The organism is Streptomyces sp. NBC_01288 (assembly GCF_035982055.1).
In the GTDB taxonomy this organism is placed as follows: Bacteria; Actinomycetota; Actinomycetes; order Streptomycetales; family Streptomycetaceae; genus Streptomyces.
The window spans coordinates 9,142,301-9,257,643 of sequence record NZ_CP108427.1 but is presented as its reverse complement, the minus strand read 5'-3'; the positions used below and the strand labels follow the sequence as shown (position 1 = coordinate 9,257,643).

Annotated in this window: 99 protein-coding genes (2 of these 99 running past the window's edge); 50 read left to right on the top strand and 49 right to left on the bottom strand. The window is 70.5% G+C overall.

The window, feature by feature from the left end; translation table 11 throughout:
• The 6 genes from OG194_RS41605 to OG194_RS41580 all read right to left on the bottom strand — a co-directional run.
• On the bottom strand, positions 1-105 hold the 5' portion of the coding sequence (locus tag OG194_RS41605) for an ABC transporter permease (RefSeq protein ID WP_327405882.1). It extends 816 nt beyond the left edge of the window; 105 of the gene's 921 nt are visible here — the first part of the coding sequence; the start codon lies at positions 103-105; its stop codon lies beyond the left edge, outside the window.
• Positions 98-1,084: an ABC transporter permease gene (locus OG194_RS41600; RefSeq protein WP_327405881.1), complete on the bottom strand. Its 987-nt coding sequence runs from the start codon at positions 1,082-1,084 to the stop codon at positions 98-100. Before OG194_RS41600 ends, OG194_RS41605 begins: the two co-directional genes overlap by 8 nt.
• Before the next feature lie 113 nt (positions 1,085-1,197).
• Positions 1,198-3,018: an ABC transporter family substrate-binding protein gene (locus OG194_RS41595; RefSeq protein ID WP_327405880.1), complete on the bottom strand. Its 1,821-nt coding sequence runs from the start codon at positions 3,016-3,018 to the stop codon at positions 1,198-1,200.
• 250 nt (positions 3,019-3,268) lie between these two features.
• A complete protein-coding gene (locus tag OG194_RS41590; RefSeq protein WP_327405879.1) occupies positions 3,269-4,312 on the bottom strand; it encodes an NUDIX hydrolase in 1,044 nt (347 codons plus the stop codon).
• 139 nt (positions 4,313-4,451) lie between these two features.
• The gene (locus tag OG194_RS41585) at positions 4,452-4,646 is read right to left on the bottom strand and encodes a hypothetical protein (protein WP_019065142.1); all 195 of its coding nucleotides are present in this window, start codon (positions 4,644-4,646) and stop codon (positions 4,452-4,454) included.
• 30 nt (positions 4,647-4,676) lie between these two features.
• Positions 4,677-5,648, bottom strand: coding sequence for a TIGR01777 family oxidoreductase (locus OG194_RS41580; protein ID WP_327405878.1), 972 nt, complete (start codon positions 5,646-5,648; stop codon positions 4,677-4,679).
• A gap of 194 nt (positions 5,649-5,842) precedes the next feature.
• Between OG194_RS41580 and OG194_RS41575 the strand changes: the two genes are divergently transcribed.
• On the top strand, positions 5,843-7,867 hold the full coding sequence (locus tag OG194_RS41575; protein WP_327405877.1) for an NPCBM/NEW2 domain-containing protein: 2,025 nt from the start codon (positions 5,843-5,845) through the stop codon (positions 7,865-7,867).
• 64 nt (positions 7,868-7,931) lie between these two features.
• On the opposite strand, the gene OG194_RS41570 is transcribed toward OG194_RS41575, so the two are convergent.
• On the bottom strand, positions 7,932-8,885 hold the full coding sequence (locus OG194_RS41570) for an ROK family protein (protein ID WP_327405876.1): 954 nt from the start codon (positions 8,883-8,885) through the stop codon (positions 7,932-7,934).
• Positions 8,886-9,064: 179 nt separating this feature from the next.
• Here OG194_RS41570 and OG194_RS41565 point away from each other — a divergent pair, with 179 nt between their 5' ends.
• Together OG194_RS41565 and OG194_RS41560 are read left to right on the top strand one after the other, a co-directional pair.
• Complete coding sequence (locus OG194_RS41565) at positions 9,065-10,129, top strand: LacI family DNA-binding transcriptional regulator (protein WP_327405875.1); 1,065 nt, start codon at positions 9,065-9,067, stop codon at positions 10,127-10,129.
• A gap of 7 nt (positions 10,130-10,136) precedes the next feature.
• Entirely contained in the window at positions 10,137-10,931 is a 795-nt protein-coding gene (locus OG194_RS41560; RefSeq protein WP_442811714.1) for a hypothetical protein, read from the top strand.
• 15 nt (positions 10,932-10,946) lie between these two features.
• On the opposite strand, the gene OG194_RS41555 is transcribed toward OG194_RS41560, so the two are convergent.
• The 3 genes from OG194_RS41555 to OG194_RS41545 all read right to left on the bottom strand — a co-directional run bounded on the left by OG194_RS41555 (position 10,947) and on the right by OG194_RS41545 (position 15,123).
• Complete coding sequence (locus tag OG194_RS41555; RefSeq protein ID WP_327405874.1) at positions 10,947-11,189, bottom strand: hypothetical protein; 243 nt, start codon at positions 11,187-11,189, stop codon at positions 10,947-10,949.
• Positions 11,190-11,299: 110 nt separating this feature from the next.
• Positions 11,300-13,747, bottom strand: a complete 2,448-nt coding sequence (locus OG194_RS47775) for a protein kinase domain-containing protein (protein ID WP_442811713.1) — start codon at positions 13,745-13,747, stop codon at positions 11,300-11,302.
• Between the two features lie 71 nt (positions 13,748-13,818).
• Positions 13,819-15,123, bottom strand: coding sequence for a DUF6986 family protein (locus tag OG194_RS41545; protein ID WP_327405873.1), 1,305 nt, complete (start codon positions 15,121-15,123; stop codon positions 13,819-13,821).
• Positions 15,124-15,308: 185 nt separating this feature from the next.
• Between OG194_RS41545 and OG194_RS41540 the strand changes: the two genes are divergently transcribed.
• Positions 15,309-16,205 carry an endonuclease/exonuclease/phosphatase family protein gene (locus tag OG194_RS41540; protein WP_327405872.1) on the top strand — a complete coding sequence of 299 codons (897 nt, stop codon included), beginning with the start codon at positions 15,309-15,311 and terminating at the stop codon, positions 16,203-16,205.
• A 55-nt stretch (positions 16,206-16,260) separates the two neighbouring features.
• Here OG194_RS41540 and OG194_RS41535 read toward each other — a convergent pair whose 3' ends face one another.
• The 4 genes from OG194_RS41535 to OG194_RS41520 all read right to left on the bottom strand — a co-directional run bounded on the left by OG194_RS41535 (position 16,261) and on the right by OG194_RS41520 (position 19,474).
• The gene (locus tag OG194_RS41535; RefSeq protein ID WP_327405871.1) at positions 16,261-17,223 is read right to left on the bottom strand and encodes an electron transfer flavoprotein subunit alpha/FixB family protein; all 963 of its coding nucleotides are present in this window, start codon (positions 17,221-17,223) and stop codon (positions 16,261-16,263) included.
• A gap of 69 nt (positions 17,224-17,292) precedes the next feature.
• Positions 17,293-18,081, bottom strand: coding sequence for an electron transfer flavoprotein subunit beta/FixA family protein (locus OG194_RS41530; RefSeq protein WP_262062823.1), 789 nt, complete (start codon positions 18,079-18,081; stop codon positions 17,293-17,295).
• Between the two features lie 243 nt (positions 18,082-18,324).
• The gene (locus OG194_RS41525) at positions 18,325-18,840 is read right to left on the bottom strand and encodes a flavin reductase family protein (protein WP_327405870.1); all 516 of its coding nucleotides are present in this window, start codon (positions 18,838-18,840) and stop codon (positions 18,325-18,327) included.
• Between the two features lie 220 nt (positions 18,841-19,060).
• Positions 19,061-19,474, bottom strand: coding sequence for a TlpA family protein disulfide reductase (locus tag OG194_RS41520; protein ID WP_327405869.1), 414 nt, complete (start codon positions 19,472-19,474; stop codon positions 19,061-19,063).
• Positions 19,475-19,549: 75 nt separating this feature from the next.
• Between OG194_RS41520 and OG194_RS41515 the strand changes: the two genes are divergently transcribed.
• A complete protein-coding gene (locus OG194_RS41515; RefSeq protein WP_327405868.1) occupies positions 19,550-19,966 on the top strand; it encodes a DUF4395 domain-containing protein in 417 nt (138 codons plus the stop codon).
• A 186-nt stretch (positions 19,967-20,152) separates the two neighbouring features.
• Positions 20,153-20,881 (top strand): lysophospholipid acyltransferase family protein, encoded by a 729-nt coding sequence (locus OG194_RS41510; RefSeq protein ID WP_033278392.1) that lies wholly within the window; start codon positions 20,153-20,155, stop codon positions 20,879-20,881.
• 4 nt (positions 20,882-20,885) lie between these two features.
• On the opposite strand, the gene OG194_RS41505 is transcribed toward OG194_RS41510, so the two are convergent.
• From OG194_RS41505 to OG194_RS41485, 5 genes are all read right to left on the bottom strand, one after another.
• Positions 20,886-21,578, bottom strand: coding sequence for a B3/B4 domain-containing protein (locus tag OG194_RS41505; protein WP_327405867.1), 693 nt, complete (start codon positions 21,576-21,578; stop codon positions 20,886-20,888).
• 8 nt (positions 21,579-21,586) lie between these two features.
• A complete protein-coding gene (locus OG194_RS41500; RefSeq protein ID WP_327405866.1) occupies positions 21,587-22,159 on the bottom strand; it encodes a transglutaminase domain-containing protein in 573 nt (190 codons plus the stop codon).
• Between the two features lie 97 nt (positions 22,160-22,256).
• Complete coding sequence (locus OG194_RS41495; RefSeq protein WP_327405865.1) at positions 22,257-23,327, bottom strand: threonine aldolase family protein; 1,071 nt, start codon at positions 23,325-23,327, stop codon at positions 22,257-22,259.
• Positions 23,324-24,070 (bottom strand): SDR family oxidoreductase, encoded by a 747-nt coding sequence (locus OG194_RS41490; RefSeq protein WP_318021570.1) that lies wholly within the window; start codon positions 24,068-24,070, stop codon positions 23,324-23,326. The genes OG194_RS41495 and OG194_RS41490 overlap by 4 nt, the downstream gene beginning before the upstream one ends.
• A gap of 38 nt (positions 24,071-24,108) precedes the next feature.
• Positions 24,109-25,506 carry a DUF6421 family protein gene (locus OG194_RS41485; RefSeq protein WP_327405864.1) on the bottom strand — a complete coding sequence of 466 codons (1,398 nt, stop codon included), beginning with the start codon at positions 25,504-25,506 and terminating at the stop codon, positions 24,109-24,111.
• A 415-nt stretch (positions 25,507-25,921) separates the two neighbouring features.
• Between OG194_RS41485 and OG194_RS41480 the strand changes: the two genes are divergently transcribed.
• Complete coding sequence (locus OG194_RS41480; protein WP_327405863.1) at positions 25,922-26,605, top strand: glycerophosphodiester phosphodiesterase; 684 nt, start codon at positions 25,922-25,924, stop codon at positions 26,603-26,605.
• Positions 26,606-26,626: 21 nt separating this feature from the next.
• On the opposite strand, the gene OG194_RS41475 is transcribed toward OG194_RS41480, so the two are convergent.
• Positions 26,627-27,166 (bottom strand): GNAT family N-acetyltransferase, encoded by a 540-nt coding sequence (locus OG194_RS41475; RefSeq protein WP_327405862.1) that lies wholly within the window; start codon positions 27,164-27,166, stop codon positions 26,627-26,629.
• A 76-nt stretch (positions 27,167-27,242) separates the two neighbouring features.
• Between OG194_RS41475 and OG194_RS41470 the strand changes: the two genes are divergently transcribed.
• Together OG194_RS41470 and OG194_RS41465 are read left to right on the top strand one after the other, a co-directional pair.
• Positions 27,243-27,635 (top strand): VOC family protein, encoded by a 393-nt coding sequence (locus OG194_RS41470; protein ID WP_327405861.1) that lies wholly within the window; start codon positions 27,243-27,245, stop codon positions 27,633-27,635.
• 97 nt (positions 27,636-27,732) lie between these two features.
• Positions 27,733-28,500 carry a VOC family protein gene (locus OG194_RS41465; RefSeq protein ID WP_327405860.1) on the top strand — a complete coding sequence of 256 codons (768 nt, stop codon included), beginning with the start codon at positions 27,733-27,735 and terminating at the stop codon, positions 28,498-28,500.
• Positions 28,501-28,522: 22 nt separating this feature from the next.
• Here the strand turns inward: OG194_RS41465 and OG194_RS41460 are convergent, their stop codons facing one another.
• The 3 genes from OG194_RS41460 to OG194_RS41450 all read right to left on the bottom strand — a co-directional run bounded on the left by OG194_RS41460 (position 28,523) and on the right by OG194_RS41450 (position 33,493).
• Entirely contained in the window at positions 28,523-31,126 is a 2,604-nt protein-coding gene (locus OG194_RS41460) for a cellulosome protein (RefSeq protein WP_327407377.1), read from the bottom strand.
• A gap of 109 nt (positions 31,127-31,235) precedes the next feature.
• On the bottom strand, positions 31,236-31,808 hold the full coding sequence (locus OG194_RS41455; RefSeq protein ID WP_327405859.1) for a MarR family winged helix-turn-helix transcriptional regulator: 573 nt from the start codon (positions 31,806-31,808) through the stop codon (positions 31,236-31,238).
• A complete protein-coding gene (locus tag OG194_RS41450; protein WP_327405858.1) occupies positions 31,805-33,493 on the bottom strand; it encodes an FUSC family protein in 1,689 nt (562 codons plus the stop codon). Before OG194_RS41450 ends, OG194_RS41455 begins: the two co-directional genes overlap by 4 nt.
• A gap of 195 nt (positions 33,494-33,688) precedes the next feature.
• Here OG194_RS41450 and OG194_RS41445 point away from each other — a divergent pair, with 195 nt between their 5' ends.
• The 6 genes from OG194_RS41445 to OG194_RS41420 all read left to right on the top strand — a co-directional run bounded on the left by OG194_RS41445 (position 33,689) and on the right by OG194_RS41420 (position 38,068).
• Positions 33,689-34,252, top strand: a complete 564-nt coding sequence (locus OG194_RS41445; protein ID WP_327405857.1) for a DUF5134 domain-containing protein — start codon at positions 33,689-33,691, stop codon at positions 34,250-34,252.
• Between the two features lie 94 nt (positions 34,253-34,346).
• Entirely contained in the window at positions 34,347-35,282 is a 936-nt protein-coding gene (locus tag OG194_RS41440; protein ID WP_327405856.1) for a M56 family metallopeptidase, read from the top strand.
• A gap of 50 nt (positions 35,283-35,332) precedes the next feature.
• Positions 35,333-35,977, top strand: a complete 645-nt coding sequence (locus tag OG194_RS41435; RefSeq protein WP_327405855.1) for a phosphatase PAP2 family protein — start codon at positions 35,333-35,335, stop codon at positions 35,975-35,977.
• Positions 35,965-36,489, top strand: coding sequence for a hypothetical protein (locus OG194_RS41430; protein WP_327405854.1), 525 nt, complete (start codon positions 35,965-35,967; stop codon positions 36,487-36,489). Before OG194_RS41435 ends, OG194_RS41430 begins: the two co-directional genes overlap by 13 nt.
• Positions 36,490-36,498: 9 nt before the next feature.
• On the top strand, positions 36,499-37,218 hold the full coding sequence (locus OG194_RS41425; RefSeq protein WP_327405853.1) for an HAD family hydrolase: 720 nt from the start codon (positions 36,499-36,501) through the stop codon (positions 37,216-37,218).
• Positions 37,219-37,366: 148 nt separating this feature from the next.
• On the top strand, positions 37,367-38,068 hold the full coding sequence (locus OG194_RS41420) for a Clp protease N-terminal domain-containing protein (RefSeq protein ID WP_327405852.1): 702 nt from the start codon (positions 37,367-37,369) through the stop codon (positions 38,066-38,068).
• Between the two features lie 64 nt (positions 38,069-38,132).
• Here the strand turns inward: OG194_RS41420 and OG194_RS41415 are convergent, their stop codons facing one another.
• Positions 38,133-38,381: a DUF2630 family protein gene (locus OG194_RS41415; RefSeq protein WP_033278377.1), complete on the bottom strand. Its 249-nt coding sequence runs from the start codon at positions 38,379-38,381 to the stop codon at positions 38,133-38,135.
• Positions 38,382-38,643: 262 nt separating this feature from the next.
• Here OG194_RS41415 and OG194_RS41410 point away from each other — a divergent pair, with 262 nt between their 5' ends.
• Positions 38,644-39,375, top strand: a complete 732-nt coding sequence (locus OG194_RS41410; RefSeq protein ID WP_327405851.1) for a TetR/AcrR family transcriptional regulator — start codon at positions 38,644-38,646, stop codon at positions 39,373-39,375.
• A 9-nt stretch (positions 39,376-39,384) separates the two neighbouring features.
• Here OG194_RS41410 and OG194_RS41405 read toward each other — a convergent pair whose 3' ends face one another.
• On the bottom strand, positions 39,385-39,858 hold the full coding sequence (locus tag OG194_RS41405; protein WP_327405850.1) for a DUF6214 family protein: 474 nt from the start codon (positions 39,856-39,858) through the stop codon (positions 39,385-39,387).
• Positions 39,859-40,085: 227 nt separating this feature from the next.
• On the opposite strand from OG194_RS41405, the gene OG194_RS41400 reads away from it, so the two are divergent.
• Both OG194_RS41400 and OG194_RS41395 read left to right on the top strand, forming a co-directional pair.
• The gene (locus OG194_RS41400) at positions 40,086-41,432 is read left to right on the top strand and encodes an FAD-dependent oxidoreductase (RefSeq protein WP_327405849.1); all 1,347 of its coding nucleotides are present in this window, start codon (positions 40,086-40,088) and stop codon (positions 41,430-41,432) included.
• A gap of 136 nt (positions 41,433-41,568) precedes the next feature.
• A complete protein-coding gene (locus tag OG194_RS41395) occupies positions 41,569-42,936 on the top strand; it encodes a nucleobase:cation symporter-2 family protein (RefSeq protein ID WP_327405848.1) in 1,368 nt (455 codons plus the stop codon).
• 72 nt (positions 42,937-43,008) lie between these two features.
• Here OG194_RS41395 and OG194_RS41390 read toward each other — a convergent pair whose 3' ends face one another.
• Together OG194_RS41390 and OG194_RS41385 are read right to left on the bottom strand one after the other, a co-directional pair.
• Positions 43,009-44,295, bottom strand: coding sequence for an SGNH/GDSL hydrolase family protein (locus OG194_RS41390; protein WP_327405847.1), 1,287 nt, complete (start codon positions 44,293-44,295; stop codon positions 43,009-43,011).
• Between the two features lie 76 nt (positions 44,296-44,371).
• The gene (locus OG194_RS41385; RefSeq protein ID WP_327405846.1) at positions 44,372-45,697 is read right to left on the bottom strand and encodes an extracellular catalytic domain type 1 short-chain-length polyhydroxyalkanoate depolymerase; all 1,326 of its coding nucleotides are present in this window, start codon (positions 45,695-45,697) and stop codon (positions 44,372-44,374) included.
• A gap of 237 nt (positions 45,698-45,934) precedes the next feature.
• Here OG194_RS41385 and OG194_RS41380 point away from each other — a divergent pair, with 237 nt between their 5' ends.
• Both OG194_RS41380 and OG194_RS41375 read left to right on the top strand, forming a co-directional pair.
• Positions 45,935-46,906 carry a pectate lyase family protein gene (locus OG194_RS41380; protein ID WP_327405845.1) on the top strand — a complete coding sequence of 324 codons (972 nt, stop codon included), beginning with the start codon at positions 45,935-45,937 and terminating at the stop codon, positions 46,904-46,906.
• A gap of 32 nt (positions 46,907-46,938) precedes the next feature.
• Entirely contained in the window at positions 46,939-47,733 is a 795-nt protein-coding gene (locus OG194_RS41375; protein ID WP_327405844.1) for a pectate lyase, read from the top strand.
• A gap of 71 nt (positions 47,734-47,804) precedes the next feature.
• Here the strand turns inward: OG194_RS41375 and OG194_RS41370 are convergent, their stop codons facing one another.
• Both OG194_RS41370 and OG194_RS41365 read right to left on the bottom strand, forming a co-directional pair.
• A complete protein-coding gene (locus OG194_RS41370; protein WP_327405843.1) occupies positions 47,805-48,344 on the bottom strand; it encodes a GNAT family N-acetyltransferase in 540 nt (179 codons plus the stop codon).
• 43 nt (positions 48,345-48,387) lie between these two features.
• On the bottom strand, positions 48,388-49,143 hold the full coding sequence (locus OG194_RS41365; RefSeq protein WP_327405842.1) for a PaaX family transcriptional regulator C-terminal domain-containing protein: 756 nt from the start codon (positions 49,141-49,143) through the stop codon (positions 48,388-48,390).
• A 74-nt stretch (positions 49,144-49,217) separates the two neighbouring features.
• Here OG194_RS41365 and OG194_RS41360 point away from each other — a divergent pair, with 74 nt between their 5' ends.
• Both OG194_RS41360 and OG194_RS41355 read left to right on the top strand, forming a co-directional pair.
• Entirely contained in the window at positions 49,218-50,885 is a 1,668-nt protein-coding gene (locus OG194_RS41360) for an acyl-CoA dehydrogenase family protein (protein ID WP_327405841.1), read from the top strand.
• Between the two features lie 86 nt (positions 50,886-50,971).
• Positions 50,972-53,038, top strand: a complete 2,067-nt coding sequence (locus tag OG194_RS41355; RefSeq protein WP_327405840.1) for a HEAT repeat domain-containing protein — start codon at positions 50,972-50,974, stop codon at positions 53,036-53,038.
• Positions 53,039-53,106: 68 nt separating this feature from the next.
• On the opposite strand, the gene OG194_RS41350 is transcribed toward OG194_RS41355, so the two are convergent.
• On the bottom strand, positions 53,107-53,691 hold the full coding sequence (locus OG194_RS41350; RefSeq protein ID WP_327405839.1) for an Rv1733c family protein: 585 nt from the start codon (positions 53,689-53,691) through the stop codon (positions 53,107-53,109).
• Positions 53,692-53,905: 214 nt separating this feature from the next.
• On the opposite strand from OG194_RS41350, the gene OG194_RS41345 reads away from it, so the two are divergent.
• From OG194_RS41345 to OG194_RS41330, 4 genes are all read left to right on the top strand, one after another.
• Positions 53,906-55,057, top strand: a complete 1,152-nt coding sequence (locus OG194_RS41345) for a WD40/YVTN/BNR-like repeat-containing protein (protein ID WP_442811707.1) — start codon at positions 53,906-53,908, stop codon at positions 55,055-55,057.
• A 118-nt stretch (positions 55,058-55,175) separates the two neighbouring features.
• A complete protein-coding gene (locus tag OG194_RS41340; protein WP_026178657.1) occupies positions 55,176-55,853 on the top strand; it encodes a uracil-DNA glycosylase in 678 nt (225 codons plus the stop codon).
• Positions 55,850-56,851, top strand: a complete 1,002-nt coding sequence (locus OG194_RS41335) for an N-acetylglucosamine kinase (protein ID WP_327405837.1) — start codon at positions 55,850-55,852, stop codon at positions 56,849-56,851. Before OG194_RS41340 ends, OG194_RS41335 begins: the two co-directional genes overlap by 4 nt.
• A gap of 105 nt (positions 56,852-56,956) precedes the next feature.
• Complete coding sequence (locus tag OG194_RS41330; protein WP_327405836.1) at positions 56,957-57,880, top strand: sirohydrochlorin chelatase; 924 nt, start codon at positions 56,957-56,959, stop codon at positions 57,878-57,880.
• 90 nt (positions 57,881-57,970) lie between these two features.
• On the opposite strand, the gene OG194_RS41325 is transcribed toward OG194_RS41330, so the two are convergent.
• Together OG194_RS41325 and OG194_RS41320 are read right to left on the bottom strand one after the other, a co-directional pair.
• Positions 57,971-59,008 (bottom strand): lactonase family protein, encoded by a 1,038-nt coding sequence (locus tag OG194_RS41325; RefSeq protein WP_327405835.1) that lies wholly within the window; start codon positions 59,006-59,008, stop codon positions 57,971-57,973.
• Positions 59,009-59,126: 118 nt separating this feature from the next.
• Positions 59,127-60,620: an FUSC family protein gene (locus OG194_RS41320; RefSeq protein ID WP_327405834.1), complete on the bottom strand. Its 1,494-nt coding sequence runs from the start codon at positions 60,618-60,620 to the stop codon at positions 59,127-59,129.
• A 190-nt stretch (positions 60,621-60,810) separates the two neighbouring features.
• On the opposite strand from OG194_RS41320, the gene OG194_RS41315 reads away from it, so the two are divergent.
• Both OG194_RS41315 and OG194_RS41310 read left to right on the top strand, forming a co-directional pair.
• Positions 60,811-61,287 carry an Lrp/AsnC family transcriptional regulator gene (locus OG194_RS41315; protein WP_327405833.1) on the top strand — a complete coding sequence of 159 codons (477 nt, stop codon included), beginning with the start codon at positions 60,811-60,813 and terminating at the stop codon, positions 61,285-61,287.
• A gap of 19 nt (positions 61,288-61,306) precedes the next feature.
• Complete coding sequence (locus OG194_RS41310) at positions 61,307-61,990, top strand: HAD family hydrolase (RefSeq protein WP_327405832.1); 684 nt, start codon at positions 61,307-61,309, stop codon at positions 61,988-61,990.
• Between the two features lie 10 nt (positions 61,991-62,000).
• On the opposite strand, the gene OG194_RS41305 is transcribed toward OG194_RS41310, so the two are convergent.
• From OG194_RS41305 to OG194_RS41290, 4 genes are read right to left on the bottom strand one after another with little or no spacing between them, the layout of a single operon-like run.
• Positions 62,001-63,242: an XdhC family protein gene (locus OG194_RS41305; protein WP_327405831.1), complete on the bottom strand. Its 1,242-nt coding sequence runs from the start codon at positions 63,240-63,242 to the stop codon at positions 62,001-62,003.
• Entirely contained in the window at positions 63,235-65,370 is a 2,136-nt protein-coding gene (locus OG194_RS41300) for a xanthine dehydrogenase family protein molybdopterin-binding subunit (protein ID WP_327405830.1), read from the bottom strand. Before OG194_RS41300 ends, OG194_RS41305 begins: the two co-directional genes overlap by 8 nt.
• Positions 65,367-66,359, bottom strand: a complete 993-nt coding sequence (locus OG194_RS41295; RefSeq protein WP_327405829.1) for an FAD binding domain-containing protein — start codon at positions 66,357-66,359, stop codon at positions 65,367-65,369. Before OG194_RS41295 ends, OG194_RS41300 begins: the two co-directional genes overlap by 4 nt.
• A complete protein-coding gene (locus OG194_RS41290; RefSeq protein WP_327405828.1) occupies positions 66,356-66,943 on the bottom strand; it encodes a 2Fe-2S iron-sulfur cluster-binding protein in 588 nt (195 codons plus the stop codon). Before OG194_RS41290 ends, OG194_RS41295 begins: the two co-directional genes overlap by 4 nt.
• A 227-nt stretch (positions 66,944-67,170) precedes the next feature.
• Between OG194_RS41290 and OG194_RS41285 the strand changes: the two genes are divergently transcribed.
• The 4 genes from OG194_RS41285 to OG194_RS41270 all read left to right on the top strand — a co-directional run bounded on the left by OG194_RS41285 (position 67,171) and on the right by OG194_RS41270 (position 72,733).
• Positions 67,171-67,749: a TetR/AcrR family transcriptional regulator gene (locus tag OG194_RS41285; protein WP_327405827.1), complete on the top strand. Its 579-nt coding sequence runs from the start codon at positions 67,171-67,173 to the stop codon at positions 67,747-67,749.
• 73 nt (positions 67,750-67,822) lie between these two features.
• Positions 67,823-70,015: a hypothetical protein gene (locus tag OG194_RS41280; RefSeq protein WP_327405826.1), complete on the top strand. Its 2,193-nt coding sequence runs from the start codon at positions 67,823-67,825 to the stop codon at positions 70,013-70,015.
• 196 nt (positions 70,016-70,211) lie between these two features.
• Complete coding sequence (locus tag OG194_RS41275; RefSeq protein ID WP_327405825.1) at positions 70,212-70,892, top strand: class I SAM-dependent DNA methyltransferase; 681 nt, start codon at positions 70,212-70,214, stop codon at positions 70,890-70,892.
• 164 nt (positions 70,893-71,056) lie between these two features.
• The gene (locus OG194_RS41270) at positions 71,057-72,733 is read left to right on the top strand and encodes a SpoIIE family protein phosphatase (RefSeq protein WP_442811824.1); all 1,677 of its coding nucleotides are present in this window, start codon (positions 71,057-71,059) and stop codon (positions 72,731-72,733) included.
• A gap of 18 nt (positions 72,734-72,751) precedes the next feature.
• On the opposite strand, the gene OG194_RS41265 is transcribed toward OG194_RS41270, so the two are convergent.
• The gene (locus tag OG194_RS41265; RefSeq protein WP_327407376.1) at positions 72,752-74,233 is read right to left on the bottom strand and encodes an MFS transporter; all 1,482 of its coding nucleotides are present in this window, start codon (positions 74,231-74,233) and stop codon (positions 72,752-72,754) included.
• Positions 74,234-74,456: 223 nt separating this feature from the next.
• On the opposite strand from OG194_RS41265, the gene OG194_RS41260 reads away from it, so the two are divergent.
• Both OG194_RS41260 and OG194_RS41255 read left to right on the top strand, forming a co-directional pair.
• The gene (locus OG194_RS41260) at positions 74,457-76,013 is read left to right on the top strand and encodes an HAL/PAL/TAL family ammonia-lyase (protein ID WP_327405823.1); all 1,557 of its coding nucleotides are present in this window, start codon (positions 74,457-74,459) and stop codon (positions 76,011-76,013) included.
• Positions 76,010-76,909: an amidohydrolase gene (locus OG194_RS41255; RefSeq protein WP_327405822.1), complete on the top strand. Its 900-nt coding sequence runs from the start codon at positions 76,010-76,012 to the stop codon at positions 76,907-76,909. Before OG194_RS41260 ends, OG194_RS41255 begins: the two co-directional genes overlap by 4 nt.
• A 7-nt stretch (positions 76,910-76,916) precedes the next feature.
• Here the strand turns inward: OG194_RS41255 and OG194_RS41250 are convergent, their stop codons facing one another.
• Both OG194_RS41250 and OG194_RS41245 read right to left on the bottom strand, forming a co-directional pair.
• Positions 76,917-78,377 (bottom strand): glycoside hydrolase family 76 protein, encoded by a 1,461-nt coding sequence (locus OG194_RS41250; protein ID WP_327405821.1) that lies wholly within the window; start codon positions 78,375-78,377, stop codon positions 76,917-76,919.
• 34 nt (positions 78,378-78,411) lie between these two features.
• Positions 78,412-80,025, bottom strand: coding sequence for a glycoside hydrolase family 27 protein (locus OG194_RS41245; protein ID WP_327405820.1), 1,614 nt, complete (start codon positions 80,023-80,025; stop codon positions 78,412-78,414).
• A gap of 248 nt (positions 80,026-80,273) precedes the next feature.
• Between OG194_RS41245 and OG194_RS41240 the strand changes: the two genes are divergently transcribed.
• On the top strand, positions 80,274-81,443 hold the full coding sequence (locus OG194_RS41240; RefSeq protein ID WP_327405819.1) for a glycoside hydrolase family 76 protein: 1,170 nt from the start codon (positions 80,274-80,276) through the stop codon (positions 81,441-81,443).
• Between the two features lie 2 nt (positions 81,444-81,445).
• Here OG194_RS41240 and OG194_RS41235 read toward each other — a convergent pair whose 3' ends face one another.
• The 4 genes from OG194_RS41235 to OG194_RS41220 form a co-directional block, all read right to left on the bottom strand.
• On the bottom strand, positions 81,446-82,477 hold the full coding sequence (locus OG194_RS41235) for a LacI family DNA-binding transcriptional regulator (protein WP_327405818.1): 1,032 nt from the start codon (positions 82,475-82,477) through the stop codon (positions 81,446-81,448).
• A gap of 92 nt (positions 82,478-82,569) precedes the next feature.
• Complete coding sequence (locus OG194_RS41230) at positions 82,570-83,865, bottom strand: ABC transporter substrate-binding protein (RefSeq protein ID WP_327405817.1); 1,296 nt, start codon at positions 83,863-83,865, stop codon at positions 82,570-82,572.
• Between the two features lie 65 nt (positions 83,866-83,930).
• Positions 83,931-84,845, bottom strand: a complete 915-nt coding sequence (locus OG194_RS41225) for a carbohydrate ABC transporter permease (protein WP_327405816.1) — start codon at positions 84,843-84,845, stop codon at positions 83,931-83,933.
• Complete coding sequence (locus tag OG194_RS41220) at positions 84,829-85,710, bottom strand: carbohydrate ABC transporter permease (protein WP_327405815.1); 882 nt, start codon at positions 85,708-85,710, stop codon at positions 84,829-84,831. Before OG194_RS41220 ends, OG194_RS41225 begins: the two co-directional genes overlap by 17 nt.
• Before the next feature lie 702 nt (positions 85,711-86,412).
• Here OG194_RS41220 and OG194_RS41215 point away from each other — a divergent pair.
• Positions 86,413-87,660, top strand: a complete 1,248-nt coding sequence (locus OG194_RS41215) for a glycoside hydrolase family 125 protein (RefSeq protein WP_327405814.1) — start codon at positions 86,413-86,415, stop codon at positions 87,658-87,660.
• Between the two features lie 594 nt (positions 87,661-88,254).
• Here the strand turns inward: OG194_RS41215 and OG194_RS41210 are convergent.
• Both OG194_RS41210 and OG194_RS41205 read right to left on the bottom strand, forming a co-directional pair.
• On the bottom strand, positions 88,255-88,554 hold the full coding sequence (locus OG194_RS41210; protein WP_327405813.1) for a hypothetical protein: 300 nt from the start codon (positions 88,552-88,554) through the stop codon (positions 88,255-88,257).
• Positions 88,555-89,002: 448 nt separating this feature from the next.
• A complete protein-coding gene (locus OG194_RS41205; protein ID WP_327405812.1) occupies positions 89,003-90,679 on the bottom strand; it encodes a glycosyl hydrolase family 28 protein in 1,677 nt (558 codons plus the stop codon).
• 276 nt (positions 90,680-90,955) lie between these two features.
• Between OG194_RS41205 and OG194_RS41200 the strand changes: the two genes are divergently transcribed.
• The 6 genes from OG194_RS41200 (at position 90,956) to OG194_RS41175 (ending at position 101,339) form a co-directional block, all read left to right on the top strand.
• Positions 90,956-92,491, top strand: coding sequence for an acyl-CoA carboxylase subunit beta (locus OG194_RS41200; protein WP_327407375.1), 1,536 nt, complete (start codon positions 90,956-90,958; stop codon positions 92,489-92,491).
• A 71-nt stretch (positions 92,492-92,562) separates the two neighbouring features.
• Complete coding sequence (locus OG194_RS41195) at positions 92,563-94,305, top strand: fatty acyl-AMP ligase (RefSeq protein WP_327405811.1); 1,743 nt, start codon at positions 92,563-92,565, stop codon at positions 94,303-94,305.
• Positions 94,302-98,246 (top strand): acyltransferase domain-containing protein, encoded by a 3,945-nt coding sequence (locus tag OG194_RS41190; RefSeq protein ID WP_327405810.1) that lies wholly within the window; start codon positions 94,302-94,304, stop codon positions 98,244-98,246. The genes OG194_RS41195 and OG194_RS41190 overlap by 4 nt, the downstream gene beginning before the upstream one ends.
• Before the next feature lie 9 nt (positions 98,247-98,255).
• Positions 98,256-99,203 carry an alpha/beta hydrolase gene (locus OG194_RS41185; protein WP_327405809.1) on the top strand — a complete coding sequence of 316 codons (948 nt, stop codon included), beginning with the start codon at positions 98,256-98,258 and terminating at the stop codon, positions 99,201-99,203.
• 122 nt (positions 99,204-99,325) lie between these two features.
• Complete coding sequence (locus tag OG194_RS41180) at positions 99,326-100,603, top strand: PucR family transcriptional regulator (RefSeq protein ID WP_327405808.1); 1,278 nt, start codon at positions 99,326-99,328, stop codon at positions 100,601-100,603.
• Positions 100,604-100,697: 94 nt separating this feature from the next.
• Complete coding sequence (locus OG194_RS41175) at positions 100,698-101,339, top strand: cutinase family protein (protein WP_327405807.1); 642 nt, start codon at positions 100,698-100,700, stop codon at positions 101,337-101,339.
• 83 nt (positions 101,340-101,422) lie between these two features.
• On the opposite strand, the gene OG194_RS41170 is transcribed toward OG194_RS41175, so the two are convergent.
• From OG194_RS41170 to OG194_RS41160, 3 genes are all read right to left on the bottom strand, one after another.
• A complete protein-coding gene (locus OG194_RS41170; protein WP_327407374.1) occupies positions 101,423-103,093 on the bottom strand; it encodes a hypothetical protein in 1,671 nt (556 codons plus the stop codon).
• 196 nt (positions 103,094-103,289) lie between these two features.
• On the bottom strand, positions 103,290-103,724 hold the full coding sequence (locus tag OG194_RS41165) for an OsmC family protein (RefSeq protein WP_327405806.1): 435 nt from the start codon (positions 103,722-103,724) through the stop codon (positions 103,290-103,292).
• Between the two features lie 81 nt (positions 103,725-103,805).
• The gene (locus OG194_RS41160) at positions 103,806-105,719 is read right to left on the bottom strand and encodes an N-acetylmuramoyl-L-alanine amidase (protein WP_442811703.1); all 1,914 of its coding nucleotides are present in this window, start codon (positions 105,717-105,719) and stop codon (positions 103,806-103,808) included.
• A 337-nt stretch (positions 105,720-106,056) separates the two neighbouring features.
• Between OG194_RS41160 and OG194_RS41155 the strand changes: the two genes are divergently transcribed.
• Both OG194_RS41155 and OG194_RS41150 read left to right on the top strand, forming a co-directional pair.
• Complete coding sequence (locus OG194_RS41155; protein WP_327407372.1) at positions 106,057-106,818, top strand: class I SAM-dependent methyltransferase; 762 nt, start codon at positions 106,057-106,059, stop codon at positions 106,816-106,818.
• A gap of 379 nt (positions 106,819-107,197) precedes the next feature.
• Positions 107,198-110,425 carry an alpha-L-rhamnosidase gene (locus OG194_RS41150; RefSeq protein ID WP_327405805.1) on the top strand — a complete coding sequence of 1,076 codons (3,228 nt, stop codon included), beginning with the start codon at positions 107,198-107,200 and terminating at the stop codon, positions 110,423-110,425.
• Between the two features lie 80 nt (positions 110,426-110,505).
• Here OG194_RS41150 and OG194_RS41145 read toward each other — a convergent pair whose 3' ends face one another.
• Complete coding sequence (locus OG194_RS41145; RefSeq protein WP_327405804.1) at positions 110,506-110,934, bottom strand: secondary thiamine-phosphate synthase enzyme YjbQ; 429 nt, start codon at positions 110,932-110,934, stop codon at positions 110,506-110,508.
• 150 nt (positions 110,935-111,084) lie between these two features.
• Between OG194_RS41145 and OG194_RS47770 the strand changes: the two genes are divergently transcribed.
• The 6 genes from OG194_RS47770 to OG194_RS41120 form a co-directional block, all read left to right on the top strand.
• Positions 111,085-111,168: a putative leader peptide gene (locus OG194_RS47770; RefSeq protein ID WP_315986669.1), complete on the top strand. Its 84-nt coding sequence runs from the start codon at positions 111,085-111,087 to the stop codon at positions 111,166-111,168.
• A 126-nt stretch (positions 111,169-111,294) separates the two neighbouring features.
• Positions 111,295-112,188, top strand: coding sequence for an ABC transporter permease (locus tag OG194_RS41140; protein WP_327405803.1), 894 nt, complete (start codon positions 111,295-111,297; stop codon positions 112,186-112,188).
• A complete protein-coding gene (locus tag OG194_RS41135; RefSeq protein ID WP_327405802.1) occupies positions 112,161-112,928 on the top strand; it encodes an ABC transporter ATP-binding protein in 768 nt (255 codons plus the stop codon). The genes OG194_RS41140 and OG194_RS41135 overlap by 28 nt, the downstream gene beginning before the upstream one ends.
• 42 nt (positions 112,929-112,970) lie before the next feature.
• Positions 112,971-113,996, top strand: a complete 1,026-nt coding sequence (locus OG194_RS41130; RefSeq protein ID WP_327405801.1) for an ABC transporter substrate-binding protein — start codon at positions 112,971-112,973, stop codon at positions 113,994-113,996.
• A 1-nt stretch (position 113,997) separates the two neighbouring features.
• On the top strand, positions 113,998-115,140 hold the full coding sequence (locus tag OG194_RS41125; protein ID WP_327405800.1) for an LLM class flavin-dependent oxidoreductase: 1,143 nt from the start codon (positions 113,998-114,000) through the stop codon (positions 115,138-115,140).
• Between the two features lie 42 nt (positions 115,141-115,182).
• Positions 115,183-115,343 carry the 5' portion of an NAD(P)-binding domain-containing protein gene (locus OG194_RS41120; protein WP_327405799.1) on the top strand. The gene runs 916 nt beyond the window's last position, so only the first 161 of its 1,077 coding nucleotides appear in the window; the start codon lies at positions 115,183-115,185; its stop codon lies beyond the right edge, outside the window.

The window sequence follows — 115,343 nt, the reverse complement described above, 5'->3', positions numbered from 1 at the left end:
GCGGCGCAGCACCAACTGGGTCTGGGTGCGCTGTCGTACGGTGAACTCGTGGTCCCCGCGCGGTAGTTGTGTGCCCGCGGACCCCGGTGCCTCGATGTCAGTCATAGCGGATCCTCGGGTCGAGTACGGCGTAGAGCAGATCGGCGATGAGGTTGAACCCGATGACGACGACGGCGGAGAGCAACAGCCAGGCCATGGTGCGGTAGACGTCGAGCGTGGTCGCCGCCTGGACCAGCATCTCGCCCATGCCGTGCCACTGGAAGATCGTCTCCGTGATCACCGCGCCGCCCAGGATGATCGCGATGTCGAGCGCGGTGACGGTGGCGAGCGGGATGAGGGCGGTGCGCAGCGCGTGCCGGGTCATCACCCTGCCGCGCCGCAGCCCCTTGGCGCGGGCGAGCCGTACGTAGTCGCTGTTGAGGACCTCCAGCATGGAGGCGCGGGTGTAGCGGGTCCAGGACGCGAAGGAGACCAGCGCGAGGGTGATGGTGGGCAGGATGAGGTGGCCCACGTGATCGGTGAACTGGTTCCAGGTGGTGTCGACTTCGAGGTACGGCGACTTCTCGCCGATGGTGCCGAGGAACTGGCTGCCGGTCTTCTGGTTGAACCAGATCCCGGCCTGCTTGAGCAGCACCGCGAACCAGAACACGGGCATGGCGAGGAACAGGAAGCCGAAGAAGGTGATCGTGTAGTCGGCCGCCGAGTACTGGCGGATGGCGCTGAACACACCGAACACGACGGCCATGATCAGCGCGAGGATCATCGCGGCGGCGACCAGGGTGATGGTCACCTTGAAGCGGGTGAACAGGTCGTGCCCGATGTTCAGGTTGGCCTGCACGGACGGCCCGAAGTCGCCGTGCAGAACGCCGGTGATCCAGTTCCAATAGCGTTCCATCACCGGCTGGTCGGCGTGGATGTGCCGGGCGAAGGCGGCCACCGCCGCCTTGCTGGGCGCGGGTTGTCGTGAGGTGGCGAAGTTCGCCACCGGGTCCCCGGAGTTGATGACGACCAGGAACACGACGAACGTCGAGACGATGAGGACGGGGATGGAGACGAGGATGCGGCGCACGGTGTAGGCGAGCATGCGGTCTTCTCTCGGAGGCCGGCGGGTCGGAGATGCCGTCCGTGCCGGGCCCGGCCCCCGGTGTCGCGGGGCCGGGCTCGACGGGCGTGCCGGTGGAGCTGTCAGCCGTAGGACTACTTCTTCAGGCCCCACGTACCGGTGTTGTAGGCCGGGCCCACATTCGTGGCGTTGTTCCGCATGTTGACGAACCGCGTCTGCACGGCGAGGAACGTCGGCTTCTGGTAGAGCGGCAGGACGTAGGCGTCGTTCACCATGAGCTGGTCGGCCTGGTTGAGGAGCGCGGCGGACTTCGTCGCGTCGGTCTCACCCACGGCCTGGGAGATCAGGGCGTCGGCCGTCTTGTTGCTGTAGCCACCGAAGTTGCCGCCACCGCCGGTGAACCAGTTCTGCTGGGCGCCACTGCTCGGGAACGGCGCCGCGACCCAGGCGAAGACGATGATGTCGTACTGGTGCCCGGAGAGGACCGTGCCGAGGTCGGCGGCGCCGATCGGCTTGATGGTGATCTTGATGCCGAGGCTCGCCAGGTTGCTCTGCAGGATCTGGCACTCGCTCTGCCGGATCTGATTTCCGGTGGTGTAACGGCAGTTGAAGGGTCCGACAGCCTTGCCGTCCGGTGTCTTCAACGCCGTGCCCACACCGGTGAACTTGGCGGCTGTGAGGTACGCCTTCGCCTTGGTCAGATCACCGGATCCCTGGCCGGAGGCGGAGACCACGTCCTTGTAACCGGCCTGTCCGGGAACGAAGTTGTGGTTGCCGAGCGGCTTCACGGCCGGGTCGAACTGGCCGACCGTCTTGGCGATGATGTCCTTGGTGTTGATCGCCGTGAACATCGCCTGCCGCAGCGCCAGATACTTGCCGATCACCGGGTTGTGCAGGTTGAGGTCGAAGTGCTCCCAGGTCAGCCCGTTGCCGATGACGTAGGTGACGCCGGGGATGTCCTTGACCTGGTTGACCAGGTCCACCTCGGGCTGCGGGTAGATCGCCTGAACCTCGTTGTTCTTCAGGGCAGTTGGCTCCTGAGTCGCGTCCGAGATCACCTTGAAGATCAGCCGCTGGAGGGTGGCCTTCTTCGCGCCGGTCCACTTGGGGTCGGGCACGTAGGTGGCGTGGTCGTTGTCGACCCACTGCTGCATCTTGTAGGCGCCCGCGGTGGGGTACTTGGTGGGCGGCGTCTTCAGGAAGTACTGCCAGGCCTGTGCCATCTGGGCGGCCGTCATGGCGGCGGCGTCACCGGCCTTGGCGCCGGAGAGCTTCTCGGCGGTGTGGGCCGGATAGAGCGGATAGCCCGCGCCGAACAGCGACTTCCAGTCCGAGTACGGCTTCGTCATCACCATGGTGAAGGTCTTGCCGTTGTCGGAGGGCGTGAGGGACTTGATCCGGTCGTAGCCGGCGGTGCTCTGCGGCAGACAGCCCTTGGTCTGCGTGGAGTCGCTGGCGGGCGGCGGCGGACAGTCCTTGCCGTTGTTGGTGCGCCAGTAGTAGGTGAAGTCGTCGGCTGTGATGGGCGTGCCGTCGTTCCACGCCGCCTTCGGGTTGATCTTGTAGACGATGGTCTGCGGGCTGGTGCTGGTCTGCGTCGCCGAGGTCACCAGGTCGGTGTTGAGGGCGACGCTGAAGTCCGGCTGGGGTATGAACACCTGCGGCAGGACGACCTCCAGGGCCTCCCCGTTCTCGAAGGTGTTGCCGTTGACGTCCTGGACGTTCCACTGCTGGATGTTCTTCTCCAGCACATAGGTGAACGTTCCGCCGGACTTGGTGGTGGCCGAGTTGCAGGTGTTGGCCTTGCCCACGGTGTTGCAGGACGTGAGCCCGGCCGAACTGCCCTTGTTGTCGGAGCCGCCGCCCCCGCCGCCGCTGCTACAGGCGGTGAGCACCAGGGCGAGCCCGGCGGCGAGTGTGAGGGCCCGGGTGAGGGCCGAGGATGGCGCGCGCATGTTCCTCTCCTTCGACCGGCGAAAGGTCCGGTCCCGTCAAGGCGGCCGGCGGCCGCGAGAGAACTGAGCTGCGCAAAGACGTTAGAGCTCCGATGTACCTTCTTCACGTTCTTGTTCATACCGGGAAGGCGACAATTCACCCTCGCTTTGTTATCGGAATGACCCGCACCCCGCAAAATCGCCAGGTGGTGTCCCCGAAAAGGCAAAGTCACGTCCAACACCGTTGATCAGACCGCAAATTGACGTGTCGTCAGCCGAGCGGTACGCCCGCCTCCAAGTAGAGCGCGGCCCCGCGTTCCCGGGCCCGGAGCGCCCACCGCAGCCGCTCGTAGCGGACCGGCGGCAGCAGATCGGCGGCCTCCTCCTCGCTGGCGAAGCACCAGCCGCGCAACTCCGGCCCGGGCAGAAGCAGTTGGTCGGCCACGGCCGCGTCCAGCCGGCCGCCGTCGAAGAGCAGGCGCAGGCCGCCGTAGCCCGGCGGTACGGGTGGTTCCCAGTCGACGACGAGAAGTCGGGGGACCTCGTCGAGCACGATGCCGGTCTCCTCGGTGACCTCGCGCATGCCGGCCCGGGCGGGTGCCTCGCCGGATTCGACGACACCGCCGGGGAACTCCCAGCCGGCCTTGTAGGTGGGGTCGACGAGCAGCACACGGTCCTGTTCGTCGAAGAGGAGCACTCCGGCCGCGAGGGTCTCGGAGGTGGGTTCCGGGGTCTGCACGATGTCGCAGACGGGCACGGATCCACTGCCTACGGCGCCGGCGATCCGGGCGGCCGTCTCGTACGGGGTGAGCGCGCTGGTGTCGACGAGATGGGCGTCGGCGGTGAGCCACGAGCCGAGCGCGGCGCGGTACGACTCGATGTGGTCGTACGCCCACTGCCGGGTCCGGATCTCGCCGTCGGGGAGGTCGGGTGGGACCTCCCGGTCGGCTATTCGCTCGCGCAGGATCGTTTCCGCCGGAGCCAGGAGGACATGCCGGACCGTGACCCGGCGGGCCGCCAGACCGCCGAAGATCTCGTCCCGGTACTCCTGCCGCAGCAGGGTCATCGGGACGACCAGGGTCCCGCCCAGTTCGGCGAGCATGGCCGCCGCCGTGTCGATCACGAGCCGCCGCCACATCGGCAGGTCCTGGAAGTCGCCGACCTCCGCGAGGTGCTTGGGCGGGAGCAGATACGGAAGTGCTCCGCCGATGACCTCGGGGTCGAAGAGCGTACTGTTCGGGATCAGGTCCACCAGTTCTTGTGCGGCGGTCGTCTTCCCCGCACCGAACGCGCCGTTGATCCAGACGACGGTCACAGTTCCCCCTCTTCTGTTGGCCCCCTGAGGCTTGCCCGTTCCACCCTGCCACGGAAACCAGCCGCAGTTGAGAGCGCACATACGACGGCGCCGGTGCCCCCTCCGACGAGGCACCGGCGCCGCACACTTACGACCGGTATCAGCTGTTCTGCCCCAGGACTCCCTCGTCGGCGGCGAAGCTGCCGTCGCTGACGAGGTGATCCATGGCACCCACGGTGTCCTTGACGTTCAGATCGCCGAGCACGTCGTGGTCGTGGGAGTGCGACGGGGAGATCGCGGCGACGACGAACCCGGTGGCGAGGGAGGCGATGGCCAGCATGCTGCGCTTCTTCATGCCCCGTTCAACTGACGAAGCGCGCCGGGGTCACGCCCGAACCGGCCGTCGGGTGGAACCCGTCCCGTGCCGTGCCCGCCGTACGAGGTCCACGGCCGCCTCCGGCCACTGCGGATGGTCGAAGGTGAACCCCTCCGCCGGCAGCCGTCCCGGTACGACCCGGCGGCTCTTCAGCAGGAGTTCGGTGTCCGAGCGCAGTGCGAAGGCCCCGATTTCCGCCATCCACTTCGTGGCGGGCAGCCCGACGGGGACGCCCCGGGCGGCGCGCAACACACGCATGAAGGCGCGCTGCGGGAGCGGTCCGGGGGCGGCGAGGTTCACCGGTCCGCCGATGTCGTCCCGGTCGATCAGGAACTCGACCGCGCGGACGAAGTCCTGGTCGTGGATCCAGGAGACGTACTGGGCGCCGCCCGCGACCGGCCCGCCGAGGCCGATCCGGACCAGCCCCGACAGGACGTCGAAGACACCGCCCCGGTCCGGGCTCATCACCATGGCGGCGCGCAGGGCGACCTTGCGGGTGTGCGGGGTGTCGGCCACCTCCTGCTCGCGTTCCCAGTTCTTGGCGATCTCTACGCTGTACGACCAGTAGTCGGGTACGTCGGGTTCGGCACCGCCGATCACGCCGGTGGCCTCGTCGTTGGGGGCGTCGTAGCGGTGGGCGTAGACGGTGGCGGTGCTCATCTGCAACCAGACGCGCGGCGGGTGCACGGCTGCGGCGACGGCCTCACCGACGACCCGGGTGGAGTGCACGCGCGAGTCCATCATGGACTTGAGGTTGGCGGGGGTGTAGCGGCAACTGACGCTGCGGCCCGCCAAGTTGATGACGACGTCGCTGCCGTCGATCTCCCGGGCCCAGGTGCCCGGGTTCTCGCCGTCCCACCACACCTCGCGGTCGCGCGACGGCCGCCGGGTCAGGACGACGACCTCGTGACCGGCCTCGGTCAGGGCGCGGTCCAGGATCGCGCCCACCTGTCCCGTGCCACCGGGAATGACGATCTTCACCGGGCTCCCCCTTCCGTTCGGGCTGCTCGGGAGCGAGCCTAGCTCAGAAAGTTGAACGCGTTCAAAACGTGCGCGATGGAAAGTCGAACAATAAATACGCAACTCTTCCAACAGAGTTCGACACGTCCTACCGTAATCGCGCACATGGCATGCACAGGAAGTGATCCCATCTTTCGCGAGTCCGGAGGAACGTAATGACGCGTCACCCCCACACCCGCACGACCCGCCGAAGAGCGGTCGGAGCGCTCGCCGCGGGCCTGTTGTGCACGGCGGGCCTCGCCGCGCCGGCCGTCGCCGCCCCCGCACAGGACCCCGTCACCCCCGCCCTGGCCGACGGTCAGGCGCTCACCCCTCCGATGGGTTTCAACAACTGGAACTCCACCAACTGCCGTGCCGAGTTCAACGAGTCGATGGTCGAGGGCATCGCGGACATCTTCGTCAACAAGGGCCTGAAAGCCGCCGGTTACCAGTACGTCAACCTCGACGACTGCTGGGCCCTGCCGAACCGCGACGCCGACGGCAAGCTCGTCCCCGACCCGGTCCGCTTCCCGCACGGGATCAAGGCCGTAGCCGACTATGTGCACTCCAAGGGGCTCAAGCTCGGCATCTACACCAGCGCCGGCACGAAGACGTGCAACGACGCCGGATTCCCGGGCGGCCTGGGCCACGAGTACAGCGACGCCCAGCAGTTCGCCGACTGGGGCGTGGACTACCTCAAGTACGACAACTGCAACAACCAGGGCGTGGACGCCAAGGTGCGCTACAACACGATGCGCGACGCCCTGAAGGCGACCGGCCGCCCGATCGTCTTCAGCATCTGCGAGTGGGGCGAGAACAAGCCCTGGGAGTGGGCCGCGGACGTCGGACATCTGTGGCGCACGACCGGTGACATCAGCGACAACTGGGGCTCGATGTTGTCGATCCTCAAGCAGAACCTGCCACTTGCTCCCTACGCCGGTCCCGGGCACTGGAACGACCCCGACATGCTGGAGGTCGGCAACGGCGGCATGACGGACACCGAGTACCGCTCGCACTTCTCGATGTGGTCGATCATGGCCGCGCCCCTCCTCATCGGCTCGGACCTGCGCACGGCGACCCCCGCGACCTTCGACATCCTCGACAACAAGGAGGTCATCGCGGTCGACCAGGACCCGCTGGGCAAGCAGGGCAACGTTGTCACGTCCGCGGGCGGACGCTGGGTCGTCGCCAAGGAGATGAAGGACGGCAGCCGTACGGTCGCGCTCTTCAACGAGACCGGCAGCGCCCAGCGCATCGCCACGACCGCCACGGCCGTCGGCCTCCCCGGCGCTCGCGCCTACACCCTGCGCGACCTGTGGCAGCACAAGAGCTACAACACCGCGGGCGCGATCTCCGCGACCGTCCCGGCCCACGGCACGGTCCTCGTACGGGTCTCCGCCGACCGGCACGCGCTCAAGAACCCACCGGCCGTCGAACTCGGCCTGGGCAGCGCCCCGTTGGTCCAGGCGGCCACCCCGACCGCGCTCACGACGACGGTCACCGACCTCGGCCGTACGACCGCCGAGCACGTCTCCGTGAGCCTGACCGGCCCCTCGGGCTGGAAGGTACGCGCCAAGTCGTCGACGACCGCGAAGGCCGTACGGACAGGCAAGTCGCTGCGCACGAAGTGGACGGTGACCGCTCCCGCCGGGACGCCGACAGGGTCGTACGACCTGACGCTCAAGGCGAGTTACCGCTCACCGAGCGGTGCGCGGGTCAGCGGCACCCTGCCGTTCACCACGTCCGTGGTGGTGGCACCGCCCTCGGGGACCTCGTACCTCGGCGATCTTCCGTGGATGTCAACGGCCAATGGATACGGGCCCGTTGAGCGCAACACCAGCAACGGGGAGAGCGCGGCGGGGGACGGTCATCCGATCACCCTCGGTGGCGTGGTGTACGCCAAGGGACTTGGTGTGCACGCCGAGAGCGACGTCGAGTACTACACCGGGAAGTCCTGCGAGAAGGTCACCGCGGACGTCGGTGTGGACGACGAGAAGGGCGCCAACGGGACCGTCGCCTTCGAGATCTGGGCGGACGGCACGAAGGTCGCCTCGACCGGCGTCCTCACCAACGCGATGCCCGCCCAGCCGGTCACGGCGGACGTGACCGGCGCCCAGGTGGTCCGACTCGTCGTCACCGACGGCGGCGACGGGATCGACTCGGACCACGCGGACTGGGCGGACGCTCAACTCACGTGCTGAACACGGCACTTCGCACGTCACCGGGCGAAGGCCGCTGAACGAACGTTTCGGCCAGGTCGGTTGCTCACACTCCGGCCGCGGTCGTGCTCGCCTGCCCGGCGAGCGCGGCCGCGGCCGCTCCCACCAGCCCGGCGTCCGTGCCCATCTGAGCCGGCGTCACCGTCAGGCGCTGCACGAAGGACAGCGTCGCGTAGTCGCTCAACGCCTTCCGCAGCGGAGTGAACAACACGTCGCCCGCCTTGCCGACTCCCCCGCCGATCACGGCGATATCGATCTCGACGAGGGTCGCGGTCGCCGCGATACCGGCGGCGAGGGCCTGCGCGGCCCGCTCGAAGGAGGCCACGGCGATCGGGTCGCCTGCACGGGCTGCGGCGGCAACGGCCGCGGCCGAGGCATCACCGTCCGGGCCCGGCCGCCAACCGCCCTCGACCGCCCGCCGGGCGATGTTGGGACCGCTGGCGATGCGCTCGACACAGCCGCGCGAACCGCACGGACAGGCGTCGCCGTCCAGGTCCACGCTGATGTGGCCGATGTGACCCGCGTTGCCGGTCGGCCCGGGATGCAACTGCCCGTTGAGGACGAGGCCGCCGCCGACTCCCGTGGAGACGACCATGCACAGCGCGTTGGCGTGCCCCCGCGCGGCGCCCTGCCAGTGCTCGGCCGCCGTGATCGCCACGCCGTCGCCGATCAGCTCGACGGGCAGGTCACCGGCCGCCGCACGCACCCGCTCGACGAGCGGAAAGTCGCGCCAGCCGGGCACGTTGACCGGGCTCACGGTGCCGGCGGAGGCGTCCACGGGACCCGCGCTGCCGATGCCGAGGGCGCTCGCGCGGGACCACGAAGGTGATGCGGTGAGCTCCGCGAGCACCTCCTCCACGGCCCGCATCACGGTGTCGCCGTCGTCCTGCGAGGGCGTCGGGCGCTGTGCTCGCACCAGGATCTTGCCGTGGCCGTCCACCAGCGCCCCGGCGATCTTGGTGCCGCCGATGTCGAGCGCGGCCACGAGGTCGGTGTGCATCAGTGTCAGATCTCCCCGTCAAACATGAGAACCACCAGAAGGTGAGTTGGGCCGGTCTCGCGGTGGGGGCGCAGGCCGGAGATATTCGGTGGACAGTCTCTCTCGCATATGACAACGTTGTCCAGGCTCTATGCTCGACGCCACATCCTCATACAAACCCATGGACCTATGCATCCCCCGTGGACGACAGGACAGGACAGCGCATCGTGCCAGAGACCGCCCGCCGCCCGGAGAACCGCTACGGCAACCGTCCGACCATGAAGGACGTGGCCGCACGCGCCGGTGTCGGCCTGAAAACGGTGTCGCGCGTGGTGAACGGCGAGCCGGGCGTCACCCCGGACACCGAGCGCCGGGTCCAGGAGGCGATCGACGCCCTCGGCTTCCGTCGCAACGACAGCGCCCGCGTCCTGCGCAAGGGCCGCACGGCCAGCATCGGCCTCGTCCTGGAGGACCTCGCCGACCCGTTCTACGGCCCCCTCAGCCGCGCCGTCGAAGAGGTCGCCCGCGCCCATGGTGCCCTGCTCATCAACGGCTCCAGCGCCGAAGACCCGGACCGCGAGCAGGAGTTGGTGCTCGCGCTGTGCGCCCGGCGCGTGGACGGGCTTGTGGTGATCCCGGCCGGGGACGACCACCGCTACCTGGAGCCGGAGATCAAGGCGGGCGTCGCGACCGTGTTCGTGGACCGCCCGGCCGGCAAGATCGACGCGGATGTCGTCCTGTCGGACAGCTACGGCGGGGCACGCGACGGCGTCACCCACCTCATCTCCCACGGCCACCGGCGCATCGGCTTCATCGGCGACATGCCCCGCATCCACACGGCCGCCGAGCGACTGCGCGGGTACCGGGCCGCCATGGAGGACGCCGGCATACCGGTCGAGGACGCCTGGATGTCCCTCGGGGTGACCGACCCGGTCCGGGTGCGCCGGGCGGCCGAGGAGATGCTGACCGGCTCCTCCCCCGTCACCGCGATCTTCGCCGGCAACAACCGTGTGACGGTCACCGTCGTCCGCGTCCTCGCCGAACAGTCCCGCCGGATCGCCCTGGTGGGCTTCGACGACTTCGAACTGGCCGACCTGCTCCAGCCGGGCGTGACCGTCGTCGCCCAGGACGCGGCGACGCTCGGCCGTACGGCCGCCGACCGACTCTTCCGACAGCTGGACGGCACGCTCCTCGCCCCGGAACGCATCGAGCTGCCGACCCGGTTGATCACCCGGGGGTCGGGCGAGCTGCCGCCGTCGGATTGAGGGGCACGTGTACGACGGCGTGAGTGAGCGTGCGGGCGACGGCGTGGACTGGACGTTGGAGGCGCTGGGGCTGGCTCGGGCACCGCGCGAGGATCCGTTGACCTACCCAGGCGCGTGGCCTGCCGAGTCCGGACTCCTCGTCGGGGACCGGTTGTTGCCCCTCGACGACGACCACACCACGTACGAGAACCGCACACCGGTCCTCGCCATCGGCTCCAATGCCTGCCCCGGTCAACTGCGGCACAAGATGGCGGAGTTCGGGATCACGTCTCCCGTCCCGATGGTGAAGGTGCGGGTCACGGGGATCGACGTCGGTGTCTCCGCGCACGTGAGTCGCGTGGGATACGTTTCGGCTTCGCCGGTGAACTCGCCTGGTGTCGTACGGGAGTTGTTCGTGACGTGGTTCGACGCGCGGCAGCTCGCGGTGGTGGACGCCAGCGAGGGGGCGTACGACCGGACGTGGCTGCCGGGGTCCAGCTCCGGTTCCAATTCCGACTCCGACTCCGATTCCGATTCCGGGTTCCGTTTCGAGCTGGGCTCAGGCGAGTTGTTGCGGGGCGTGTACGTCTACGTCAACCGGCACGGGGTCCTGCACGACGGCACGGGAGTACCGCGCCGGCATCCGGGCGAGCGGGCGCTGCTCACCGAACTGCTGGGTGGCTCGGCGGAGTTGAGGACGTTGTTCGGGCGGACGCCGGAGGAGTTCTGCGAACGGGCGCGCACGGACCGGGAGTTGTGCGAGCGGGGTAATCGCCTGTTCCAGGAGGAGGGGCTGGTGACGATGTCGGGCCTGGAACGGTGAGCGACGATTCACGCTTCAGCCGGTCTGGTGCCAGATCCAGGCCCCGATGAGGGCGAGGCAGCCACCGAGGAAGCCCAGCGTGGTCGCCAGGCGGAAGCGGGTCGTTGCGTACCGGGGAGCCCTGGCCGCCTCCACCGGCTCGTCTGTCTGCTGGAGCGCGATGTAGTCGGCTGCCCCCACGGTCACGGCGCTCGGCGCCTCAGCCGGTTCACCACCGGGGGCGCAGCGGAAGGAAGCCGCCTCCCCCGGTTCCACCATGGCTGTCAGGGTCGGGCTGGAGCACCAGGCGATCTTCAGTTGCAGCCGATGAGGGCCGGCCGGCAGGTCGAAATCGACTCCGGAAATCCGACAGTTCCGGGAGAGGGACCTCAACAGACCGGGAGACCCGGCACCGGCTCGTCGTTGTCCCCGCCCTTGAGGTAGACGTCGCTGACATAGACGTCGGTGTTGCCGCTGTCGTCGTCCGTCTTCGCCCACCAGGTGTTGGTCCACTGACCGTACGTCTCGCGGCGGCCCAGGTTCTCTTGGCAGAAGAAATAGTTGGTACCCGCGCCGAGGACACCGACCTCGGTGCCGGACGCGGTGTAGGACTTGGCGCTGCGCCACACCTGGCAGTTGTACTTGCCGCCGCCGATGGACTGGCAGGCGGAGACGGGACTGGAACTGGGACTGGCTCCGCCCGTCGTGGGGGCGCTGCCGCCGGTGCCTCCGCCGCCGGCGGACGTGGACTTGGTCGGGGCGACGCTGGGATCTCGCCCCGCCGCCGTGCTCTTCCCCTTGCCGGGGTCCTGCTCCGTCGGCGCCTGGGTCCCGTCGTCGCCCTGTCCGGTGGGCTTGGGGTCGGCCGAGGGGTGGGTGTCCTTGCGACCGTCGGGCGTGGCGGGGCCGGCGCCGCCACGCGCACCGGCCGGTGGTGAGTCGCTGGGCTGCGATGTGACCGTGGTGTCACCGGAGTTGACCATGTTCGCGACGACCACTCCGGCACCGGCGAGGACGGCGGCCACGGCTGCGGCGGCTATCAGGATGCGGGCCTTGCGGCGGGGTGTGGTTGGGCCGGCCATGGGCCCGGTTGGCGGAGACGGCTGAGGTACAGAGGCTACGAAGGCAGGGGGCGGGCCGAAGCCTTGGGGTACGGATGCGGGAGGGGACGCGGAAGTGGAAGTAGGCGGAAGGGTGTCCGACGAGGGTCGCTCCGAGGAACCGGAGCCAGGGCCTTGGTCGCCCGATCCGTCGGGTCCCGCCGCAGCAGACCTGTACGTCGATGCCTCAAGCGGCTGCGAGGACCCGGATGTTGCCCCTCCCGGCCCGGGCGGGCCTGCCGCACCTGCCCCGTACGGGGATACTCCAAGTCGCCCTCCCGACCACCCCGCGGCATCGGCCCCGGCCGTCCCCGGTCCCGCCTCCCCAGGCAAACCACCAGCCCCCACCCCCGACCCACTGCCTCCAGCCAAGCCGTCGACGCCGAACCCCGGCCCGTACGCGGAAGCTCCAAATCGCCCTCCCGACCCCGATGCCGTCCCTCCCGATCCGGACCACCCCGAGCCATCGACCCCGGCCGCCTCCCGAGGCAGACCACCGACCCCCGCCCCCGACCCACTGCCTCCAGCCGAGCCGCCGACGCCGAACCCCGGCCCAACCGGAGCCGCATGCCGTACAGCCCCGAGGCCCTGCCCACTCTCCGTCGACTCAGCGGCAGCCGCTCCCGGGACCCCAGCCCCAGCATCGGGATCTGCCAGGCCCGCCCCCGACCCAGAAGCCCCAACGCCCGTCGCCCGCACCCCCGTTGATCCCTCCGACTCCTTCGGTCCCGGAACCCCCGCCCCCGTCCCCGCACTCCCCCGCGCCCCCACTGCCCCGAACCCCGGCGGCACCGCAGGAACCCCACCCTCGCTCCCGGCCGTCCCCCGCAACACAGCCGTAGGCAGATCCACCCCCGGCGCCCCCGCAACCTCCTCCAGCAACCCCCGGGCGCCATCCGCACCAGGACGCAACTCCGCCCGCTTCTCCATCAGTTGACGCAGGACAGGCCCGAGTCGCCCCGCCCGCCGGGGTTCCGGCAGAGGCTCGGAGACGATCGCCGTGAGGGTGGAGTACGTGGACGTGCGGCGGAACGGGGACGTGCCCTCGACCGCCGCGTACAGCGTGGCGCCCAGGGCCCAGACGTCGGACGCCGGGCCGGGGTCGGCGCCCTGGGCGCGTTCGGGGGCCAAGTAGTCCAGGGAGCCGATGAGTTCACCGCTGCGCGTGAGGTGGGTGGCGGAGCCGTCGCCCGGGTCGTCCATCGTCGCGATGCCGAAGTCCGTGAGGACGACGCGGCCGGCGCGGTCCAACAGGATGTTCCCGGGCTTCACATCGCGGTGCAGGACACCCACGGCGTGTGCCGCGGCCAGCGCCTCCATCACCTTCGCGCCGATCCCGGCCGCCTCGCGCGGATCGATCGGGCCGCGCTCGCTCAGCACGTCGTCCAGGGAGGGGCCGTCGATCAGCTCCATGACGATCAGCGGGCGTCCGTCGACCTCGGCGATGTCGTGCACGGCGACCACGCCGGGATGGCGGACCCGCGCCGCCGCCCGTGCCTCGCGCTGCATCCGCAGGCGCAGGTCGGCCAGTTCGGGTCCGTGGGCGTCGGTGAAGGTGCGCAGTTCCTTGACGGCGATCTCACGGCCGAGGACCTCGTCCACGGCCCGCCAGACCACGCCCATGCCGCCGCGCCCGAGTCGGGCCACGACGCGATAGCGCCCGGCCAGCAACCGGTCGACCCCGTCCACGCGTCCGCTCTCCCCCGAAGGCACCGCCGCTCCGTCCCTGTGGCACATCCATGAACGCCGTACAGCCTACGGGGCGGCAGTGACAACAGAAGCCGGCGCCAACACCTGTGACACGTCCGCTACTTGGCGGACGCCGTGAGGTCGCCCCGGCGCGGCGACGCGAAGCCCTCCAGGTCCATCCGGGTCAGCCCGGTCGCCCTGGCCACCTCGGCGATGTCGAGCGCGCCGCAGTCCAGGCCGCGCAGCAGATAGCCGCTGAGGGCCTTGGCGGTGGCGGGCTCGTCCATGACGTCTCCGCCTGCGTGGTTGGCGTAGCGGGCGAGACGCGCGGCGGCCTGTTCGAAGCCCTCGCGGTAGAAGGCGAAGACGGCCGCGTAGCGGGTGGGGATGTGGCCGGGGTGCATGTCCCAGCCCTGGTAGTAGGCGCGGGACAACGCCCGACGGGTGAGGCCGTAGTGCAGCCGCCAGGCGTCGTGGACCTTCGCCGTCGGGCCCACCGGCAGCACGTTCGTCGAGCCGTCCGAGACACGCACGCCCGTCCCCGCCGCGGCGACCTGCATGATCGCCTTGGCGTGGTCGGCGGCCGGGTGGTCGCTGGCCTGGTAGGCGGCGGAGACGCCGAGGCAGGCGCTGTAGTCGAAGGTGCCGTAGTGCAGGCCGGTGGCGCGGCCCTCGGCGGCCTGGATCATGCGGGCGACGGTGGCGGTGCCGTCGGTGGCGAGGATGGACTGGCTGGTCTCGATCTGGATCTCGAAGCCGATCCGGCCCGGCTCCAGCCCGCGCGCCTTCTCGAAGGCATCCAGGAGGCGCACCATGGCGGTGACCTGCTCGGCGTACGTGACCTTGGGGAGCGTCAGGACCAGGCCGTCCGGGAGCCCGCCGGCCTCCATGAGCCCGGTGAGGAAGATGTCGAGGGTGCGGATGCCCCGGTCCCGTACCGGTGCCTCCATGCACTTCATACGGATGCCCATGTACGGGGCCGCCGTGCCCTTCTCGTACGCCTCGGCGATCAGGCGGGCCGCGCGGGCGGCGGCCTCGTCCTCCTCGGCGTCGGGGCGGGGGCCGTAGCCGTCCTCGAAGTCGACGCGCAGGTCCTCGATGGGCTCGCGCTCCAACTTGGCCCGCACGCGCGCGTGGACGGGCTCCGCGAGGTCGTCGGAGAGGCCGAGGACGGCGGCGAAGGAGGCCGCGTCGGGGGCGTGTTCGTCGAGGGCGGCCAGCGCCCGGTCGCCCCAGCTGCGGATCGTGTCGGCGGCGAAGACGTCACCGGGGACGTAGACCGTGTGGACGGGCTGCCGGGTGCCGGGGTCGCCGGGGTAGCGGCGCTCCAGTTCGGCGTCGACCGGTGCCAGGGAGGCGCTGATCTCCTCGCTGACCGCGCCCGCGAGGCTCGTCGCCACCTTCTCCTGCTCGCCCTGACCCATGCCCACACCCTCCGGTTTTCCGCTCTACGGAATCAACAATCCGTAGAACGAAGTTATCCATGGAGCTTCCCGCCGGTCAACACCCTGTCCACGCCGTGAACCCGTCGCGTTCACTGTCGTCCCCAGGCCCTCTTCCGCCCGGCGCCTCGCCCCTTCATCCTGACTCCCAAGGGGAGGGGACGCACATGTCGACTGCCAGGACGGTCACCCGTCGCGCGGGGCTGAGCACGCTGGTGGCGGCCGCCATCGCGCTGCCGCTCATCGGTACCGCACGCTCCGCCTCGGCCCGGAAGGAGACCCGCCTGCTGGACGTCATGACGTTCAACCTGCGGTACGCGAGCACCGACGAGCCCAACAGCTGGAAGGTCCGCCGCCCGGTGATGCGCGACCTGCTGCTCCGCGCGGCCCCCGACGTCATCGGCACCCAGGAGGGCCTCTACGCGCAGCTCCAGGACATCAAGCAGGACCTCCCGCACTACGACTGGATCGGCGGCGGCCGCAAGGGCGGCAGTTTCGACGAGGAGACGGCGATCTTCTACGACACCCGCCGCCTCGCCCCCGTCGAGTACGACCAGTTCTGGCTCTCCGACACGCCCGCCGTGATCGGGTCGAACACCTGGGGCGGCGACCACCCGCGCATCGCCACCTGGATCCGGTTCCGCGATCTCGGGGACAAGGGACGGCAGTTCTACGTCCTCAACACCCACCTGGACAACGCGAGTCAGTACGCACGCGAGCGCGCCGCCGCGCTCATCGCCGAACGCCTCGCCCACCTGGACAGTTCCCTGCCGCTCGTGGTCACCGGCGACTTCAACACCGCCGCGTACACCACCTCGGTCTACTCCACGATGCTGGACGCGGGCGCGGGCCTCAGGGACACCTGGGACGCGGCGGCCGCGCGCGGGCAGCTGTACGCCAGCTTCCACGGCTACCGCGCGCTCGTGCCGGACGGTCCCCGCATCGACTGGATCCTGGTCTCCCCGGGCGTCACCGTGCGCCGGACGGCCCTCAACACCTTCTCCGAGAACAGCCAGTTCCCGAGCGACCATCTGCCCGTGCAGTCCACCATCACCCTGGGATGAACGAAGGCTCCCGCGACCACATGGGTCACGGGAGCCTCGTACAACCTCAAAAGCATCAGCCCTTGCGGGAGTTGACCTCTTCGGTGAGCTGCGGGACGACGTCGAAGAGGTCGCCGACCACGCCGTAGTCGACGAGGTCGAAGATCGGGGCCTCGGCGTCCTTGTTGACGGCCACGATCGTCTTCGAGGTCTGCATGCCCGCGCGGTGCTGGATCGCGCCGGAGATGCCGTTGGCGATGTAGAGCTGCGGGGAGACGCTCTTGCCGGTCTGGCCGACCTGGTTGGAGTGCGGGTACCAGCCGGCGTCGACAGCGGCACGCGAGGCGCCCACAGCCGCGCCGAGGGAGTCGGCGAGGGCCTCGATGATCGCGAAGTTGTCCGCGCCGTTCACACCGCGGCCGCCGGAGACGACGATCGCGGCCTCGGTCAGCTCCGGGCGGCCGGTCGACTCGCGCGGGGTGCGCGCGGTGACCTTGGTGCCGGTGGCCTTGTCCGAGAAGGTGACCGCGAGGGCTTCGACGGTGCCGGCGGCCGGGGCGGCCTCGACAGCGGCCGAGTTCGGCTTCACGGTGATGACCGGGGTGCCCTTGGAGACACGGGTCTTGGTGGTGAAGGAGGCGGCGAACACCGACTGCGTGGCCACGGGGCCCTTGTCGTCGGCCTCCAGGTCGGTGGCGTCGGTGATGATGCCGGAGCCGATGCGTACGGCCAGCCGGGCGGCGATCTCCTTGCCCTCGGCGGAGGACGGCACCAGGACGGCGGCCGGGGAGACGGCCTCGACAGCGGCCTGGAGGGCGTCCACCTTCGGTACGACGAGGTAGTCGGCGTACTCGGCGGCGTCGTGCGTGAGCACCTTCACCGCGCCGTGCTCGGCGAGCGCGGCGGCGGTGTTCTCCGCACCGGCGCCGAGGGCGACCGCGACGGGCTCGCCGATACGGCGGGCCAGGGTCAGCAGCTCCAGGGTGGGCTTGCGGACGGCGCCGTCCACGTGGTCGACGTAGACGAGAACTTCAGCCATGAGGTTGGTCTCCTGCGTGCGTGCGAAGTCTGAGGGGCGGTAAGCGAGTTGGGCCTTGACCCGGGGGCCTTAGATGAACTTCTGGCCCGCGAGGAACTCGGCGAGCTGCTTGCCGCCCTCGCCCTCGTCCTTGACGATCGTGCCGGCGGTGCGCGCGGGGCGCTGGGCCGCGGAGTCGACGGCGGTCCAGGCGCCTTCGAGGCCGACCTCGTCGGTGTCGATCTCCAGGTCGGAGAGGTCCCAGGCCTGAACCGGCTTCTTCTTGGCGGCCATGATGCCCTTGAAGGACGGGTAACGCGCCTCGCCCGACTGGTCGGTGACCGACACGACGGCCGGCAGGGAGGCCTCCAGCTGCTCGCTGGCGGTGTCGCCGTCACGGCGGCCCTTGACGACGCCGTCCGCGACGGAGACCTCGGAGAGCAGCGTGACCTGCGGGACGCCCAGGCGCTCGGCCAGCAGGGCGGGGATCACACCGGCGGTGCCGTCCGTGGAGGCCATGCCGGAGACGACCAGGTCGAAGCCGGCCTTCTCGATCGCCTTGGCCAGCACCAGGGAGGTGCCGATGACGTCGGTGCCGTGCAGGTCGTCGTCCTCGACGTGGATCGCCTTGTCGGCGCCCATGGACAGCGCCTTGCGCAGGGCGTCCTTGGCGTCCTCCGGGCCCACGGTCAGGACGGTGATCTCCACGTCGTCGTCCGAGTTCTCGGAGATCTGCAGCGCCTGCTCGACCGCGTACTCGTCGAGCTCGGAGAGCAGACCGTCCACGTCGTCCCGGTCGACGGTCAGGTCATCGGCGAAGTGCCGGTCGCCAGTGGCGTCGGGCACGTACTTCACAGTGACAACGATCCTCAAGCTCACGCCGGCTCTCCTACTGCATCGTCATTTTCGGCTGCCTACTTCCAGGCAGCATAGGCGCCCTGAACGGCCGTTCCCGGTGGGGGCGACCGGTGCTCCGAGCGAAATATTACTCGCCAGTACGCACTCCTACGCTCCCCCAAGGGGTGCCCGCTAAGCAAGCGCTTTGAACTGTGACCTGTGCAACGCAGCGTAATCGGAACTCGACGCTTCCGCAGGGTGGCCCGTCACCCACCCGGAGTGGCCTCAGTCACGCAGCCCGTTGAAGCGCCCCTGGTGGTAGAGGAGCGGGCGGCCGGTGCCCGCGTGGTCGCCGAGGACGACCTCGGCCAGGACTATGCGGTGGTCCCCCGCGGGCACGCGCGCGACGACCCGGCACACCAGCCAGGCGAGCACGCCGTCGAGGACGGGCACGCCCTCGGGGCCCTCGCGCCAGACGGTGGGCGCCCCGAACCGGTCGGCGCCGCTGCGCGCGAAGGTGGCGGCCAACTGCTCCTGATGCTCGCCCAGTACGTGCACGCCGACATGGTCGGCCCCGGATATCGCGGGCCAGCTGGAGGCGCCGGTACTGATCCCGAAGGACAGCATCGGGGGCTGTGCGGAGACGGAGCTGAGCGAGGTGGCGGTGAAGCCGACCGGGCCGTTCTCACCGCGCGCGGTGATCACCGCCACACCGGCCGCGTGCTGCCGGAAGACGGAACGCAGCAGGTCGGGAGAGGCGTGCTGAGGAGTACGGGTGCCGAGGTCGGGCGTGGCCGTCATGGACGTGTCCTTCTGCGGAGGGGACGAACGGGGTCCGTGGCTGCTCAACAGCCCGGACAGCGCGCGCTCGCGGTGCGGGCCAGGTCGACGTGCACCCGCCCGTAGAGAAGGAGTTCCGAAGGCATACGGTCAGGTTGACGATAGGTGGTGCGCACAGTCAAGTACGTTCCGGCATATGGGAGATGACTCACCGATGTCCTCACCAATGGCGTCACGACCGTCAGACCGCCTCCCCCAGAGCAGCGATGACATCCGCCTTGCGGGGGAGGCCGGTGGCACGCCGTACGACCCGCCCGTCGGCGTCGAGGACCAGCACGGTGGGGGTCTTCAGGATGTCGAGTTCCCGTACGAGGTGCAGATGGTCCTCGGCGTCGATCTCGATGTGGCTCACACCGGGGACCATGCCGGCCACCTCGCCCAGCACCCGGCGCGTGGCCCGGCAGGGCGCGCAGAACGCGCTGGAGAACTGCACCAGGGTGGCCTTCTCGCCGAGGTCGCCGCCCAGCTCGGCGGCGCCGAGCCGTTTTCCGCCGTCGCGCCCACGCACGCGTACTCTCCCGCTCCGCCGCCGATGCAGCACTCCGTAGGCGCTCGCCGCCGCGAGCACCACCACGCACACCACAAGTCCGGTCATCGAATTCTCCAGCGTTCACGAGACTGCAAAGATTCCCGGCACCACGAATCCTTTCCGTTGCGGAATCCTTGATTCATGGACATCGACGTAAGAGGACCGCGCTTCGGGGCGGCCCTGACGACCGTGGTACTGGCGGTCGTGCTGATCACCGGCAGTTTCTGGCTGCTGGCCTGGCAGACCCTGGCGTTCGCGCTGGGCGCGGCGGGCGGCGTGGGCCGATCGCCGTACGGCTGGCTGTTCCGGAAGGCCGTACGGCCCCGGATCGGACCGCCGACCGAGTTCGAGTCGCCGGAGCCGCCGCGGTTCGCACAGGGGGTCGGTCTGGTCTTCGCCGGGGTGGGACTGGTCGGTTTCGGCCTGGGTCCCGACTGGCTCGGGCTCGCGGCGACCGGGGCCGCGTTGGCGGCCGCGTTCCTCAATGCCGCGTTCGGGTACTGCCTGGGGTGCGAGATGTACCTGCTCGTGCGTCGAGTGACGGTTCGCGCACAGTAAAGGGAACTTAAAAGCCCGAGGTGGATCAAGCGATCGACGTGACGAGGATCTCGCCGTTCTGCGGCACGAGGACTGGCCAGTCGTTCGTTCTTGGGGCACGATCTGCGCAATGCCGTAAACCTACGGCTGCGTAGCTTTCCCGCCCGGAGAACCCCTTCCAGGCAGAGAGAAGGGTCCACCCCGTCCATGGCTGAGCTTGTCTACCGCCCCGTCATCGGTCTCGCCCAAACGCTGTTCAAGGCCTGGGACCTCAAGATCGACTGCAAGGGGTCGGAGAACATTCCGCGCTCGGGCGGCGCCGTGCTGGTCAGCAACCACATCAGCTACCTGGACTTCATCTTCGACGGTCTCGCCGCCCTGCCGCAGAAGCGCCTGGTGCGCTTCATGGCGAAGGAGTCGGTGTTCCGGCACAAGATCTCGGGCCCGCTGATGCGCGGCATGAAGCACATCCCGGTGGACCGCAAGCAGGGCGAGACGGCCTACCAGCACGCACTGGAGTCGCTGCGGTCCGGTGAGATCGTCGGCGTCTTCCCCGAGGCGACGATCTCCCAGTCCTTCACCCTGAAGAGCTTCAAGTCGGGTGCCGCGCGCATGGCCCAGGAGGCCGGCGTCCCGCTGATCCCGATGGCGCTGTGGGGCACCCAGCGCCTGTGGACCAAGGGCCACCCGAAGAACTTCAAGCGCAGCCACACCCCGATCACCATCCGGGTCGGCGAGCCGGTGGAGGCTCCTCAGGACCAGTACGCGGGCGCGATCACCCGCCGCCTGCGCGAGCGCATCCAGGAACTCCTCGAAGCCGCCCAACGCGCTTATCCGGTACGACCCAACGGCCCGGACGACACCTGGTGGATGCCCGCCCATCTCGGCGGCACCGCACCCACTCCCGAAGAGGTCAAGGCGGCCGAGGCTCGCTGAATCGTCACGCCGGGGCGTGGACGGTGATCCGCGCCCCGGGGCTGAACTTCTCCAGCAGCTCGGCCAGTTCGGCACCCGCACGCTCGACCTCGGCGACCGGCATCGGCGCCAGACTCTCCAACAGGAAGACAGCGGCGGTCGTTTCCTCCGTGAGCCTGGTGCGCGGCCCCTGCCGCCAGTTCCACCGACGGCACGTGACACCGACCGCGTCGGCCCACACCACCTCGCCCGCGTCGGGATGCTCGACGACCTCCTCACCGCCCGCGACGGTCACGAACTCCTCGTCCCCGGCGGCCCGTTGGAGGGTCATCGCGCCCTGGATGCGGTCGGTGTCCTCGCCCCCGACAGGGACCAAGTGGGCCACACTGATGGCGTTGTAGAGATCGACCAGCACATTGATCCGGGGCAACCCATCATCGGAAAGCGCCCTCTTGGCCAGCGCCTCCGCCGAGTTGCGGGTACGCGACGGCTTCGACCCGAACCCCGTGTACACCTCGCGCCAGGCCACCATGTGCGGGTCCTCGTGCGGGGCGCGCCCGTCCAGTCGTACGACGAGACGGCGGGCCGCGTCGTCGAGGAGCGCCGAACTCGCTTCGGTACTGGGCCCGTTGACCAGTCCGGTCGCCTCGATCGCCACATGGGTGAACCCCGGGGCGAGGGCGCGGACTTCGTCGGACACGGTCAGGGTGAGGGTCATGGGCTGCCTCAGAGTGCGGTCGGGAGCGTCTGCCAAAGGTGCGTGCGGTCGGGGGCGGCCTTGAGGGCGCTCAGCACGACCGGGTGCGGTTCAGCGTACAGGTCTGGATAGTCCAGCTCATTGAACTCTGGATCGGGTACGAAGGCCAACCGCTCACCGTCCAGAGAGAACTGCGCATCCACGCCCGGCTTGTTGCCGCGCGGGTCCTGCCGATGCCAGGCCCCGTTGAAGCGCACGGCGACCAGACCGTGCACGACGTCGAACTTCTGGTAGCAGAACGCCGTAGGAATGTCCTCGGCCCGCAGCAGCGCGGCCAGCGCGTGCGCCTTGGCGTAGCAGATGCCGGTGCCCTGCTCCAGGACGTCGGAGGCCCGCCAGGTGACGCGCGGATCACCGGAGTCCTGCGAGTGGGGAATGCCGTCCCGCACGAACTCGAACGCGAGGCGTGCATAGCCATACGAGTCGGCGGCACTTCTGGCCAGCCGCGCGGCTGTCTCCCTTACGAGGGGATGCTCATGGTCAATGGCCTCGTCGGCAGCCAAGTACGCGGACAGGTCAGAGGTGTTCTGGATCAGCTCCATGGATGCAGAGCATAGGAAAGCGATCACCCGAGAGTCAATGACTTTTCAGATGGACGCATATCTATGCACAGCGCCATCCGACTCCGAGTCGGCAGACCTAGCGGGCCATCTCCTCCTTGAGTGCCGCCAGGAACGCGTCCACGTCGTCCTCGGTGGTGTCGAAGCCGCACATCCAACGGACGTCTCCGGCGGCCTCGTCCCAGAAGTAGAAGCGGAAGCGCTCCTGAAGGCGCTCGCTCACGTCGTGCGGGAGGCGGGCGAAGACGCCGTTGGCCTGCACCGGGTAGAGGATCTCCACGCCGTGCACCGCGCGCACACCCTCGGCGAGGCGCTGAGCCATCTCGTTGGCGTGGCGGGCGTTGCGCAGCCACAGATCCTTGGCGAACAGCGCCTCCAACTGCACCGAGACGAAGCGCATCTTGGAGGCGAGCTGCATGGACAGCTTGCGCAGGTGCTTCATGTGGCTGACGGCGTCCTGGTTGATGACGACGACCGCCTCGCCGAAGATCGCACCGTTCTTCGTCCCGCCCAGCGAGAGGATGTCGACGCCGACCGCGTTGGTGAACGTCCGCATCGGGACGTCGAGTGAGGCCGCCGCGTTGGCTATCCGGGAGCCGTCGAGGTGCACCTTCATGCCGTGCGCGTGGGCGTGGTCGCAGATCGCGCGGATCTCGTCGGGCGTGTACAGCGTGCCGAGTTCGGTGCTCTGGGTGATCGAGACGACCTGCGGCATCGCGCGGTGCTCGTCGTCCCAGCCGTAGGCCTGCTGGTCGATCAGTTCGGGGGTGAGCTTGCCGTCGGGGGTGGGCACGGTGAGGAGTTTCAGGCCGCCCATGCGTTCGGGGGCGCCGCCCTCGTCGACGTTGATGTGGGCGCTCTCGGCGCAGATGACCGCGCCCCAGCGGTCGGTGACAGCCTGGAGGGCGACGACGTTCGCGCCGGTGCCGTTGAAGACCGGGAAGGCCTCCGCCGTGGCACCGAAGTGGCTGCGGATGATGCCCTGGAGGTTCTCCGTGTAGTCGTCCTCGCCGTAGGCGACCTGGTGGCCGCCGTTGGCGAGGGCGAGGGCGGCGAGCACCTCGGGGTGGGCGCCGGCGTAGTTGTCGCTGGCGAAGCCGCGGATCTCCGGGTCGTGGTGGCGACGGGCGTCGGTCTTCGGAGGGTTCACGGCTTCTCGGTCAGCCACAGACGGTTTCCGTTCACTTCGGTGGCGGGCTTGTCCCAGACCCCGGCGATGGCCTCGGCGAGGTCCTTGACGTCGGTGAAGCCCGCGAACTTCGCGTTGGGTCGCTCGGCGCGCATCGCGTCGTGCACCAGCGCCTTGACCACCATGACGGCGGCCGCGGAGCTGGGCCCGTCCTCGCCGCCGGCCTTGCGGTAGCCGTCGGCCATGGCGAGGGTCCAGGCCTCGGCGGCGGCCTTCGAGGCGGAGTACGCCGCGTTGCCCGCCGTGGGCTTGCTGGCGCCCGCCGCGCTGATCAGCAGATAGCGCCCGCGGTCGCTGCGCTCCAGGCCGTCGTAGAAGGCCAGGGAGGTGTGCTGGACCGTGCGGATGAGGAGCTTCTCCAGCAGGTCCCAGTCGGCGAGGTCGGTGTCGGCGAAGGACGCGCTGCCGCGCCAGCCGCCGACGAGGTGGACCAGGCCGTCGACGCGGCCGAAGTCCTTCTCGATGTGCTCGGCCCAGTCGCGGGTCGCCTGCGGGTCGAGCAGGTCGACGGTGTCCCCGACGACGGTGGCGCCGCCGTGCGCGTAGCGGGCCGCGTCCACGGCCTCCGCCAGGCGTTCGGGATGCGCGTCCGCGCCGACGACGGTCGCGCCGGCCTCGGCCAGCCGCAGCAGCACGGCACGGCCCGCGGGCCCGCCCGCTCCGGCCACCGCGATCACCGCGCCGTTGAGCGCCCCGTTCCCCATGGTCCTCGCCTCCTGAGCCACTTCGGTCGTACGGTCGCTCACGCGGCGATCCGCTCTGCGCTCTCCGCCGTGATGCCCCGGGTCGACGCGATCACATTCTTGAGCTTCTTGGAGAGTGCCTCATAGAACATGCTCAGCGGAAACTCGTCCGGAAGCACGTCATCCACGAGTTTCCGCGGCGGCAGGCTCAGGTCGAGGGCGTCCGGGCCCTTGGCCCAGCGGGAGCCCGGGTGCGGTGAGAGGTAGGTGGCGACCAGCTCATAGGCCTTGAACCAGTGCACCAGCTTGGGGCGGTCGATGCCCGCGCGGTAGAGGTCCTCGATCTCGGCGCACAGCTGGTTGGTGACCTCGGGGGCGCGCTGCCAGTCGATGTGCAGCTTGTTGTCGGTCCAGCGGACGACGTCGTGCTTGTGCAGGTAGGCGAAGAGGAGCTGGCCGCCGAGTCCGTCGTAGTTGCGGACGCGTTCGCCGGTGACGGGGAAGCGGAACATGCGGTCGCAGAGGACCGCGTACTGCACGTCACGGGCCTGCGGGACGCCGTCGGCCTCCAGATTCACTGCCTCCTTGAAGGCGGTGAGGTCGCAGCGCAGTTCTTCGAGGCCGTACATCCAGAACGGCTGGCGCTGCTTGATCATGAACGGGTCGAAGGGCAGGTCGCCGTGGCTGTGGGTGCGGTCGTGGACCATGTCCCACAGGACGAAGGCCTCCTCGCAGCGCTTCTGGTCGTCGACCATCGTGGCGACGTCCTCGGGCAGTCGCATGCCCAGGATGTCTACGGCGGCCTCGGTCACCCGGCGGAATCGGGCGGCCTCGCGGTCGCAGAAGATGCCGCCCCAGGAGAACCGTTCCGGCGCCTGTCGTACGGCGATGGTCTCCGGGAAGAGCACGGCCGAGTTGGTGTCGTAGCCGGACGTGAAGTCCTCGAAGGTGATGCCGCAGAACAGCGGGTTGTCGTAGCGGGTCGCCTCCAGCTCGGCCAGCCAGTCGGGCCAGACCATGCGCAGGACGACCGCTTCGAGATTGCGGTCCGGGTTGCCGTTCTGCGTGTACATCGGGAAGAGGACCAGGTGCTGGAGTCCGTCCCGGCGGTTCGCGGCGGGCTGGAAGGCCAGCAGCGAGTCGAGGAAGTCGGGCACCTGGAAGCCGTCGTCGGCCCACCGCCCCAGGTCCCGGACGAGTGCGGCGTGGTAGGCCGCGTCGTGCGGGAGCAGCGGGGAGAGCTCTTCCACGGCGCCCGTCACGCGGCGCACGGCGGACTCGGCCTCCGCGCGGCCCGGGGCACCCTCGGCGTCGAAGTCGATCGAGCCGTCCTTCGACTGCCATGGCCGGATCCGCTCCACGGCGTCCCTGAGCACGGGCCATGCCGGATGCTCCACCACCGTGACCACGGGAGGAAGCCGCTCCTCAAAACCCACCTGCACAAGAATTTCCGTCATGTCCCATCCTCCACGGGAGAACCTCGCGTATGGACACCGTATGCGTTCGGGGTTTCCTCTAGCAAGGCAAGACCCCGCAAATTATCCTGCACCCCCTATCCGTCACCGCTCTTTTTCCTGCCGGACACAAAGAAGGCGATTACTTCCGCTGTGGTGGGGTAGGCGGGTCGAGGCCTGCGATCAAGGGCCACCGAGGGCCGGTTTCGGTCAACGGGCGCCGGACTCGCCCACGGACGGGTGACGGCGCCGCGAAGTACGCTCCAGGTACACCCCGGCCGTCACCCCCGATCCCCCGCGTAAGCGCGGGTACAACGCCGGGCCCGGCCGTTAGGCTGCGGCTCTGCCGCGTGGACGCCGGTGTCCGGCCGCGCCCACGCGCGCGTGCCGAGCCGCCGCGACGGAAGCGAGTTGAACCTTGAACTTCCTTACCATCGGTCACCGCGGAGTCATGGGTCTCGAACCCGAGAACACTCTCCGTTCCTTCGTCGCCGCCGAGCAGGCCGGCCTCGATGTCATCGAACTCGATCTGCATCTGAGCAAGGACGGCGCCCTCGTCGTCATGCACGACGCCGACGTGGACCGTACGACCGACGGGACCGGTCCGATCGCCGAGCGGACCCTCGGCGAACTGCGCACCCTGGACGCGGGCCGCGGCGAGCGCGTCCCGACCTTCGAAGAGGTCCTGGACGCGGTCAAGTCGCCGGTCCAGGCCGAGATCAAGGACCTGGCGGCGGCACGCGCACTCGCCGAGGTCATGCACCGCCGCAACCTGGTCGAGCGGGTCGAGGTGTCCTCGTTCCACGACGAGGCGATCGCCGAGATCGCCCGCCTGGTGCCCGGCGTACGCACCGCGCTGATCGCCAGCCGCTTCGGCCCCGACGTGGTGGAACGCGCCACCGAGGCCGGTGCCGAGACGGTCTGCCTCAACATCCGCAGGCTGACCCTGGAGGTCGTCGAGGCGGCCCGCAAGGCGGACCTGAAGATCATCGGCTGGGTGGTGAACACACAGGACCAGCTGCGGCTCGTACGGGCCCTGGGTCTGGACGGCGCGACGACCGACTACCCGGAGATCAAACGCACGGGCCGCTTCACGGCATAGCGGACCGAACGGCCGTAGGAATCAAGCGAGTTCCTTGACCAGCAGCTCGAACTGGAGGTCGTCGCGCTGCGGAATACCGAACCGCTCGTCGCCGTACGGGAACGGGGTCATCCGGCCCGTACGGCGATAGCCGCGGCGCTCGTACCAGGCGATGAGGTCGTTCCGTACGGAGATCACGGTCATGTGCATCTCCCGCACGCCCCAGGTCTCCCGGACCGTGCGCTCCGCCTCCGCGATGATCACCTTGCCGAGACCGGCGCCCTGGAGGTCCGGACTGACGGCGAACATCCCGAAGTAGGCGTGCTCACCCCGGTGTTCGAGCTGGCAGCAGGCAACCACCCGGCCCTCGCGCTCGACGACGAGCAGCCGGCTGTCGGGCGACTTGATGACCGCGAGCACGCCCTCGGGATCGGTCCGCTGCCCTTCGAGGATGTCCGCCTCCGTGGTCCAGCCTGCCCGGCTGTCGTCCCCCCGATAGGCCGACTCGATCAGCACGACGAGGGCATCCGCATCCGCATCGGTGGCGTCGCGAAAGGTCAGTCCGGTGGCGGCGGTGTCCATGGTGCACAACTCCGATCAAGGCGCGGCTCAGGCAGACACGAGAGTAACGCGGCCCCGGCCACTAGGCTCCGGCCGCATGGTCCACGTACTGAGCAGCCGCATCCTGCTGCGCCCCACCGACCCCGAACGCTCCCGAGTCTTCTACGGCCACCAACTGGCCCTGCCCGTCTACCGGGAGTTCGGCACAGGCCCGGAACGCGGAACCGTCTACTTCCTCGGCGGCGGCTTCCTGGAGGTCTCCGGCCGCTCCGACTCCCGGCCCTCCCCCGCCGTACAGCTGTGGTTGCAGGTCGCGGACGCGGGTGCCGCACACGAGGAGCTGCGGGCGAAGGGCGTCGAGATCGTACGGCCTCCGGTGCGGGAACCCTGGGGCCTGGTGGAGATGTGGATCGCGGATCCGGACGGGACACGGATCGTGCTGGTGGAGGTGCCGACGGACCATCCGCTGAGGTACCGCCCGGGGATGTAGGCCTACGGCGACCAGGGCACCCATTCCCTGCCGGATGGCCGGGGTCGCGGCCCGGGCTTAGCGTGCGGGGAGGGGAGCTTTCTGCGGAAGGAACGCCATGAAGCTCGACAGGCCGGTGACCGGTGGACCCTGCTGGACCGAGCTCGGGACGAGTGATCTGGAGGCGGCCAAGCGGTTCTACTCGGACGTGTTCGGCTGGCGTCCGGAGACCGATCCCCGGCCGGAGGCGGGCGGTTACACCGTCGCGCACATCGGTGACGCCGCGGTCGCCGCGCTGACCCCGCTGTTCCAGGAGTCGCAGCCGGTGGCGTGGAACGTGTCGTTCGCGGTCGCGGACTCCGACGCGACGGCGGAGCGGGTACGGGCCGCGGGCGGAACCCTGCTGATGGAACCGATCGACGTGTTCGACATCGGCCGCTTCGCGGTCGCCCTCGACCCCGGCGGCGCCGCGTTCCAGATGTGGCAGGCGCGGACCTTCCCCGGCGCCGGGCTGTTCAACGCACCCGGCGCGCTGGGCTGGGTGGAGCTGCTGACGCGGGCGCCCGAGCGGGCCGAGAGCTTCTACACGACCGTGTTCGGCTGGACCGTCCGCCCCTCGGCGCACTACCCGCAATGGGGCATCGACGGCGCCGACTTCGGCGGGATGATGACGATGGACGCGAAGTTCCCACCGGAGGTGCCCCCGCACTGGCTGCCGTACTTCTCGGTGGCCGACGTCGACGCCACAGCCGCGGTGGCGACGGAGGCGGGCGGCACGGTCCTCATGGAGCCGACGTCCATTGGCGACGTGCGGCGGATCGCGGTGCTGCGGGATCCGCAGGGGGCGATGTTCGGGGTGTACGCGGCGAGCGACGAGCAGCGCTGAGCCACCCGCCCGCGTCCCGCTCTCAGGCCAGTCGCGTCACCGTCACCGTGTCGATCACCGGTGCGTACGCGGAGCGTTGGCCGTACTGGTTCCTGGAGTGGCCGTCGTGGTCCGTGAGTTCGTCCGCCGTGAAGGTGAGGGTGTTGGTGCCCTCGGCGAGGGTGACGGGGACGGTGAGGTCGTGGAAGTTGTTGAAGTGGAAGGTGGTCGGGAACAACACGCGCTGTGGGACCGACCCGTTGATCGAGATATCGGCGTGGCGGCAGACCGGGTCCGGGTTGTAGTGGGTGGCCGGTGCCTGCTCGCCGTTGGAGTAGCGGATCGTGAGCGCGTGACGGCCGGCCCGCTCCGCCTCCACGGTGAGCGTGAGCGCGTTCGCGGGGCCGCCGCCGATGCCGTCGACCGCCTTGCCGCCCGTGGCGAACGTGTGGGCGCCGGTGACCCGGGCGCCGCCCGTCGTGGTGCCTTCCTCGGCCGGGTGCGTCGAGGTGGGGAGGAGGGCGCGTGAGGCGCCTACCTGGAGGCGGTCCAGGACCAGTTGGTCCGAAGTGGCGGTGACGGTGACCTTGTTGATGCCCGATGCGAGGAACAGGGGAACGGAGGATCGTTCAACAATCCTCGTGTCGCCGTCCCCGACCATCCCCATGTCCTCCCCGTTGATCGTCAACTCGCCCTCCCCGGGGCCGATCCGATCGACGGTCACAGCCGCCTCCCCGTCCTCCGCCGCGTGCACCCAGAAGGTCGCGGTGCCGCCTCGCGGCAGTACGACGACACCGGGGCCTGAGGCTCCGAGCTGCCCGCAGTCCACGCGAGCGCCACCCCCCAGGTCCGCGAACTCCGCGTCGTACAGCGCGGGCGCGGTCACCCGGTCGTCGCGCAGGGCGAGATCGAGCCGGTCGATAACCACGTCGCCCCGCGTGACACCGAGGTCGTGGTCCTGCGCGGCGAGGGTGATGGTGTGCGCACCGGCGGTCAGTTCGACCCGGGTGTCGGTGTGGCCCCACACCGCCCACTTGTAGCCGAGCGGCAACCGGAGTTCCTGCGGATACCCGCCGTCCACCCGCAGGAAGACGTTGGTGGGCCCCTGCTCGCGCACCGCGTCGGCCAGGTTGTAGGAGTTGGCGAAGACACTCACGTCGTAGGTCCCGTCCCGCGGGACCTCCACGGAGAAGACGAGCACGCCGTCGGAACCGGTGCGGAGTCCGCCCACGTGGTAGCCGGTCGAGCCCGCGAACTTGTCGACGTCGGACGGGGACCCCTCGGGCCCGTTCAGCGAGTGACCGTCACCGATGTAGGCCGCGTCCTCCGCCTGGTACGAGCGCCGCCAGCCGACCGAGGGCGGCAGCGCTACGGCTCCGTTGCCGCCCGGGGAAAGGATCACCTGGTACGCCGACATCGCCTCCACACCGGCCAGACGCAGCGTCACTTTGCCGTCCACGACGGGGAGTTCGTGATCGGCGAGCCTCAACGGCTGTGCGGAGGGGCCGACTTGGCCGGTCCAGGGGATCTCAAGGAGCCGCACGTGGACGGTCGTACCGAAGACTTCGGGGTCGACGTGCTCGAACACGACGTCCGCGGAGCCCCCCGCGCCGCCGAGCAGCACCCGTGCCTGCCGCTTGGCGCGGTCGAGTGCGGCGACGCCCTGGAGCGTGTACTGGACGTTGGGGTGGGGCGCCGTGACCTGGACGGTGTTGCCCGTGAACTGCCCGTAGGCGTTGAACAGCCACCACTGACCGTTCCCCTTGTTGGCCTCCACCACCGAGTCGTTGAGGTTGCCGTCGATGTTCCAGTACGCCATATCGGCGTCGACCTTCGACTCCTCGATCGCGGCGATCCACTGGATCATCTGGCCCGGGACGGACAAGTGGTAGTTGTGGGCGTACTCGTTGAGGTTGACGGGGAGCGGTCCGATGCCCAACTCACGTTCCAACGCACGGTACTTGGCGACGCTCGTGCGGATCTCGTCCGGCGAGGACAGCTCGTGCCAGGTGATGACGTCGGGCAGTACGTCCTCGGCCTTCGCGAACTCCAGGAAGCCTCTGATCTCGTCGTACAGGAGGCAGGTGTTGGGGCCGGCGATGCGGGCGCCCGGGTCGAGTTCCTTGATGAGGTGGTGGATGTCCCGCCAGGCGGTGAAGTAGGGGCCCGGTGCGGTGCGCCAGGAGACCTGGTCGTAGCTCCACTCCCCCGTGCCGAACATGTTGCCCTCGGGCTCGTTGAACGGGACGTACACGACATGGGACTTGTACGCGCCGAGCGTCAGCACCTGGTCGACCTGGCGGCGGACGCGGGCCTTGAAGTCGGCGAGGCGTTCGGCTCCGGTACCGCCGGGCCATTCGTAGGGGAAGCCGCGGTAGATGTCGGTCATGTAGACGTAGACGTCCTGGCCGCCCGCCTCGACGAAGGGGCGCAGGATCTCCAGGGCGTCGGCGCCCGGGTGCTGGGTGCCGTCCTGGGCCTTGGTGGAGACCGTGCGGACGTACATGCCCTCGACTGCGTTGCGGCTGGGGACGCCGTCGCCGTACAGGCCGTAGAGCGTGCCGCTCGCGCCTCCGTGGAAGGGGCCCGTGTCGGTGCCGAGGTCGACGGTGAGGGTCTCGGGGGCAGAGGCTGCCACGGCATCAATCCCTTGTTCGACATGTCGTACGTCAGTCGGTGTCCCGAACCGGCTTGATCGAACGTAGGGAGATCACGCGACTCGCGTCAACGGTCCGTCGGCTCCCGCGTACGGCGGCTCAGACACGCAGCATGCCCAGTCGGCCTTCCAGCTGGGCCAGCAACTCGCCGAGCAGGGAGGCGAGTTCGCCCTGTCCGGGGGTGTCCAGACCGGCGAGCACGGTCGTCTCGTAGGCGAGTTGCTCGGGCAGGATCGCGTCGACGAGGTCGCGGCCGGTGTCCGTGAGGCGGACGTGGGCGACGCGCCGGTCCCGGGTGTCGCCGCGGCGCTCGACCAGCCCGCGTTCGGTCAGCAGCTTGAGGCGCTTGGTGACGGCGGCGCCCGAGGAGAAGGTCTCCCGGGTCAGCTCGCTCGGCGTGAGTTCGTGCCCGGTGCGACGGAGCGCGCCGAGCAGGTCGAACTCGGGGCGGCTGAGCCCAGCCCGGCGCAGCGGCGCGTCCTCGGCCTGCTGGAGCAGGGCGGCGCATCGGTTGATGCGGCCGATGATCTCCATCGGGCCGGTGTCGAGGTCGGGGTGCACGGCCTGCCACTGCCCGACGACGGCGGCGACGGTGTCGCGCCGGGTCGCACTCGGAGGGGTCGGGCGGGCCGCGTCGTCCCCGTCAACCGGCCGTCCGTTCATTGCCGTCATCCCCGTACGCCCTCCGTCTTTCCGCCCGTGCGCCGATCCCCGGTCGGCCAGGAGTGCGACTCCCGGCGTCGTACCGTCGCGGCGAGCGTACGGTGTCCGGACCGCTCGGCGAGCACGACCCGCTCCTGCGGCAGGGCGCGCTGCCACCACTCGCCGGACGCGGCGTCGACCGTGGCGCGCAGTTCGACGAGCGCGGCGGCGAGCACGCGGTGCGCGGAATCCAGGCTCCCGCGCGCGGGAGCAGCTTCCGCGAGGAGTCGTGCGGCCCGCTCCCGGGCGCGTTCCACCGCGCTCAGCGCCTCCTCGATACGGTCGGTCGCGCGCCGATTGGTGACGACGGCCGCGGCGACGAGGCCGACCAGCGCCCCGACGAGGGTGTCGACGACCCGCTCGGCGATCAGCTCACCGGGCTGCTGCGCCCGCGCGAACTCCGTGATGAGCAAGGCCATCGGGGTCACACAGACGCTGCCGAGCCAGTAGTTGCGGCCGATCAACGCCTCCGCCCCGAAGTTGAAGGCGAGGCAGCAGAGAACGAGGGCCGCCGGGTGCGCGTGGGCGAGCGGGGCGACCGCGGCGAACACGAGCACCCCGGCGAGGTTGCCGACGACCCGCTGCACGCCCCGTCCCCAGGTGAGCGTGATGTTGGCCTGGTAGAGGGACGCGGCGGTGACGAGGGCCCAGTAGGGGCGGCCGACACCGAGGGCGAGGGACACGTATCCGGCGAGCGCACAACCGAGCGCCGTACGCAGCACGAGCGGGGTCAGCGGACCGAGCCTGGTCCACAACGGGCTTATGGGGGCGGCCAGTTCGGCGTCGACACCGAGCAGTTCGTCTACGGCGCCTGCCGAGACGTCGGTCTGCGGGACCGGTCCCCTGCCGCGCAGTTCGCGGGCCCAGGTGCGCAGCCGCTCCGGGTCGGCGTCGGCGGGCGCGGCGAGTGCGACCTCGGCACGGACGAGGAGGCGTTCGAGGGCGCGTCGGGGTGGGGTGCGGGTTCCGGTGGCGAGGAGGGACTGCCAGGCGGCGTGGATGGCGGCCGCGGCGGCGGCACGCGCGCGTGCGTCACCGTCTCCGGTGCCGTGTGCGGCGGCGTACGTCGCGGTGGCGTTCAGCGCCTGGGCGGTGGCGCGGCGCTCGGGGCCGTAGGGGCGGACGAGTGCGGGAGCCATGCCGACGAGCCATGCCCAGGCGCCTGCGGCGGCGGCCAGCGCGAGGTGGCCGGGGACCTGGCCGAGTGTCTGCGGGGCGAAGAGCGAGGCGGAGCTGATGAAGGTGAGGACCACGTTGCCGGGCGGGCCGATCCGGGTCGCGTCGCACAGCCCCTTCTGTACGGCGGCCAGGGCGGCGCCGACCGTCACCAGCACGACGGCGTTGGTGGTCAGGGAAGCCGTGACCAGCGCGACGGCGAGACCGCCGATCATGCCGAGCACCACCCAGAGCAAGGCGCGGGCCCGGGCGGCGTAGGGCTTGTTGTGGGCGTAGAGCGCGCACAAGGAGCCGGCCATCGTGTACATCGCCAGGTCGAGGCGGCCGAGGGCCAGCAGGGTCAGGTTGGGCGGGGCGACCGAGGCGACCGCGCTGAGCGCGGGCTTGAACCAGATGTCGGACGGCCGTCCGAGGCGCAGCACGCCGGTGAGCGGGAGACGTCGGACGCGGGGGGTGGGGGCGGGGGTCGCACTGCTCATGGGAAACAAGTTTAGCAGGTGTTTTACTCGTGAATCATTTCCGTCGGGCATGCCTTCGGGGCGCCATTGACCTGCCGCGCTCCGTCGAGTGCTCCCCATGTACACCGTTGCGCTTGATTGCGCCCCGGGCGGCACGGGCATCCTGTGACCGAACGTCGACGGTGAGCGATATCCGGGGCGGAACGGGGGACGCGCGTGCATGGTGGACCGGCTTCGCCCGGCTGGCTGCTGGTCGCGCTGTGCGCGGCGACCGGGGCCTACTGCCTGCTGCGGATGCGCAGCCCCGTCGAGGAACAGCGCCGGGCCGCGGGCGGCGAGGCGCTGATGGGCTTCGGCATGGCCGCGATGGCCGTACCGGCCGCGGTGTTCACACCACCCTCCTGGGCGTGGCCCGCCTACGCGGCGGTGTTCGGTACGGCGGCGCTGCGCGCCCTGTGGTCGGCGCGCAGGAGCCCGCACCATGTGCACCATCTGCTGGGCACCGCGGCCATGGTCTACATGGCGCTCGCGATGGCCGCGTCGCCCGCGCACCACCACGAGCACGGCGACTCCGGAGTCCCGCTCGTGACAGGCGCGTTGCTCCTCTACTTCGTGGGATATGTGCTGCTGTCGGGCATCCGGCTGGTGCCCGTCGCCGGAGCGGCCTCAGGTGTGGTGGTCGGCGGCGGGAGCGTCGGGTGGGGCGACCGGCCGGAGCTGGCGCGGGCGTGCCGGCTGTCGATGGGGATCGGCATGGTCGCGATGTTGCTGACGCTCTAGGCAGGACCGGCGCGGCGGTACGAAATCGTGGTCTGCGTCACTTTGCCGTAACAATCCGTACCCCTGATCACCGCGGCGCTCATAGGGTGCTCCCATGATGGTCCCCGCGGCACTGTTGCTGCTCGGCGCCTTGGCCGCCGTTGTCGCCCCACGGCTGCTCGCCCGGGCCGACTGGCCGGACCATGAGCCGGTGCTCGCGCTGTGGGTGTGGCAGTGCGTGGTGGCGGCCGTCCTCCTGTGCTGTGCCCTGTCGATGACGCTCAGCGCCGCCGCCGCGTGGCAGGCGGTGCGCGGGCACGTGTTCGCCAACGCCCCGCACGCGGTCGTGGACGCCTATCCCCTGGTGACGACCGGGCCTTGGGCTGCGACAACTGCGGTGACCCTCGCGTGCGGTGGCGCGTGGACCGCGGCGATGCTGGTCCGTGAGGTCGTACGGGCCCGGGCACGCCGTCGGCTGCGTCGGGCCGAACTCCTCGTGCGCGCACCGGTGTTGCCCGGCGAGGAGCCCGGTGCCGAGCCGTTGGTCATCCTGGAGGGGGAGCGGCCGGACGCGTGGTGGATGGCCGGCACCGCACCCCAACTGGTCATCACCACCGCCGCGTTGAGGCGCCTCAAGGGGCGGCAACTGGACTCGCTGCTCGCGCACGAACAGGGGCACGCGCAGGCCCGGCACGACTGGTTGCTGCACTGCTCGGGCGCGCTCGCGAACGGGTTTCCGCAGGTGCCGGTGTTCGCCGCGTTCCGGGACGAGATGCACCGGCTGGTCGAACTCGCCGCCGACGACATGGCCTCCCGCCGTTTCGGCCGCCTCACGACCGCCCTAGCCCTGGTCGAACTCAACGAGGACCGCGGGGTGTTCGGGCCGTGCCCCACTCCGCACGCCCATGTCCCGCACCGGGTGAACCGGCTCCTCACTCCCCCGGACCGCCTCACGGCGATGCGCCGCCTGGGCTGGACCGCGACGGCGGCGCTGGTGCCGGTGGTTCCGGTACTGGTGGCGTTCGTGCCGGGGTTGCGGGCGCTGGGCTGAGGAGGGGGCGGGGTTCGCTCCGCCCACCGCCGGTCGGCGAGGATCGTTCCATGCACTACCCGCCCCTCCCGACACTCCGACAGACCGGCAGCATCCTCGCCCTGTGCTCCGCCCTGCTCCTCACCCTGGTCGCGGTGGAGTGGCGTCCACTGATCGACGTCGACGAGCGGATCGCCCGGACCACGCACCGCTGGGCGGTCGAGAACCACGGCCTGACACATACGTTCCGCATCCTGACGGACTGGGTCTGGGACCCACTGACCCTGCGCCTCGTGTGCGCGGCCGCCATTGTGTGGCTGGTGTGGCGCCGTTCTGCATGGTGGACGGCGCTATGGCTGGCGGCCACATGTGCGCTGGGCACCCTGTTCCAACAGACCCTGAAGGCACTGGTCGACCGCCCCCGCCCGGTATGGCCCGACCCCGTCGACTCGGCCCACTACGCCGCCTTCCCCTCGGGCCACGCCATGACCGCCACGGTGGTCTGCGGCCTGCTGCTGTGGCTGCTCCACGACAACGGCACCGGACGCGCTGTGTGGCGTACAGCCATGGTCGTGGCTGTGATCTCCGTTGCGGGTGTGGGACTCACCCGTGTGTGGCTGGGCGTGCACTGGCCGTCGGATGTGCTGGGCGGGTGGCTGCTGGGGGCGTTGGTGGTGGCGGTGGCCGTGGGGGTGTACGAACGGTGGCGGGTGTGACCGCGGCTGGGCGACGGCATCGCTATGTCGGACCGACGGAGTTGCTGACCGCCGTGCGGCCGGGTGCGGAGGGCCGGGTCGTGGGGTCGGCCGGGGACCTGAGCGCCTGGCTGGCCGGGCAAGGGACGGCCGAGCCGGCCGAACCCTTCACTTTCGTGGTCGGTCCGGAAGGACTCCTGCGATTGGCGCCGCGCCGGAGTGAGCACGTGGCGTGTGCCGGGGGCGCCGATGTGCTGGGCGCGGGCGAGATGGGGTTCGGGCGCGCGGCGGGACTCTGGGTGGTCCGGGAGGTCAGCAACCTGTCCACCGGTTACTGCCCGCACCTCGACTCATGGGATGCAGTGGCACGCGCACTCGACCGGGCCGGTATCGGCCGCCCCGCGGGCTTCACTCACGCCGTCGTGTTCCGGCGCTGTGTGTCCTGCCGGGAGATCAACATCGTGCGCGAGAGCGATTTCGTCTGCGTGTTCTGCGGGAGCGATCTTCCCGCCGCGTGGAATGTCGCTGCGTAAGATCACCGCATGAATGCCGTCCTCTTCGACTTCTCCGGAACCCTCTTCCGTATCGAGTCCACCGAGTCCTGGCTGCGTGCCGTGTTGCGTGAGACCGGAATCGCCTTGCCTGAAGCGGAGTTGGTCAAGGCGGCGCGGGCGCTGGAGGTGGCGGGCGCGATGCCGGGTGGGGCGCAGCCGGAGCGACTGCCCGAGGAGTTCGCGGAGGTGTGGGCGATCCGGGACGAGAGTTCCGCGCTGCACCGGGCCGCGTACACCGGCGTCTCGCGTCAAGTCCCGCTCCCCGAACCGGCGTTGCACGACGCGCTGTACGACCGGCACATGACGCCGGCCGCGTGGACGCCGTACCCGGACACGGAGGACGTGCTGCGGACCCTGCACGAGCGCGGGATCGGCGTGGGTGTGGTCAGCAACATCGGCTGGGATCTGCGGCCGGTGTTCCGCGAGCACGGGCTCGACCCGTATGTGGACGCGTACGTCCTGTCGTACGAGCACGGCATCCAGAAGCCGGACCCACGGCTGTTCACCGTCGCCGTCGAGGCCCTCGGCGTCGACCCGAAGGACGTGCTGATGGTCGGTGACGACCGGCGGGCGGACGGCGGGGCGGCGGCTCTGGGGTGCGGGGTGCACTTCGTGGACCACCGGTTGGTGACGGAACGGCCGGACGGTCTGCGACCTGTGCTCGAACTGGTCGGACAAGGGCGAGAGCAGGGCGGACTTCGGGGCTGACCCGGTCAGTACGCGCGAGCACCCCCGAATCAGTACGCGGGGACACCCGGATCGGTACGCAGGGATGCCTGGATCGGTACGTGGGGACGCCCGAAACAATCGTCAATTACAGGTTGACGATGAGGGGTCGTCAATTTAAAGTTGACGCATGAGCCCACTCGACATCAGCCTCGCCGATCTGATCGCCCGTCTCGACGAGGAGCTCCCCGACACCGACGAACTGGCCCGCGTCAGCGAAGCGCGACTGCGGGCCCAGACCCTGTCCGACCTCGGTGACCAGCTCATCGACCACTACGTCAGCAAGGCCAAGCAGGTCGGCGCGTCGTGGACCGAGATCGGCGACGCCATCGGCGTGTCCAAGCAGGCCGCCCAGCAACGCCACGCCCCCGGCCCCTTCGAGCGGTACACCAACCTGAACCGGCACAGCATCGTGCTCGCGCAGGAGGCCGCCCGAACGCACAGGCACGACTCCATCGGCACCGAACACCTCCTGCTCGGCCTGCTCGGCGAACCGCGGGGCCTGGCGTACGAGGTGCTGGTGGCGAAGGCCGAGTCGGAGCAGCGCGTCCGCGACGCGATCGAGGAAGCACTGCCGCCGGCCGGCGAGAAGATGCTGCGGGGTCACATCGCGTTCCGGCCGGAGAGCAAGGAGGCCATCGGGCAGGCCCGCAGCGCGGCGGCTGGCCTCGGCCACGACTGGGTCGGCACGGAACACGCGCTGCTCGGCCTGATCCGCGTCGAGGAGAGCCCGGCCGCGCAGATCCTGCGCGACCTCGGCTTCACCTCGGACGAACTGCACGAGACGGTCACGACCGAGATCGCCAACAGGCTTGCCGCGCGGGGCAATTAGCGACGAAACGACCAGTGGCCGCGGAGCACCGGGCCGCCGCGACCACCTCACCCGTCACCTCACGTCACCCCTGATACCCCTCCACCTCGGACTCCGGCCGTACGCGCGCCTCGTCCGGGTTCTCCCCGAACTCCACCTTCGCGCGGCGCTGGCGCAACAGGTCCCAGCACTGGTCGAGTTCGCGTTCCAGTTGCCCGAGGCGCTGATGTTCCGTGGCGCTGTCGATCGCGCCGGACGCGACGGCCTCCCGGAGCTTGCGCTCGTCGTCGACCATCTCGTTGATCCGCGCGAAGATCTGCTGGTCCTGCTCCATGCCCGTGCGCCTCCTCGGCTCGACACCCGTGCCCACTCTAGGGACGGATCACGTGCCGTGCGACAGATGTGCGAGAAGGCGGCGCCGGACGCCGGTTCAAAAGTCGCCCAAGGAAACCATTGGGGTGAAAAGGAGCCGCCCGCCTGAGACGATCCCCCGCGTCGCCCCAGACGGACGGCAGCATGCGCCAGGCCCCCTCGACGGGAGACCCGGACGTCCTGAGTATAGTTGGCTGATAGCCAGTCAACGCAGGAGTTACAGCATGTCCCCGCGAAGCGCATCGGTCAATGAAGAGTTGCGCAGGCGTTCCCGGGAACGGCTCCTGTACGCGGCCGTGGAGCTGGTCGGCGAGCACGGCTACGAGGCCACGACCTTGGGCGACATCGCGGACCGGGCCGGTTCGGCGCGCGGTCTGGTGTCGTACTACTTCCCCGGGAAACGCCAGCTCGTGCAGTCCGCCGTGCACCGCCTGATGCACCGCACGCTGGAGGAGGCCCTGGAGCGCGAGCCCCGGACCGACGACGGGCGGGAGCGGATGGCGCGGGCCATCGACGCGATCCTCGGCCTCGCGCACGATCGGCCCGTGCTGATGCGCCAGCACATGGCCGGGCTCCTCCAGGGCGAGGGCTTCGTGCAGTGCCCGGAGCAGCGGCGCCTGTCCGAACTGCTCGGGCAGACGATCGCGCGGTACGGCTCGGGGAACGTCCCCTCCGACTACCCCATGCTGCGCGCGCTGCTCATGGGCGCGGTCTACTCGGCGCTCGTGCCCGGGGTGCCGATGCCGATCCCGGTGCTGCGCACCGAGTTGTTCGAACGGTACGGACTCGACTGGGAGTTGGGGGTCCCGCCGGAGTCCGCCGCGCGAGCCGGAGCGCCCGACCCGGACCTCTCACGGTTCTTCGCGACGGACGACAGGTCCACGCTCCCGCCCATTTCCCCGCCCACGCCCGGGAGTTCGGCCGACGACCGGCCGACCGAGCCCTCCGACGCGTAACCGCCCTGCTCAGCGCCGAGCGTGACTAGGCGTCAGGAATCCCGCGTCCCGCGCCTGCGAGATGAGCCGGAGAGACCGGCGCCGACTGTGCCCGGTCGCGCACATCACCGCGAGGACGGGATCAACCCCCTCTTCCTGCGCGGCGCGATACTCCTGGGCGATCTGCCACCGCCCCTCGATGCCACGCGGCCAGGCCGGCCGGGCTCGGCGCGCTCCGCCCGACTCCGTCCACTCCTCCCCCTCCGCGGGCACCGGTTCCAGCCCACACGCCTCGAAGAGCGGCCCCTCAAGCCAGTCGGCCAGCACGGTCAAGTCGTCGAGGGACAGGGCAGGTTGGGCCCGTACGTCCTCGACGGAGACGGTCTGCTCGCACACCACGGCGAGCGCGTCGACCCGGGCGCCGTCGGGGAAGGCGAGCCGGACGTGGAACCACGAGGTGGCGCCGTCGCGCTCCTGCACTTCCCACGCGGGCCACACGGACACCGCACCGTCCGACGGAGAGCGATCAGAAAGATTAACGAAGGATGCTTCTAGCACATACGCAACGTAACCGCATGATCACATTCCATACGAACGGACACGCGCGCCCCCAGTACGTACGGGTCCGTTCGGCACCCTGTCAGCGGAGCACCGGTGGTGCAATCCTGGACGTGCCAGTGGTCTGGCGAATGAGCGTTCTCCTGTGTGCCTGACGGGTGAGGAGTTCCGCCGTGCTGCGTGTCGCCGTCGTCGGCTCCGGGCCGAGCGGGGTCTACACCGCCCAGAGTCTGGTCCAGTTGGAGCCCGGGGTGCTGGTCGACGTCCTGGACCGGCTGCCGTGCCCGTACGGTCTGGTGCGCTACGGCGTGGCACCGGACCACGAGAAGATCAAGTCGCTGCAGAACAATCTGCGGGCGATCCTGGAGCACGGGCGGGTGCGGTTCCTCGGCGGGGTGCTCGTGGGACCGGGCGGGCTGTCGGCCGCCCGGCTGCGGGAGTTGTACGACGCTGTCGTGTACTGCGTGGGCGCCGCCACCGACCGTCACCTGGGGATTCCCGGTGAGGAACTGCCGGGCAGCTGGTCGGCGACCGAGTTCGTGTCCTGGTACAGCGCCCACCCGGACTCCACCGCCGACGGGTTCGTGCTCGGCGCACGCTCGGCCGTGGTCATCGGCGTGGGCAATGTCGCGGTGGACGTCACGCGGATCCTGGCGCGCGGCGCGGCCGAGCTGAGCCGCACCGACATCCCGCAGGCGGCGCTCACCGCACTTGCGGCGAGCGGGATCACGGACGTCCACATGGTCGGCCGGCGCGGCCCGTCACAGGCCCGCTTCACCACCAAGGAACTGCGCGAACTGGGCGGCCTCCCGGACACCGAAGTGACCGTGGATCCGGCTGAGTTGGCGCTCGACCCGGGCTGTCTCGACCTCTCCGCCCTGCCCGGTGCCCAGCGCCGCAACGTAGAGGCACTGCGCAACTGGGCCGCGCTCCCGCCCCAGGGCGCCCCACGCCGTATCCACCTCCGTTTCTTCCTCCGTCCCGTCCAACTCCTCGCCCACGCGGGGCGCGTGGGCTCGGTCCGCTTCGAACGCACCGCCCCGGACGGGCGGGGCGGAGTGGTCGGCACGGGTCAATTCGAGGAGATCGAGGCGCAGTTGGTGCTGCGCTCGGTGGGCTATCGCGGGGTGCCGCTGGACGGGCTGCCGTTCGACGCCGAACACGGCACCGTTCCGCACCGGGCGGGCCGTGTCGTACGCGAAGGGCGGACCGTGCCCGGCGAGTACGTGGCCGGCTGGATCAAGCGGGGCCCGACCGGCGTCATCGGCACCAACCGCCCGGACGCCAAGGAGACGGTGACGTCCCTGCTCGCGGACGCCTCCACGGTCGTAGCGAAGGAGCGCTCCGAGGATCCCCTCGCCGTGCTGCGCGCGGAGGGTATCGAGCCGGTCGAGTGGGGCGGGTGGGAGGCCATCGAGCGGGCCGAGGCGGAGTTGGGGGCCTCGCTCGGGCGGGGTGGTGTGGTCAAACTGCCGGACTGGGACGCCCTGCTGGCGGCGGTGCGTGGGGCGCGCACCTAGCGGTATGTGGGGCGCACACATAGCAGCTGGGCAAGACACACGGCGGCAACAACCCAGAAATCAACAAACTGTTCAAGGCGCCTACGGTCTCGAACTGTTCGCACATTCCTTCCCCCTCCGCCGCTCAGGAGCGCCCATGGCCACGACCACACCCGTGCATCCCGTCGACGAGGTCCCACCCGTCCGGCAACTGGCCGCCTTCGGGCTCCAGCACGTGCTCGCGATGTACGCGGGCGCGGTCGCGGTGCCGCTGATCGTGGGCGGGGCGATGAAGCTGTCGGCCGCCGATCTGGCGTATCTGATCACCGCGGACCTGCTGGTGTGCGGGATAGCGACGCTCATCCAGTGCATAGGTTTCTGGCGGTTCGGCGTGCGGCTGCCGATCATGCAGGGCTGCACGTTCGCCGCGGTGTCGCCGATGGTGCTGATCGGCACGACGGGCGGCGGACTCCCCGCGATCTACGGCTCCGTGATCATCGCCGGGCTCGCCATCGCGCTGCTGGCCCCCGTCTTCGGCAGGCTGCTGCGCTTCTTCCCGCCGCTGGTCACCGGCACGGTGATCCTGATCATCGGCCTGTCGCTGCTGCCGGCGGCGGGCAACTGGGCGGCAGGCGGGCAGGGTTCGAAGGACTTCGGTGAACCCAAGAACATCGCGCTCGCCGCGTTCGTCCTCGCGGTCGTCCTCGGTGTACAGCGGTTCGCGCCGGCGTTCCTGAGCCGGATCGCGGTGCTGATCGGCATGGCGGTGGGGCTGGTGGCCGCGGTGGTGTTCGGGTTCACGGACTTCAGCGGGGTCGGGGACGCCGACTGGGTCGGCATCAGCACCCCGTTCCACTTCGGTACGCCCACCTTCCACGCCTCGGCGATCGTGTCGATGCTGGTGGTCGCGCTGGTGACGATGACTGAGACGACCGGTGACCTGATCGCCGTGGGCGAGATGACCGACCGCAAGATCGAGCCGCGCTCGCTCGCCGACGGGCTGCGCGCCGACGGCCTCTCCACCGTCCTGGGCGGCATCTTCAACACCTTCCCGTACACGGCGTACGCCCAGAACGTCGGCCTCGTCGGCATGACCCGGGTCCGCAGCCGCTGGGTCGTCGCGGTCGCCGGTGGCATCCTCGTCGTCCTCGGCCTGCTGCCCAAGCTCGGCGCGGTCGTCGCGGCGATACCGGCGCCGGTGCTCGGCGGCGCGGGTCTGGTCATGTTCGGCACGGTCGCCGCGAGCGGTCTCCGCACCCTGACCCAGGTCGACTTCAAGGACAACCACAATCTCACCGTCGTCGCCGTCTCGGTGGCCGTGGGCGTGCTCCCGGTCGGGGTGCCGACGATCTACGCGCAGTTCCCGGACTGGTTCCAGACGGTGATGAACAGCGGCATCAGCGCGGGTTGCCTGACGGCGATCGTGCTGAACCTGCTCTTCAACCACCTTCCGGCAAGGGGGAGTTCGCCCGCCACCAGCACCGAGACTCCCGCCGGCGCCGTCGCGGAGGAGCCGGTCGTCTAGGGTCCGTCCGTCCGGCGGGCCCTGTCGCGGACGCGGGGCGTGGCACGCACTCCCCCCACTCACCGGCGCTGATCAGCGCAGCAGCCCGGCGGGGACCGTCGCGGCCAGCACCCCGTACCCCGTCGGATTGAGATGCAGCCAGTCGCCGATCTGGAGGGACGGAAGCAGGCGGCGCGGGTCGGCGGGATCGCGTACGGCGCGGTCGAAGTCGAGGACCGCGTCGAAGCAACCGGCCGTGCGGGTCCAGGAGTTGACCGCCCGGCGGGAGGACTCGCGTTCGCCCGCCGGGTCGTCGTAGGTGTTGCCGCCGAAGGGGAGCAGGGTCGCGCCGTAGACGCGGATGCCCTGCGCGTGGGCCCGGACGACGATCTGGCCGTAGGCGGCCAACAGGTCTTCCGTGACCCGGTGTTGGGCGGCGGGGGTCGCGTCGGCGGTGCCGATGTCGTTGACGCCCTCGAAGACGATGAGGCGGGTGACTCCGCTGCGGGAGAGGACGTCGCGGTCGAGGCGGGCGAGCACGTTGGGGCCGAGCCCGTCGTTGAGGACGCGGTTTCCGCCGGCGGCCTGGTTCAGGATCGCTACGGCGGCGGTCGCGGGGTGGGCGCGGAGGCGGTCGTAGAGCTGGTCGGGCCAGCGGTCGTTTGCGTTGGTCGTGGAGCCCCGGCCGTCGGTGAGCGAGTCGCCCAGGATCGCTACGGCCGTGGTGGCGCGCGGGGCCAGGACCTCGACGTCGCTCAGCAGGTACCAGTGGTCGACCGGGGTCGCCCCGGGCAGCAGGTCCTGGTCCTCGGTGTGGTCGCCGATGCGGAGGTACGACGTCGTGCGTGAGCCCGGGTGCGAGGTGAGCGCGAGCGAGGGCTGGCCCGTCGCCAGGTACGTCGTCACGGTCAGGACGGACGCGGGGCGCAGGTCCAAGTCCAGTGGGTCGGAGACCAGTTGGGCACCGACGGGGACGGTCGCCGCTCTGCGCCCGGCGAAGGTGACCGGTCTGTCGCTGCCGGGCACGATCGCGCTCGCTCCCGCCCTGCTGTCCTGCGGGAGCGCCAGTGTCACGGCGGCGAGCGGGAGCGGGGTGTCGCCGTAGGCGTTGGAGAAGCGCAGGCGCAGCTTCCGGCCTCCGGTGGTGATGCGCAGTGTCTGGCGCAGGGTGGTGTCGACGAGGACCGAACTGGTCCCGGTGAACGGCGCGGGTGGCAGGTTGGCGGGCTCGGTGAGCTGGGGCATCGCCGTCCAGGTGTTCACCCAGTGCGCACCGGGAGGGGCCGAACTTCCCTCGGCACGTGCGGGGTTGGTGGCGACCAGGGCCGACAGTGCTGTTGTTGTCGTGGCGAAGATCGCGGTCCGTCTCGTGGGCTGCACAGAACCTGCCTTCCTCTGGCGGGAGTTGGGGGCGATGGTGCGCGCCGGAGCTGACGGGCGCGCACCCCGGACGGGGTCAACCGACCGTGCAGGCAGTCCCGTTGAGCGTGTAGGCCGTCGGCGCCGCGCTGTTGCCGGTGTGGTTCGCCTGGTAGCCGATGGTCACGCTCGCGTCGGGGGCGATCGTGCCGTCGTAGGACGCGTTGGTGGCCGTCACCGTGCCGGAGGCGGGGGTGTACGTGGCGCCCCAGCCGTTGGTGATGGTCTGCCCGGCGGGCAGGGTGAAGCCCAACTGCCAGCCGTTGAAGGCACTTGTACCGGTGTTGGTGAGCGTCACGGAGGCGGTGAGGCCGGTGTTCCAGGCGCTGGTCGTGACGGTCACCTTGCAGGGGCCGGTCGAGGGCGGGGGTGTGGTGCCGCCGCCGGTCAGGCCGAAGAAGGTGAGGACGCGGGCGCCCATGCCGTAGGTGTAGAGGTTGTGGGTGACGCCCTGGAGGCTGATCGCCTCGACGGGGGCCTGGTCACCGGTGGCGCCGTAGCGGGTGCGGGTCCAGCCGGTCGCCGGGGTGTCGGTGGCGGCCGGGGTCTGGCTGACGCCCAGCACGTTGGTCCACTGTTTGATCTCCTCGCCGAAGTCGGGGTAGCGCAGCGTGTCGTCCGCGGTGCCGTGCCAGAGCTGCATGCGCGGGCGCGGGCCGGTGTAGCCGGGGTCGGCGCCCCGGACCAAGTCGCCCCATTGCTGCGGGGTTTGGATGACCGTTCCGTTCGCGCAGGCGGTGTTCCACTCGGAGCCGTCGGTGGTCGCGAAGCAGCCGAACGGTACGCCGGCGAAGGCGGCGCCCGCCGCGAACACGTCGGGGTAGTCGCCGAGGAGGACGTTCGTCATCATCGCGCCGGAGGAGATGCCCAGGGCGTAGACGCGGGAGGTGTCGGCGGAGTAGGCGCTGGTCACCCAGTCGACCATGGACTTGATGCCGACCGGATCGCTGCCGCCGTCGCGGTGCAGGGCCTGGGGCGAGGAGACGTCGAAGCACTTGCTGGCGCGGGTGACCGACGGGTAGACGACGATGAACCCCAACTGGTCGGCCAGCGAGGCGTATTCAGTACCGGAGTACATCGCCGGGCCCGATCCCCCGCAGTAGTGCACGGCCACGACGATCGCCGGGTGCGCGGTGACGGCGGCCGGGACGTACACGTACATCTGCAAGTTGCTGGGGTTGGCGCCGAAGCCGGTGACCTCGGTGAGGGTGGCGGTGGGGACGGCCTCGGTGCGGGCGGCGGCCGGGGGTGCCATGAGGGTCAGGGCCGCGAGTAAGGGCACCAGCGCTCCGAAGAGGGCGACGAGTACCGAACGCGGCGGCTTTCTGGCGGACTTGAGGGTGTCGGCGGCTGTGGGGCGCACGTCATCGTCCCTTCCTGATCGCGGCTCGTGCGGCATCTTTCGGGGAGAACAATCGGCATCGTGACATGCACATGGGCGCCATGGAAGCGCTCCCACGCTTCGAATAGTTTCTGCACAAGCGTTGACTAGAAAGCGCTTGCACCCTACGTTCCGTTCAGAAGTGTGACCGCGCGGTCCTTCATGGCGTACATCGTTCACGTACACGATCACCCCATCCCCCGGAAGGGACGCACCCGCATGCGTACTCGCCCCCCACGTACACATCCACGACGATCAGCTCTGGCGGCGGCCGCTCTCGCCGTAGCGGCCGTGTTCGTGCTCCCCCAGTCCGCGTCGGCGGCCGACGCCTCGCCGGTCGGTTTCGGTGCCGGGACGACCGGTGGCGGTAGCGCCACGGCGGTCACGGTGTCGACGCTGGACGCCTTCAAGTCGGCTGTCACCGGCAGCAGTTCGAAGGTGGTCAAGGTCAACGGCCTGATCTCGCTGAGCGGTCAGGTCGACATCGGGTCCAACACGACGGTGCTGGGCGTCGGTTCGGCGTCCGGGTTCACCGGCGGCGGGCTGCGGCTGAAGAAGGTGACGAACGTCGTCGTCCGCAACCTGAACATCAGCAAGCCGGTCGCGCCCGCCGACGGCATCACCGTGCAGGCGTCGACGCAGGTGTGGATCGACCACAACGCGTTCTCGTCCGACCTCGACCACGGCAAGGACTACTACGACGGCCTGCTCGACATCACCCACGCCTCCGACTACGTCACCGTCTCCTGGAACACCTTCAAGAACCACTACAAGGGCTCGCTCGTCGGCCACAGCGACAACAACGCGAGCGAGGACACCGGTCATCTGCGGGTGACGTACCACCACAACTGGTTCGACCAGGTCAACTCCCGTATCCCCAGCCTGCGTTTCGGCACCGGGCACTTCTACGACAACTACGTCGTCGGCGCCGAGACCGCCGTGCACTCGCGCATGGGCGCCCAGATGTTCGTCCAGAACAACGTCTTCCGGGACACGGAGGTCGCCGTCACGACGAACCGGGACAGCGACGTGGACGGCTACGCCAACCTCAGCGGCAACGACCTCGGTGGAGCCGCCACCGAGATCTCGCAGGTCGGCACGTTCACCAGCCCGCCGTACAGCTACACCGCCGAGCCCGCCTCGACCGTCGTCGCCTCGGTGACCGCCGGCGCGGGCACCGGAAAGCTCTGACCACTCCCCCACTTCGGAGAAGGAATCGGGACATGACTTCTTCCGTACGACCGCGCGTACTGACCGGCGCACTGACCGCCTTCGGTCTCTCGATTGGCATGATCATGGCATCCGGCACGCTCTCGCCGGCCAGTGCCGCCACCTGGCCCACCGCGAGCGGCAGCCAGGCGGTGACCTCGACGATCTCGGTCTCGGGCACCAAGGACTACGGGATGCTGCGCCTGTACGGCAGCGGTGACCTGGGCACGGGCAGCCAGGACGAGGACCAGGGGCCGATCCTGGAACTGGCCGCCGGTGCCGTCGTCAAGAACGTCATCATCGGCTCGCCCGCCGCCGACGGCATCCACTGCCTGGGCAGTTGCACGCTTCAGAACGTCTGGTGGGAGGACGTCGGCGAGGACGCGGCGACCTTCCTGGGCTCCTCGTCGTCCAACGTGTACACCGTCAACGGCGGCGGCGCGAAGGAGGCCAGTGACAAGGTGTTCCAGTTCAACGGCGCCGGGACGCTCAACGTCTCCAACTTCGCGGCGCAGACCTTCGGTACGTTCGTCCGCTCGTGCGGCAACTGCAAGGCGCAGTACAAGCGCACGATCAACCTCAACACCATCGAGGCGACCTACAAGGGCAGCCGGATCGTCGGCATCAACACCAACTACGGTGACAGCGCGACCCTGAAGGCCATCACGATCGTCGGGGACACCAGCAAGAAGATGATCCCCTGCCAGAAGTACATCGGGAACAACACCGGCGCGGAGCCGACGACCAACGGCACGGGCGCGGACGGGACTTACTGCAAATTCGCGTCGTCTGACATCACGTACAAATAGGCCTCCCACGGTGACAGCGGCCGTACGAAGCGTCCCCGCACGGCGCTTCGCACGGCCGCTCCGGCACGAACTCAGCCCGACGGTACGGCCGTTGACCGCATACCGAGCCACTGCTCGGCGTCCCACGCCTCGAACCGCTCCACCTCGGTGAAGCCCAGTTTCGCCGCGAGGCGCATCGAACGGGCGTTGGCGGTCTGGGTGGTGAGCACCACCGGCTCGCCGGGAAGGACACCGTCGAGCCAGTCGAGTGCCGCCGCGCACGCCTCGGCGGCGTATCCGAATCCCCACGCCCGCGGCAGGAACAGGTAGCCGAGATCGACCTTCCCGTCGGCGGACGGGCGGATGTGCCCGGCCGCTCTCCTGAGCAGGATCAGGCCGATCATCGCCCCGTCGAGCTCGACGACGAGGCTCCCGGGCCGGTGTTCGGGCACCTCGGGCGTCTTGCGCTCAAGCTCTTCGCGCGGGTGGGGACCGCCGAGGTAGGTGTGCACCTCTGCGGAGGTGAGGAGTTCGATGAACGTCTCTCGGTCCCGGGCTTCCGACCCGCGGAGCACGAGGCGTCCGGTTCCGATCGGCTCGGGCGGCCAGTCCGCGAGTCCCAGATCATCCATCCGCGCACGCTAACAGACCGTCAAACCGACCCGGTGAAGCGGCCTATGCCGGGTTCCCCAGCGTGTTCGCGATCAACTCCCGCCGGTGGCGCGTGTATTCGGTACGCAGCGCCGCGCCCGGCCAGTCGGCGGGCAGGAGTTCGGGGGGCAGGACCGGGTCCGCGAGCAAGTGCCGGACAGCGGCGGCGAGGACGGTGAAGCGAGCTGCCGGGTGGTCCGCGGTGGCGGTGATCCGGTCGAGCAGCGCCTCGGCCGTCTTCGCCCAGGCCTCAAGTGGCCATAGGTCGGCTGCCAGTTCGCGGGCGGGTTCCTCGGGGCGGGTGGTGAAGTGCCGGGCGACCGCGCCGAGTTCGTCCGGTCGGGGTCGTAGGAGATTGGCCGGGCGGAGCCAGACTCCCTCGCGGAGTTCCGCGAGCCTGAGGGCGGTCAACTTGCCGCGCAGGTCTGCGCGTTCGGCAGGACCGCGACCGGTCGCGGTGACGACGGTCATCTCCCAGTCGCCGTCCCAGGGGCGGGTCTCGGGGTGTACGGCGGCGTCCTGGCGGCGCTGGCGTTCCAGCAGGCGGTCGCTGAGCCGGTAGACCGCGTCCGTGGTCCGCAGGTCTCCGGCGGCCACCATCCGGCTGAGCGCGGCCCGCAGGGTGGAGCCGGCGACGCCGAGGGGTTCGACGGCACGGAGGAGATCCCGTACGGGAAGCTCGGGCGGGTGCGTGCCCAGCAGCAGGCTGAGGACGACCGACCGCGCGGACAGCGGGCGCAGGTCCACCTCGCCGGGCCCTTCTGACACGTTCATCCGCATGGCCTCGTACTCTACGTGGCGATTCCCGTGTTACATCATTGATGCGGTCGCAGAGATAGTGCAACACTTGAGCCATGGCCCAGACACTCGCGCACATACCGCAGCAGCCACGGAACGCCACGCACGACGTCACCAACCAGCCCCCGCCCCTGGCCCCGTACGACGCCTCCGAGGACACGGCCCTGCTGGAGGGGCTGCGCCGGGAGGGTGCCGGCTGGGCCGAGGAGGACGTGCGGCGGCTCGGTCGGGCGGCGGGCAGCGAGGAGGCGCAGGAGTGGGGTGAGCAGGCGAACCGGCACGAGCCGGAACTGCGCACGCACGACCGCTACGGCAACCGGATCGACGAGGTCGAGTTCCACCCGAGCTGGCACCGGCTGATGGGCGTCGCCGTCGCCGAGGGGCTGGCCGGAGCGCCCTGGGCGGACGAGCGCCCCGGCGCCCATGTGGCCCGTACCGCACGGGGGTTGGTGTGGGGACACACCGATGCCGGGCACGGCTGCCCGACATCGATGACGTACGCCGCCGTCCCCGCCCTGCGCGCCGCACCCGAACTCGCCGCGGTCTACGAGCCGTTGCTGACCAGCCGGGTGTACGACCCCGTCCTGCGCGTCCCGACCGAGAAGCGCGGGCTGCTCGCCGGAATGGGGATGACCGAGAAGCAGGGCGGCTCCGACGTCCGTACCAACACCACGACAGCGACCCCCACCACCGAACCCGGCGTGTACACCCTGCGCGGGCACAAGTGGTTCACGTCGGCGCCGATGTGCGACGTGTTCCTGGTGCTGGCTCAGGCGCCTGACGGTCTGTCATGCTTCCTGGTGCCGCGCGTGCTGCCCGACGGCGGTCGCAACACGTTCCGTATCCAGCGGCTGAAGGACAAGCTCGGCAACCGGTCCAACGCGTCCTCGGAGCCCGAGTTCGACGGGACCGTCGCCTGGCTGGTCGGCCCCGAGGGGCGCGGTGTCAAGACCATCATCGAGATGGTCAACTGCACCCGCCTGGACTGCGTGATGATGTCGGCAACTCTCATGCGCAAGACGCTCGTCGAGGCGGGTCACCATGTGCGGCACCGGTCCGCGTTCGGCACCCGGCTCCTCGAACAGCCCCTGATGCGCAACGTGTTGGCCGATCTGGCGCTGGAGTCGGAGGCGGCGACGACACTCACGCTACGGCTTGCGGGCGCGGCCGACCGTGCGGTGCGCGGGGACGGCGCCGAGTCGGCGTTCCGCCGGATCGCCACCGCCGTCGGCAAGTACTGGGTCACCAAGCGCGGCCCGGCCTTCACGGCGGAGGCCCTGGAGTGCCTCGGCGGCAACGGCTACGTCGAGGACTCGGGCATGCCCCGCCATTACCGCGAGGCGCCTCTCCTCTCCATCTGGGAGGGGTCGGGGAACGTCAACGCCCTTGACGTACTACGGGCGTTGAGCAGGGACCCCGGTCCGGCGGAGGCACTGTTCTCCGAACTCGCCCTGGCGCGGGGCGCTGACGCCCGCCTGGACGCGGCCGTCAGCCGGTTGAAGAGCGGGTTGCGCGAGGCCACCGAGACGGGAGCCCGGCGTCTCGTCGAGCAGATGGCGCTGACCCTCCAGGCCTCCCTCCTGGTACGACACGCCCCGGCCCCGGTCGCCGACGCCTTCTGCGCGACCCGGCTGGCCGGCGACTGGGGGCACGCCTTCGGCACCCTCCCCGACTCCGCCGACCTCGACACGATCCTCGCCCGCGCGCTGCCCGAAGAAGACTGACCCTCGGTCACCCCCCGATTCCGCTTCGTTGTCAGTGGCGTGGTGCAGACTCGCGATCAGTTGGCACTGCGCCTGGGGAGGACAACGTGTTCACGGGGATCGACGAGGTCGGCTGGGCCTCACTGCGGCATGCGTACGGCAGTGCGGAGGACGTGCCCGGACTGCTCCGGGGACTGGCCTCCACGGACCCCGTCGAGCGGGCGAGCGCGCTCGACGGGATGTACGGCGCGGTGCACCACCAGGGGATCGTGTACGACTCGACGCTCGCCTGCGTTCCGTTTCTGCTCGCGCTCGCCGCCGGCCAAGAGGTCGCGGACCGGGGCGGGTTGGTGGAACTTCTGGTCAGCATCGGACAGGGCCACACACCGGAGGGGGAGGTGGTGGACACGGGTGACGGGCGCGGGTCGGCCGACGCCGCCGTCCGCGCGGGCGCCGAGGTCTTCGTCGACCTCCTCGGGGACCGGGACTCCGGCGTGCGCCGGGCGGCGCCCGAAGCCCTCGTCCGGTTCCTCGACCAACCCGCGCGCGTGCTGGGCCTGTTGCGCCGGCGGATCGCGGTCGAGCGCGACGACCGGGTCCTCCTCGCCCTCACCGAGAGCGTCGGCCTGTTCGTACGCCGGCACCCGACCCACGCCCCCGAGGCGCTGGACATCCTGCTGATGCTCGGCACGCCGCCGTACGACCCCGGTCTACGGCTCGCCGCGCTCGGCCAACTCGCGGGCTGCGCACCCGATCTGCTCCCCGCCGACCTGGTCCCGACCGTCGTCGAACTGCTCGGGGAGCGGTCCGAGCAGCGCCGGTCGGGCCGCTCGACACCGGCCGAGGGCGACCATTCGGACCCGGACACACTCGCCGGGCGGTTACGGCGGCTGCGGCCCTCGGACGAGGAGGGTGCGCTGCTGCTGCGGACGCTGCACACCGCGCTCGGCGGGCGGGTGGGCGACCGGATCGCCCTGCTGGAAGGGCAGTTGACCAGTCCGGACCCGGCCGACCGGTGCAACGGGGTGTGGATGGCGGCGGGGTTGTTCCGCGAGTGGCGGGCCGACTACACGGTGCCCGTCCAGCTGATCGGTGAGCAACTGGGCGCGGGGGAACCTCCGTTGCTCGGTGCGGCGGTGTCGGACCGGCTGCGCGACGCCGCGGTGTCGGTCCTCGGCGATCTCTTCCACCTGGCCGCGCCCGCCGCCGACCACCTCCACGCGCTGGTGACCGCACGCCCCGACCTGTGGGTGCACCGCTGGGAACGCCGGGCGCCGACCTTGGGCGGTCCGCTCAAGTCCCTTGCCCGTAGCGGCGATCCACGGGCGACACCGGTACTGGCCCGGATCCTCGCGCAGCCGGTCGTACCCGACGACCTGGGACGCGTGATCGTCCACCTCGGCGACACCGCCGCACCGCTCGCCCCGGCACTGCGACACCGGCTCGGCCAGGTACCCCTCGACTCCCCCGAGACCTACGACCGCGCCGTACCCCTGCTGTCGGCGCTGACCGCGCTCGCCGATCGGGAGGCCGTGCCGGAGGTGGTACGGCTGTTGGGCGGGATGGCGGACGGGGTGCGGTTGCGGCACCGGGTGGTGGAGTCGGCGGTGCGGGCGCTCGATGTGTTCGGGGGTGGCGCGGAGGGGGTCGTACCCGTGCTGCGGGGGCTGTTGGAGTCCGAGTGCGCCGGTGTCGCGGCCGGTGCTCTGTGGTCGGTGGAGGGGGATGCGTCGGCCGTACTGCCGGTGCTGATACGGGAGTTGGCGGAACCGGACGCGCGCCGGCGCCGGGCTGCCGCGGAGGCGTTGGCTCGGTTGGGGTCGGCCGCGCGGGCTGCGGCGCCCGGGTTGGCGCGGATGGTCGGGGCGGAGTGCGTGTGGGAGCGGGCGGCGGGGGCGTGTGCGCTGTGGCGGGTCACCGGGGAGGTGGAGAGGGTGCTTCCGGTGCTGCGTTCGGCCTGGGTGGAGCGTCCGGAGGTGCGGGGCGTCATTGCCGTGTGTCTGGTCGGCATGGGGGCGGCCGGGGCACCTCTGCACGACCTGGTGGAGGTTGAACTCGCGGCTCCGCGACGGCATTTGGTGCGGTCGGGCGGGCACGGGGGCCTGGACGTTCTGGAGGACGAGCGGCTGTTGGAGGTGTGCCGGCAGGTGAGCCGTCGGGGCGGGTCCGTGTGACGGGCACGGCGAGGATCCCCGCCTGCGATCCGCAGGCCAGGGGCGCGCGACGCCGTGCCGCCGGGCGCTCAGCCTGTCTTGCGGCCCCACAGTGGGCCGAAGCGGGCCCACTCCTCGTCCCACTGGTCCATGCGCCGGCGTTCCAGTCGCCCGCGCAGGGCCCGGGCGCTGACGAAGGGGACGGCCGCCGCGCCCACGCCCAGGAGGGTGCCGATCATCACGGCCCGCAGCTTGGCCTGCGAAGCGCTGGCGGGCTTGGTCACCAGGTGACCCTGCGGGTCGGTCCAGACGGTCACCGGGGTGCCTATCGCACTGCCGGAGGGGACGCGTATCTGGCCGCTGTGCGAGGAGCCGTTCACGGCCGTCCAGCGGACCTTCGCCCAGACCGGTTCGCCGCTCGTCCTGCTGGAGTTCCCCGGGGCGGCACCGGGCGCGTCCTGGACCACCAGTGCCACCACGGGTTTCCAGTCGACGCGTTCCTGGGCCAGCTCGTGTTCGACGGACTGGGTCGCCGTCAGGCCGGCGAGCACCCCGGCGAGGACGGTGATCAGCCAGGCGCCGAGCACGATCCACGATTCCACCGCATCGGCACGGCGCTTGAGCGGATTCCGCCGCCACCGCCACAGCCACACCTTCGGACCTCGGAACGCCATCGAAGGCATCCTCCTCATGAACGCACTGACATGCCGAACCGCCCTCCCATACGGGAGACGTCTCCTCGATGCTCACGACGAATACCCCGACTCGACGTTCCCATGGCTGCCCGGACTCCCGCAGGCGCTTCGCTCCAAGCCCTCTCAAATCTGCCCCACGGGCCGATATCGGCCTCCTGACCTGCGGTGATGCCGGTTCCAGGGGTGACTGTCAGTGGCGGGGTGCAGACTGGCGAGTGATGGGGGCAAAGTCGCCAAAAACGCAGCGGAGGTGGCCGGCATGACGGAGGTACTGCTCGCGGTGGGCACGCGAAAAGGCCTGTTCATCGGGCGTAGGCGGGGTGGGGTCTGGGAGTTCGACGAGAGTCCGTACTTCAACGCGCAGGCGCTGTATTCGGTCGCCGTCGACACCCGCGGCCCCACACCGAGACTGCTGGCCGGGGGTGACAGCTCTCACTGGGGTCCGTCCGTGTTCCACTCCGACGACCTCGGCCGGACGTGGGCCGAGCCGGCGCGGCCCGCGGTCAAGTTCCCGAAGGACACGGGGGCTTCGCTGGAGCGGGTGTGGCAGCTGCACCCGGCGGCAGCCGAGCCCGATGTGGTGTACGCGGGCACGGAGCCGGCCGCGCTGTTCCGCTCCGAGGACCGCGGCGAGAGCTTCGAACTCGTCCGCCCGCTCTGGGAGCACCCCACGCGTTCGCGCTGGGTTCCGGGCGGTGGCGGAGAGGGCCTGCACACGGTCCTGACCGACGAGCGCGACCCGCGGGCCGTGACGGTCGCCGTCTCGACGGCCGGGGTGTTCCGTACCGGCGACGGCGGCGAGAGCTGGGAGCCTTCCAACTCCGGGGTCGCCGCTGTGTTCCTGCCGGATCCGGACCCGGAGTTCGGCCAGTGCGTGCACAAGATCGCGCAGGACGCGGTGACCCCGGACCGGCTGTATCTGCAGAACCACTGGGGCGTGTACCGCAGCGACGACGCGGGGGCGCACTGGACGGACATCGGCGCGGGCCTGCCCTCCACGTTCGGCTTCGCGGCGGCGGCCCACCCCCATCGCGGCGACACGGCGTACGTGTTCCCGATCAACGCCGACGCGGACCGGGTGCCGGCCGAGCACCGGTGCCGGGTCTTCCGTACGGCGGACGCCGGTCGGAGTTGGGAGCCGCTGTCGGCGGGGCTGCCGACCGAGGATCACTACGGCACGGTGCTGCGCGACGCGATGTGCACGGACGGCGCGGACCCGGCGGGGGTGTACTTCGGCAATCGCAACGGCGAGGTGTTCGCGTCGGACGACGACGGGGACAGCTGGCGGCAGTTGGCGTCGCACCTCCCGGATGTGCTGTGCGTGCGAGCGGCGGTCGTCGGGTGAGGGCGCGAACTCCGTTGCGGCGAGGCTTCGTTCACACGCGCCCACGGTTCGGTCGTTCTCGGTCGGGCTTAGAGCACCGGTTGATCGCCGGGCCCTGTACGGCAGTAGGGTGACGCCCGTGGCACCACGACCGTTGCATGAGATCGTCGAACCGGGCTGGGCGAAAGCCCTGGAACCCGTGGCCGGACGCGTCGCCGAGATGGGGGACTTCCTGCGCGCGGAGATCGCCGCCGGACGCACCTATCTACCGGCCGGACCGAATGTCCTCCGAGCCTTCCAACAACCCTTCGACGACGTCCGCGTCCTGATCGTCGGACAGGACCCGTATCCGACTCCGGGGCACGCGGTGGGGCTGTCGTTCTCGGTGGCCCCCGAGGTACGTCCGCTGCCGCCGAGCCTGCTCAACATCTACCGCGAGCTGAACACGGACCTGGGGCTGCCCCAGCCGTCCAACGGCGATCTGACGCCGTGGAGCCAGCAGGGGGTGCTGCTGCTCAACAGGGCGCTCACCACGGCCCCGCGTAGTCCGGCCGCCCATCGCGGCAAGGGCTGGGAAGAGGTCACCGAGCAGGCGATACGGGCGCTGGCGGCGCGCGGCAAGCCGCTGGTGTCGATCCTGTGGGGCCGTGACGCCCGCAACCTCCGGCCCCTCCTCGGCGACCTGCCCTCGGTGGAGTCCTCGCACCCGTCCCCGATGTCGGCCGACCGCGGCTTCTTCGGCTCCCGCCCCTTCAGCCGCGCCAACGACCTGCTGGTCCGGCAGGGAGGACAACCGGTGGACTGGCGTCTGCCGTGACCGTGCCGGGGTTTCTCGCCGTGGACTCGGGAGGCTCCGGGCTCCGGGTCGTCCTGGGCGAGATCGGTAGTGGCCGAAGATCCGGCCCGCTCTCGTCCGGGGAACCCGTTCGGACCGGTGCTCGTGGGATCGATCCCGGGCATTTCATGGAGCAACTGGCCTCCATGGTACGGGCGTTGACCGAAAAAAGTCCGGTGTCCGAGGTCGGCACGGCCGTCATCGGGGCTGCCGGGCTCGCCACCCTCGGGGACGGGTTGCGGGCCGAGTTGCCGGGGGCGTTGGCGCGGGAGTTCGGGGTACGGACCGTCGCGCTCGCCGCTGATGCCGTCACCGCTTACGTGGGTGCTCTCGGGGCACGGCCCGGTGCCGTGGTCGCCGCCGGTACCGGACTGATCGCGATCGGCACCGATCTCACCGGGTGGCGGAGAGCCGACGGTTGGGGGCATCTGCTCGGCGACTGCGGTGGCGGGGCCTGGATCGGACGGGCCGGGCTGGACGCGGCGCTGCGGGCGTACGACGGGCGGGACGGTGGTTCCGGGGCGCTGTTGAGGTGTGCCGAGGAGCAGTTCGGGGCGATGGCGGGGTTGCCGGGGCAGGTGTATCCGCGGTCGGATCGGGCCGCCGTACTCGCGGCCTTCGCGCCCCGTGTCGCCGAGTGCGCCGCCGACGACCCGGTGGCGGCCGGCATCCTGCGCGCCGCCGCCCGGCACATGGCCGAGTCCGCCGTCGCGGTCTGTCCGGCCACCGGCGAACCCCAAGTCGCGCTCACCGGTGGGCTGTTCAAGATGAGCGAGCCTCTCCTGGTACCGCTGCACGAGGAGTTGGCGAAGCGGCTGCCGCATGTGCGGGTGGTTCCGGCGGAGGGTGATCCGCTGGACGGTGCCGTGCGGATCGCGCGTGATCTCGCCGCGGGCGCGCTCGTGCTGCCGTGTGACGGCGTGATGTTGTCCGTGGTGAGCCCTGAGGGACTCCGCGGTGAGACCAAAGGGACAAGGTGATCACTTCTGATCCGTACGTAACTCATCAGACAAAACAGGACGGATACCGCTCACCTGCACCCTCCCCGAACAGGGGAGCCCAGGAAGCCAGTAACATGCCTCGCCATGAGCTCCCCCACTGGGCCCGCGTCCGGCCTGCCAGTACGAATGCCGCGACCTCGCCAGCCCGGGCGGCACCGCCGACCCGAGCAGCTGGCGGCTCCCGAAGGCGCGCCCGCGCTGGTTCTCGCCGTGCCGGGCACGCCCAGCGCCGCCACGCGCAGCCTCGCCGAGGAGGTCGTGAGCATCGCGCGCTCCGAGCTGCCCGGTCTCGACGGCCGCATCGGTTATCTCGACGGGGACGACTCCGAGTTCCCCACGTTGACGTCCGTGCTCGCGCACGCCGCTGAGGAGCGCACCGCCCGCTTCGAGCAGGCCAGGGCCGCCGGCGCCGACGTCAAGGAGCCCGACGGGCCGGTGGCCGTCGTCGTGCCGCTGCTCGCCGGTCCGGACAGCGCGCTGCTGCGCCAGGTCCGCCAGGCCGTCATGGACAGCCGTGTCGCGGCCGACCTGACCGATGTGCTCGGCCCGCACCCGTTGCTCGCCGAGGCGCTGCACGTGCGGCTGTCCGAGGCGGGTCTGGCCCGTGCCGACCGCGCCCGGCTGTTCACCGTGACCACCGCCGCGGACGGCATCGTCCTCGCGTCCGTGGGCGGCGAGGAGGCCGTGCAGGCGGCCGGGATCACCGGCATGCTGCTCGCCGCGCGGCTCGCCGTGCCGGTGATGGCTGCGGCTCTGGACCAGGAAGGTTCGATCGCGGCGATCGCGGAGCAGTTGCGCGGGTCGGGTTCGCAGCACCTGGCGCTGGCGCCGTATCTGATCGGTCCCGAGATCGACGCGGGTCTGCTGGAGGCGGCCGCCGCCGAGGCCGGCTGTGCCGCCGCCGAGGCGCTCGGTCCGTACCCGGCGATCGGCAAGCTCGCGCTCGCCAAGTACACGATGGCGCTGGGCATCACCCCGCCGCAGCCGCAGGGCGCTCCGGTTCGCTGATCGACCCCCGCACGCGTACGCCGTAGCGCCGAAAGGGCCCCTCCTCACGCGGGAGTGGGCCCTTCGGCATGCCGTAGGGACGACAGCGGGTCAGTCGAAAACCACGCAGGACGCGGCGGTCACCTTGATCGAGCCGCCGCGTCGTGGAACGCCCGTGGCGGGGTCGACGGTGAACCAAGTCACGTCGCCGGAGCGCTCGTTCGCGACGTACAGACGCCCCCCGGCCTGGGCGATCGCGCGCGGCCAGTGGCCCTCGCAGGGCACCGTCCCGATCAGTCGCAGCCCGTCGCCCTCGACGGCGAGGACGGACAGCACGTCCTCGCCGCGGGTCGCCGTCCAGACGAAGCGGCCGTCCGGCGAGGTCACGATGCCCGAGGGGTAGGCGGCGTCGCCGTCCGGCGGGCCGGGCAGGACCGGCACCTCGGTCAGCGGCTTCAGTGAGCCGCTCCCGGCGTCCCAGCGGCAGACGGTGACGGTCGGCGTGAGTTCGTTGAGGACGTAGGCGTGGCTGCCGTCGGGGTGGAAGGCCAGGTGGCGGGGGCCCGAGCCGGGTCGCAGCGCGATCTCGCGGTGCAGTACGGGACGTCCGTCCTCCAGCGTGCACACCCGCACGGAGTCCGTGCCGAGGTCGACGCTGACCGCCCAGCGGCCGCTCGGGTCGGGCTGGATCTGGTGGGCGTGCGGACCCTGTTGGCGCTGCTGGTGCGGGCCGGAGCCGGTGTGCCGGAGCTGTCCGGAGGGGCGGCTCGCCAGGGTGCCGTCCGGGCGGACCGGCACGGCGGTGACGCTGCCGGAGCCGTAGTCGGCGGTCAGGAGGTGCCCCGCGAACAGGCTCAGGTACGTCGGCCCCGCGCCGCCCACGCGCACCGGCGGACCGAGCGGCTCGGGCCTGTCGCCGTTCACGCGGTACGCGGCCACCGCGCCCTCGGCCGTCTCGCTGACGGCGTAGAGCGTGTCCCCGTCGGGTGCCAGGGCCAGATACGAGGGGTCGGGGACGCCGTTGACACTGCTCAGGACGGTCAGCGCGCCGCTGTCCGCGTCCACGGCCGCCGCGACGACACCCGGGCCGCCCGCCGCCGTGAACGACCCGATGAAGGCCCGCCGCCCCCGCCTGCCGCCGTCTGCCACCGCTGTCCCCTCTCGGTCAGTGCCGTCCGGGGTGACGGTAGCAGCCGATCATGACCGGTCTAGACCAAATCCCGGACCTTTCTCGGCCCGGCCGTACCGGTCTCGCTCCCGTACCGGCTCACGCCCCGACGAGCCGCGAACCGGACCGCGCACGCAGGGGCTCCGCCAGCTCCGCGAGGGCCCGTTCCAGGCCGTGGAGGTGGGCCAGCGCGGGCTCCGCGGGTGGCCGGGCCGCCGAGGCCGTGAGGTGTGACGCGTCGCCGTCGGTGAGTGCCTCGACCGCGGCCTCCACGCGCCAGCAGGCGGCGGCCAGGCGGGCGTCGTGGGATGCCTCGGGGTCCGCGGCCACCACGACGAGGCCGCGGATCTCGCGGGCGCAGTCGTCGAGCAGGGTGAGGACCCGGCGGGCGCGGCGCTTGCGGCCGAGCGCGGGGTTCAGCGGGTGCACGAGGGGGGCGACGGAGAGCCGTACCCGGCCCAGGAGTTGCTCCAGTTCGGCTACGCGGCCGGCGGGGTCGGCCGTCGCGGAACCGGCGAGGCGGGCGGTGGCCTCGGCGGTGCAGGTGTGGACGCAGCGCAGGGCGCGTTGGATCCAGGCGTCGGTGGTGGTGTGGGTGGTCACCGGGAGGACGAGGAGGACGGCCAGTACGGCGCCCAGCGCGCCGACGCCGGTCTCCGCGAACCGCAGCGCCAGCAGGCCGGGGTTCAGGACGCCGAGGAGGCCGTAGAGCAGCTCTGCCATCAAGGTCACGGAGAGCATCATCCAGGTGTAGGAGACGGCGGCCGAGTAGAAGATGCCGAAGACGCAGGCGGCGACCAGGATCGCGGTGGGGACGGGGGCGCCGTGGACCGGTACGGCGACGAGCAGGCCCAGGGCGATGCCGAGGACCGTGCCGAGGACGCGACGGAAGCCGCGGACCACGGTCTCGCCACGCGAGGCGGTGTTCACGAAGATCCACCAGGTGGCGCCGACGGCCCAGTACCAGCGCTGCCCGGACACCAACTGGCCCACCACGAGCGCGAATCCGGCACCGGCGGTCGCCTGGACCGCCTGCCTCGTGGTCACACGGGCCAGGCCCCGACCGACAGTTGGGGCGGGTACGGCGGTCGGGGGCAACCGGCGTTCGTAGCACCAGAAGCCGAAGCGGACCGTCGACGCGGTGAGCACGGAGAGGACAACTGCCGCGTAGAGCACGGGCAGTTGGTCCGTGGTCGCATGCAGGAACTGCGCCACGAAGAAGGTCATGAACGCGAAGACGCCGAGGCTGTGGCCGCGCGGTCCCCAGCGGCGCGCGTAGACGCCGGCGCCGACCACCGCGAGGAAGGTGAGGTCCCGGGCGACGGCGTGGTCGTGCAGTTCGGCCGCGGCGGCGAGCACCGGCAGGCCCACGCAGGGCAGCAGCGCGGTGGTGACGGCCTGCCCGCGCACCGTGGCGTCCGTCACCGTGAACAGGGCGAGCAGCGCGGCGAGACCGCCGGTGACTGCGCCCGCGAGGGACTGCCCGGTCAGCCCGCAGACGACGACCGCGAGACCGATGCCGAGGACGGCCCGAGCGGCGAACCGCAGCCGCACGCACCCCGGGTCCGGAGCCACGAACACCCTTTTCAGCACTGCTTCCCGCCCCCTGCGACTGCCCCTGGACGCCGACCGAACACCGGCATGAAAAAGGCGCCGCGGAGGTCCGCAGCGCCATCGACATGCCCATGAGAGCATCATCGGGGCGAGTGGCTCAAGTGGTCCCCGATCCACTGGTCCATTGGCCCGGTCACAGGGTGCTGGGCCATTGGTACAGTCTTGCCTCATGAGCGTGGACGAACTCGACACCCGCATCCTCAGGCTGCTTCTGGAGCAGCCGCGTACCAGCGTGCGCGAGTACGCCCGGCTGCTCGGCGTCGCCCGCGGCACGCTCCAGGCCCGGCTCGACCGGATGGAGCGGGACGGGGTGATCACCGGTACGGGCCCCTCCCTCTCCCCCGCCGCGCTCGGGCACCCGGTGCTCGCGTTCGTGCACATCGAGGTCACCCAGGGGCATCTCGACGAGGTCGGGGACGCGCTGGCCGCCGTACCGGAGATCGTCGAGGCGTTCTCGATCACCGGTGGCGGGGACCTGCTCACCCGGGTCGTCGCGCGGGACAACGGCCACCTGGAGGACGTGATCCAGCGGCTGATCAGCCTGCCGGGTGTGGTCCGCACCCGGACCGAGATGGCGCTGCGCGAGCGCGTCCCGCACCGCCTGCTGCCGCTGGTGGAGTCGATCGGCCGCGCGGCCCGCACGTGACCCTTGGCATCCTGAACCCATGAGCAATCTCGGCGGCCTCTCGGTCATCTTCGATCTCGACGGAACACTCGTGGACAGCGAGCCGAACTACTACGAAGCCACCCGGCAGACCCTCGCCGAGCACGGCGTCCCGGACTTCACCTGGGCCCGGCACGAACGCTTCGTCGGCATCAGCACCCAGGAGACCCTCGTCCTCCTGAAGGAGCGCTACGGCCTGAAGGCGCCGGTGGAGGAGTTGCTCGCGGAGACCAACCGCCGTTATCTGGCGCTGGCCCGGGCCGCCACGCGCGTGTACCCGGAGATGCGGAAGTTCGTGGAGCTGCTCGCGGCGGAGGGGGTGCCGATGGCGGTGGCGTCGGGTTCGTCGCCGGAGGCCATCGAGGCGATCCTGACCGGCACCGGGCTCGACGCGTCGCTGCGGACCGCGGTCTCGGCGGACGAGGTGGCCCGGGGCAAGCCCGCGCCGGACGTCTTCCTGGAGGCCGCGCGCAGGCTCGGGGCGGCTCCGGCCGACTGTGTGGTCCTGGAGGACGCGGCACCGGGCGCGGCGGCGGCACACGCGGCCGGGATGCGCTGCATCGCGATCCCGTACGTGGCCGCGCAGGCCGACGCCCCCGAGTTCGCGTCGGCGGGGCTGCTACTGCGGGGCGGGCAGGCCGAGTTCAGTGCGCAGGGGGCGTACGGCTGGCTGGCCGAGGGCTGACCGGTCCGCTTCAGGACGCCCCCAGCACGATCTTGTCCCGGTCGCGGTGGATCGGTGCCGCCGAGCCGGTCAGCGGGACGCCCGAGCCGCCGTTGCGCAGGGCGACGATCTCCGCCGCGATGGACAGGGCCGTCTCCTCGGGCGTGCGGCCGCCCAGGTCGAGGCCGATCGGAGAGCGCAGCCGGGCCAACTCCCGCTCGCTGACGCCGACTTCGCGGAGCCGTCGGTTGCGGTCCTCGTGGGTCCGGCGCGAGCCCATGGCTCCGACGAAGGCGACGGGCAGCCTCAGTGCCTCTCCGAGGAGCGGTATGTCGAACTTGGCGTCGTGGGTGAGTACGCAAAGGACCGTGCGCTCGTCCGTGGCCGTGTGCCGGAGGTAGCGGTGCGGCCAGTCGACCACGATCTCGTCGGCGTCCGGGAACCGGCTCCGGGTGGCGAAGACGGGCCGGGCGTCGCACACGGTCACTCGATAGCCCAGGAACTTGCCGGCCCGCACCAGCGCCGCCGCGAAGTCGACGGCACCGAAGACGATCATGCGGGGTGCGGGCACGCTGGACTCGACGAAGAGGGTCAGCCCACCGGGGCAGTACGAGCCGTCCTCCGAGATCTCGACGGATCCGGTACGGCCGAGGTCCAGCAGCGCGCGGGCCTGCGCCGCCGACGTACGGTCCAGGTGGGGCCGGCCGACGCGGGGGCCTTCGTGCGGTCGGTGGCGGCCGCTCTCGTCCGCCTCGCCGGGGCCACACGCGTCCGCCCTGCCCGGGCCGCCCTCGCCCGGGCCGCCCTCGCCCCTCGCGCCGAGGCTGCCCTCGTGCCTCCCGTCGGGATACACCAGCAGCGCCCTGCCGAGCAGTTCGGCGGGCCCCCGGGCCACCCGGGCGAGCGCCACCGGCTCGCCCCCGGCCGCCGCCGCCAACCCCGCGGCGTACACCGGGTCACCCCCACGCACCGGCGTGACCAGGACGTCGATGACCCCGCCGCAGGTCAGGCCCACGGCGAAGGCGTCCTCGTCGCTGTAGCCGAAGCGTTCGCGGACCGGCTCGCCGTCCTGGAGCGCCTGCACGCACAGGTCGTAGACCGCGCCCTCGACGCAGCCGCCGGAGACCGAGCCGATCACCGTGCCGTCGGTGTCGACGGCGAGCGCGGCACCGGGTGGGCGCGGTGCGCTGCCGCCCACGGTGACGACGGTCGCGACGGCGAAGTCCCGGCCGTCCCGCATCCAGCTGTCCAACTCCTCGGCGATGTCAAGCACTTGGCGACCCGCCCGCGGTCAGGACCCGGTCGGGGCGGATCGGCAGGGCGCGGTGGCGGACGCCGGTGGCGTGCCAGACGGCGTTGGCTATCGCCGCGGCGGTCCCTACGACCCCTATCTCGCCGATGCCCTTGATGCCGACCGGGTCGTCCGGGTCGGGGTCGTCGACCCAGTCCGCCTCGACGGCCGGTACGTCGGCGTTGGCGGAGAAGTGGTAGTTGGCGAGGTCCGGTCCGACCTGGGCGCCGGACGCCGTGTCGCGGACCGCCTCCTCGTGCAGGGCCATGGAGATGCCCCAGATCATCCCGCCGACGAACTGGCCGCGCGCGGTCAGCGGGTTGACGATGCGTCCGGCGGCGAAGATGCCGAGCAGCCGTCGTACCCGGACCTCACCGCTGGCGACGTCCACGGCGACCTCGGCGAACTGCGCGCCGAAGGAGTGCCGTTCCTTCTTGGCGAGCGCGGCGACGGCCTCGGCGGTGTCGCTTCGCGCGGTGATGCCGTCGGGCGGGATGTCGCCGCCCAGGGCCAGTTGCTCCCGCAGGTCGGCCGCCGCCCGCATCACCGCCCAGGCCCAGGAGCGGGTGCCCATCGAGCCTCCCGCGAACATCGCGGCTCCGAGGTCGCTGTCCCCGATGTGCACGCGGACCCGGGCCGGCTCCGTCTCCAGCGACTCCGCGGCGATCAGGGTCAGCGCGGTGCGGGCGCCGGTGCCGATGTCCGTCGCGTTGATCCGCACGGTGTAGGTGCCGTCCGCCTCCGCGGTGACGGCCGCCGTGGAGGGGCCGACCCCGACGTGGAAGGTGGCCGCGGCCATGCCGGTGCCGAGCAGCCAGCGCCCGTCGCGGCGCACGCCGGGGCGGGGGTCGCGGTCGGCCCAGCCGAAGCGCCGGGCGCCCTCGTCGAAGCAGGCGAGCAGGTTGCGGCTGCTGAAGGGGAGTCCGGAGACGGGCCCCACCGCGGGTTCGTTGCGGACGCGCAGGGCGATCGGGTCGAGTCCGCACTTCTCGGCGAGTTCGTCGAGCGCGGACTCCAGCGCGAAGGAGCCCGGCGCCTCCCCCGGGGCGCGCATGAAGGTAGGGGTCGGCAGGTCGAGCCGTACGACCCGGAAGGCGGAGTGGTGGGCGTCGGCGTCGTACAGCGGGCGTCCGAACGCGGCGCTCGGTTCGACGAATTCGTGCACGGTCGAGGTGAGGCTGAGTGCCTGGTGGTCGAGGGCGCGCAGTCGGCCGTCGGGGTCGGCGCCGAGCCTGACGCGCTGGGTGGTGGGGCTGCGGTAGCCGACGAGGGAGAACATCTGACGGCGCGTCAACACCACGCGGACCGGGCGCTGGAGAACGGTCGCGGCCATCGCGGCGGCCACCTGGTGCGGCCGTACCCCCTTGGATCCGAAGCCGCCGCCGACGTGTTCGGACCGCACCCGCACGGCCGCCGGGTCGAGGGAGAAGAGTTTCGCGAGTTCGCCGGCCACCCACACGGTGCTCTGGTTGGAGTCGACGACGTCGAGCCGTCCGGCCTCCCAACGGGCCGTCGCGGCATGGGGTTCCAGGGGGCTGTGGTGCTCCTCGGGTGTCGTGTACTCCTCGTCGACGACCACGGCGGACCGGGCGAGGGCGTCCTCCACGTCGCCCTTCACCACCTCGGCCGGTCCGGCGGGCGAGCCCGCGGGCAGGTAGGCGTCGGGGTGCCCGGCATGGAACGCGATGTCGTGCGGCTCCGCGTCGTAGTCGACCACCAGCGCCTCGGCGGCCTCCCTGGCCTGCTCGGATGTCTCGGCGACGATCAGCGCCACCGGCCAGCCCACGTAAGGGACTTGGTCGTGCTGGAACAGTCCGAGGGCCGGGTCCGGTGGGCCCACGACGCTCATGTAGTCGGTGGTGACACGGGGTGCGTTCTCGTGGTGCAGGACGGCGAGGACTCCGGGCATCGCGAGCACCGGGTCGGTCTTGACGGTGCGGATGCGGCCTCGGGCGACGGTGGACAACACCAGCCAGCCGTGGGCGAGTTCGGCGAAGGGGAAGTCTCCCGCGTAGCGGGCCGCGCCGGTGACCTTGTCCCGTCCCTCGACGCGGGTGTGGGCGGTTCCGAAGGCACCCGTCGACCGGACGGCCTGAGTCGTGGTGGTCATCGAGCGGTCTCCTCGGCGAGTTCGGTCAGTACGGCCACGACGAGATTGCGCAGCAGGGTGACCTTGTAGGCGTTGTCCGACAGCGGCTGGGCGGCGGCCAGTTCGGCGTCCGCGGCCGCCATGAACGCCTCGGCGCTCGCCGGTCCCCCGGTCAGCACCCGCTCGGCCCGCCGCGCCCGCCACGGCCGTGACGCCACCGCCCCGAAGGCCAGCCGTACCTCGTGCACGACACCGTCGCGCACGTCGAGGGCGGCGGCGATCGAGCCGATCGCGAAGGCGAAGGAGGCACGCTCGCGCACCTTCCGGTAGCGGGAGTTGGCGGCGACGGGGGCGGGCGGCAGCGTGACCCCGGTGATCAGCGCGCCCGGCGGCAGCGCGGTCTCGCGGTGCGGGGTGTCGCCCACGGGGAGATAGAGGTCCGTGAGCGCCAACTGCCCCGGCCCGGCGGCGGTTTCGTACGACACGACCGCGTCGAAGGCCGCCAGCGCCACCGCCATGTCGGAGGGGTGGGTGGCCACGCAGTGCTCGGAGGCACCCAGGATCGCGTGGTTGCGGTGTTCACCCCTCAGCGCGGGGCAACCGCTGCCGGGGGCCCGCTTGTTGCAGGGCTGGGTCACGTCGGTGAAGTAGGCGCAGCGGGTGCGCTGGAGTAGATTTCCGCCGACCGTGGCCATGTTGCGCAACTGGCCGGAGGCGGCGGCCAGCACCGCCTGGGTCAACGCCGGGTAACGGAGCCGCACTTCGGGATGCGCGGCGAGGTCGCTGTTGGTGACGGTGGCGCCGATGCGCAGGCCACCGTCCGGCGTCGTCTCGACGCGGTCCAGGGGCAGTTCGCGTACGTCGACGAGCCGCGTGGGACGCTCCACGCCGGCCTTCATCAGGTCGACGAGATTGGTGCCGCCGCCGAGGAAACGGGCGTCGGGCTCGGCGTCGAGCAGCGCGACCGCGCCGGAGACGTCGAGCACCCGCCGGTACTCGAACTCCCTCATGCCACGGCCTCCTTGACGTTGTCCTGCTCCTCCTCGGCCCACGGTGCTTCCGTCCGCCGCGCCTCGGCCGCCCGGGCGACCGCCTGGACGATCGACACATACGCGCCGCACCGGCACAGGTTGCCGCTCATCCGCTCCCGGATCTCCTCGGCGGTGAGGGGTGGCGGCCCCGCCTCGGGCCGTACGTCGGCGGTGACGGCGCTGGGCCAGCCCGCCGCGTGCTCCTCGATCACCGCGAGGGCCGAACAGATCTGGCCCGGGGTGCAGTAGCCGCACTGGTAACCGTCGAGGTCGAGGAACGCCTGCTGCACGGGATGCAGCCGGCCGTGATCGGCGACGCCTTCGATGGTGGTGACGGCGCGCCCCTCGGCGGCCACCGCCAACTGGAGGCAGGAGACGACCCGGCGGCCGTCGAGCAGCACCGTGCAGGCCCCGCACTGCCCCTGGTCGCAGCCCTTCTTCGTGCCGGTGAGGTCGAGGTGTTCACGCAGGGCGTCGAGCAGGGTGGTGCGGTGGTCGACGGGCAGCGTGTGCTTCTCTCCGTTGATGTTCAGGGTGATGACGCTGGACGTCGATGGGGCCATGATCAGCCTTCTCTCGCGGATGGGGGGCGCGTCGAAGTCGGACGAGGGGATCCGTGAGCCCACGGGTCGCACGAAGATGTCGGTCGGCGACCGGTCCGGCCGTTCGCGCGGCCCGTTCTGCCGGTAGAGTGAACTCTAAACGGACAGCTGTCCGTTACCCAGGAACCTAACGGACAGCTGTCCGCTTAGCAAGGTCGGCTCTGCCGGATTTCCCCGAAGGAGGAGGAGTGCGCGAGGAGTTGGGCACGCCCCAGCGCTCGGACGCCCAGCGGAACCGCGAGCGCATCCTCGAAGTGGCGCTCGCCGAGCTGACGCTCGCGGCGGACGTCCCGCTGAGCACGATCGCCCGGAAGGCCGGTGTCGGACAGGGCACGTTCTACCGCAACTTCCCCAACCGCGAAGCCCTCCTGCTGGAGATCTACCGCCACGAGATGCAGCAGGTCGCCGACGCGGCGGCCCCGTTGCTGGAGACGGGCGCGCCGGACCGGGCGCTGCGGGAGTGGATGGACCGCCTCGCCCGGTTCGCCAGGGCCAAGGTCGGCCTGGCCGGGGCGCTGCGGCAGGCGGCCGGAGCGTCCGGCACCCCGGCCAGGCCTGGGCACGGCGCGGTGACGGAGGCCGTCGCGCTCCTCCTGCGGGCGAACGACGAGGCCGGCACCATCCGCCCGGGCGTCACCCCCGACGACTTCTTTCTCGCCATCGCGGGCCTGTGGCAGATCGAACCGCACGGCGACTGGCAGGGGCGCGCCGAACGGCTCCTGGACCTGGTCATGGACGGACTGCGGACGGGAGCGCCCGGACGCTGACCCGCGTCCCCCGCCGCGCCCTCCGCGGGAAACCCGAATGCGCCCGCTTGTTCGGTTCTGGGACCATGCCGGAATGATCGACCGTCTCGAACCACTGGTCCTCCGGCACACGTTCCGCGTCCCCCTCCCCACGGATCCCTCCGGTGAAGCCACCGGCCCCGTGAGTGAAGGCGCCACCGCTGCGCGGCAGTTCGACGCCGCGCTGCTCTCCGTGGGCTTCAAGCTCTCCGCCGAACTGCTGGAACGGCTGTCGAAGCTGCCCGAGGAGACGGTCGTCCGTATCGCCGGACGCACGCTGCGGACCGTCCGCGAGCTGGTCGGCGATCACGTGCAGCACAACGCCTACTTCATCGACTTCCCGGCCAACGTGCCCGACACCGTGGACTTCTGGATGTCGTGTGTCGCCGAGGCGCTCCGCGACGAAGAGACCCCGGTCTCCACGCTCAAGCAGTTGCGGACCGGCGTGGTGAACCTCCTCAGCCTGCCGACGTACGGCAGATATCAGCACACGTACGCCGAACTGCTCGCCACCCAGGACGAGTTGATCGCGGCGGCGGGCGACCGGCTCACGGTGCTGCACGCGGGCGGTGACCTGGCCGACGAACTCACCGCGCTCTACCTGGCGTTGGCGAGCAGCACCACACCCCTGAGCGACGAGCACCGGCCTGATCTGCGGGCGCTGGCCGAGCGGTGTGTCGACGGCCCGCAGCCCGAGGTGATCCCGGTCCGGGAGAACCGCGCGATCATCAACCAGGCCCGTCTGAAGGTTGGTTCGGAGCTGCTGCTGGACACCGTCACCGATGTGCTGCGGCTGGCCTGCGCGCTGTCGGACGGCGATGTGACGCTGGTGGAGCCGACCCGTTTCCGTTCGCTGTCCCGGCCGGTGCGGCGGGCGTTGCTCGCCGGGCTGGACTCCGTGATCGCCGCGTCCCCCGCCAAGCTCGCCGACGTGCACGCGCACCGCGAGGAGTGGAAGCGGCTCGGGGAGCGGCTGCACCCGCACGAGTACCCGCGATGGCCGCACGCCGCCGACGTGTTCGCGGTGGCGCGAGGAGAGCTGACGGCGCGGTCGCTCGACGGCCGGGTCGAGGAACTCCTCGGAGAGGCCGACCTGTTGGGCGCGCTGACGCTGCTGAAGTCCGCGCCCGGCAAGCTGTTCCGCGCGCTGGACCGGCTGCTGCGCACGGCGCTCACGCAGGAGGAGCGGGACGCCGTGGTGACCGCCGCCGAGCAGGTCGCGCCCAAGGTGTCGGGCCGGGTCGTGCTGTCGGTGCGCGAGCATCTGCACAACCGGGCCCGGGACACCGGGGAGTTGCGGGTCTTCGTGAACCGGCGCGGCCAGGCCTGGGTGACCGACGACGAGCGGGCGGTCGTAGGACCGGCGGAGCGGGAACGGCTGATCGCCGCGCTCGACGGCGAGACGCGGCGTCGATTGCCTTCTCCGGAGCGGCTGTTGGTCGATCCGGAGGTGCTGGACGTGGCGCTGCCGTTGAGCGGGAAGGCGACGGCGGCCGGGCTCGGCGTGCTGCCGCGCGGGTCCTTGTCGGCGGTCGAGGGCGAGTTGCTGCGGTTCTTCGTGTACTGGAAGGAGACCGAGCGGCGCACCGACTTCGACCTGTCGGCGCTGATGCTGAACGCCGACTACTCGACGAACACGTGGCTGTCGTACACCTCGCTCGCCGAGGTCGAGGGCGAGCACTCCGGTGACATCGTCGAAGCGCCGGACGGGGCCTCGGAGTTCATCAATCTGCGGCTGGGTGCCGTGCGCGGGGCGTTTGTCGTGCCGCAGGTCAACATCTTCGCGGGCGAGGGCTTCGAGGAGGTCGAGGAGTCGTTCTTCGGGTTCATGCTGCGTGAAGGCGAGCAGCAGGGGCGGCCGTTCGAGCCGCGTACCGTGCGGATGAAGTCGGAGCTGCGCGGTACGGGGCGGGTCGCGCTGCCGCTGGTGTTCCTGCGCGGGGAGGACGGCGGCTGGCGGGCGAAGTGGCTGCACCTGTACCTCAAGGGCAGCCCGTCGGCGAACCGGGTCGAGGAGAACCGCGTGACGGTGGCCAACCTGCTGCGCGGCATCGTCGAGCGCGAGCAGCTCACCGTGCGCCATCTCGTCGACCTGATGAGCGGGGACGCGACGAAGGTGACCCTGTGGGACGGCGAGACGGTCCCGGACGGACCGGTCACCTTCATCGGAATGAGCCGCCCTGCCGAGCTGCCCGCCGGATCTCTCATCGTCACTCTCGAAAATCTGCGCGACCTGATCCCCGCCTGACTGCTAACGTCGACCCCGGCGAGGCCATGGACGGGCTTCCTTCTCAACTACTCCTTGAAATCAGTCCGTCCGCTTTCCTCGCCCTCGACGTTCCGTGAGGGGTGCCCCAGGGCGCCCCTCACGTTCTTTTTCCGCCGAAACCTCACTTCACAGACTTGTGGGACAATCCTCTATGCGCGGACGAAAGGCCACTTCAGTGAGCGGAACGCACGACGGGTCCGGCTACGACAGCCTTCGGCTCGACCGCACCGGTCAGGCCGAGGCCTTCGATGCCATTGGGGACCGGTACGACGAGGCCTTCCCGCACAAGGAAGGCCAGGTCGGCGCCGGTGAGTGGCTGATCGAGTCCCTGGATCCGGGCGCCCGCGTGCTGGACCTCGGCTCCGGCACGGGTGTGCCGACCGCCCGGCAGCTGGCCGACGCGGGTTTCGAGGTCGTCGGCGTGGACCTGTCCGCCCGGATGGTGGCGATGGCCGGCGAGTACGTCCCCACCGCCACGTTCCACCAGCTCGACCTCGCGGACCTGCGCCCGGGCGGCCCCCGTGACCTGGGCCGTTTCGACGGCGTCGCCGCGTTCTTCTCCCTGCTGATGCTCCCGCGCTCGGAGATCCCGCTCGCCCTGCGCACGATCCACCACCTGTTGCATCCGGGAGGGCTGTTCGCCCTGTCGATGGTGGAAGCTCACGTGGACGACTTTGAGATCCCCTTCCTCGGGCACACGATCAGGGTGTCCGGCTATCTCCTCGAAGACCTGCACAAGATCCTGGACACGGCCGGCTTCGAGATCGTGAAGGAGAACTCCTACACCTACGCCCCGGCGACCGCCGACGTCCCGCCGGAGGAACAGGTCTTCCTCTGCTGCCGACGGCGCGACTGAGGCCGTAGGACCGACCCGGCGGCCGCTGCCGTACCAGTGACGGGACGAAGCGTGTGACGGAGCATCCCAGCCCCCGCGAAGGCCCCGCCGGAACCGCCCGGCGAGGCGCTTCGGCGAGCGGCCCGGCGCCCGTCGTACCGCTCGGGCGGACGCCCGTGCAGCAGATGGACCGGCTCCAGTACCTCGATGTCGCCACCCGGCGGATCGCGCGCGGGATGGACCTGGACGAGACGCTGCGGGAACTGCGGTGGGCGGCGGTGCCCGCCTTCGCCGACGCGATCGTCATCCACCTGCACGATCCGCTGCCCGTCGGGGACGAGAAGTCGGCCGCGCCCGTCGTCCTGCGCCTGCACAGCATCGACCGGGCGCCGGAGGCCAGGTCAGCGCTGCTGATGCCGCACGCCGAGTACGCGAGCGTGGCCGAGCGCGTGCAGCCGACGCTCGCCGGACGGCTCGCGAAGCTGCTCCTGGCCGGGCGGCCCGCCTTCGGCGACGACCCGGGCATCCACCCCGCCGTGGCCGAACTGCTCGGCCCCGCGGCGAGCGCGCACGGCACACTGCCGCCCGGCCGCCGACTGGTCATCGCCCCACTCCACGGCCGCCACCACGTCATGGGCACCGTCGTCCTGCTGCGCCGCCCCGACCGCTCCGCGTTCACCGCCGACGACCTGCTCGTCGCCTCCCAGCTCGCCACCCACACCGCCATCGGCGTCCAGAAGGCGGTGATGTACGGCCACGAGGCGTCCGTCGCGGACACGCTCCAGCACACCATGCTCCCGTCCTCGCTGCCCGAGCCGACCGGCATCCAGCTCGCCAGCCGCTATCTGCCCGCCTCGAAGACCGCGCAGGTCGGCGGCGACTGGTACGACGCGATCCCGCTGCCCGGCAGCCGGGTCGCGCTGATCGTCGGGGACGTCATGGGCCACTCCATGACCTCCGCCGCGATCATGGGCCAGCTGCGCACGATCGTGCAGACCCTCGCCGGCCTCGACCTGCCTCCGCACGAGGTCCTCCACCACCTCGACGAACAGGCCCAGCGCCTCGGCAGCGACCACATAGCCACCTGCCTGTACGCGATCTACGACCCGATCTCGCACCGCCTCCTCATGGCCAACGCCGGCCACCCGCCCGCCGTGCTGCTGCGCCCGAACGGCCACGCCGAGGTCCTCCAGGTCCCGCCGGGCGCCCCGATCGGCGTCGGCGGCGTCGTCTTCGAGTCCGTGGAGATGCCCGCGCCCACCGGCACGACGCTGGTGCTCTACACCGACGGTCTGGTCGAGTCCCGCGACACCGACGTGGGCACCGGCGTCGAGGCCCTGCGCACCCACCTCCAGTCCACCCCGCACCGCCACCGCCTCTCCTCGCTGGAGCGGCTCTGCGACCGCATCCTCACCGCGCTGGCCCCGGGCCCCCGCGACGACGACATCGCCCTGCTCACCGCCCGTTTCGACGGCTTCCCGCCGGACAGCGTCGGCTACTGGCACCTCGACCCCCACCCGCTCACCGCGGGCCAGGCCCGCCGGCTGACCCGCAGGGTGCTGCGCCGCTGGGGCCTGGACGACCTGCTCGACACCACGGAACTCCTGGTCAGCGAGGTCGTCACGAACGCCGTGCGGTACGCCTCCCGCCCCATCTCGCTACGGCTGCTGCGCACCGACGTGCTGCGCTGCGAGGTGACCGACGACTCGCCCCAGGTGCCCCGCATGCGGCAGGCCGCGCCGGGCGACGAGGGTGGCCGCGGCCTGTTCCTGGTCGACCGGCTCGCCCAGCGCTGGGGGGCGACGCGGCTGAGCACGGGGAAGGTCGTGTGGTTCGAGCAGCAGATCCCCAAGGGCCGGTGATCTCACGGGCGTTGACGCTCAGACCGGCCCAACTCCCGTGCCACCCTTGAGGCGTTCGAGGTCGGAGGGGCGGACCTGGATGACGATGACGGCGATCAGCGCGGCGACGACGGTGAAGATCGCGGCCATCACGAACGCGGCCGAGACCCCGGCGGTGAGGACGTGATCGCCCCAGGTGCCCGGGAGTTGGCCGGTGCGCTGGAAGCGGATGCGTTCCGCCGGGGTCGCCTGGGACAGGAACGCGGGGATCCGGTCCTTCGCCTCGTTGCGGCTGGCCGTGCCGAACATCGTGACCAGGATGGACAGTCCGAGCGAACCGCCCACCTGCTGCGAGACGTTGAGGAGTCCGGAGGCCGCGCCGGTCTCCTGGACGGGCACGTCGGAGAGCGCCATCAGGGTCAGCGAGACGAACTCCATGCCCATGCCGAGGCTGAACACCAGCATCGGGCCGAGCACGCTGCCGAGGTAGGTGGAGTCGACGTCCGTCAGCGTCAGCCAGGACAGGCCGCCCGCCGCGAGGATCGCGCCCACCACCATGAACGGCTTGGGGCCGTAGGTCGGCAGGAACCGTGAGGCCAGGCCCGCGCCGACCGCGATGACGGCACTGACCGGCAGGAAGGCGAAGCCGGCCATGAGCGGGCTGAAGCCCAGCACGTCCTGCACGAAGAGGGTGAGGAAGAAGAACATCCCGAAGATCGCGGCGGAGAGGCAGAGCATGATGCCGTATGTCCCGGCGCGGTTGCGGTCGCGGAACATGTGCAGCGGGGTGATCGGCTGCCGGGAGCGCCGTTCGACCAGGACGAACAGGGCGAGAACGACCACGGCCGCGCCGAACGAGGCCAGGGTGAGCCAGTCCCGCCAGCCCTCCTGCGCGGCCCGGATGAAGCCGTAGACGAGGAACACCACGCCCACGGTGGAGGTCAGCGCGCCGGTGATGTCGAAGCGGCCCGGGTGGCGTTCGGACTCCTTGATCCAGCGCGGGGTGGCGAGGACGATGAGCAGTCCGATCGGGACGTTGACGAAGAGCACCCAGCGCCAGTTCAGCCACTCGACGAGGATCCCGCCCATCAGCAGTCCGATCGCGCCGCCGCCGGCCGAGACACCGGCGAAGACCCCGAACGCCCGGTTGCGTTCCGGGCCTTCGCGGAACGTGGTGCTGATCAGGGCGAGCGAGGTCGGCGAGGCGATGGCACCGCCGACGCCCTGGAGGGCGCGTGCGGCGAGGAGTTCACCGGAGTTCTGCGACAACCCGCCCAGCAGGGAGGCGAGTACGAAGAGCAGCACCCCGAACACGAACACCCGCCGCCGCCCGAGGATGTCCCCGGCCCGCCCACCGAGCAGCAGCAGACCGCCGAAGGTGAGGGTGTACGCGTTGACGACCCAGGCCAGGCCGGTCGTGGAGAACCCCAGCGAACTCTGGATGTGCGGAAGCGCGATGTTCACGATGGTGATGTCGAGGACCACCATCAGCTGACAGGACGCGATGACCAGCAACGCCATCGTGCTGCCGCCACCGCCGGTGTCCCGGGTGGTGGTCTGCGCTGCGGAGGCTTGCCGAGGACTGCTGCTCATGGCGGATCGCACTCACGAGAGGCCGGTGAACGGCTCCGTCCACCGGATACCCACCGTTCGACGGTACGCCCGCCCCCTGCTCCCCACCACTCGATCATCACAGGCCCAGGCGCTAGGTTCACTCATGACAGGACATGGGGAGAAACCATTGGTGACCGAGGTCGTCGTAGACGGACGGACGCTGTCCTACGGCGATGTCGTCGCCGTCGCCCACCACGGCGCCCAAGTCACCCTGGCGGACGGGATGTTGCCGCGCCTGACACGCGAACGGGCGGTCGTGGACGAGGCGGTCGACCGCCGGATCCCGACCTACGGCCTGACGACAGGCCTGGGCGCCCGCTCCTCCTACGCCCTCCCCCGCACGGAACTCGACGCGTTCAGCGTCCGCACCGTCCGGGGCCGCGCGAACGCGGTCGGCGATCCGCTGCCGACCCCCGTCGTACGGGCGGCCCTGCTCGCCCGGGTCAACGGCCTCGCGGGCGGCGGCAGCGGAGTGCGGCCGGGGATCGTACGGCTGCTCGTGGACCTGCTCAACGCGCGGGTGCATCCGGTGATCCCCGAGGTGGGTTCGATCGGCGCGTCCGATCTCTGCCAGATGGCACACGTCGGCCTGGTCGTCATCGGCGAGGGCGATGCGGAGTGGTCCGGTGAGGTACTCGACGGCGCGACGGCCCTGCGCCGGGCCGGTCTCACCCCGGCCCAGCTCGGCCCGAAGGACGGCCATGTCCTGTGCAGCGCAAGCCCGTTGGCGGCCGGCGTCGGCGCCCTCGCCCTGCACGAGGCGGGCGCGGTGCTCACGCTGGCCCAGGCGGTGACGGCTCTGACCTACGAGGGCTTCCGGGCGAACACGAGCCCGCTCGACGCACGGGTACTGGCGCTGCGTCCCGCGCCCGGACAGTCCCGGGCGGCGGCCGAGTTGCTCGCCCTGCTCGCGGGCGGCGAGTTGACCGACCCCCGCACCGCCCGCCGGGTCCAGGACCCGGTCAGCCTGCGCTGCGCCGCGCAGGTGCACGGTGCCGGGTACGCGGCGCTGGAGTTCGCGGATGCGGCACTGGCACCGGAGTTGAACGGGTGCGGGGACAACCCGGTGGTCCTGACCGGTGCCGACGACAACCCCGAAGTGCCGGGCGGCACAAGCGAGATCGTCTCGTCCGGGAACTTCCACACCCCCGCCCTGGCCCTCGCCTTCGACACCCTCGCGCTGGCCCTGACCCAGACCGCAGCGATCTCCGCCGAACGCATGCGGCGGCTGCTCGACCCGGCGGTCAGTGGGCTGCCCGCGAACCTCTCGCCGTACGGGCCGGAGCGGTCGGGGTTCGCGCCACTGGTGAAGACGGCGCAGGCACTGGTTGCCGAGATTCGGATGCAGGCCGTGCCGGTGTGCATCGATCCCCGGCAGGGCGCGGATGCCGTGGAGGACGACTCGACCAACGCGGCGCTCGGGGCGCGGCGGTTGACGACGATGCTCACACGGTTGCGTCAACTGCTCGCCGTGGAGGCGGTGGTGGCCGTGGAGGCGGTGGATCTGGCGGCGCCGGGCACGTTGGGGCGAGGGCCGGAGTTCCTGTATCGCGCGGTCCGGAAGCGCGTGCCCACGCTGGACGACGACCGGCCGCACGGGGTGGACGTGGAGACGGTGAGCCGCGACATCCTGGGGTCCGACGACGTCCGCAGCACACTGAACGCCTTGGCGGGAGAAGCGACATGACCAACGTCGACGTACACCAGCATCTGTGGACCCCTTCGCTGGTGACGGCTCTGCGGGCCCGCCGCGAACCGCCGTTCCTGGACGGCTGGACGCTGTTCCTCGACGGTGAGCCGCCCTTCGAGATACCGCCCGCCGACCACGACATCGCCCGGCGCGCGGAACTCGCCGCCGCCGACGGCCTCGGCCGGGTCCTCATCTCGCTGTCCGCCCCGATCGGCGTGGAGTGGCTGCCCGAGGCCGATGCACGGCCCCTGCTCGACGCCTACCACGACGGCGCGGCCACGCTGCCCGAGCCGTTCGGGGCGTGGGCCGCGGCCTGCGTGCGCGACATCGACGCGGACGCGACCGCCAAGGACCTCGACCGGGGTTTCGTCGGCCTCCAGCTCCCCGCCAACTCCCTTGCCGACGAGGCCTGTTACGCCCGCTGTGCCCCGCTCCTCGATCTGCTCGAAGAACGCGACCTCCCGCTCTTCGTCCACCCGGGGCCTGCCGTGGGCTCCTCGGCGGACCCCGCCTGGTGGCCCGCGATGGTCCCGTACATCCAGCAGATGCACGCCAGTTGGTACGCCTTCCGCGCCTTCGGCCGCCCCCGCCATCCACGCCTCCGCGTGTGCTTCGCCCTGCTGGCCGGACTCGCCCCGCTGCACGGCGAACGCCTGGCGGCCCGTGGCGGGCAGCAACTGGACGGCGACCAGGGCGTGTTCGTCGAGACCTCGTCCTACGGCCCGACCGCCGTCGACGCGATCGTGCGCGCGCTCGGCGTCGACGCCGTGGTCCAGGGCTCGGACCGGCCCTACGCGGAGCCGCCCCGCCACCCGGGGTACGGGTTGGGCGGGGCGGCTGCCTACGCCTTTCGCATCGCCAATCCGAGACGGCTCCTCACCGGCGAGGGGTGACGGTACGTCAGTTCGCCGCGTTCATCAGGTCGAGCGCGCTCTGCTGCCGGGCCGCGTCGGTGGAGTCCAGCGGTCCGGCCCAGTGCAGCCCGTACGCGTCGAGGGCGTTGCGGTCGTTCGCGTAGGCCGTGTCCGCCTGGCGCTTGATGTAGGCGGTGTAAGGGCGGTCGGACAGGCGGGAGTTGAAAGCGCTCAGGCCCCGGATGTACGCGCCCTTGAAGGACGGGCCGTCGCCCCCGCAGCCGCTCGTCTCGCACGGTTCCCGCAGGATTCCACCGGAGTTGAGAGCCGCCGACGTGGTCGAGGCGTCACCGATCTGACGTCCCGTGGTGAGCAACCCGGAATCCCCCGTCGCCCGGTACAGCTCCGACAGACCGCCGAGCAGCACGCCTTGGTTGTACGACCATGTGGTGTCGCCGTTGTTGCCGCACGTCGCCAGGTTGATGCCGTCGTTGACCAGATGGGAGCCGTTGATCATGCCGGTGCCCTTGAACCACGACCACTCGGCGTTGGCCCGGCCGAGATACGTCGTGTCGCCCGCGACGCGGTTGTGCAGGGCCGCGTTCAGCTCCAGGTAGAGGGAGTTGGCGATGGCGTTCTTGTAGGTCTTGGCGGTGCTCCACCACACACCACCGCCGCAGGTGTTGTCCCAGTACCGCGCCATGTAATCGGCGTCCGCGCGGGCGGTGTTGAGATAGCGGGAGTCTCCGGTGAGGTCGTAGGCGTCGACCCAGGCCAGCCCCCACCAGCCCGTGTCGTCGATGTAGTCGTTGGTGAAGTTGCCTCCCTGGGCGGAGAGGTTGCGGTCGTAGGTGTTGGCGATCGCGTACTTGTAGCTGCCCATGCCGGTGACGCGGGCGTTGTCGATGAGGGCGGTCAGGGCGTTGGCCGAGTTCCACCAGCCGGTGGTGTCGAAGAGGCCGGTGCCCAGGTTGTACGACTGCATCAGCGCGGTGGCGGCGGCGGTCGGGCGGCTGCCCGCGTTCCACGTCGTCCGGGCCCACGGCGTACAGGCGATCTCGGCCCGGTCCCCCGCCTTGGCGCAGGCGCGCAGCGCGCCCACGCCGAGGGCGTTCCAGTCGTCGACGTTGTACATCAGGGTGCGCCAACCACCTTGCCCGGCAGGGATGGTGGTGTCGCCGAGCTTGCTGCCGGAGGCCCAGGTGCGGCCGCCGTCGAAGGAGCGGTCGAGCCAGACCTCGTCGCCGGGGCTGCCGTTGGTGATCGAGGCCCAGCCCATCGCGTCGGTGTCGTCGAAGTGCAGGGCGATACTGCGGGAGTAGATGCTCGCGGTCACCGGCTGGCGGTCACCCGGGGACAGGGCCGGGTCGCGGGCGTCGCAGTACTTGTTGCAGATCGACGCCTGGGCGGCGGCGGTCGCGACGCCGGTGGAGACCGGCATGAACAGGGCCAGGGCGGCGATCAGGCCGGTCCCGACGCTGCTGACGTGTCGTGCTGTTGAGGTCATGCCGGCTCCATCGAGGTGGGGGGAGTACGGGAGGTCAGCCCAGGCGCCACTGCTGGTTGGCGCCGCCGTTGCAGGACCAGAGTTCCAGCGAGGTGCCGTTGACGTTGCCCGCGGGCTGGTCGCCGCCGGTGACGTCGAGGCAGAGGCCCGACTGGGTGCCGGTGATCGTGCCGTTGGGGTTGACGCTCCACTTCTGGTTGGCGCCGCCGTTGCAGCCGTAGAGCTGGACCTTGGTGCCGTTGCTGGTCTGGTTGTTGTAGGCGTCCAGGCACTGGGTGCCGCCGTAGAGCCGGAGTTCACCGGCCGCGGTGATGGTCACGGCCTGGTTGGTGCCGCCGCCGCAGTCCCAGATCTCGATCTTGGTGCCGGGGGTGGTCTCGCCGTTGTAGGCGTCGAGGCAGCGGTTGGAGGAGGCGCCGATCAGCGGGTGGGTGGTGCCGACGCTGGTGCCGCTGCCGACGGAGACCCGGTACATGACCGAACCGTGGCCGGGGACGCTCGCCGAGATGGTGCCGCTGGTGCTGCTGACGACGTGCGACCAGAGGTTGTTGAGCTTGTACGAGGACGCCGAGGGGAGGCCGGCCGCCGTCGCGGAGGTGGTGATGGTGGCGGCCGAGGAGTTCTCGTTGAAGAGGACCACCGAGACGTCGCCGTTGGCGAGGGGCTTGGAAAGGACGTGCAGGCCACCGGAGTTGGAGATCTCGGTGCCCTGCTTGCCCAGGGAGTCCTGGTCGACGGCGATGACGTCCTTGTTGCCGTAGAGGGAGAGCGTGGCGGCAGTCGCTTTGCGCAGGTCGGTGCCGGCGATCAGCGGTGCGGCCATCTCCGACCAGAGGCTGAAATGGGAGCGGTCCTCGGTGAACGACATGCCGTTGCCGACCTCCAGCATGTCGGGGTCGTTCCATGCGCCCGGCTTGGCGTACGCGGTGAGCTTGACGTTGGCCTTGTAAATGGACACCACCGTCGAGAAGTTGACGTTGATGTCGTCGGTCGTGCGCCAACTGTTGCCGACGCCCGCGCCCCAGGTCCACACGTCGGCGAGGCCCCAGTTGCAGAGGCTGTAGACGATCGGGCGGCCGGTGTTGGCGAGGGCGTCGCGCATGGCCGTGTAGCGCTGTTGGTCGGGCACGTTCTGGTGGTTGCAGTTGTCGTACTTGAGGTAGTCGACGCCCCAAGCGGCGAAGCTGTTGGCGTCCGTCTGCTCATGGCCGAGGCTGCCGGGGTAGCCCGCGCAGGTGGCGGTGCCGGCGCTCTCGTAGATGCCGAGCTTGAGGCCCTTGCCGTGCACGTAGGCGGCGGTGCCGCTGATGCCGTTCGGGAACTTGACCGGATCCGGGACGAGTTGACCGGCCGCGTTGCGGGCCGAGGTCATCCAGCAGTCGTCGATGTTGACGTACTGGTACCCGGCGTCCTTCAGCCCGGAGGAGACGAGGTAGTCGGCGGTCTGCTCGACCAGTTGCTCGGTCACGTTGCAGCCGAAGGCGTTCCAGTCGTTCCAGCCCATCGGGGGCGTCCTGGCGAGGCCGTTGTCGAGGGCCTGCGCGGGCGGCGCGGCGCGCAGCACCAGCAGGGCCGGGGCGAGGGCCAGCAGCAGCACCATCGTGAGGGCGGCGCTCAGCCGTCTCTTGAAGGGTGACGGAACGGTCATGTCGAGGTCTCCTGCTTCGCCGTGTGGGGCCGGTCGAACTCACCTTTGGAAACGTAACCATCGTGAAGGCTCCATCAGCGGAGCTGCATCGTCAATGGTCCGGACCAAAAAGTCCCCGGGCGTGAACTACCCGTGCCGTCAGATGCGTTGACGACCTCATGAGTCGATGGCAACGTTTCCATCATCGGCACCCATCCGAACCCGCTCACACCCACCCGCACCCATCGACTCATGACTTGGAGGCCTCCATGTCGCTGCGTCCCTCCCGGCGCGTGATGATCGGTTCCGGCCTGGCCGCTCTGACGGCGACGGCCGCCACACCCGCCTTCGCGGCCGAACGCCCAAGCTCCGCACGGGCGTTGTCCCGCGCCAGAGCCGCGTACGCCGCGCTGAGACGACACTTCGACGCGACCGACGGCTCCGGGCTGGTCCGCGAGCAGATTCCGGTGGCGGCCGGCGACAACCCGTACTCGTACGAATGGCCCTTCTCGCAGGTGCACATCGCCGCGCTCGATCTCACCGTCGTGGACGCGCAGTTCGAACCGGAGCTGGCCCGGCGCGCGGCGGCGCAGGAGCACCACTGGAACGCGGGCGGCGGGACGACCAAGCTGCCCGGCTATGCCTCCTACCCGGTCGCGCCGTACGGGGCGGGTGGGGACATGTTCTACGACGACAACGAGTGGGTGGGGCTGGCGAAGGTCCAGCGGTATCTGCAGACCGGGGACACCGCCGCGCTCGCCCGTGCGAAGGAGATCTTCGCCCTGGTCAAGTCCGGTTGGGACACGGACAGTAGTCATGCCTCGCCGGGCGGGGTCTTCTGGACGCAGGCCGACTGGAGTCACGACCGCAACACCGTGTCGAACATGCCGGGCGCCCAACTCGCCCTGCGCCTGCACCAGATCACCGGCGAGGCCGACTACCTGGACTGGGCGAGACGCTTCTACGACTGGACGAACGCGCATCTCCAGAGCCCAACTGGCCTGTACTGGGACCACCTTGACCTCCAGGGGGCCATCGAGAAGACCGTCTGGTCCTACAACCAGGGCGTGCCGGTCGGTGTCGCCGTGCTGCTGTACGAGGTCACCCGGGACCGCGCCTATCTGCGCCAGGCGGAGCGCGTTGCCGCCGCCGCGTACGCCTACTACGTCACGCAGGGGCGGCTGTTCACGCAGCCGGTGTTCTTCAACTCGATCTTCTTCAAGAACCTGCTGCTCCTGGAGTCGGTGACCGGGAAGGACACCTACCACCGGGCGATGGCCGACTACGCCGACCAGGTGTGGGACACGATGCGCGATCCCGCCACCGGCCTCGTGCACTTCGACACGGCCGGTGGCACCCAGGCGATCCAGCAGGCGGCGCTCGTGCAGCTCTACGCCGTGCTCGCCTGGCCGCGCGCCAAGTGGCGGACGCTGTACTGACGTTACGGGTGTCCGATCTCCCCGGTGCCGCGTGCGATCAGCTGCACCGGGAGGACGGTCCGGTGGGACGGGCTGTCGTCGCCGTCGATGCGGTCCAGCAGGATGTGGGCGGCCCGGCGGCCGAGTTCCTCGGTGTCGGAGGTGACGACGGTGACCGGGGTGGGGAGCATGTCGGCGAGCTTGAAGTCGTCGAACCCCACGACGGCGATGGAGACTTGGAGGTCGCGGCAGGCCCGCAGGACGCCCTCGGTGAGGAAGCCCGTGGTGGAGAAGACCGCGGTGGGCGGGTTCGCCGAGGTGAGCAGGGCGCGGGCTGCCACCTCGGCTTCCTCGGTGGTGCCGCGGCTCAGGGTGACGACCAGCTTGTTGTCCGGCTCGATGCCGCTGCGGCGCAGCGCCTTGCGGTAGCCGCGCAGCCGTCGGCCGGTGCTGTAGTACGAGGGCGCGACGAGGATCGCGATACGGCGGTGGCCCTGGTCGACGAGGTGCTGGGTGGCCTTGTGTCCGCCGTCCTCGTTGTCGACCAGGACGACATCGGCCTCGGCGCCGGTGGCCGGCCGGTCGACGAACACGATCGGTACGTGGTCGTGGCCGTTGATCTCGTTGAGGAAGGCGTGGTCGCCCTGGTCGGGGACGATGATGAGCCCGGCGACCCGGCGGCCGATCAGCTCGCCGACGGCCCGGCGCTCGACCTCGGGGTCCTCGTCGGCGGTGCTCAACAGGACTGCGTAGCCTGCCTCGTTGGCGACTTCCACGGCGGCCTTGGCGAGGGAGGCGTAGAACGGGTTGGTGAGGTCGCCGAGGAGCAGCCCGATGGTCATCGAGTTCTGGCCGGGGCGCAGGGAGCGCGCGATCTCGTTGCGCTGGTAGCCGATCGCGGTGATCGCCGCGTTCACGCGCTCGGCCGTCTCCTCGCGGACCGTGCCGATGCCGTTGACGACGCGGGAGACGGTGACGACGGCGACTCCGGCCCGCTCCGCGACATCGCGCATCGTGGGCCTGGTGTTCTGGCGGTGCGGGGGACGACTGCTCACGTGAGTTGAAGACCAACCTTCCATCGCGTACCGGGGCCGGGACCGCCCTCAGGATACGTATCGGGTCCCGGCCCGCCGCTCGGCCCGGGACGCTAACCGTTGTTCTTGATCACATCGTTGATCTTGTCGGTCATCGTCTGGAGGTCGGAGAGCGGCTTCTTGCCGTTGAGGATGTCCGGCCAGTAGGCCGTGATCAAGTCATTTGACTGGCCGGCCCACTGGGTGGTGAAGCGCACGCCGATGGTGGTCGGGGTGTTCAGTCCCGCCTTGACGGTGGCCGCGACGGTCGTCTGCCCGGCCTTGTCGAGGGCGCCGAAGTAGGCGTTCTGGGCAGAGAGATAGGCCGGGGCGGCGACCGGGGAGTCGGGCAGCACCTTGGTCCACACCGTGGAGTCGAGGTACTTGAGGACCTTGAAGGTGGCATCCGCGTTCTGGGTGTAGGACGGGGTGCAGATGCCCACCGCGTCGTAGAGGGTGGCGGGTTTGGTCACCTGGGGCAGGGGCGCGAAGCCGTACCTGATCTTCGGCTTGTCGGTGAGGAACCCGGCGGCCAGCCACTGACCGCTCCACAGCATCGGGATCTGTCCGGCGGCGAACAGTCCCTGCTGGTTGCTGATGTCGTAGCCGGGCGGCGCGATGGCACCGCTCTTGATGCCCGCCACCACCTTGCTGACGCCTTCGGTGTAGGTCGAGTCGATGGTCGTCTTGGTGGGCTGGTGCACGTTGTCCGCGAAGGGCTTCCCGCCTGCGGACAGGGCGTACGTGCTGAGGGAGAAGGGGCCGTCCGTGGAGGTCAGCGCGTCGGCGACCAGGCCGTACTTGGCGCCCTTCGCGTGCAGTTTCGCGGCCGCGGCGAACATCTGGTCCCAGGTCCAGCCTGCGGCGGGCACGGTGATGCCGGCGGCCTTGAAGGCGTCGATGTCATACCAGATGCCGTAGGTGTTCAGCAGGGAGGGAACGCCGCCTATCTTGCCGTCGGCGGTCTTCCAGTTCTTCATCGTGGACGAGACGAAGCTGCTCGCGCCGAAGTCGCTGGAGCCGGAGAGCCGCGAGGCCCAGTCGGTGAGCAGGCCCTGGCTGGTGTACTGCTGCTCGGTGTCGTTGCCGCACCAGAACAGGTCGGGGAGCTTCTTGGCCTGGGTCAGGGCCGCGAGCTTGTCGCTGTAGTTGCCGTTCGGGGTGTCGACGCGCTTGACCGTGATGTTCGGGTCGTGGAAGCCGGTCAGGGCCTGGTCGATGGCCTTGTTGGTGGCGGCGGACTCCCAGGTCATGAGGGTGACCGTGGCCTTGCCGTCCGACTGCTTCCCGGACGAGCCGCCGCAGGCCGCCGTCGCGAGCAGTCCCCCCGCCGACAGCAACACTCCGGCGCAACGGATCCATCGTTTCATCGTGGCCTCCTGATACCTGGCTGGCATACGGCTCGTAGGTGGGTCGGGGTCCAAATCGGCGCCGGTCAGCGCTGGTTGACGGTGCCCAGGGCGCTCAGGCCCTGGATGAAGTAGCGCTGGGCGACGAAGAACACGATCAGTGGCGGGAGCATGTAGAGCAGGTTGGTGGCCATGTAGAGGTTCCAGTCCGGGGTCTGGCCGGCGAACTGGGTGACGAAGGAGGCCATGCCCACGCTCAGCGGCCACTTCTGGGACGAGTACAGGTAGATCAGCGGGTTGAGGTAGTCGTTCCAGGACATCTGGAAGGCCAGGATTGACATCGTTATCCAGGCGGGCTTCGTGATCGGCAGCATCACGCTGAAGAAGATCCGGACGTGTCCCGCGCCGTCGACCTTGGCGGCCTCGTCGATGGAGTGCGGGATCGACAGGAAGTACTGCCGGGCCAGGAAGATGAAGAGCGGATTGCCGCCGAGGAAGGCCGGGACGATCAGCGGCAGCCAGGTGTCGTACCAGCCGATGTCCTTGAAGAGTTGGAACAGCGGGATGATGCCGACCACCGGGGGCAGCAGCATGCTGCCGACGAAGACGTAGAACCACACCTTCCGGCCGGGGAAGCGCAGCCTGGCCAGGGCGTAGCCCGCCATCATCGAGGTCATCACCCCGCCGATCACCGAAAGACCGGTGATGACAAGGGAGTTGAGCAGCAGGCGCGGGAAGTGGATGACCTTCGGGCCGTCGATGAAGTTCTTGAAGTGGAACTCGTGGGGCAGCAGTTTCGGCGGGACCTCGAAGACCGCCGAGGGGCCCTTCAGCGCGACGGTGAGCATCCAGAGGATGGGCAGGATCATCACCGAGCTGATCAGCAGCGCGGTCGCGTACCAGGATGCTTTGCGTACGGCTCTGCGGGGCGGCTTCGTCGGTGGGGCGGCCGGTGTCGGCGCGGTCGTCGGCGCCCTGGTGACGTCAGGAGACGTGGTCACTGTAGGTCCATATCGACGAGAAGCGGGCGGTGGCGGCGATCACGACGACGATGACGAGGAAGAGCACCCACACCTGGGCGGAGGCGTAGCCGAACTGGGAGACCTGCCCGAGCCGGGGAAAGCCGTTGTCGTAGATCGACAGCATCAGGGTCCTGGTGCTGAACCCGGGTCCGCCCTGGTTGTCCGGCGAGAGGATCTTCGGCTGGTTGAACGCCTGGAGGGCGGTCACCATCTGGAGGACCACCTGGAGGATCATGATCGGGCTGATCAGGGGCAGGGTGATCCGGAAGAACACCGTGCGGGGGCCGGCGCCGTCGAGCCTGGCCGCCTCGTACAGCTCGGTGGGGACCGCCTGGAGCGCGGCGAGGAAGATGATCATCGTGGAGCCGACGCTCCACAGCATGACGATCACGATCGACGGCATCGCCGAGTCGTCCCCCGACAGCCACTCGCTGGTGGGCAGCTGGAGCCAGTTCAACACCTGGTTGGCCAGGCCGACTTGGGGGTTGAACACGAACTTCCAGAGCGTGATCGTGGCGACCACGGGCAGCACGACCGGCAGATAGCACAGGGTGCGCAGCAGGCCGACGCCGCGCATCCGCTGGTTGCAGAACACCGCCAGGGCCAGCCCGATGGCCAATGACAACGGCACGTACAGCACGACGAGCAGCAGCGTGGCGCGCACCGAGGGCCAGAAGGACGGGTCGGTGGTGAACATGCGGTGGAAGTTGTCGAGGCCGACGAACTTCGGGTCCGTCAGGCCGTTGTACGTCGTCAGCGCGAAGTACGCGGACCGGAACAGCGGGTAGACGACGAACGCCGTGAAGCCGATGAGCGCCGGCGCCAGGAACACGTACGCGGCCAAGGTGTCCGAGGACCTCTTGGGCGATCGTCGCCACGGTCGTCCAAGGCGACCCGGACTCCCCCGGCCGGGCGGCCTGTCCACGGGCGGTACGGCGGTTCGCGGCTCTTGGTGCGGAGCGGCTGTCACACGCGCTCACCTTCTTCCTCCGAGGAGTTGACGATCACTCGGATCGCGCGGACCCGACCGTCTGGTGGTCGTCGGCCCGCTCAAGGTAACGTTTCCATTCCCTGGCGATCACACCGTGGCGCACGCCACATGAGGGAGTCAAGAGGCGCGATGGTAACGTTTCCCGGATCAACATCCGGAACAGTGTGGGCAGTTCCGGAGTCGCTGAACACGCTCGGGCGGCGGCTGGCGGGTGAGCTGCGGGGTGGTCCGGCGGGGGAGATCGTCGAGCGGTGTCTGATCAATACGTGGGCTACGTCGATGAGTTGGGGGGCGTTGGCGGGCGGGGGGCCGGGGGGACTGTCGGACGGTTTCTCGGCTGGTCCGGGGGGTCCGGCGGGTGGGCTGACGAGGGGGCTGCCGGGCGGGGTGTCGGGCGGTTCGGCGGGCGGATTGCCGGACGGTACGGCGGGTGAGCTGTCGGAGGGGCCGACGCGTGGGCTGTCGGGCGGTATGTCGGGGGGATTGCCGGGGCGTTCGGTGCACGGGGGGCCGGACGGGTTGTCGGGTGGTCCGGCGTACGGGTTGGCGGCCGGGGTGCCTGCCAGGGGATTCGGGGGATCGGGCGGGGCGTCGGACGCGCCGTCCGAGGTCTTCGTGAAGACCGGCGACATCCCGGCGATGTGGCTGCGGGACAGTACGGCGCAGGTCCGCCCGTACCTCGCCGTGGCCACGGACCCGGAGGTCGGTGACGTCCTGGCCGCCGTCTCGCGCCGCCAGATCCGCTGCGTTCTCCTGGACCCGTACGCCAACGCCTTCAACGACGGCCCCACCGGCGCGCACGGCGAACCCGGCGATCTGCCCACGCCTGGCGACTGGGTGTGGGAGCGCAAGTACGAACTCGACTCCCTCTGCGCGCCGTTGCAGCTCGCGTACGCACTCCGGCGGGCAACCGGCCGCGAGGACCATCTCGACGAGGCGTTCCACCGCGCCGCCTGGCTGATCGTGCGGCTGTGGCGGGCCGAGCAGTCCCACGCGCGCTCGCCCTACCGGTTCGTCCGGCCGACCGGCCCGTTCGCCGGTGACAGCCTGCCTCTCAACGGCCGTGGTGGGCCGGTCGGTCGGACCGGCATGACGTGGTCGGGCTTCCGCCCGAGCGACGACGCGTGCGTCCACGGCTACCTGGTCCCGGCCAACGCGCTGGCGTCGACGAGCCTGCACGGACTCGCCGAGTTGGCGGCGGCGGTCCTCGACGACACCGAACTCGCCCACGAGTGCTGGCGGTTGGCCGACGAGATCGACGCCGGGATCCTGGCGCACGGGGTGACCGAGGTCGACGGCGCCTCCGTCCTCGCCTACGAGGTCGACGGCCTCGGGGCGGCCCTGCTCTGCGACGACGCGAACCTCCCGAGCCTGTTGAGCCTGCCCTTGAGCGGCTGGTGCACCCCCGAGGACCCGCTGTACCGGGCCACCCGCCGCTTCGCGCTCTCCGAGGCGAACCCCTCATATTTCAGCGGGAGTTACGCGTCCGGCATCGGCAGCACGCACACGCCGGAACGTCATGTCTGGCCGCTGGCGATAGCCACCGCCGGCCTGACCGGCAGCGCGGACGACGCGGCCCGGGCCCTGGAGACCCTGGCCGCCACCACCGCCGGGACCGGCCTGATGCACGAGAGCTTCCACGTCGACGCGCCGGGCCGGTTCACGCGGGACTGGTTCGGCTGGGCCAATGCGATGTTCTGCGAGCTTGCGCTGGAGGTGTGCGGGGGCGGGGTGCGGCATTTCTTTCCGGTGCATCCGCGGGCGTTGCCCGGTGGGTCGGGGGCGGGGGGCAGGTCGGCGTGACCCGGCGGTGGCTGTGGAGGCTGGGCGTCGGCGGTGCCGCGTTGCCGTCGAGGCCAATCGTCGGCGGTGCCGTACTCGGTCGAGCGAGCAGGCCGACGGCGGCGAACTCCCTTTGCCACGAGGACCGTTCGGCACCGTCCCCGCCTGCCGCCGAAACAGGGCGGCCACGCTGCCACGTCGCGGTCGAGCCCCCGCACCCGGGACTGCCACACCCGGCCGGACGAGCACGCGCGGCTCAGCGAACTCCCGTTGCCGCGCGGACCGTTCAGTACCCGTCCCCGCCTGCCGGCGCGACAGGCCGGCCGCGCTGTCACGTATTCGTCGAGGCCCCGCACGCAGAGCTGCCGCACCCGGCTCGACGAACCGGTGGAAACCGCCACGCCGTCGCCTCCACCACCGTACGTCGGTCCCGGCGGACGGCCCGCAACCATTACAGCGGGAAACAGGGGTCAGAGTACGGCCCACGCCTCATCAGAGATCACGTCACGCGACACAGGCACAAGGCCGCGTCCGACGGCTTCGAAGGCCCTCTGGCAACACGCTCCGCGGCTGACCGAGACTCGTTGCCCGCGCGCACCACGAGGTGTCTACCGGTCAGACGGGATCGGTGAACGAGATCGGCTTGCCGGTGGCGCGGGCATATGCGATCTCCCTGCTCGTGGACTCGCCGATATACCCGCCGGGGCTGACGACCAGAACCCGGTCAGCCAGGTCGATCTTGCGCAGGTGGAGGGCGTCCAGCGCGGTCTTCTGCTCGTCGGTGATCAACTCGTCCGCTTCGCCTGGCGCGACGACGATGACACCGGCGAAGGTCAGATCACGGTTCGCCGCACGCATCTCGTCCACGAACCGGGTGGAGCCGCAGATGCAGACGATCTCAGGTCGGTCGGGCACGGCTCGGTCCTTCGGTCGAACGGGAAACCGTCAGTGTGCACGTCGACATCACAGACAGGCACACGCGCCGGCAGTTTACGCGGCGAGATGGACACCACGCGGCTGCACCGTCGCAGGCGGGAGGCGTGGCCCGGACCGGGAATCGCGCTGCTCGACGGCGAAGTCCGGTGTGCACCCGGCTCACCGACTTCCTTGGGCAACACGGCCTGGCCGACTGGCCCAGCACAACAGGCTGTTCACCCTGGACGCGGACAGTGTGCCCTGCACACCGCAGACCGACCGGACCTTCAACCGGCAGTTCCTGGACCTGATCGCGTGCTCCGGTACGGCCTCGTTCGTGTCGGTGGATCCCGCCGCCCGCACGGGCCGTACGGACGCCGATCTCACGGCGGCCGTACGGCTCGCGCTGGGCCGAACCCTGGGGAGCGACGCCCCTGGCTGTCTGACCTCAGGGGGTGATGGTCAGGCTGCCGTAGTCCGAGAGGTTGGTGAGGTTGACCTGGCTGAGGGTGGTCGCTCCGGTCGTGCTTCCCGGCATCACGATGTGGCTCAGTGCCACACCTGAAATGGGCGCACCGGGAAGGCCGTTGACGCGTGCGGCGGTCGTGCCGGCGTTGCGGACACGGACGTTGGAGATCGTGACGCCGGTGACCGGGCCGATGCCCGCCGTGCTGCCGGTCATCAAAGCGAGCCAGGTCCGGTTGCCGTCGTTGCTGAAGCTGAGCCGCTCGATGTCGATGTCGTCGAACTTGAGGTTCGTCGCGCTCGCCGTGCCGTACTTGTGGTGGACGCCGATACCGACGGCCGCGTCGTAGACGACGACGTGCTGGAAGGTGACCTTGTTCTGCGACTCGTAGACGCCCTGGCCGACCTTGACGCCGTAGCAATAGGTCCAGGAGACAAGGTCGTTGAAGGTGACGTTGTCCAGCGGGCGGGCGGTGCCCGGGACGCTCTTGTAGATGTCGGCGACGTCGGGCCAGGTCTTGGTGCTGAACGGGTCGTCGAGGCCGATGCCGATCGCGTGGTCGACGGTGACGTTGGTGGACTCCATGACGTCGATGCCGTCGTTCTCGCCCATGTCGAACCTGTTGAACATCTTGATGTTGCGGAAGGTCAGGTCCGAGGAGCGCAGCGGGATGACCGCCCAACTGCTGGACTCCCGGAAGGTGATGCCGTCGACGGTGAAGCCGCTCGTGTAGATCGGGGCGAGGAGGTTCACGCCGAGGTTGGAGGGCGCGAGCGCGGCCTGGCCGTTGCCGTCGATGATGCCGCGGCCGTAGATCTTGATGTTCGTCGAGGAGTAGCGGGTGGAGATGAACCAGGTGAGGTCGCGGCCCTGCGAGGTCTTGTGTCCGGTCACCACGTAGTGGCTGGCCTCGCCCGTGTAGCGGAGCACCGCGCCGGGGGCGAGGTAGAACGCGAGGTCGCTCCGCAGGTAGAGGTTGCCGAGGGTGTAGACGCCGGCCGGGACGTACACGATGCCCTGCGTGCCGTTCGCGGAGCCGTACGCGGCGGCGTCATTGAGGGCGTTCTGGAAGGGAGTTGTGGTGTAGGCGCCGGTGTTCGGCTGGACCGAGTAGGGCGCGCTCCGCACGTTGAAGATGCCGGTGCCGCTGGTCGCCGGGCGATTGGTCTCGGCGGGGTCGGCGGCGATGACCAGGTTGGGGCGGCCATCGAGCTTGACGATCAGGTACTCGTCGTTCTGGACGGTGAAGGTCAGGGTCGGGCCGCTGACGGTCCCCGTGATGCCCAGCTTCTGCGGGCTGATGCTGTACGCGCCGATGTCCGTATTGTTGAGCTTGCTCACGGAGACGGTGGCGGTGCCCGTGCCGAGGGCGAGTTGGGCGATGTCGTAGCCGGTGTACTTGGTCACGGGCACGGACGTGCCGTTGACCGTCAACTTGTAGTCGGTGGACGCCGGGTAGATGGACGGCACCGGGTACGCCGACACCGTGCCCGCCGCGGCCTGTGCGGACTGTGGGGCGCCGAAAAGGGCCGCGACGCCGAGCAGGAGCGCGGTCAACACCAGGGCCAGCGGGCGCAGTACGCGGTTCTCGGTTCCGTCGGCCGCGGTCAACAGCCGTCTGTCGGCCGCGATCAACGGCCAACTCATCGACGATCTCATCCGGGGTCCTCCTGTGGTCACATCGGTGGGGCACGTAAGACGGGATGGAAACGTTGCCAGTGACATGACCACACTAATGGTCTGGACCGCTGTCGCCCATGTGCTGTGCCGAGCCGGCGTCACTCCCTTGTCACCTCAGGACGAACCTCCGTCGCCCGGGACTCAACTCCCGCAAACAGAACGGCGATCCCTCGGTCCGCTCCCGAATCGCTGCCATATTCGAGAACCACTTCGGAGGTGGCTGTGACGCTAGAGGCGACGACATCCCTGACGGCAGTGGCACCCGCGGCGGACGGCACGGCCGGACGCATCGGCGATCTGGAACACCGTCGGGCGCGGGCGGTTGCCACGGTCGCGCCGAGAAGACAGGGCGCTCTCGGTGCGCGGGAGCGCATCGAACGGATGCTGGACGCGGGCTCGTTCGCCGAGACCGGCGGCTTCGTGCGGGCCAGAGCCGTCGGCGACGGTGCCCAACGCCCCTACGGCGACGGGGTCGTGACCGGATACGGCACGGTCGACGGACGGCCGGTCTGCGTGTTCGCGCAGGACTCCACGGTCTTCGGCGGCAGCATGGGCGAGGCCTTCGGCGAGAAGACAGTGGCCCTCATGGAGCTCGCCCTGAAGACCGGCTGCCCGGTCGTCGGCCTCAACGACTCCGGCGGCGCCCGCATCCAGGAGGGCGTCAACTCCCTTGCCCTCTACGCCGAGTTGGTGCGCCGCAATGTGAAGGCGTCCGGGGTGATCCCGCAGATCTCCGTCGTCCTGGGCCCGTGTGCGGGCGGTGCCGCGTACTCCCCCGCCATCACCGACTTCACCGTGATGGTGGACGGTGCCTCGCACATGTTCGTCACCGGGCCCGACGTCATCGAGGCGGTCACCGGTGAACGCACCACCGCCGAGGAGCTGGGCGGCGCCCGCACCAGCAACTCCGTGAACGGCAACGCCCACTTCCTCGCCGCCGACGAGGGCGACGCGCTCGACACCGTACGCGACCTGCTGTCGTACCTTCCCGCCAACAACCTGGAGCGGCCACCGGAGTACGCGCCCGGTTCCGTCGCCGACGGGGCGCCGCTCGACGGGATCGTGCCCGACCGGCTCGGCCAGGCCTACGACATGCGGGACATCCTGCACGCGGTCGTCGACGACGGTGAACTCCTGCACGTACAGGAGCTGTTCGCGCCGAACATCATCTGTGCGCTGGCCCGGGTCGAGGGGGCGAGTGTCGGGGTCGTCGCCAACCAGCCGCTGCACTCGGCCGGTGTCCTCGACATCGACGCCTCCGAGAAGGCGGCGCGGTTCGTACGGTTCTGCGACGCGTTCGGCATCCCGCTGCTGACCTTCGCCGACGTCCCCGGCTACCTCTCCGGCGTCCGTCAGGAGCGGGGCGGCATCATCCGGCGCGGCGCCAAACTCCTGTACGCGTACGCCGAGGCGACCGTCCCGAAGGTCACCGTGGTGGTGCGCAAGGCGTACGGCGGCGGGTACGCGGTGATGGGCTCCAAGCACCTCGGCGCCGATCTCAACCTCGCCTGGCCCACGGCCCGTATCGCCGTCATGGGCGCGGAGGGTGCCGTGGGCGTGCTGCACCGGCGCCAACTCGCCGCCGCTGCCGACCCCGAGGCGCTGCGGGCCGACCTGGTCGCCGCGTACGAGTCCACGCACGGGACGCCGTACCTCGCGGCCGAGCGCGGGTACGTCGACGACGTGATCGCTCCGCGCGACACCCGCGCTCATGTCGGCCGCGCCCTGCGCGCGCTGCGCGGCAAGCGTGCCCCGATGCCGGAGCGGCGGCACGGCAACATCCCGCTCTGACCGCCCTCTTCACCTCGTTCACCCTCGTCAGCCGACACCGCGATGTTCCGCGATGTGAGGAGTCACGCCCGATGGACAGCCGCCGCCCCCCGCTCGCACCCGCGTACCGGACTCTGCCCGAGTACGTGCGCCACTGGGCCGAACTCACCCCGGACCGCCGGGCGTTCACGTTCGTCGACCACCCCGCCCCCAACTCCCGTGGTGTGCACCGCACTCTGACCTGGCAGCGCCTGGACCTGCGCGTGCGTGCCCTGGCCGCACGGCTCACCGAGCATGCCGAACCCGGTTCACGGGTCGCCCTGTTGTGCCCGCAGGGCACGGACTACATCACCGGTTTCCTGGCGGCGCTGACGGCCGGGATGGTCGCCGTACCGCTGTATCCGCCCGGACTGCCGGGGCAGGGCGACCGGCTGGTCGGGGTGTTGGGCGACGCCCGCCCGTCGGTCGTGGTGACCACCGGCCGCGCCCTGCCCGAGGTGACGGACTTCTGCGAGCGCGCGCGGGTGACAGTCCTCGCGGCGGACCGGGTCCCGGACTCCGCCGCGCTCAACTGGCAGGCACCGGAACCGGATTCGGCCGCGATCGCCTACCTCCAGTACACCTCCGGCTCCACCCGCGCTCCGGCCGGTGTGGAGATCACGCACGCGAACGTCGTCGCCAACGCCCGCCAGGCGCTTGCCGCTTACAGTGCCGACGCGCACCCGATGACCTGCGTGGGCTGGCTGCCGCTCTACCACGACATGGGGCTCGTGCTGAGCGTCGCGGCCCCGGTCGTACGCGGCCTGCTGTCGGTACTCATGGACCCGGCCGCGTTCCTGCACGAACCGGCGCGCTGGCTACGGCTGTTGGCCGCGCATCCGCTGGCGCTGAGTGCCGCGCCCAACTTCGCCTACGACTACTGCGCCTCCGCCGTCACCGGGGCGCAGAAGGAGGGGCTGCGGCTGGACGGGGTCGCCGCGCTGATCAACGGCAGCGAGCCCGTCCGGCCCGGCACCGCCGACCGTTTCCAGGCCGCGTTCGCCGCGCAGGGTCTCGCGGCGGAGGTGCACTGTCCGTCGTACGGGCTCGCCGAGGCCACCGTCTTCGTCAGCGCCGCCCGGCCCGGCCGCCCGCTCGGCCGGTTCGCCCTCGACCGTGACGCGCTCGCCGCCGGAAAGGCCCTGCCCGCGCGGCCCGAGGACCCGCGAGCGGTGCTACTGGCCGCCTGCGGTACGCCAGTTGGGCAGCGGGTGCGCATCGTCGATCCGGTCGCCCACGCGGTGCTGGCCGAGGGGGAGGTCGGGGAGATCTGGGTGCAGGGTCCCAATGTGGGGCGCGGCTACTGGAACAACTCGGCGCAGACCGAGCGCGTCTTCGGCGCCGTGCTCGGCGAGGAGGCGCCGGGCAGTTGGCTGCGCACCGGCGACCTCGGGACCGTGCTGGAGGGGCAGTTGATCGTCACCGGCCGGCTCAAGGACCTCATCGTCGTCGACGGCCGCAACCACTATCCGCAGGACGTGGAGGCCACCGCCCAGGACGCGCATCACGCCGTACGACGCGACCGGCTGGCCGCGTTCGGTGTGCCGGGCGGCGCGGGCGAGCGGGTGGTGGTCGTCGCCGAGCACGCGCGCACGACCAGCCTCGCCGACGTCGACGTACCGGCCCTGACGCGTGCCGTACGCGCGGCCGTCTCCGCCCGGCACGGGCTGCGGCTCGCCGACGTCGTCCTCGTCGCACCGGGCACGGTCCCCCGCACCTCCAGCGGCAAGGTGTCCCGGGCCCTGACCCGCACCCGCTATCTGGAGGGCGCCTACACGGCGGAGACCGCGGTATGACGGCCGCCGACACGAGAACGCTGCTGCGCCGCCGGATCGCGGAACGGGTGGCCGAGTGGAACAACACCCCTGTCGACGACGTCCCGTTGGACCGACCGTTGGCCGACCTCGGCATGTCCTCCCGGGACGCGGTCGTGCTGGCGGGCGAGTTGTCCTCGCTGACGGGCCACGAGTTGCCGACGACCCTGCTGTGGGAGGCGCCGACCGTGGACGCGCTGGTGGAGCGGGTGTGCGGTACGACCACGCCAACTGCCTTACAGACGGCCCCAGTTGCTGTGGCGCTGGGCGAGTCGGTGGCGGTCATCGGGGTCGGCTGCCGACTGCCGGGCGGAGTGCACGGTCCGGCCGACTACTGGCGCCTGCTGATCGACGGTGTCGACGCGATCGGCCGCGTCCCCGAGGACAGATGGGCCGACTTCACGGCGTTCCCGCCGCCCGAAACCCCCCTGCACGGCGGCTACTTGGACGACATCGCCGGGTTCGACGCCGACTTCTTCCGCATCACCCCGCGCGAGGCCGCGGTGATGGACCCCCAGCAACGCATCCTCCTGGAGGTCGTCCGAGAGACCCTCGACCACGCCTCCGTCCCCGCGACTTCCCTGGCGGGCACGGCCACCGGCATCTACGTCGGCGTCTCGGCCCCGGAGTACGGACAGCTCACCGGCGCCGACGCGAACGCCGTCGACCCGTGGGCCCCGGCGGGCGCGGCGCTGAGTGTGGCGGCGGGCCGACTGGCGTACGTGTTGGACACCCGCGGCCCCAACATGGCGGTGGACACGGCCTGTTCGTCCTCCCTCGTCGCCGTCCACCAGGCCTGCGTCAGCCTCCGCACCGGTGAGACCGACTCGGCAATCGCCGCCGGAGTCAACGTCCTCCTCTCCCCCGTCGTCGGCGTCGCCTTCGAACGGGCGGGCGCGCTCGCCCCCGACGGCCGCTGCAAGCCCTTCTCCACCGTGGCCGACGGCATCGGACGCGGCGAGGGCTGCGCGGCGGTGCTGCTGAAGCGGCTGTCCGACGCGGAACGGGACGGCGACCGTGTCCTCGCGGTCATCCGCGCGACCGCCGTCAACTCCGACGGCCGTTCCAACGGTCTCCTCGCCCCCAACCCGGCTGCCCAGCAAGCTCTGTTGGCCACCGCGTACACACGCGCCGGACTCGCCCCGGCCCACATCGACTACGTCGAGGCGCACGGCACCGGCACCCCGCTCGGCGACCCGATCGAGGCGGGCGCGCTCGGCGCGGTGCTGGGCGCCGGCCGTGACCCCGAACAGCCGCTGCTGCTCGGCTCGGTGAAGGGAAACCTCGGCCACCTGGAATCCGCGGCGGGCATCACCGGCCTGGTGAAAACGGTCCTCGCCCTCCACCACGACCTCGTCCCACCGTCGCTGCACGGCAACACCCTCGACGACACACGGCTCCGCGTGGTCACCGAGCCCGAACCCTGGCCCCGCTACGGCGGTACGGCCACCGCCGGCATCTCCGGTTTCGGGTTCGGCGGCACCAACGCCCATGCCGTAGTGGAGGAATGGCGGCCCGCACTGCCCCCGCTGGAAGAGTCCGCCGCCCGCCTCCATCTCCTCTCCGACGTCGACACCGAGCGGGTCCGCGACACCGCGTCCCGTCTCGCCGCGTGGCTCGGTACGCCCGAAGGGAACGCCGCCCGTCCCGCCGATGTGGCGCGCACTCTCGCCGGACGGGTGGGGCGCGGGCCCGTGCGCGCCGCGGTCGTCGCTCGCGACGGGGGTGAACTGGCCGATGCGCTGGCCGCGTTGGCGCAGGGTGGAAGCCCGGATGCGCGCGTGATGACCGGTGACCGGGATCTCGTAGGGCGGGGTCCGGTCTGGGTGTTCTCCGGATACGGCAGCCAGTGGACCGGCATGGGACGCCAACTACTCCTGGAGGAACCGGCCTTCGCCGCCGCCGTGGAGAAGCTCGACGCACAGGTGGCTGACGTGTTCGGCTTCTCCCTCCACGAGCACCTGCTCTCCGCCGGGGATCTCGACCGGCTCGACGTCGCTCAACCAGCCTTGTTCGGCGTCCAGTTGGCACTCGCGGAGCTGTGGCGGTCCTACGGCGTCGAGCCGGTCGCCGTGATCGGCCATTCCCTGGGCGAGGTGGCCGCCGCCGTCTGCGCGGGCGCGCTGGACGTGGCGGACGCGGCCCGGGTCGTCGCCGTACGGGCGCGGTTGCTGGGGGAGCTGCACGGGGGCGCGATGGCCGTCGTAGACCTGGATGACAGTGAACTGGCTTCTCTGGAGCGGGACTTCCCGGGTGTGCATGTCGCCGTGCACTCCTCGCCCCGGCAGAAGGTCGTCACCGGCGACGAGATGGCGGTCGCCCGGCTGGTGCGTGGACTGGAGGAGCGGGGGCGTGCCGCCCGGGTCATGCGGGTGGTCGGCGCCGGACACTCGCCTCAGGTGGACCCGCTGTTGCCGGAACTGACCGAGGCCCTCGCGGATGTCCGGGGTCGGCCGCCGCGCATCCCCGTCTACTCCACCGTGCTCCACGACCCGCGCGGCGCCTGCGAGTTCGACGCCGGCCACTGGGCCGCCAACCTGCGCCAACCGGTTCGCCTGGACCGTGCCCTCACCGCCGCTGCGGCGGACGGACACACCGCCTTCGTGGAGATCTCGCCGCATCCGGTCCTGGCCAGGTCCATCGCCGACAACGTGCCCGGCGCCCTCACCGTCGGCACGCTGCACCGCGACGCGGACGGATCCGCCGCGTTTCTAAGGGAGTTGGGGGCCTTGTACACGGCGGGACTGAACCTGCCCCTACCGTCCGGCCGGGTCATCGACCTCCCGGTACCGCGCTGGCGGCACGTCCGGTACTGGTGGACCGACGGCCGAACTCCCGTCGCAGCACCCGCCGCACACCGTTGGGCCGAGCCGAGCCCAACAGCCCTAGACGACTCGGTGACCGCCCGTGTCAGCCATCACATCGCCGGCGTCACCGGCCATCCGTCGGCCCGTATCACCCCCACCACGGCACTGACCGACCTCGGCCTGGACTCCCTCATGGCCGTCCGCATCCGTACCGCCCTGCAACGCGACTTCGGTGTCGAGTTGCACCTGCGCGACCTGTTCGACGCCGTCACGGTCGCCGACGTGGCGGACCGCGTAGGCCAGTTGACCGACGCGCCATCCCCTCTCTCCCCGCTCTTCCTGTTCCACGCCGCCGGTGGGACCACCGACGTCTACCGCGCACTCGCCGAACGCCTCGGCGAGGACCGGCCGATGCACGGACTGGACCGGATCGAGGACGCCCACACCGTGTCCGAGAAGGCTCGCCGCTACGTCGAGGCGATCACCTTGGCTCATCCCGACGGGCCCTGTGTGCTTGCGGGTTGGTCCTTCGGCGGTTTCGTGGCGCAGGAGACGGCACGTCAACTCACCGCCGGCGGGCGGGAGGTCGAACTCGTCGTGCTCATGGACTCCGTACGGCCCCTCCCCCAGCCCGACCGCGCACCCGCCGACCGCATCCGCGCGCACCTCACGGGCTTCGCCCGGCACATCGCCGACACATACGGGGTCCAACTCGCCCTGCCCTACGACGAACTCGTGGCGTTGGACGACGACCACGAGCGCATCGGCCGCGTGCTGCGCACCCTGCGCGGGGTCGTGGAAGTGCCGCCGGCCGTGCTGGAGCACCAGCGTGCCTCGTATCTGGATCTGCGGATCGGCGAGGCGCATCAACCGGGCCGGTACGAGGGGCGGGTGGTGCTGTACCGGGCCACCGAACCGGCTCCGCACACCGTGCGCGACCCGGCGTACGAACGGGACGACGACGCGCTCGGCTGGGACGAGGTGTGCCCGCGTCTGACGGTCGTACCGGTGGCGGGGCACCACCTGTCGTTGCTCGACCCACCGTACGTCGACGAGATCGCCGCCCATCTGCGGCGGGTGCTCGCCTCCCCGGAGGGACCCGCCGAACCAGCCTGAGGAGCCGCCATGCCGCACCACCACCCTCACGGGATGTCCCGACGCGCCGTCACAAGGGCCTCCGCGGCCACGGGACTTGCCCTCCTGTTCGGTGCCACGGCCGCCGTGGGCCGGGCCCGGGCCGCGACGCAGATCTCGGCGCGCACGTTCGACGTGTCCGTGTCGTCACCCGCGCTGGGCCGCAGCGCGCCGGTGCGGCTGATCCTGCCGTCGGACTTCGACGCGCAGCCCGGGCGGACGTATCCCGTGCTGTATCTGCTGCACGGGGCGCACGACGACTACACGTCGTGGACGCGGGAGACGGACATCGAGGCGTTCACCGAGGGCCGCGATCTGATCGTGGCGATACCGGACGCGGGACCCACCGGCATCCCGAGCGCGTGGCGGGACGGTCCCGACTACGAGACCTTCCAACTCACGGAGGTTCCGGCGCTGTTGGCCCGTGACTACCGGGCGTCCGGTGTGCGGGCCGTCGCCGGGGTGTCCACCGGAGGCTACGGCGCGATGGCGCACGCGGCCCGTCACCCGGGGGCGTTCACCGCCGCCGCGTCGTACAGCGGCATCCTCGACACCACGGCCCCCGGGGTGCCCTCCCTCGTGGACGCCATCGTGGCCCGCGAGAATCTGGCGCCGCGCGCCCTCTGGGGCAATCCCCTTCTGGACCTGCTGACTTGGCAGGCCGCCAATCCGCGCGCCCAGGCCGGCGGGCTGCGCGGGACACCCTTGTACGTGTCCAACGGCAGTGGTGTGGCCGGGGGTTCGGGCGACTGGCTGCCCGAGGCGCTGGAGAGTCTGCTGTGGCCCTCCGCGCACAGTTTCACCGGCGTTCTCGCCCTGCTCGGCGTTCCGGTGACCACGCACTTCTACTCGGGAGGAGGTCACAGCTGGGCTTACTGGAAAGGGGAGTTCACCACCTCGTGGCCGATGCTCGCCGGTGCGCTGGGGCTGCCGGAGTGATGTCGGTGCAGCCGGGGCACGGAACGGAGCGCAGGGGACGACCGTCCAACACGGGACGTCCCCCTCGTCCCACGGGCAACAGTCCGTGGGCGAGCCGCCTCCGGGGGAAAGGAGTGTCCGTCGTGGCTGTCCCCACCCCGCGCGGAGTACCCACCGAGCCCGGAACCGCTCTGGTTCCGCCCGACCTGGCCGAGCTGCTGCGCGCCCAACTCAGCGTCGTCTCCGACGAGGTGGAGGTGGTGGTGCGCAGAGAGGTCCCCGAGTACGCGCGGCCGGCCGACGGGACGTACCGCGAGAACCTCAGGTCCGGGGTGGTGCAGGCGCTCACGCTGTTCGTCGACCACATCGCGGACCCGCACGGCCAGAACGCCGCGATGGCGGCGGCGTACTACGCGGAACTCGGGCGCGGCGAGGCCCTGGAGGGCCGCAGTCTGGAGGCGCTTCAGTCGGCGATCCGCGTCGGCGGGCTGCATGCTTGGCGGCTGATGGGCCGTACGGCGGAGGAACTCGGCCTGGATTCGGCGGTGGTGGCCGCGCTGGGCGAGCTGGCGTTCCGGACCGTGCACGAGGTCGCGGAGGCGGCCGCCGCCGGGTACGCGGAGGCCCAGTCGCGCAGCACGGACGAGGTGGAGCGGCGGCGCCGCCGACTGCTCGAACTCCTGCTGGGCGAGGGGCCGGTGGCTCCGGAGGCCTTGCAGGACCTGGCGCACGGCGCGCGGTGGCGGGTGCCTGCGCAGGTCGCCGTCATCGCGCTGGCGGGCCCCGCGGACCCGCGCGCGGAGGACCGGCCGCCGGCGATGCCGGGCGCGCTGGCGGACATGGAGTCACGGCCGCCGCGCGTGCTGGTGCCGGACCCGGAGGGCTACGGCCGGTTCGGCGGGCGGTCGTTCGTCCTCGGCCTGGGCGGCCGTCCGGCGGCGATCGGTCCTACGGTCCCGGTCGTCGAGGCCGCGCGGTCCTTGCGCTGGGCCACGCGGGCGCTGGGGCTGATGGGCCGCGGGGTGCTGCCCCGGCAGGGCGTGGTGCTGTGCGCCGACCATCTGTCGACGCTGTTGCTGCACAGCGACGAACCGCTGCTCGCCCAGCTGGAGTTACGGGCCCTGGCGCCGCTCGACGCCGCTTCCGAGGGTCAACGCCCGCGGCTGGCCGAGACGTTGCTCGCCTGGCTGCTGGGCGGCAGCAACGTGCCCGATGTCGCCGCGCGGCTCCATATCCACCCGCAGACGGTCCGCTATCGCCTGCGTCAGTTGGAGAAACTCTTCGGCGCGTCCTTGCACGATCCCGGAACTCGTCTGGACCTGATCCTCGCGCTGCGTTCGGCGGATTTACGGGAGGGCGACCGCGACTCACGGGGCGGTGACCGCGACTCACGGGGCGACAAAAACAGAGAGAGTTTCTGAATTCCCGTCCATAACACCGGGCACGGGAACGCGAATACCTTCGGGACAGTCCTTTCCACAGGCGCCGCAAGCGCCCCACCCTCAAAGGATTCCCATGCGTATTCGCTTATGCCTCGCCGCGCTCTCGCTGGCCGGCGGGGCCGGGCTCGCCACCCTCTCCGCACCCACCGCATCGGCCGCCACCTGCTCTGACCTCGACGTCGTGGCGGCTCGCGGCACCTTCGAGCCGGGCACACTCGGCCTGATCGTCGGCGACCCGGTGTACTCCGCGCTCCAGCAGAAAATCACCGGAAAGACGCTCTCCAGCTATGCGGTGAACTATCCCGCCGACCTTTCCCTCACGTCCGCCGCGACGGGAAACCTCGATGTGGTGAACCACGTCAACGCGCAAGCGGCGGCCTGCCCAAATCAGCGCTTCATTCTCGTCGGCTATTCGCAGGGCGCGAACGTCGTCGACAACTCCATCGGAATCAGCAGCGACGGCGCGGTGGTCGGCAGCCCGATCGTGGCGACCATCCCTGCCGCGGTGGAGCCGAAGGTCGCCGCGGTGCTGCTGTTCGGCAATCCGATCCGGGCCCTCGGCAAGAGCGTCACGGGCACCTACCAGAGCCGCACCATCGACTTCTGCGCCAACGGTGACCCCATCTGCCAGAACGGCGGAACCGACGTCCTCGCCCACCTCGGCTACACCTCCGACGCGGACGCGGCGGCCACGTTCGCGGCAGGCAAGGTCTGAGCCGTAGCGACGGTGTAGAGCACGAACAACACGGTAGGGCCCGGGAGTTGATCCTCCTGGGCCCTACTGGTGTGCGGGGAAAGCTACTTGGGCGACAGGGCGAAGGCGGCGAGGCTGCTGGAGGCGACCTCGGGGCGGCCGTTGTTCTGGACGGGGGCCGCGGTCAGTACGTCGAGGTGCTGGTAGCCGGGGGCGATGACGGGGTGCAGACCGGCCGGCACGTGACCGGCGAGCAGGCCGTCGCCCGCGAGGACGGTGAGCGTCGGGTTGGCCGACAACCCGCCCGGGTGCACGAGGAGTTGCTTCACCTGTGGCGAGGTGGCCAGCTCGATGTCGGTGACCAGCTTGGTCGGGAAGTACTGCTCGGTGAAGTCCAGCGGCTGCTCCCCCATGCTGCGGGCCAGCTCGTGGATGTCGGTGACCTCTTTGGAGGCGTTGGTGAACGGGGTCCCGTCGGCCGACCGGTACCCGGGGTCGTCGGCGGCGCCGACACGGTCGTAATCGCGCCAGGTGTAGAGCGGCCCGTGCGGCTGTGCGGGAATCGCCTTGTACTCGACGCCGACGAGCTGCGACTGGTCCGAACTCCCGTTGGCGACAGGGAAGTTCTTGTCGACGATCGGCCCACCGTCGAAGAAGCCCACGCTGCTCTGTAGGAAGGCCAGCGGCACGGAGTTGTCGTCCATCAGCGACCCGAGCACCGCGTCGTTGGTGAGCCGGAAGTCCTTCACCGCGGGTGAGCCGGTGAGGAACGTGGCGGCGTCCTTGGAGAACAGGAAGCGGTTCGTGGCCTCGATGTTGACGTTGGAGGGGAGGTAGGACGGCAGGTCCGCCTCGCCGTCCGGGTTCTGTACGGCACCCAGGCCGGCGATGGCGAGCAGGGTCATCGTCTCGGGGTTGAGCAGCACGGGCGCGGACAGCGAGCGGGACAGCACACCGCTGTCGAGCCCGGCCTGTACGACGGCGTAACCGAGCCCGATGTCAGGCAGGTTGGTGTCGTCCGGGATGCTTCCGCTCAGGTCCGACAGATCGGTGGAGATCGTCGTGTCGAGGGCGAAGTACCCGGCGCACTGGTTCTGACCGGCGTCCGCCGTGGTCGCGGGGTCGCCGTCGAAGTCGGCCGCCGCGAAGTAGCCGGTGATGACGCCGCCGAGCGAGTGCCCGCCGCACAGCACCTTGTTCTTGCGTACGCCCTGATCGGGCAACTCGGCTACGAGCAGGTCGTATTCGTCCCGCACGGTCTGTTCGATGCCGAGCTTGGCCATCCAGCCGAGCTGGTCGTTGCCGACGAACCCGGCGAAGGTCCGGCCGCCGACGGACTTGCCCCGGTAGTAGTAGTCGACGGCCGTGTGCTGGTCGCCGGAGGCTATACCGGTGGGATCCTCAAGGCAGTTGGAGCGCCGGTCCAGGGCCCAGAACTCGATGTGCCGTCCCTGCGCGGCGGCTTGGGCGACCGTGTCGCGGGCGACGCTGTCGAACGCCCCGGCCCCTTCCAGAATCCCCGGCTGGGCCACGAGGATCCGGTCGGCGTCGGCCGAGGCGCTCGGGCCGTCGGTGGAGCGGTACCGCAGATACGACAGCCAGTCGCACGCCGCCGGACGGGCACCGAACGACTGCGGTAACGGCACCTTGACCCGCACCAGCGACTCGGCCACACCGTCGGCGGGATGCGTCGACGCCACCGGGGTCTCGGTGCGGGCGCTCTCGCCCTGGGCCTGCGGAGCGGCGGCGGTGAGCGATCCCGCGGTCAACAACACCGCGAACGCGGCACCGCGCCACGTACGTCCTGCCCTCGTGGCTCCGCGCCACGAACTTCCTTTGCCGCGACTCGTGTTCATGGCCGGACCGTAGGACGGCCGGGACCACGGGATCAGGCGGTGCTCACAAGAACGCAGCGCATGCCGGTGCCCTTGTCACCTGCTCGCAGAGAACCTCGCGGGCAACGGGGTGGGGTCAGGCGTCCTTGATCGTCGCGGTGACGGGCGTGCCGGTCTCGACCGTACGGCTGACCGTGCACAGCCGGTCGTGGGAGACGGTGACCGCCCGGGGCAGGATCGCGCGGGCCCGGTCCCCGGCCTCCCCCTCCGGGAAGGTCACGGCGAAGGTGACCGCGAGGTCGGTCATCCGGTTGCCGAGGTCGTCGCTGACCTTGTTGCCGGTCACCGTGACGGTGAACCCGTCCGGCTCCGCGTGCCGCGTGGTCGCCACGTCGACGTCGGCCGCGGTGCAGCCCCCGATCGCGGCGAGCAGTAGCTCGACCGGGGTGAACTCCGTGCCGCCGCCGACGGCGGTACCGAAGTCGACGGTGCCGCCGCGGGCGTTGGTCGCGGTGAAGCGGCCGGGGGCGGTGCGGTCGACGGTGACTTGGCGCAGGGGGTTGTCGCTCATGGGGAGATCCTCGCAGAGCGCCCTGCCGAAGAGCTCGACCGGTGCGGGCAGGTCGTACGTGTGCCGCCCGCACCGGCCGGTTCAGGAGACCTGCGAGGCGTCGACCAGGACGACTCGGTGGTTGTACTGGATGGTGTAGTACTTGGCCGCGCCGGTGACGTACGTGTCGCCCGAGACGAAGAAGTCGTCGGCGCTGACCGGGGGTTGGGTGGCGACGTAGGCCTGGCCCGTCGGGAAGCCGTAGACGGTCAGGGGCTTCTGGGTGGACGGGGACAGGCCGGACGGGTACTCCGACGCCTGCGGGTAGCCGGAGCCGTAGAGGGTCGCGGCCTGATCGCCGGAGTGGAGGATCGTGGCGCCGGGCGCGGCGCAGGTGTTGACGCCGTGGGGGTTGTGGAACCACACCTTCGCGCCGCTGAACCAGATGGCGGTCCAGTCGCCGTCGACGTCGGCGACCACGAACTGCTGGCCGGCCTGGACGGTGCTGCCCCAGTCGTGGATCGAGTCGGTGCCCGCGCTCGCGCCGGGGTGGATGGCCGGGTCGGCGAACAGGGGCGCGTCCGCACTCGGACCGGTGCGCACCGGAAGGAAGTTGGAGGGCGCGGTGCTCTCGGTGCACGCGGTGGTGGCGCCCGTGGGGTCGTCGGCCGGGCAGACCTGGACGGTCTGCTGGTTGGTCGCGAACTCGGGGCTGATGGTGACCGCCGAACCCACCCTCGGGGCGTGCCGGGCGGCGCTCTGCGCGTGGGCCGCCCTCGCCGGGGCGACCATGTTCATGAACGCCGTCCAGTCCCAGTAGGGGCCGGGGTCCCAGTGCATGCCCCGCACGTAACTGTCCTGCGGGCCGGGCACGTTGTCGTGGCCGATGATGTGCTCGCGGTCGAGCGGGATGTCGTACTTCGCGGCGAGGTACTTCACCAGATCGGCCGTCGCCTGATACTGCGCCTGCGAGTACCAGGTGGCTCCGTGCGCGGCGTAGCCCTCGTGCTCGATGCCGATCGAGTGCATGTTGAACCAGTAGTTGCCGGCGTGGAAGGCGATGTCCTTGGTGTGCGCCATCTGCGTGACGGCCGCGTCCGAGGCCCGCATGACGTAGTGCGCCGAGTCGCCGGAACCCGCCGTCTGGAACGTCTTGATCGCGGCGTCGTAGGACGACTCGGTGTCGTGCAGGACGATGTACTTGATCTGCACGCCGTCGCCCGGGCGGCCCGCGACCTGTCCGTTGGAGGCGGCCGCGGCGAGGAAGGTGCAGTCGACCGTGGCGGGGCACTCGGTGTCGGTGGCCGTAGCGGCGGTCTTCAGCTTCAGTTCGGACAGTTGTCGGGTCTCGGGCCGGATCGCCCGCTGCGCCGCGAGTTCGACGTGCTGTCCGTCGACAGTCGTCCGCGAGGCGCCCGTGGACACGGTCCTGAAGACGCGGTCGGCGAAGAGCTGCGCGGCCTTCTTGTCCGACGACTGGCTGTACTTGGCCACCGCGCCGTACCAGTCGGCCGGGTCGGTGGAGCTCTTGCCCGCCAACTCCCGCTGGTACGAGGCGAGTAGGGCGGCACCGGCGCGGATGTTCTGGCGGTCGTCGGTGCGCAGTCCCGTCGCCGGGGTGTCGATGAGCTTCGCCGCGGCGTCGAGGGTGTGCAGGGCCGGGTCCGACGTCAGCTCGGCGAGGTCGCCACGACCTGCGGCGCCCGCAGCGCCCCCGGACACCATCTTGGCGGTGACGTCCGTCAGGTTCATCGGGCCGTATCCGCCCGAGGTGTTGTAGTGCCCGTCGTGGTCGTCCCACTGCGACTCCTGGTACGACACGGCCAGGAGCACGGGGAGCGGTACGCCGAACTCCTTTGCCGCGTCGGCGAAGGAGGACTGCCGGTCGGCGTCCGGGGTCTGGGCGGCCTGTGCCGTCGACGGCAGTACGGCGAAACAGCCTGCGGCCACGGCGCCGCCGGCCAGGATCCCGGCCAGCACCTTCCGGGGTGATCTTCTACGCGAGGATTGCTGCAAGGATCTTTCCCTTGTATGTAGTGCCCTGAGGCGGACGTGCGGGGCGACGCCTGCCCGAACCACTGTGCGGAAGCTTCCAGCATCACCCACCGGACGCCACAACTCCCGCAGCGGGCAGGCGAGTCGGCAATTCCCTCAGTGGTGCCATTGGTCTCGACGTCATCCGGTGCGGCGCGGTTGCCTCAGTCGAGGAACGACAAGCGAACCTGCCTGTTCGGGTTGTCGGCAACACCGACACGAAGCCACGGTGACTGCGGCGGTCCGCCCTCGGACCTCCCGCGGGGCTAATGTCCGTCGGGTGAGCACAGACGATGCGAACCGGCGCTGGACACGATCCATGCCCGAGGCCTACGAACGCCACCTGGTGCCGGTCTTCTTCCGCCCCTTCGCCATCGACCTGGCCGCCAGGGCAGCGGCGCTACGGCCCCGTACGATCCTGGAACTCGCCGCCGGGACCGGGGCGTTGACCTCGGCGCTGCTCACAGCAGTGCCCACAGCCTCGGTGGTGGCGACCGACCTCAACGAAGCGATGGTCACCGCAGGATCGGCACGGGAACCGCGCGCGGACTGGCGACAGGCGGACGCCCAACACCTGCCCTTCGAGGGCGGCGGTTTCGACCTCGTCGTGTGCCAGTTCGGGGTGATGTTCTTCCCCGACAGGCCCGCCGCCTACGCCGAGGTGCGCCGGGTCCTGGCCCCGCAGGGACGGTTCTTGTTCAACAGCTGGGGACCGCTGGCCTCGCACGGATTCGGGGCCGCCTTCCAAACCGCCCTGGAACAGTCCATGCCCGACGGAGCACCCCCGTTCCTGAAGGACGTACCCCACGGCTACTACGACCCGGCCGTGGTCACCACGGACCTCATGGCCGCCGGACTGACCCTGGCCGGCGCCGAGGAGGTCACACTGGAAGGCGTCGCGGAGTCCGCGGCCTCCATCGCCACCGGGTTCCTCACCGGCACGCCGGTGAACGCCGCCGTGCAGGCCCGCGAAGACGCGCAGGCCATCCAGGCCGCCGTCACGCAGAAGATGACGGACCGACTCGGCACCGGTCCCGTGACGGCGCCGATGACCGCGACCGTCTATACAGCGCACCAGTAGGCGTGGCCCTCCCCATCCGGTGAGCACGGCCAGGGTGATCCGGCCGGCGTAGGGGGCGTAGCGGCGGACCTGGTGTCCGTCGAGGCCGGTCAGCCCCCTTGCCGACCTGGACCGTCTCCTTCATGCGCCACCTTGATCCAACGGCCCCTGATCACGACGTGCCGAGCCCTGCCCGGTACAAGGGTTTGCGGGCTGGGATTGAAACCGTTCAATGCCCTCGCATCCACCTCGCTCGCCGGGCCCACCCGGAGCGATGGCCAAGTGAGCCTGTCACGAAAACAGTTGCAGGACGATTGACCCCGACCTCACCAGGCTCTACGTTACCCACGCCTCTCCAATTTGAATCGATTCACGCATTCCGTGCGAGTGAGGAGTCGTAGTGATCAGCAGGAGGAACATGCTCGCGGGCGCGGTCGCCACGGTCGCGGCAGCGACCGTGGACAGCGTGCCGGCGATGGCCGCGCCGGCGTCCGGACAGACACAGCCGGAGACACAGACACAGCGCGACGGACTGCGTGTCACGGCGCCGACCGTGGAGTACGTCCAGCACCCGCTGGGGATCGATGCCCAACGCCCCCGCCTGAGCTGGCCGTTGGCCTCGGACCGGACGGGTGCTCGGCAGAGCGCCTACCAGATCCGCGTCGCCACCACCGCGTCGCGCCTGTCCCACCCGGACGTCTGGGACAGCGGAAAGGTCACGTCCGGCGAGTCGGTCCTCGTGTCCTACGGAGGTCCCGGACTCAAACCCCGGACGCGCTACCACTGGTCCGTCCGCGTCTGGGACGCCGACGGCCACGTCTCCGGCTGGAGCGCTCCCTCGTCGTGGGAGACCGGACTGATGGACGCCGGGCAGTGGAGCGCCGGCTGGATCTCCGCACCGGCGGGCCTCGTGGACGCGCCGTCCTTCGAGGGCGGTTCCTGGATCTGGTTCCCCGAGGGTGATCCGGCCAACAGCGCGCCGGCGGCGACCCGTTGGTTCCGTCGTACCGCCCAACTGCCCGCCGGAATCACGGCGGCGACGCTCGCCATCACCGCCGACAACGTGTACGCCGTCTCCGTGAACGGAGTCGAGGTCGCCCACACCGACCTCGACACGGACAACGAGGACTGGAAACGCCCGGCGGTGATCGACGTACTGGACCGTGTACGGGCCGGTGACAACGTTATCGCCGTCGCCGCCACCAACGCGACCGAAGGCCCGGCGGGACTCGTCGCCGCCCTTGTCGTCCGGACCACCGCCGGTGAGCAGAAGGTGTTCACCGACGCCTCCTGGAAGGCCACGGACCAGGAACCGGCCGATGGTTGGCGGGAGTTGGAGTTCGACGACGGACGCTGGCCGGCGGTCCGGGTGGCGGCGGCCTGGGGTGGCGGACCGTGGGGGCGAGTCGTCCCGGTGTCGTACGCCGTCACGCAGCTGCGGCACGAATTCCGGCTGCCGCGCCGGAAGGTCGCCCGCGCGCGCCTGTACGCCACGGCACTCGGCCTGTACGAGAGCCACCTCAACGGCAGCCGGGTGGGCCTCGACCAGCTCGCTCCCGGCTGGACGGACTACCGCACCCGCGTCCAATACCAGACCTACGACGTCACCGAACTCCTGCGACCCGGCGTCAACGCCATCGGGGCGTATCTGGCACCCGGTTGGTACGCCGGCAACGTGGGCATGTTCGGGCCCGGTCAGTACGGCCAAGTCCCGGCGCTGCTGGCCCAGTTGGAGGTGGAGTACGCGGACGGTACGAGTGAACGCATCGAGTCGGGCGCCGACTGGCGGGCCGCCGCCGGACCGATCGTCACGGCCGATCTCCTCAACGGCGAGACGTACGACGCGCGCAAGGAGACCCCCGGTTGGGCCTCGCCCGGCTTCGACGACACAGGCTGGCTCGGAGTGCGAGACATGGGTGGCGTCGGCGACATCGGTCCCGCCCTGATCGTCGCGCAGGTGGACGGCCCGGTGCGGGTGGAGCGGGAGCTGACACCGAAGAGCGTGACCCAACCCAGGCCCGGCGTCTACGTGTTGGACCTGGGCCAGAACATGGTCGGCTCGGTGCGGCTGCGCGTGTCGGGCGACGCGGGGACGACCGTCCGGCTCAGACACGCCGAGGTGCTCAACCCCGACGGCACGGTCTACACCGCGAATCTGCGGACCGCGGCGGCGACCGACACGTACACCCTCAAGGGCGGCGGGAAAGAGGAGATCTACGAGCCGCGCTTCACCTTCCACGGTTTCCGGTACGTCGAGGTGACCGGCTTCCCCGGCGCACCCTCGGCGAAGGCCGTCACCGGCCGCGTCATGCACACGTCCGCCCCCTTTACCCTCGACTTCGAGACCGACGTACCGATGCTCAACCAGCTGCACCACAACATCACTTGGGGCCAGCGCGGCAACTTCCTCTCCGTGCCGACCGACACACCCGCACGCGACGAGCGCCTGGGCTGGACGGGAGACATCAACGTCTTCGCGCCCACGGCCGCGTACACGATGGAGTCGGCTCGCTTCCTGTCCAAGTGGCTCGTCGACCTCCGGGACTCCCGGACCGCGGAGGGCGCGTTCACGGACGTGGCACCGATGGTCGGCACGGTCGGCAACGGCACGGCCGGCTGGGGCGACGCGGGTGTCACGGTCCCCTGGTCCCTCTACCGGGCGTACGGCGACCGCCAAGTCCTCGCGGACGCCTGGCCGTCCGTCCAGGCCTGGCTGACGTACCTGGAGAAGAACAGCGACGGACTGCTGCGCCCGGACCAGGGATACGGCGACTGGCTGAACGTCGACGACGAGACCCCCAAGGACGTCATCGCCACCGCGTACTTCGCGCACAGCGCCGACCTCGCGGCACGGATGGCCGGCGAACTCGGCGAGGACACCGCCCCGTTCCGCGATCTCTTCGAGCGGATCCAGGCGGCCTTCCAGGACGCCTACGTCACCTCCGACGGCCGCATCAAGGGCGATACGCAGACGGCGTACGTCCTGGCTCTGTCGATGAACCTGCTCCCGGACGCGTCACGGAAGCCCGCGGCCGACCGTCTCGTCGCCCTGATCGAGGCCAAGGACTGGCACCTGTCGACAGGGTTCCTCGGCACTCCCCGACTGCTGCCCGTCCTGACCGACACGGGTCACACCGACGTCGCCTACCGCCTCCTGCAACAGCGCTCGTTCCCCAGTTGGGGTTACCAGATCGACCGGGGCTCCACCACGATGTGGGAACGCTGGGACTCCATCCGGCCCGACGGCAGCTTCCAGGACGCGGGCATGAACTCCTTCAACCACTACGCCTACGGCTCGGTGGGGGAATGGATGTACACGAACATCGCCGGCATCTCGGCGGGCCGGCCCGGCTACCGCGAGATCATCATCCGCCCCCGCCCCGGCGGAGCCGTCACCACCGCTCGCGCAACATTCACTTCGGTCTACGGCCCGGTCGCCACCAGTTGGCGACAGCGGTCCGGCCGGTTCACGCTCACGTGCGCGGTGCCGCCCAACACGACCGCCGAGGTGTGGATCCCCGCGTCCACCCCGGACACGGTGACCCGCACGCACGGGACGTATCTGCGCCAGGAGGACGACTGCGCGGTGTACCGGGTCGGCTCCGGCACCCACCGCTTCACCACCTGATCAAGGCGGTACGGCTGCCCGGAACGGTCACCGGCCCGGGCAGCTCAGCCTGAGGAGGCACCCGGAGATCAGAGACAGCATCAAGACCCTGCAAGAAAGGTGAGGCGCACCTTCCGCTCGGGGTTGTCCCTGTTCGTATCGACCAGACACACCGACTGCCACGTCCCCAACTCCAGCCGTCCGCCCACCACCGGCAACGTCGCATGCGGCGGTACGAAGGCCGGGAGGACGTGGTCGCGGCCGTGCCCGGGGCTGCCGTGGCGGTGCTGCCAGCGGTCGTCGGCGGGGAGGAGGGTGTGCAGGGCGGCGAGGAGGTCGTCGTCGCTGCCCGCGCCCGTCTCCAGGATCGCGACGCCCGCGGTGGCGTGGGGGACGAAGATGTTGAGGAGACCGTCGCGGCCGACCGCCGCCTCCCGGAGGAAGGCCTCGCAGTCGCGGGTCAGGTCCATGACCCGTTCCCGGGAACCGGTGGCGACGTTCAGGACTCGGGTCGTGAAGGCAGCTGACATGCCTCCCATCCTGACCCATCCATCGGACTCCTCGTCCGATTCTCGTCCGTCGGGCTCCTCGCCCGATCGATCGCCCGGCCCCTGATACGAGGGGTCCAGTCCGCGAGACACCATTGACCGTGCCACGCCATCTGACCTACTTTCGGCCGCATGTTGCGTTCAGTTCTGCTCACCACGCGCGGTCACATCGACCTGCTGCGGGTGGCTTCCGCCGCGTGTTGCCGCGGCTGCTGACGTCTCCTTCCGCCTCACCCCTCGTTTTCCCGCACTCCGCCGTGCCCGTGCGCACCGTCATGACACGGCGGCGTTGAGGCGTACCCCCCTTCTCACCGGACGCTCTCCCCCACCCGTGGAGCACCCATGAGCATCAGTCATGCACCGCCCGGTTCCTCCGAGCCCGACATTTCCGCTATATCAATATCGAAGGCCGAGTCCGGCGATCCCGCTCCCCTCGAACTCGTCCCCCTCGTCCCCACCTCCTCGCGCCGCACCCGCGTCCCCCGCTGGCTGCGCCGCACCACCGGCCCGCTCGTCCTGCTCGCACTGTGGCAACTCCTCAGCAGCACACGCGTGTTGACCTCCGACGTGCTCGCCTCACCCGGGCGGATCGCCCAGGTCGGCCGGGATCTGGTCGAGAGCGGTTCGCTGACCTCGGCCATGGCGACCTCGCTGCAACGGGTCGCCGTCGGGCTGCTGCTCGGTGCCGTCATCGGCACCGGACTCGCCCTGGTCTCCGGCCTGTTCAGGGTCGGCGAGGACCTGGTCGACGCCCCCTTGCAGATGCTGCGGACCGTGCCCTTCGTCGGGCTGATCCCGCTGTTCATCATCTGGTTTGGCATCGGCGAGGCGCCGAAGGTCGCCATCATCACGCTCGGCGTGACCTTCCCGCTCTACCTCAACGTCTACGCCGGAATCCGCGGCGTGGACAGTCAGTTGATCGAGGCCGGTGAGTCGCTCGGGCTGTCCCGCTGGGGGCTCGTCCGGCATGTGGTGCTGCCGAGTGCGCTGCCCAACGCGATGACCGGGCTGCGCTACTCCCTCGGCATCGCCTGGCTGGCGCTCGTCTTCGCGGAGCAGATCAACGCGGACGCCGGCATCGGTTTCCTCATGGTGCAGGCCCGGGACTTCCTGCAGACCGACGTGATCGTGGTCTGTCTGATCGTCTACGCCTTCCTCGGCCTGCTGGCCGACTTCCTCGTCCGCACCCTCGAAAGGCTGCTGCTGCAATGGCGACCGACGTTCACGGGCCGGTGACCACCCGATCGGCGACCCGGTCGCCGGTGACCACGCAGGCGGTACGCGTCGAGGGGCTGACCCGTTCCTTCGACGGCCGCGCCGTCATCGACAAGCTTCAACTCGACGTGCGGCAGGGCGAGTTCGTGGCGCTGCTCGGCCGCAGCGGCTGCGGCAAGTCCACGCTGTTGCGCATCCTCGCCGGGCTCGACCGGGACATCGAGGGCACCGTCCTCGTCCCGCGCCGCAAGGCCGTCGCGTTCCAGGCGCCCCGGCTGATGCCGTGGAAGAAGGTGTGGCGCAACGTCCTGCTCGGGCTGCCCGGCAAGCCCGAACGGGCCGTAGCCGAGCGGGCGTTGGCGGAGGTCGGGCTCGGGGATCACTCCGACGCGTGGCCCAGGACGCTGTCCGGCGGTGAGGCGCAACGGGCCTCGCTGGCCCGCGCCCTGGTGCGTGAGCCCGATCTGCTGCTGCTCGACGAGCCGTTCGGCGCGCTCGACGCGCTCACCCGGATCAGGGCGCAGCGGTTGGTGGGTGAGCTGTGGCAACGGCGGGGCTGTGCCGTCCTGTTGGTGACCCATGACGTCGAGGAGGCCGTGCTGCTCGCCGACCGGGTCCTGGTGATGGACGACGGTGTCATCGCGCACGAGCAGCGGATCGACCTGGACCGGCCGCGCGGCATCACCGACCCCCGGTTCGCCGAACTGCGCGCCGGACTCCTGGAACGCCTCGGCGTCGACACCGCCGCCGAAGCCGCCTGAACTCCCCCACGCACCATCCCGGTTACCGAGAACGGATCCCCCATGCGACGAAGTCTCGTCCCCGCCGCCCTGCTTCTCCCCCTCGCCCTCCTGCTCACCGCCTGCGGCGGGAACTCGGCCGCCGAGACCTCGACGGGCACCGACGGCAAGGGCTCACTCACGCTCAACGTCGGTGACCAGAAAGGCGGTTCGGAAGCGGTGCTGCGGGCCGCCGGTGAACTCAAGAACCTGGACTACAAGATCAAGTGGTCCACGTTCACCTCCGGTCCGCCGCTCCTGGAAGCCGTCAACGCCAAGGCCGTCGACATCGGCGCCGTCGGCAACACCCCGCCGGTGTTCGCGGCGGGCGCGGGCTCGAAGATCAAGGTGGTGGCCGCCTCGCACGGCAACTCCCAGGGCGAGGCCATCCTCGTACCGAAGGACTCCAAGCTGACCTCGCCCGAGCAGCTCAAGGGCAAGTCCATTGCCGTGGCGCAGGGTTCGTCCGCGCACTTCCAGCTGATCGCCTCCCTCAAGGCGGCCGGGCTCACCCTGAGCGACGTCAAGGTCAAGTACCTGCAACCGGCCGACGCGCTGGCCGCGTTCACCAGCGGCAAGGTGGACGCGTGGACGGTCTGGGACCCGTACACCTCGCAGGTCCTCCAGGCGAAGCAGGGCCGCATCCTGACGACCGGTCAGGGTCTGGTCAACGGGCTCAACTTCCAGGTGGCGGCGCCCTCCGCGCTGGAGAACAGCAAGAAGGCCGCGGCCATCAAGGACTATCTGGCACGGTTGCGCCGCGCACAGGACTGGGTCTACGACCACCCCGACGCGTGGGCCAAGGTGTGGGCGAAGGACACCGGGCTGCCGTACGCGGTGGCGCTGGCCTCGGTGAAGCGCACGAACGCCTCCCGTATCTCGGTGGCCGTCGACAAGCCGCTGATCGCCTCCGAGCAGCAGATCGCGGACACCTTCACCAACCTGAAACTCATCCCGCGCAAGGTCGACTTCGCCGAGTTCGTCGACACCCGCTTCAACGGCAGCCTGCCGGCCTCGACGACCGCGCCGCGCGTCTACAAGGAGAAGTGACATGACCGTCCGCCTCCACTGGTTCCTGCCGACGGGCGGCGACGGCCGTACCCTCGTCGACCGGCACGCCTACGGACCCAATCGCGCGGGCGCGGTCCGCGGGGTGCGGCCGCCGGACATCGAGTACCTCGCCCAAATCGCCAAGGCCGCCGAGCAGTTGGGCTTCGAGGCGGTGCTGACGCCGACCGGCACCTGGTGCGAGGACGCCTGGCTGACCACCGTGGCGCTGGCCCAGCACACCGAGCGGCTGAAGTTCCTGGTGGCGTTCCGGCCGGGGGTGATCTCGCCGACGCTGGCCGCGCAGATGGCGGCGACCTATCAACGGATCACGCGGGGGCGGCTGTTGCTCAACGTCGTCACCGGCGGCGACTCGGCCGAGCAGCGCCGGTTCGGCGACCGTCTCGGCCACGACCAACGGTACGCCCGTACGGACGAGTTCCTGTCGGTCGTACGAGGGGTGTGGCGGGGCGAGCCGTACGACTTCGACGGTGTCCACTACCAGGTGGATGGCGGGCTGACGGCGCTGCCGCCCGATCCGGTGCCGCAGGTGTTCTTCGGGGGTTCGTCGGCGGCGGCCGGGCCGGTGGCCGCCCGGCATGCGGACGTGTATCTCACCTGGGGAGAACCGCCGGCGCAGGTCAAGGAGAAGATCGACTGGATTCGCGGGCTGGCCGAGCGGGAGGGGCGGGACGTGCGGTTCGGAGTGCGGCTGCACACCATCTCGCGGGACTCGTCGGCCGAGGCGTGGGCGACCGCGAACCGGCTGCTCGACGACCTCGACGCGGACACGATCGCGGCGGCGCAGGCGGCGCTCGGGCGCAGTGAATCGGTGGGCCAGCAGCGGATGTTGGCGCTGCACGGCGGTTCGCGCGACGAACTGGAGATCCATCCGAACCTGTGGGCGGGGGTCGGTCTCGTCCGGGGTGGCGCGGGCACGGCGCTCGTGGGCAGCCATGCCGAGGTCGCGGACCTGATCGAGGAGTACCACTCGCTGGGCGTCGAGCACTTCGTGCTGTCCGGGTATCCGCATCTGGAGGAGGCGTACTGGTTCGGGGAGGGCGTGATTCCCGAACTGGCGGCGCGTGGGCTGGTCGAGGGGAGGACGAAGGCCGGTCTGCCGTTGCTCGTGAGCGGCGGGCGCTGAGCGGGCGGGAAGATCCACGGCCCCGGCGCTGTTCGTACAAACGTGAACAACACACGTGAGGTCGACGTGGTCGTCATAGGCGCCGGGCAGGCAGGCTTGGCCGGCGCCTATCACCTGCGGCGCACCGGTTTCGAGCTGGAGCGCGACTTCGTGGTGCTGGACCACGCGCCCGCGCCGGGCGGGGCCTGGCAGTTCCGGTGGCC

Bases quoted from the DNA above. Each gene is read 5' to 3' on its own strand.
- OG194_RS41600 (WP_327405881.1), bottom strand. From the start codon at position 1,084: ATGCTCGCCTACACCGTGCGCCGCATCCTCGTCTCCATCCCCGTCCTC.
- OG194_RS41595 (WP_327405880.1), bottom strand. From the start codon at position 3,018: ATGCGCGCGCCATCCTCGGCCCTCACCCGGGCCCTCACACTCGCCGCC.
- OG194_RS41585 (WP_019065142.1), bottom strand. From the start codon at position 4,646: ATGAAGAAGCGCAGCATGCTGGCCATCGCCTCCCTCGCCACCGGGTTC.
- OG194_RS41575 (WP_327405877.1), top strand. From the start codon at position 5,843: ATGACGCGTCACCCCCACACCCGCACGACCCGCCGAAGAGCGGTCGGA.
- OG194_RS41570 (WP_327405876.1), bottom strand. From the start codon at position 8,885: ATGCACACCGACCTCGTGGCCGCGCTCGACATCGGCGGCACCAAGATC.
- OG194_RS41555 (WP_327405874.1), bottom strand. From the start codon at position 11,189: ATGGTGGAACCGGGGGAGGCGGCTTCCTTCCGCTGCGCCCCCGGTGGT.
- OG194_RS47775 (WP_442811713.1), bottom strand. From the start codon at position 13,747: ATGTGCCACAGGGACGGAGCGGCGGTGCCTTCGGGGGAGAGCGGACGC.
- OG194_RS41545 (WP_327405873.1), bottom strand. From the start codon at position 15,123: ATGGGTCAGGGCGAGCAGGAGAAGGTGGCGACGAGCCTCGCGGGCGCG.
- OG194_RS41540 (WP_327405872.1), top strand. From the start codon at position 15,309: ATGTCGACTGCCAGGACGGTCACCCGTCGCGCGGGGCTGAGCACGCTG.
- OG194_RS41535 (WP_327405871.1), bottom strand. From the start codon at position 17,223: ATGGCTGAAGTTCTCGTCTACGTCGACCACGTGGACGGCGCCGTCCGC.
- OG194_RS41525 (WP_327405870.1), bottom strand. From the start codon at position 18,840: ATGACGGCCACGCCCGACCTCGGCACCCGTACTCCTCAGCACGCCTCT.
- OG194_RS41520 (WP_327405869.1), bottom strand. From the start codon at position 19,474: ATGACCGGACTTGTGGTGTGCGTGGTGGTGCTCGCGGCGGCGAGCGCC.
- OG194_RS41515 (WP_327405868.1), top strand. From the start codon at position 19,550: ATGGACATCGACGTAAGAGGACCGCGCTTCGGGGCGGCCCTGACGACC.
- OG194_RS41510 (WP_033278392.1), top strand. From the start codon at position 20,153: ATGGCTGAGCTTGTCTACCGCCCCGTCATCGGTCTCGCCCAAACGCTG.
- OG194_RS41505 (WP_327405867.1), bottom strand. From the start codon at position 21,578: ATGACCCTCACCCTGACCGTGTCCGACGAAGTCCGCGCCCTCGCCCCG.
- OG194_RS41500 (WP_327405866.1), bottom strand. From the start codon at position 22,159: ATGGAGCTGATCCAGAACACCTCTGACCTGTCCGCGTACTTGGCTGCC.
- OG194_RS41490 (WP_318021570.1), bottom strand. From the start codon at position 24,070: ATGGGGAACGGGGCGCTCAACGGCGCGGTGATCGCGGTGGCCGGAGCG.
- OG194_RS41485 (WP_327405864.1), bottom strand. From the start codon at position 25,506: ATGACGGAAATTCTTGTGCAGGTGGGTTTTGAGGAGCGGCTTCCTCCC.
- OG194_RS41475 (WP_327405862.1), bottom strand. From the start codon at position 27,166: ATGGACACCGCCGCCACCGGACTGACCTTTCGCGACGCCACCGATGCG.
- OG194_RS41470 (WP_327405861.1), top strand. From the start codon at position 27,243: ATGGTCCACGTACTGAGCAGCCGCATCCTGCTGCGCCCCACCGACCCC.
- OG194_RS41465 (WP_327405860.1), top strand. From the start codon at position 27,733: ATGAAGCTCGACAGGCCGGTGACCGGTGGACCCTGCTGGACCGAGCTC.
- OG194_RS41455 (WP_327405859.1), bottom strand. From the start codon at position 31,808: ATGACGGCAATGAACGGACGGCCGGTTGACGGGGACGACGCGGCCCGC.
- OG194_RS41450 (WP_327405858.1), bottom strand. From the start codon at position 33,493: ATGAGCAGTGCGACCCCCGCCCCCACCCCCCGCGTCCGACGTCTCCCG.
- OG194_RS41440 (WP_327405856.1), top strand. From the start codon at position 34,347: ATGATGGTCCCCGCGGCACTGTTGCTGCTCGGCGCCTTGGCCGCCGTT.
- OG194_RS41435 (WP_327405855.1), top strand. From the start codon at position 35,333: ATGCACTACCCGCCCCTCCCGACACTCCGACAGACCGGCAGCATCCTC.
- OG194_RS41425 (WP_327405853.1), top strand. From the start codon at position 36,499: ATGAATGCCGTCCTCTTCGACTTCTCCGGAACCCTCTTCCGTATCGAG.
- OG194_RS41420 (WP_327405852.1), top strand. From the start codon at position 37,367: ATGAGCCCACTCGACATCAGCCTCGCCGATCTGATCGCCCGTCTCGAC.
- OG194_RS41415 (WP_033278377.1), bottom strand. From the start codon at position 38,381: ATGGAGCAGGACCAGCAGATCTTCGCGCGGATCAACGAGATGGTCGAC.
- OG194_RS41410 (WP_327405851.1), top strand. From the start codon at position 38,644: ATGTCCCCGCGAAGCGCATCGGTCAATGAAGAGTTGCGCAGGCGTTCC.
- OG194_RS41395 (WP_327405848.1), top strand. From the start codon at position 41,569: ATGGCCACGACCACACCCGTGCATCCCGTCGACGAGGTCCCACCCGTC.
- OG194_RS41380 (WP_327405845.1), top strand. From the start codon at position 45,935: ATGCGTACTCGCCCCCCACGTACACATCCACGACGATCAGCTCTGGCG.
- OG194_RS41375 (WP_327405844.1), top strand. From the start codon at position 46,939: ATGACTTCTTCCGTACGACCGCGCGTACTGACCGGCGCACTGACCGCC.
- OG194_RS41370 (WP_327405843.1), bottom strand. From the start codon at position 48,344: ATGGATGATCTGGGACTCGCGGACTGGCCGCCCGAGCCGATCGGAACC.
- OG194_RS41365 (WP_327405842.1), bottom strand. From the start codon at position 49,143: ATGCGGATGAACGTGTCAGAAGGGCCCGGCGAGGTGGACCTGCGCCCG.
- OG194_RS41360 (WP_327405841.1), top strand. From the start codon at position 49,218: ATGGCCCAGACACTCGCGCACATACCGCAGCAGCCACGGAACGCCACG.
- OG194_RS41350 (WP_327405839.1), bottom strand. From the start codon at position 53,691: ATGGCGTTCCGAGGTCCGAAGGTGTGGCTGTGGCGGTGGCGGCGGAAT.
- OG194_RS41330 (WP_327405836.1), top strand. From the start codon at position 56,957: ATGAGCTCCCCCACTGGGCCCGCGTCCGGCCTGCCAGTACGAATGCCG.
- OG194_RS41315 (WP_327405833.1), top strand. From the start codon at position 60,811: ATGAGCGTGGACGAACTCGACACCCGCATCCTCAGGCTGCTTCTGGAG.
- OG194_RS41310 (WP_327405832.1), top strand. From the start codon at position 61,307: ATGAGCAATCTCGGCGGCCTCTCGGTCATCTTCGATCTCGACGGAACA.
- OG194_RS41300 (WP_327405830.1), bottom strand. From the start codon at position 65,370: ATGACCACCACGACTCAGGCCGTCCGGTCGACGGGTGCCTTCGGAACC.
- OG194_RS41295 (WP_327405829.1), bottom strand. From the start codon at position 66,359: ATGAGGGAGTTCGAGTACCGGCGGGTGCTCGACGTCTCCGGCGCGGTC.
- OG194_RS41290 (WP_327405828.1), bottom strand. From the start codon at position 66,943: ATGGCCCCATCGACGTCCAGCGTCATCACCCTGAACATCAACGGAGAG.
- OG194_RS41280 (WP_327405826.1), top strand. From the start codon at position 67,823: ATGATCGACCGTCTCGAACCACTGGTCCTCCGGCACACGTTCCGCGTC.
- OG194_RS41270 (WP_442811824.1), top strand. From the start codon at position 71,057: ATGGACCGGCTCCAGTACCTCGATGTCGCCACCCGGCGGATCGCGCGC.
- OG194_RS41265 (WP_327407376.1), bottom strand. From the start codon at position 74,233: ATGGCGTTGCTGGTCATCGCGTCCTGTCAGCTGATGGTGGTCCTCGAC.
- OG194_RS41255 (WP_327405822.1), top strand. From the start codon at position 76,010: ATGACCAACGTCGACGTACACCAGCATCTGTGGACCCCTTCGCTGGTG.
- OG194_RS41250 (WP_327405821.1), bottom strand. From the start codon at position 78,377: ATGACCTCAACAGCACGACACGTCAGCAGCGTCGGGACCGGCCTGATC.
- OG194_RS41245 (WP_327405820.1), bottom strand. From the start codon at position 80,025: ATGACCGTTCCGTCACCCTTCAAGAGACGGCTGAGCGCCGCCCTCACG.
- OG194_RS41240 (WP_327405819.1), top strand. From the start codon at position 80,274: ATGTCGCTGCGTCCCTCCCGGCGCGTGATGATCGGTTCCGGCCTGGCC.
- OG194_RS41230 (WP_327405817.1), bottom strand. From the start codon at position 83,865: ATGAAACGATGGATCCGTTGCGCCGGAGTGTTGCTGTCGGCGGGGGGA.
- OG194_RS41205 (WP_327405812.1), bottom strand. From the start codon at position 90,679: ATGAGATCGTCGATGAGTTGGCCGTTGATCGCGGCCGACAGACGGCTG.
- OG194_RS41195 (WP_327405811.1), top strand. From the start codon at position 92,563: ATGGACAGCCGCCGCCCCCCGCTCGCACCCGCGTACCGGACTCTGCCC.
- OG194_RS41190 (WP_327405810.1), top strand. From the start codon at position 94,302: ATGACGGCCGCCGACACGAGAACGCTGCTGCGCCGCCGGATCGCGGAA.
- OG194_RS41185 (WP_327405809.1), top strand. From the start codon at position 98,256: ATGCCGCACCACCACCCTCACGGGATGTCCCGACGCGCCGTCACAAGG.
- OG194_RS41175 (WP_327405807.1), top strand. From the start codon at position 100,698: ATGCGTATTCGCTTATGCCTCGCCGCGCTCTCGCTGGCCGGCGGGGCC.
- OG194_RS41165 (WP_327405806.1), bottom strand. From the start codon at position 103,724: ATGAGCGACAACCCCCTGCGCCAAGTCACCGTCGACCGCACCGCCCCC.
- OG194_RS41155 (WP_327407372.1), top strand. From the start codon at position 106,057: ATGCCCGAGGCCTACGAACGCCACCTGGTGCCGGTCTTCTTCCGCCCC.
- OG194_RS41145 (WP_327405804.1), bottom strand. From the start codon at position 110,934: ATGTCAGCTGCCTTCACGACCCGAGTCCTGAACGTCGCCACCGGTTCC.
- OG194_RS47770 (WP_315986669.1), top strand. From the start codon at position 111,085: ATGTTGCGTTCAGTTCTGCTCACCACGCGCGGTCACATCGACCTGCTG.
- OG194_RS41140 (WP_327405803.1), top strand. From the start codon at position 111,295: ATGAGCATCAGTCATGCACCGCCCGGTTCCTCCGAGCCCGACATTTCC.
- OG194_RS41135 (WP_327405802.1), top strand. From the start codon at position 112,161: ATGGCGACCGACGTTCACGGGCCGGTGACCACCCGATCGGCGACCCGG.
- OG194_RS41130 (WP_327405801.1), top strand. From the start codon at position 112,971: ATGCGACGAAGTCTCGTCCCCGCCGCCCTGCTTCTCCCCCTCGCCCTC.
- OG194_RS41125 (WP_327405800.1), top strand. From the start codon at position 113,998: ATGACCGTCCGCCTCCACTGGTTCCTGCCGACGGGCGGCGACGGCCGT.